The sequence below is a fragment of the Paraburkholderia sp. genome (assembly GCF_036488795.1).
In the GTDB taxonomy this organism is placed as follows: domain Bacteria; phylum Pseudomonadota; class Gammaproteobacteria; order Burkholderiales; family Burkholderiaceae; genus Paraburkholderia.
In genome coordinates this window covers 1-113,667 of sequence record NZ_DASXHA010000163.1, presented here as the reverse complement: position 1 = coordinate 113,667, position 113,667 = coordinate 1, and the positions used below count along the sequence as shown (strand labels likewise).

Genomic DNA, 113,667 nt, shown 5'->3' with positions numbered 1-113,667 from the left:
CGGACACTTCCTCGTCGGCGGTAACTTCGCAGTCGGGATCGTGGTGTTCATCATCCTGATGGTGATCAACTTCATGGTGATCACGAAGGGTGCGGGCCGGATTGCCGAAGTGTCGGCGCGCTTTACGCTCGACGCGATGCCCGGCAAGCAGATGGCGATCGACGCCGACCTGAACGCCGGCATCATCAACGAAGATCAGGCCCGCAAGCGCCGCCTGGAAGTCGGCCAGGAAGCCGAGTTCTACGGGTCGATGGACGGCGCGAGCAAGTTCGTGCGCGGCGATGCGATTGCCGGTTTGCTGATCATGGTGATCAACATCATCGGCGGGCTGATCGTCGGGGTGGTCCAGCACAACATGGATTTCGCCGCGGCCGCCAAGAACTACACGCTGCTGACCATCGGTGACGGCCTCGTCGCGCAGATCCCGTCGCTGGTGATCTCGACGGCCGCCGGTGTGATCGTCTCGCGGGTGGCGACCAACGAAGACATCGGCACGCAGCTGACCGGGCAGCTCTTCACCAACCCGCGCGTGCTGATCATCACGGGCTGCATCCTGATCCTGATGGGTCTGATTCCGGGCATGCCGCACTTCGCGTTCATCCTGCTGGGCGGCGCTCTGGTCCAGCTGGGCCGCGTCATGAAGAAGCGCGCGCAGGACAGCAAGAGCTCCGCGACCCTCGTGGATGTGGCGCCGGCGACGCTCGCCCCGGCGGAAAACACCGAAGCCAGCTGGGACGACGTGACGATGATCGACACGCTCGGCCTCGAAGTCGGCTACCGGCTGATTCCGCTCGTCGACAAGAATTCGGACGGCGAACTGCTCAAGCGCATCAAGAGCATCCGCAAGAAGTTTGCGCAGGAAATCGGCTTTCTGCCGCCGGTCATCCATATCCGCGACAACCTGGAACTCAGGCCGAACGGCTACCGGATCGCGCTGAAGGGCGTCGAGGTGGGCGTGGGCGAGGCCTATCCGGGACAGTGGCTCGCCATCAACCCGGGCCAGGTCAGCGCGGCATTGCCGGGCACGCCGACCCAGGATCCGGCCTTCGGTCTGCCGGCCATCTGGATCGATACGAATTTGCGCGAACAGGCGCAGGTGTACGGCTATACGGTGGTCGATTCGAGCACCGTGGTCGCGACGCACCTGAACCATCTGGTCGTCACGCATGCGTCCGAACTGCTCGGCCGCCGCGAAATCCAGGCGTTGATCGAACGGATGCAGAAGGACACGCCGTCGCTCGTCGACGATCTGGTGCCGAAGTCGCTGTCGCTCACGACGCTGCAAAAGGTGCTGCAGAACCTGCTGGAAGAAGGCGTGCCGATCCGCGACATGCGCACCATTCTCGAAGCGCTCGCCGAGCACACGCCGAAGGTCACGGACGCGCACGAACTCACGGCGGTGGTGCGGCTCGCGCTGGGCCGCGCGATTACCCAGCAGTGGTTCCCGGGCACCGGCGACATGCAGGTGATGGGCCTCGATTCGAACCTCGAGCGCGTGCTGTCGCAGGCGCTGTCGACGGGCGCCAACCCCGGCCTCGAACCAGGCCTCGCGCATACCCTCATGACCGAGACGCAAAAGGCCATGACGCGGCAGCAGAACCTGGGGCTCGCGCCGGTCCTGCTGGTGCAGCATTCGCTGCGCCCCATGCTCGCGCGCTTCCTGCGCCGCAGCCTGCCGCAGCTCAAGGTGCTGTCGTACGCGGAAGTGCCGGATACCCGCAACATCAAGGTGGTGAACCTGATTGGCGGCCAGGGCTAAGCCTTTCACCGCGTCCGGTTCCCCTTAGCTCGCCTGCTCACCGGCGCGTGCACTGCCAGTGTCCGCGCCGGTCTGGTTTTTCCGCTGTGCCTGAGGGCCTCCGCCGCGCCTCCCGGGACGGCGTCCATCACGCGAATTGCCTACCTTTCCCGGCCTTTATCAAGCGATCGTCCCTCGACATCTTTCGCAATAATCGATCTCAATGGGAAGCGGTATGTTGCCGGTCCGTTAACCTCATCGGGGGTCCAGCTTGAACATTCGTAAATTTGTCGGTGCTACCAGTCGCGACGCGCTACGCCTCGTCCGCGAAGCACTGGGCCCCGATGCGGTCGTGCTGTCGAACCGCACGATAGAAGACGGCACCGTCGAAATCGTCGCGCTGGCCGACAGCGAACTCGCGGCGATCACGCCGAAGGCCCGCAACAAGGCAGGCACGGCGCTGCCCGCGCTGACGCACGGCACGCAGAGTTCGCCAGGCATGACGCCGGTTGCTCAACGCAATGCGCCGATGATGCAAGCGAACCCGTATGCGAGCGGCATGCCCGACGTGTTCTCCTCGGTGTTCGGCGCCAGCCCGGAAGCGGGCACGGAAAGCATGTCGGCCAGTAACGCACCGGCTCAGGCTGCCGAAACCGCAGCGGAACCGGCGAGTGGCGCCACCGCGCAGGCCGCCGCCGCACAGTCGCTGCCGCAAGCAGTCCCGACCGCCCAGCCCGCTCCGCAGATTCAAGCCACGCCACAAGCCCCGCAAGCCGCACAAGCCCAGCAAGTGCTGCAGGCGCCGCGCGGCAACGACGACATCCGTGCCGACCTGTTCAAGGCCGCCGCGTTCACACCGGCGCCGGCCGCACCGCGCACGATGGCCGAGTCGAACCCGTGGCTGATCGACCATGCGCGCGCTATCGCCAGCAAGCAACAAGGTGCGTATAGCGAGCGCGCGTCGTCGATGACGCCGGCCGCGGCGATGGCCAAGGGCCTCGGCGCACCGGTCGAGATCAACGTCGGCTCGCGCTACACGCCGGACGACGCCGACGCGCCCGACTGGGCGCGCGAGGCCGCGCAACTCGCGGCACGCCGCGCCGCGCAGAAGGCTGCGCCGAACCTGCAGAGCGCGGAGGAAGCCCGCGCCACCGCGGCGAGCGTCACCGAAGCCATCAAGGCGCGCATGGAGCAGGTCGTCAACGAAACCGTGATGAGCGAGCTTTCGTCGATGCGCGGCATGATGGAAGAACACTTTGCCGGCTTGCTGTGGGCCGATCGCCAGCGCCGCAGCCCGGTGCGCGCCTCGCTCACCAAGCATCTGTTCGCCGCCGGTTTCTCCGCGCAGCTGGTGCAGATGATGGTCGACAACCTGCCGCCCGGGATCGAGAACATGGACGGCGGGATGGACTGGGTGCGTAACGTGCTCGAATCCAACCTGCCGGTGATGGAAAACGAAGACGCGCTGATGGAGCGCGGCGGCGTGTTCGCGCTGATGGGCCCGACGGGCGTGGGCAAGACCACCACCACGGCCAAGCTCGCGGCACGTTGCGTGATGCGTTTCGGCGCCAGCAAGGTCGCGCTGCTCACCACCGACAGCTACCGGATCGGCGGTCACGAACAACTGCGTATTTTCGGCAAGATCCTCGGCGTCTCGGTGCACGCGGTCAAGGACGGCGGCGATCTGCAACTGGCGCTCGCCGAACTGCGCAACAAGCACATCGTGCTGATCGACACGATCGGCATGAGCCAGCGCGACCGCCTCGTGTCCGACCAGATCGCGATGCTGTGCCGCGCCGGCCAGCCGGTGCAGCGCCTCCTGCTGCTGAACGCCACCAGCCACGGCGACACGCTCAACGAGGTGGTGCAGGCCTACCAGCGCGCGCCGGATCAACAGCCGCTCGCCGGCTGCATCCTGACCAAGCTGGATGAAGCGACCAACCTGGGCGGCGTGCTCGACACGGTGATCCGCTACAAGCTGCCGGTGCATTACGTGTCGACCGGCCAGAAGGTGCCGGAGAACCTGTACGTGGCGACCCGGAAATTCCTCATCAAAAGCGCTTTCTGCATTCCGCGCGACAGTTCGCCGTTCGTGCCGCACGACGAAGAGATTCCGGCCTTGCTTTCGGCGCTTTCGGCGCGCTCGACAGCCGAACTGCACGAGGTCCGCTTTGGATAAAGTCGTTTCCGATCAAGCCGAAGGATTACGGCGTTTGCTGGCTCGCAACGGCTCGCGTGTGCTGGCCGTGACAGGAGGATCGACCAGCGTCGGTTGCACCACGACGGTCATCAATCTGGCTGCCGCGCTCGCCGAGCAGGGCAAGGATGTGCTCGTCATCGACGAGTGTCTGAACGAATACTCCGTGAGCGCGATGCTCGGCGGCATGCGCGGTGCGGGCAGCTTTTCGTCCGTCGTACGCGGCGAGATGTCGCTTGAAGCCGCCGCGGCACGCCATGCGTTGGGCTTTTCGGTGCTGGCCGCCGCGCGCGGCAACCGCGACGCCCATACGCCCGCGCAACTGGGCAGCGTGCTGGACGGGCCGGCCGATGTCGTGCTGATCGATGCGCAGCTTGACCGGCTCGGGCAACTGTCCGCGCTGGCGATGCAGGCGCACGACCTGATGATCGTCACACGGGTGGCGGCTCAGGCGATTACCGACGCTTACGCCTGCATGAAGCGTCTGCATTACGCACACGGCATTGCGCAGTTCCGTGTGCTGGTCAATCACGTGCATAGCGTCACCGACGCGCGCACGGCATTTGAAAACCTCGCGGGTGTAGCAGGGCGTTATCTCGCCGTGTCGCTGGAAGACGCCGGTTGTATTGCGGCCGATCCACGCATGACGCGTGCGCTCGAACTGTCGCGCTGTGTGGTCGACGCTTTTCCGTCGACGCCCGCCGCGCGTGATTACCGGCATCTTGCCGCCGAACTGCAGTACTGGCCGATGCGGTCAGCGATGTCGTCACGTCACCACTGGGTGGCGCCGGCGACAGTAACAGCGGCGCAACACGCCGACCAACCGTCTGCGCAACTCGCCTGAGGGCGAGACGTGGACAAGGGGAGCACGATGTATAACGCTCAGGGAAAGATTTCCCAAGCCGAGGTTCTGACGAAGTACGCGCCGCTCGTGCGGCGGCTCGGCTTGCAGCTCGTGGCGAAAATGCCGGCGAGCGTCGATCTCGACGATCTGATTCAGGCCGGCATGATCGGTCTGCTGGATGCCGCAAGCCGGTACAAGGAAGACCAGGGCGCGCAGTTCGAGACCTACGCCAGCCAGCGGATTCGCGGCGCGATGCTCGACGAACTGCGCAGCAACGACTGGCTGCCGCGCAGCCTGCGCCGCACGTCCCGCGAAGTCGAGACGGCGGTGCACCAGGTCGAGCAGACGCTGGGCCGCTCGGCGAGCGAAACCGAGATTGCCGGTCACCTGAAGATGCCGCTCGACGAATATCAGTCGATGCTGCAGGACCTGCACGGCAGTCAGTTGATCTATTACGAAGACTTCGATCGCTCCGCGGACGACGAACCGTTCCTCGACCGCTATTGCGTCGATCATTCGGATCCGCTGTCGGCGCTGCTCGACGAAAGCCTGCGCTCGGCGCTGGTCGAAGCCATCGAACGGCTGCCGGAGCGTGAAAAACTCCTGATGTCGCTGTACTACGAGCGCGGCATGAACCTGCGCGAAATCGGCGCCGTGATGGAAGTCAGCGAATCGCGGGTATGTCAGTTGCATAGTCAGGCGGTCGCGCGGTTGCGCACACGTCTGCGTGAGATGGCCTGGGCCAAGGCCGAAGCGGAATAACCGAAGGCGGGGGACGGCGTGCCGTCGAAGCCAGATAATCTCCACGCGATCTACGCCGTCCTTGTGACGGCGCTTTTTTTTGTGCGCGGGACCCACGGCGACGGCACGCCAGCGACAGCGACGCGCAGGTCGCGCGTCGAGCTGGATCAATCAGGGGAGACGGAATGAAACCGGCGGCGCGAACGCTCCGCCGGACAAGCCTGGTGCGAACTGGATAGCCGTTGAGCGCGGCTCAGAGCGAGCCGAATTTCGGCATCCGGCCGTCCGGGCCATACAGCGAGGGTTTGGCTGGACGCACCTGCAGGACGTCGAGGGCGCGCTGGTTGTATTCCATGCGGGTGCGGATCAGCACGCCATTGGTCTTGTTCGAGCGGCGCGCGCGCTCCACCGACTGTTGCAGCAACGACCACTGCTCGGCCAGTTTGGGATCTTTCCGGGCCGCCAGTTCAATACCGCTGCGGCCGGCCGGCAAACCCATTTCGGCGAGCTGGACGTCGCGCATCTTTTCGAGCGAGGCCAGCTTGCCGACCAGCTCGGTTTTCTTCTCGACGATGGGCGTCAGCATTTCTGCCGGATCCACCTGGGTCAACGCCTTTTGTTCGACGGCCAGCACGGAAGCAAACGCTTCAATGGTCGCGTATTCGTCGGTAACGGTGGCCAGCAGCGCGTCTCTCATCACAACTCGCATACACAGCGGCCCGCGCGAGCTGCGCGGGTCAGGGTTTCAAGGTGTCGCCCAACGGCGACCAGCCTCAATTGCCGGTCGCCGGGGCTCTCGTTTGCAGCAGACTGCGGGTGGTTTCCAGCACGCCGTCTGCGATCTTGCCCGGGTCGATGGTCAGCGTGCCATTCTGGATGGCCGCCTTGATCGACGCGACATGGGCGGTGTCGATGTCGCCGGAACCCGACGCAGTCTGGCTGCGCAGATCGGACGACAAGCCGGACAGGCTCACGTTTGCATCACCGCCGGACGTGCCGGCGGTTTGCGCGGTGGTGCTTGCGCTCGGGGCGGAGGTAGCCGCCGGGGCCGAACCGTCCTGCTGCGTGCGCGTCGCGCCGCTGGTCAGGCTGTCCAGCTGGGTGTTGGTGGTGGAATCGATTTTCACGATTGGCTTCCTGAACGATTTGATTCTAATAACGGCACACTAGAATCCAAACTTTAGCTCAATCGTTGTATCCCTTTGTAACCACACCACCCTCGCGAGTTTCCCCTCAACCGCGGGTTCAGGGCCCGCCGTGCAACGGCTTCCGGGTCCGTGTCACATCTGAATCTGCACGGTTCCGCTGTCCTTCACGATCCCCATGATGATCTGGCCCGCCGCGGTTCGGACCCGGACCGGCTGACCCGGCGGCGCATTGCTCAGCGCGCTGCCTTCCGACGAAATCGAGAAGCCGTCGCCCTGTGCGACCACCCGCACCGTTGCCCCGGCCGTCACCGACGCGGCGCTCTTCAGCATGTCCTGACGCAGCGGCAGGCCGGCACCCACGCGCATCAGCGTGATCGAGCCGACTGCCTGCGAGGGCGCCGTGATGATCGACATCGGCAGCATCGTCAGGTCGCCGTCGCGGCCCACCAGATCCGCCTCGGCGACCACTTCGCCGGGCGCGATCGCGCGTGCGGCGACGTAGTAGGTGGCATGCACCGACACTTTCGCCTGCAGCCAGACCGTCCACGGATGGCCGCTCGTGCAGCGCACGCCGATGGTCGTGCGGCCCCACAGGCGCGCGTTGTTCGGCAGGAAGGGCTGCAGCGTGGCGCAGGCGGCAAGGCCGCGCGGGAAGGCGGGCGCGACCGTCAGCTCGACACGGCCGGGCAGGCCGTCCACCTGTTGCTTGAGAAATTCCAGCGCGGCGGTGTGAATCAGTTCGCCGTCTTCCTGGCCCGCGGGCACCGGCTCGGAGGCGGGTTGGACCGGCTGGGGCGCGGCCATGGCGCGATTGGGTTGGGCAATCTGGGCAAGCTGGCCCGTCTGGGCCATCTGGGCTGGGCGTGCGGCAAGCGCTGGCTGCTTCGCGGGAATCGTTTGAATGACAGGCGCGGCAGCGGTTTGCTGAGCCTGCGCGGCCAGCGCCGGCCGCATCTGCTGGATGGCCTGGGCGCGCTGCGCGGCTTCGGCTAGCGCGGCGGGCGACAGCGCGAGCGGCGCCGGCAGTGTTTGCGTGCGTCTGGGCGTGCCGGGCGTGCTGGATGCGCTGGTCGTGCCGGTGCCGAGTTCGGGCGGCTCGCCGCGCGAAGCGAGGCTGTCTATTTCGATGTCGCTGGCGGGCGCCGCATCGACCGGACGTGCGGCGGCGGTATTGGGCATGCGCGCCGGTGTCGCAGTCACGACGACCGGCATGACCTGGCTCGCCGCGAACGACGCGTTCAGGTTGACGCGTTGCAGACCGGCGCCGCTAGGGCGGCTTGCCGGCGCGGTTTGCACGGCCGGTGCGGCGGACACGACTGGCGGGCGCGCCGCGGCTTCGCCCGTGCCCGGAATCACAATCGCGCCGCTGGCGTTGGCCAGCGCATCAAAGCGGTCGCGGGTGCCCGCGCTAGCGGACGGCGCCGGCGCAAGGCCGGCCTGGGCGGCGGGGTTCGCGGCACGCGCGCGGCTGCCGGACGAGCCGGCGCCGGTGGCGAGCGCGGTCATCCTCGCGAGGTCAGGGGAATCCTTTTCGCCTGGACCGGGAATCACGATCGGGCCGCCGGCTTCCTGTGCATGTGCCGCCGGCATCGCGCACGCGGCCGCCACGGCGCACACCAGCCAGGCGGCAGTGTGACGCATGACGATGCGGCGCAGCGGCTGCGCGGCATCGAAAGTGGCTCGGGCCATCGCGATTCTCCAGCTTGATGAGGCAAATGCGTGCAGCAGATGCGTGAGGCGACTATCGCCATTCCGGCAAAGGTACGAGTTGCATTCTAGAGATGCGGCTTGCCGCGCAAACGACGAATAGAGGCAACCTTCCCCGGTTATTCCGACGATTGCCGCTTGCAGGTCCCGCCTAAGATGCGTCTCATGCAAAAAGGCCTTTTGGGGCGCCGCAGGTTGCGTGCATGTCGATCTGCAGATCGCACGCCAGACGCGGGAACGTTATCCGGAGATTTCAATGCTCGACAAACTCGATGCCGAATTCAGCTTTGGCCGTGAAGCGCTCGATGTCCGTTCGTATCGTCAGGAACTGTTGTCGTCGAACATCGCGAACGCCGACACGCCGGGTTACAAGGCGCGCGACGTCGATTTCGGCTCGGCTCTGGCCGGCGCGCTGAGAAAGACGCAAGGCACGCTTGGCAACGGCGCTTCGAACGCGTCGGCGCTCGCCATGACGCAGCCGGCCGGCGTCACGAGCGGCATGACGATGGTTTCGACGCAACCGGGCCACATGGCCGGCAAGGCGACGCTCATCCCGACCGGCGGACCGAGCGACGACTACGGCCAGTTGCAGTACCGCATTCCGACGCAGCCCGCGCTCGACGGCAACACGGTGGATCTGGACGCCGAGCGCGTGCAGTTCGCCGACAACTCGTTGCACTTCGAGTCGGCCATGACGGAAGTGTCGGGTCAGATCAAATCGATGCTGTCGGCGATCACGTCGGGCTCCTGATGGAGTCTCGCCGGGACGACCTTCACACGCTGGATGTATCCGCTAAAAACCACGCCTACGGGAATCAACAAGCCGGTAGCTACCGGCAGGAGAGGTCAGAGAAGCCATGCCATCCCTGATGAATATTTTCAACGTCGCCGGTTCGGCCATGTCGGCCGAATCGCAGCGGCTCAACGTGACGGCGTCGAACCTCGCCAACGCCGACAGTACGACCGGTCCCGATGGCCAGCCGTACAAGGCCAAGCAGGTCGTGTTCGCGGTCAATCCGATCGGCGGCGCGCGCTCCGGCTCCGGCCAGCAGGTCGGCGGTGTGCGGGTGACGGGTGTGGTGGACGATCCCACGCCCATGAAAACCGCCTACGACCCGGGCAACCCCGCGGCTGACGCGAACGGCTACGTGACGATGCCGAACGTCGACCCGGTGGAAGAAATGGTCAACATGATTTCGGCATCACGCGCGTATCAGGCGAACGTCGAAACGCTGAACACAGCAAAGACGTTGATGCTGAAAACTCTCACGATCGGAACCTGAGGAGCACTTCCTTGACTAGCACAATCGGCAACAACGGCACGACCGTGTCGCAAACGCTGCTCGACACCATGAACGGCTCGGGCTCGGCGAGCAGCGCGACGGGCAGCTCCGCGACGTCGAGCACGACGGGCGCCGGCCTGCAGAGCACGTTCCTGCAACTGCTGATCACGCAGATGCAGAACCAGGATCCGACCAATCCGATGGACAGCTCGCAGATGACTTCGCAGCTCGCGCAGATCAATACCGTGACGGGCATCAGCCAGCTGAACACCTCGCTCGCCTCGCTCTCGACCCAGCTCAACGCCGGACAGACCTCGCAGGCGGCGTTGCTGATCGGTTCGAGCGTGCTCGCCCCGGGCAACTCCGTGACCGTGGCAAGCGGCAAGGCGAGCACGTTCGGCGTGCAGCTGGCCTCCGCGGCGACCGACATGCAGATCAACGTGGTGAATTCGTCGGGCAAGATCGTCAACACGATCGATCTGGGCGCGCAGCCGGCCGGCACCGTGCCGGTGTCGTGGACGCCGGTGGATTCGAGCGGCAATCCGCTGCCCGACGGCACCTACACGATTACCGCGACCGGTACGGTCAACGGCAAGGCGGGCACCGCCACCACGCTCACCGCAGGCACCGTCCAGAGCATCGTGCAGGGCACGGGCGGCGCGCCGAGCGTCGTGCTTTCGAATGGCAACACGGAGCCGCTGACCTCGGTCGCGGCCATCCTCTAGGCAATCGGTTCAACCACTTTAGACAATCCCCGCAACGGAGACCGTCATGGGTTATCAGCAAGGTTTGAGCGGCCTGTCGGCTGCATCGAGCGATCTCGACGTGATTGGCAACAACATTGCCAACGCGGACACAATCGGCTTCAAGAGCGGCACCGCCGTGTTCGCCGACATGTATGCGAACTCGGTCGCCACGGCCGTCAACAACCAGATCGGTATCGGTACGCAGCTCGCCGAAGTGCAGCAGCAGTTCTCGCAAGGCACCATCAATACGACCGGCCAGGCACTGGACGTCGCCATCAACGGCAACGGCTTTTTCCAGATGTCGAACAACGGCGCGCTCACGTATTCGCGTAACGGCGTGTTCCAGTTGAACAGCAGCGGCCAGATCGTCAATGCGGAAGGCTTGCAGCTGATGGGCTATGGCGCCAATGCCTCCGGCGTCATCAACACGGCGCAAACCGTGCCGCTGACGGTGCCGACCGCCAACATCGCGCCGTCGGTGACCACCACCATCAACGCCCAGCTGAACCTGAATGCGCAGGACAACCTGATGCTCGGCACGCCGGCCGTGACGTTCGGCGGCACCAATACGGGCCTGACGGCGGCTACCGACGCGGCCGCCTCCATCACGACGGCTTCGGCGGGTTCGAACAACGACAACTACACGGTGGCGTTCGCGGTGACGGGCGGTGTCACGACCTACACCGTGACGGACTCAACCAACCCCACGAACGACAGCACGGGCACGTTCAAGGCAGGCACGGCGATCGCGCTGGGCAACGGGCAGTCGCTGACGGTGTCGGGCACGCCGGCGAACGGCGACACGGTGTCGGTCGCGCCGACCCCGCTCGCGTTCAACCAGAACAGCTCCTCGACGTACGACTATTCGACCAACTTCCAGGCGTTCGACTCGCTCGGCGGCTCGCAGACGGTCAACATGTACTTCGCGAAGACCGGGTCGGGCACGTGGAACGTCTACGCGGGCGTCGCAGGCGGCACCGCGAGCCTCGTCGGCACGGCCAACTTCAGCACCAGCGGCGCACTGACCGGCATCACCACCACGCCGCCGAGCACCACGCCAAACACGGTGTCGTTCTCGATTCCGAACACGGACGGTTCCGGCACGCCGCAGCCGCTGACGGTCGACTTCACGGGCACCACCCAGTTCGGTAGCGCCGACGGCGTCAACAACCTCGTGCAAGACGGCTTCGCGGCCGGCCAGCTGACGAGCTTCACGGTCGGCACCACCGGCATCCTGACCGGCAACTACTCGAACGGTCAGACGGCGGCGCTCGGTCAGGTCGTGCTCGCCAACTTCAATGATCCGAACGGTCTCGTCGACCTCGGCAACAACGAGTATGCGCAAACCGCGCAGTCGGGCGTCGCGCAGATCTCCACGCCGGGCAGCACGAACCACGGCACGCTGCAAGGCGGCGCGGTGGAAGACTCGAACGTGGATCTGACCAACGAGCTGGTCAACCTGATCACCGCGCAGCGCAACTATCAGGCGAATGCGCAGACGATCAAGACCCAGCAGACAGTCGATCAGACGCTGATCAACCTGTAAGCACAGCCGGAGCCGAACGCATGACCGACCGTCTGATTTATACCGCGATGTCGGGCGCCACCCAGGCGCTCGAGCAGCAGGCCATCGTCGCGAACAATCTCGCGAACACCTCGACCACCGGGTTTCGCGCCCAGCTCGAGACGTTTCGCGCGGTACCGATGTCGTTCGGCGACGGCAGCACCGTCAACGACGAGACGACCCGCACCTTCGTGCTGTCGTCGACCCCGGGCGCGGACGAAACGCCCGGCCCGATCCAGCAGACCGGCAATCCGCTCGACGTGGCGGTGCAGGGCGACGGCTGGCTCTCCGTGCAGACCGCCGACGGCAACGAGGCCTACACGCGTGCCGGCAACCTGCATATCGACCAGAACGGCCAGCTCGTGAACGCGACCAACCTGCCGGTGATCGGCGCGGGCGGTCCGATCTCGGTGCCGCCGGGCTCGAAGATCACCATCGCCAAGGACGGCACGGTGTCGGCGCTCGCGCCGGGAGATCCGGCTACGGCGATTGCCGTGGTCGATCAGTTGAAGCTGGTGAAGCCGCCGGCGGGCACGCTCACGCGCGGCGACGACGGCATGTTCCGCAGCGCCGACGGCAATCCGGTCGACGCCGATCCGACCGTGACGCTCGCGCCCGAATCGCTCGAAGGCAGCAATGTGAATCCGGTGAGCGCGATGGTCTCGATGATCACCAATGCGCGGCAGTTCCAGATGCAGACCAAGATGATCGAAAACGCCGATCAGAACGACCAGACCGCCAACCAGTTGCTCACTTTCAGCAGCTAACGGACGCCGCGCCTCGCGCGCACCCAGGAGAATCAACACTGTGAACCGCTCACTTTATATTGCTGCCACCGGCATGAATGCGCAGCAGGCGCAGATGGACGTCATCTCGAACAACCTCGCGAACGTCAGCACCAACGGCTTCAAGGGCTCGCGCGCCGTGTTCGAAGACCTGCTGTACCAGACGGTGCGGCAGCCGGGCGCGGACTCGACCCAGCAGACGCAGATTCCGTCGGGCATCCAGCTCGGCACGGGCGTGCAACAGGTCGCGACCGAACGCCTCTACACGCAGGGCAACCTGCAGCAGACCGGCAACTCGAAAGACGTGGCCATCAACGGCAACGGTTTCTTCCAGGTGCAGATGCCGGACGGCACGACCAGCTACACGCGCGACGGCTCGTTTCAGACCAACCAGCAGGGCCAGCTCGTGACCTCGAGCGGCTATCAGATCATTCCGGCCATCACGGTGCCGGTGAACGCGACGTCGCTCACGATCGGCAGCGACGGGGTGGTGACGATCACGCAGCCGGGCACGACCGCCGCGACGCAGATCGGCGCGATGCAGATCGCCACCTTCATCAACCCGGCCGGCCTCGACGCCAAGGGTGAAAACCTGTTCGCGGAAACCACCTCGTCGGGCGCACCGAACGTCTCGGCGCCGGCGACCAACGGCGCGGGCGCGCTGCAGCAGGGTTACGTCGAAACCTCGAACGTGAATGTGGTGCAGGAACTGGTCAACATGATCCAGACGCAACGCGCGTATGAAATCAACAGTAAGGCCGTGACCACGTCCGACCAGATGCTGCAGACCCTGTCGCAGATGCAGGTCTAAGGGTTCGGAACTACAGGCGGTAGGGAATCAAGATGTCGCAATTCAACCTCAATCCGGTCAAGGGCGACGCGCTCGGCGCGAAGCTGCTCGCCACCGTCAGCGTGCTGGCTGTGGCGCTGTGCGGCTGCGCGTGGGTGCCGAAGCAGCCCATCGTGCAGCAGCCGATGACGGCCGTGCCGCCGGTGCCGCCGCATGCCCAGACGCCGGGTTCGATCTACAACCCGGGTTATGCGGGGCGGCCGCTTTTCGAAGACCAGCGGCCGCGCAATATCGGCGACATCCTGACTATCGTCATTCAGGAAAACATCAACGCAACCAAGTCGTCCGGCGCGAATACCAACCGGACTTCCGCTACCTCGTTCTCGACCACCAGCGCGGGCTTCCTCAACGGCCTGTTCGGCAAGGCCAATCTGAATTCGCAGGGCGCCAACACGTTCGCCGGCACGGGTGGCGCGAACGCGTCGAACACCTTCAATGGCGTGATCACCGTCACGGTGACGAACGTGCTGCCCAACGGCAATCTGCAGGTGAGCGGCGAAAAACAGATGCTCATCAACCAGGGTAACGAGTTCGTGCGCTTCTCCGGCGTGGTCAACCCGAACACCATTTCCGCGCTGAACGCCGTGTTTTCCACCCAGGTGGCCGACGCCAAAATCGAGTATTCGGCGAAGGGCTACATAGACGAGGCGGAGACCATGAGCTGGCTACAGCGCTTCTTCCTTAACGTGTCGCCGTGGTGATCATGAGTCTCGCTCCTATTCGCCACGCTGCCCAACCTGGCCGCCCCGCACGCTTCGGGGTGATCTGCCTCGCATTCGCGCTTGCTTGCGGCGCGCTGCCGCCGCTCACGCCGGTTGCGCATGCAGAGCGGCTGAAAGATCTCGTCGCCATCCAGGGCGTGCGCGATAACGCGCTGATCGGTTATGGCCTCGTCGTCGGTCTCGACGGTACGGGCGACCAGACCACGCAGACGCCGTTTACGACCCAGACCCTTGCGAACATGCTCGCGAACCTGGGTATCTCGATCAACAACCAGTCGGCCGGCTCGTCCAATAGCAGCACGTCGGCGCTGACCAGCATCCAGCTGAAGAATGTGGCCGCCGTGATGGTGACCGCGACGCTGCCGCCGTTCGCCCGTCCGGGCCAGGCGCTCGACGTCACCGTGTCGTCGCTCGGTAACGCCAAGAGCCTGCGCGGCGGTACGCTGCTGCTCACGCCGCTGAAGGGCGCGGACGGCGCCGTGTACGCACTCGCGCAGGGCAACATGGCCGTGGGCGGCGCGGGCGCGAGCGCGAATGGCAGCCGCGTGCAGGTCAACCAGCTTGCGGCGGGCCGCATTACCGGCGGCGCGACGGTCGAACGCGCGGTGCAGTCGAGCGTGACGCAGGACGGCACCATGCAGCTCGAGCTGAACGACATGGACTACGACACGACCCAGCGGATCGTCTCCGCGGTCAACAATGCATTCGGCTCGGGTACGGCCACGCCGCTCGACGGCCGCACCATCCAGTTGCGCGCGCCCTCCGAGCCGGCCCAGCAGGTGCAGTTCATGGCGCAGCTCGAAGACCTCGACGTGAAGCCCGCGCAGGGCGCCGCGAAGGTCGTGCTGAATGCGCGTACCGGCTCGATCGTGATGAACCAGATGGTCACGCTCGAAAATTGCGCAGTGGCGCACGGCAACCTGTCGGTGGTGGTCAACACGCAGCCGGTAGTGAGCCAGCCGGGCGCGCTCTCGAACGGCCGCACGGTGGTGGCGCAGCAATCCCAGATCCAGCTGAAGCAGGACGATGGCGCGCTGAAGTACGTGCGCGCCGGCGCAAACCTGGCCGACGTCGTGAAGGCGCTCAACGCGCTCGGCGCGACGCCCGCCGACCTGATGTCCATCCTGCAGGCGATGAAGGCAGCAGGGGCCTTGCGCGCTGAACTTGAAATCATTTAAGGAACCGCGATGACTACCGATCCCACTTCAGGCCCGGCCGATATCAGTCAGCGCTTTGCGCTCGACACCCAGGGCTTCGACAGTTTGCGGGCGAAGGTCGCTGCATCGCCGCAGCAGGGCGTCAGGATGGCCGCCAAGCAGTTCGATGCGACCTTCATCACGATGATGCTGAAGAGCATGCGCGATGCGACGCCGCAAGACGGCCCGCTCGATTCGCGCGACGGTGCGCAGTTCACCTCGATGATGGACGAGCAGATGGCGCAGCAGATGTCCTCGAAGGGCATTGGCGTCGCCGACGCGATGCTCAAACAGTTGATGAACAACGCCGGCATGCAAAGCGGCAGCGCCGGCAGCACCGCGGCCTTGAACGCACTGGCGAAGGCATACGGCAATCCGCAGGCGAACGGTTCGCTCGCGAGCGGCGTGGGCTACTCGCGCAACAGCGCGCTGACCCCGCCGCTGCACGGCGACGGCACGACCAACGTCGACGCCTTCGTCGACAAGCTGGCCGCCTCGGCGCAGGCTGCCAGCGAGACGACCGGCGTGCCGGCACGCTTCATCATCGGCCAGGCCGCGCTGGAATCCGGCTGGGGCAAGCGCGAGATCATGAAGGCGAACGGCGAGACGAGTCACAACGTGTTCGGCATCAAGGCGAGCGCGGACTGGAAGGGCAAGACCGTTTCGACGGTGACGACCGAGTACCGCAACGGCCAGCCGCACCGCGTGGTCGAAAAATTCCGCGCATACGACTCGTACGACGAAGCGATGGGCGACTACGCGCAGCTGCTGAAAAACAATCCGCGTTACGCGCAGGTGCTGAACGGCTCGCACGACGCGGCCAATTTTGCGATCGGCATGCAGCGCGCCGGATACGCGACGGATCCGCATTACGCGAAGAAACTGATGTCGATCATGGACCGGATGAGCTGAGCCGCGCCGCCGCAGCCGGCCGCGAGACGCGGCTTGTCTGCGGCGCCGGTTTCAAACGGTTCCACCCGGGACCGCGGTGTCGACCAGCACCAACCGCTTGATCCGCACTACCCGCACCACCCGCTTTGCGCCGGGCGCCGGCCACGCCGGACTTGCCGCACGCAGCGTTCCAGTTACAGCGACGGGGCCATGTCGCATAACAAGACGGTGGGGCCGGCGACGCACATGCGCCGCCGGCCGAGCCGCTCCAGATCCCCACGGTACATTCACGCAGCCGATCCGCATTGCACGGGTGGTTTAACGTTTGCGGGAAATTTTTCAGCGAATTACCCTAAACTTTGGGTTCAGACTGCCGCTATTCAGTCAGACCTCAATACCGGGTGCAGTCAGGCCCGGTCAGTTGCACGTGTCACGGGCCCCGGCACTGGACCTCGGGCACGGGCCCGTCAGTAACATGCATATCGGCAAGCCCATGGATACCACTGAGACGAACGGCCAGACGGACGGCTCTACTGAAACTGGCAACGATTTCGGTCGTCGCAACCCGCTTGAGATCGGTGTCCAGTTGCGCAATCTCGTCAACCGCGGTGATTTTTTGACCGCGCAGTACAAGGGAGGCCAACTCGTCACCCGGATTCTCGATGTCGACGTACGAGAGCGCACCTTTACTTTCGATTGGGGCGCGCTCGCTGAACAGAACCACGGCCTGATGGCCGCGCCGCGCTGCGCGTTCCACGCACAACCCGACGGCGTGCGCGTCGAATTCTCCACCAGCACACCGCGCGAGACACGCTACGAAGGCCGTCCGGCATTCGAAGCGGACTTTCCCGAAGTGCTGTACTACGTGCAGCGGCGCGAGTATTTCCGCGTCGACGCGCCGATTCTCGATCCGTATATCTGCACGGGCCTGTTGCCCGACGGTCAGCGCTTTCGCTTCGAAGTGCACGATCTTTCGCTGGGCGGCGTAGGCATGCGCACCAACGACACGCGCGTGGCCGAACTGCCGATGGGCTGTGTGCTGCAGGATTGCGAACTGAGTCTCGGCGCACCCGGCAAGTTGTCGCTCGATCTGCAACTGGTGTCGTTCCGCGCCGTGGACATGCCCAACGGCACCCAGCGCTTCCAGCTCGGTCTGCGTTTCGTGGAGCTGCCCGGCAATGCCGAGAACACGCTGCAGCGTCTCATCACGCAGCTCGAAATGAAGCGCCGTTCACTGGTGCGCACCTGAGGCGCAACGCCTGCAAAAGGACCTGCAAAAAGCCTGAATAAATACGGTTAGCGCCCTCAATATTGCTGTTAGCGCGCCGTTATACATAGAGTCTTGGCAACTCGGTGGGCGCGTTGCCAGCTCTACAGGATGACGCATGTCCAGCAACCTCATCAATATCGGCCTCAGTGGACTCACCGCAGCCCAGTGGGGGCTGACGGTGACCAGCGAGAACATCAGCAATACGAATACCGCTGGCTACGATGTCGAAAGCCCGGTCTTTTCGGAAAGCTCCGGCCAGTACACTGGCAGCGGCTACCTGCCGCAAGGCGTGTCCACCACGACGGTTCAGCGCGCCTATAGCCAGTATCTGAATGCCGAGTTGAACAATGCGCAGACGCAAAGCGGCGCGCTGACCTCGAACTTCGGAATGCTCTCGCAGCTGAATAACCTCGTCGGCAGCCCGACCTCCGGTATTTCAACCGCGATCACCACCTACTTCACCGGTTTGCAGACGGTCGCGGGCGGCGCGGCTAACGCCGCCACCCGGCAAACGGCGATCAGCGATGCGCAGTCGCTCGCGAACCAGCTGAACGCGGTCGGCACGCAATACGATCAGCTGCGCCAGAGCGTCAACACGCAGCTGTCGTCGACGGTGTCGTCGATCAACACCTTCACCTCGCAGATCGCGACGCTCAACCAGCAGATCGCCGCCGCGAGCGCGCAAGGCCAGCCGCCGAACCAGTTGCTCGACCAGCGCGACCAGGCGGTCTCGCAACTGTCGTCGCTCGTCGGCGTGCAGGTGGTGCAGAACTCGAACGGCACCAGCCTGTTCCTGCCGAGCGGCCAGGCGCTCGTGCTCGGTTCGACCAGCTACAACCTCGGCACCGCGACGTCGGCGTCGAATCCGAACGAAGATTCGATCACTTACCTGGGCGCCGCCGGCACCACGCCGAGCGCCGCGACGACGCAGACGCTGTCCGACCTGAGCGTGTCGGCCGAAGGTGGCGCGCTGGGTGGCCTGATGGACTTCCGCACCCAGTCGCTCGACCCCGCGCAGGCACAGTTGGGCGCGATCGCCACCAGCTTCGCCGCGCAGGTCAACAACCAGAACGAACTGGGTCTCGACCTGAACGGCAATCCGGGTGGGCCGCTGTTTTCGGTGGCGCCGCCGCAGGCGACCGCGAATGCGAACAACACGGGCAGCGGCGCGCTCAGCGTGTCGTTCGTCAATGCGACGCAGCCTACGACCAGCAACTACACGCTGTCGTATAACGGCAGCGCCTACACGCTGACGGACAACGCAACGGGTGCGACGGTGGGCACGGCGACCAGCCTGTCGCAGCCGATCGACGGCCTGAATTTCTCGCTCACCGGCACGATGAACCCGGGCGATTCGTTCGAGGTCTCGCCGACGAGCGGCGCGCTCGGCAGCTTCGGGCTCACCACCCAGAGCGGCTCGGCCATTGCCGCGGCTTCGCCGGTGCTCGCTACGCCCGGCTCGGGCAACACCGGCTCGGCGACGATTACGCAAGGCACGGTGACGGCGGGTTATTCGCTGCCCACCACGCCGACCACACTGACGTACAACTCAGCGGCCGGTGGCTTGACCGGTTTCCCGGTCGGCTCGGTGGTGACGATTGGCGGCGCCAGCACGACCATCACGGCGACGACGACCGTGGTGCCGTATTCGCCGGCAAGCGGCGCGACGATGACGATCAACACGACGCCGGTCACGGCCGGTTCGATGAACGGCATCACCGTCACGTTGAGCGGCACGCCGAGCAACGGCGACACGTTCACGATCGCAGCCAACGTCGGTGCGCAAAGCGACGGCAGCAACGCCACGCTGATGGCGAACATCGTCAGCGCCAAAACGCTGAACGGCGGCACCACGACCCTGACGACCGCGTACGCGAACTATGTGAACACGGTCGGTAACCAGACCAACGAGATCAACGCGTCGAATACGACGCAGACCGCGCTGGTGTCGCAGATCCAGTCGTCGCAGCAGTCGGTCTCGGGCGTCAACATCAATGAAGAAGCAGCGAACCTGTTGCAGTACCAGCAGCTGTACCAGGCCAACAGCAAGGTGATTCAGACCGCTGATACGCTGTTCCAAACCATTCTCGGCATCTTCCAGTGAGGCGTTGAATCATGCGCATCTCCACATCTGAATTTCTCGGCATGAATGTCCAGACAATGGACAATCAGCAAAGCCAACTGTCGCAGTTGTACGGCGAGATCTCGAGCGGCGTGAGCCTCTCCTCACCGTCCGACAATCCGCTGGGCGCGGCTCAGGCCGTGCAACTGAGCATGCAGGGCGCGACCCTCGCGCAGTATGCGAGCAACCAGAACTCCGCCCTCACCAGTCTGCAGTCGGAAGATCAGACGCTCTCCAGCGTGATTACCGCCCTGCAAAGCGTGAACACGCAGCTGCAGACCGCCGGCAACGGCACGCTGAACGACACCAACCGCAGCGCGATCGCCGCGACGCTCGAGCAGCTGAACAACACGCTGATGACGCTCGGGAACACCAAGTCGCCGAGCGGCAACTATCTGTTCGGCGGCTTCCAGACGTCGTCGCAGCCGTTCACGCAGAACTCGGCGGGCGCGGTCGTCTATAACGGCGACAACGGTGTTTCGAGCACGCAGATTTCCGACAGCACATCGGTCGCCACCGGCGACACGGGCGCCTCGGTGTTCCTGAGCGTGACGCCGCAGACGGCGGCGCCGGTCGCCTATGCATCGACGCTGAATACGGGTACGGCGGTAGCGGGCCAGGTCAACTCGACCAATGCGACTAGCGCGGCCAACGGCGACACCTACACCATCTCGTTCCAGGTCGCGGCTGGCGTGACGACCTACACCGTCGCGGATACCAACAGCGCGGGCACGACCACTACGACCGCGCCGCAACCGTACACGGCCGGCTCGGCGATCACGCTGGGCACGAGCGGCGAGAGTGTGACGATCAGCGGCACGCCGGCTAATACCGATTCGTTCACCGTGCAGTCGGCCACCCAGGTTCCGCCGGCGCAAGGCGGCACGAGCGTGTTCGCGACGATCCAGAACATGATCACCGCGTTGCAGACGCCCGCCGACACGCCGGCGGCCATGGCGGCGCTGAACAACGTCCTGAACACGGGCATGACGCAGGTGCAGAACTCGCTGTCCAACGTGACGACCGTGCAGGCGACGGTGGGCGGCCGCGAGCAGCAGATTCAGGCAATGGAAACGGTGAACCAGTCGCAGTCGCTGCAGGCAACCAGTTCGCTGGACGATCTGGTGAGCACGAATATGCCCGCGGCCATCAGCCAGTACACGCAGACGCAATTCTCGCTGCAGGCGTCTGAACAGGCGTTCGTGCAGGTTCAGCAGTTGTCGCTGTTCCAGTTCATCAACAACTAAATAACAACAAGCTTTGGCAGTATCGAAGGTGTGAGGCGGGAAGCGGCTTAGGTCGTTTCCCGTTTTTTTTGCCCGATTATCAGCGCAGCCCTGCGGCCACTCGCCCCATCTCCTCTATGCCGGTATCGAACAGCCGCGAGAAGAACGGAATCAGATTGGGCACCATCAGTTGCAGAATCAGCATGCCGACCAGCATGGTCAGCGGAAAGCCGATCTGGAACACGCCGATCTGCGGTGCCGCGCGGTTGAGAATGCCGAGCGCCAGGTTGGCGATCAGCAGCGCGGCAACGACCGGCAAGGACAGCAGCAGCCCCGCCGAAAAAATCGTGCTGCCCCAATTGGCCAATGAGCGAAAACCGCCCGCGCCGAGCAGATCGCTGGAAATCGGCACTGACTGAAACGTCGCGATGAGCGCGCTCACCATCTGCAGATGACCGTCCAGTACGAGAAAGACGAGCATCGCGAAGACGTTCATGAAGCTCGACAGCACGGCGCTCGAGCCGCTCGCCTGCTGATCGAAGAAGGTCGCGAAGCCCAGACCCATCCCCAGACCCACGAATTCGCCGGTTGCCTGAATGGCGGTGAAGACGATCTGCATGGTCAGGCCGAGCGCGGCGCCGATCAGGAACTGGTTCACCATGATCCACACGCCCGCTGCGGAAAACACCGTGGCTTGCGGCATGGCGCCGAGTGTCGGCGCGACGATGATGGTGATGAAGGCGCCGAGGCCGATCTTCACCCGCGTCGACACCGACATGTTGCCGAACACCGGCGCCGTGGCCACCAGCGCCAGGATCCGCACGAACGGCCAGAGAAACGCGGTGAGCCACGCGTTCAGTTGCGCATAGGTGACGGAGAACATGGCGGCTGCGTGCGGAGGACGGCCGCGCTCAGTTGGCGAGCGTCGGAATATTGGTGAGCATCTGACGCAGATAGTCGAGCATGGTCGACAGCATCCACGGTCCGGCGATCACCAGCGTGACGGCGATCGCGAGCAGCTTTGGAATGAACGACAGGGTGGCTTCGTTGATCTGCGTAGCGGCCTGGAACAGACTCACGATCAGGCCGACCACGAGCGCGACGAGCAGCAACGGTGCGGCCAGCAGCAGCGCGACGTACATCGCCTGGTGCGCAAGGGCCATGACTGATTCGGGTGTCATGATGAGTCGTGTCGGTTCAGCGGGTTATCGGGTAGGCCGGAAGCGGCGCAAGTCAGACGAAGCTCTGGGCGAGCGAGCCGAGCAGCAACTGCCAGCCGTCGACCAGCACGAACAGCATCAGCTTGAACGGCAGCGAGATGGTCGCAGGCGACACCATCATCATACCCATCGACATCAGCACGCTCGCCACCACCATGTCGATGATGAGAAACGGAATGAAGATGGTAAAGCCGATCTGGAAGCCGGTCTTCAGCTCGCTCGTGACGAAGGCGGGCACCAGCAACGGCAGCGGCACGTCTTCCGGACCTTGCATGGGCGCGGCGTGCGAGATGCGGGCGAACAGGGCGAGATCGGATTCGCGGGTCTGCCGCAGCATGAATGTCTTGAACGGCGCGAGGCCGCGGCTGACTGCCTGATCCATCGGCATCGAGCCTTCGGAGAACGGCTTGTAGCCGTCGTTATAGGCCTTGTCGAGCACCGGCGACATCACGAACAGCGTGAGAAACAGCGCGAGGCCGACCAGCACCTGGTTGGGCGGCGTCGTCGTGGTGCCGAGCGCCTGGCGCAGCAGCGACAACACGATGATGATGCGCGTGAAGCTCGTCATCATCAGGATCATGGCCGGCAGGAACGACAGCATCGTGAGCAGCAGCATGGTCTGCACGCTCAACGAATACGTCGTGCCGCCGTTCGGGCCCGGGCTGGTGTTGAACGCGGGCAGGCCCGCGGTCTGCGCGAACGAAAGCGACGGCAGCGCCATCAGCATGACGGGCAGCGCGGGCACAGCGAACGGTGCGGCCAGCGCCAGCACACGGCGCAGCATGGCGAGGACTTGCGGAAAAAACGCGCGCGGGCGGGCAGAGCGCCTGTCGAGGGCACAGCTTGAGGCCGCGTGCCCGTGGCGCGCCTGATGGTGACTGAACTGCATTTACTGATCCCCGCCGTGTGGCCGGTTGAAACGTTTGCCCACTTCCCCTTTCAGCGCTTCGCGAAAGCGTTGCCCGAAAGTGCCGGACAGGGCGGTGTCGGTGCCGCTCGGGCGCGTGCCCAGCGGGAGTGTCGCGCCGTCGGTCGAGCCGGCCGGCATGGTGTGCAGCAGACGCACATTGCCGGGAGCCGCGCCGAGCACGAGCCAGGTATCGCCGATCTCGACGACCGCCACGCGCTCCTTGCCGCCCAGCGACGCCCCGCCGATGGTCTTCACCAGACCGCCGCGGCTGCCGCCCGGTTGCAGGCCGAAGCGCCGCGCGAGCCATGCGCAGGCGAACACCAGGCCAATCACGACGAGCAGGCCGAAGATGGTTTGCAGCACGGCGCCGATGCCCAGCGACGGCACCGCGGCCCCCGCGCCGACACCGGAAGCGATCCGCGCCGCGTCATTGACGGCTTTCATATCGGCCGCGCGAGCGGCGAGCGGCGTCAGCATCAACGCGCTCACGCTGACGACGGCGAGCGCGGCGGCGAGGTTCGCGCGCACGGCATGGGAGCAATGCTGGCGTAATGCGGTACGCCGGCTGGGGCGCGCCATGCGCCCGGCAAAGCGGTTCATCGATTCAGTTTCCGGATCCGCTCGGACGGCGTGATGATGTCGGTCAGGCGAATGCCGAACTTGTCGTTGACGACCACGACTTCACCTTGAGCGATCAGACAGCCGTTGACCAGCACGTCCATCGGTTCGCCGGCGAGGCCGTCGAGCTCCACCACCGAACCTTGCGCGAGCTGCAGCAGGTTGCGGATGGCAATCTTGGTGCGGCCCAGCTCGACCGTCATCTGGACCGGAATGTCCAGAATCATGTCGATGTCGTTGCGCGTGGTGTTCGGCTCCACCTTCGAGAGCGGCTGGAACACGCCGGCCGTCGTCGCGCTGACCGCGCTGTTGTCGTTCTGCTCGGCCAGCGCGCTGGCCCAGTCGTCGAGCGACGCTTCGTCCGAGGCCCCATCCGCGCCTGCCAGTTGTGCTTCGTCTGCCGGCAGTTCCTTTTCAGGCGTTCCGTTCAGCTCAGTCATATCCACCTTCCTTCATCGTGTCCGTCGCGCTGATCATCTTCTGGACGCGCAACGCATATTGACCATTGAAAATACCGTAGCCGCATTCCATCACCGGCACCCCGTCGACTTTCGCGGTGATGTGTTCGGGGATGTTGATCGGCAGCACATCGCCTTTGCGCATGTTCGGGATCTGCTCGAAGGTGATCGGGATCTGTGCGAGATCGGCGGTCAGTTCGACTTCCGCGGCTTGCACCTGCTGCGACAGCACGCGCACCCAGCGGCGGTCGACGTCGACCGCTTCGCCTTGAATCGGCGAGGACAGGATGTCGCGAATCGGTTCGATCATCGAGTACGGCATGCAGATATGCAGCGTGCCGCCGGTGGTGCCGAATTCGATCGAGAATTGCGTGACGATGACAATTTCGTTCGGCGTCGCGACGTTGGCGAACTGCGTGTGCATTTCCGAGCGTACGAACTCGAACTGCAGGGGCCGCACGCTTTTCCACGACGTCGTGTAGTGCTCGAACACGAGGTTGAGCAGCTTGCTGATGATGCGTTGTTCGGTGGCCGTGAAGTCGCGGCCTTCGACGCGGGTATGGAAACGCCCGTCGCCGCCGAACAGGTTGTCGACCACGAAGAACACCAGGTTCGGATCGAACACGAACAGCGACGTGCCGCGCAGCGGCTTCACGTGGACCAGGTTCAGGTTGGTCGGGATCGGCAGGTTGCGGGTGAACTCGCTGTACTTCTGCACCTTCACGGGGCCGACGGAAATTTCCGCGGTGCGCCGCATGAAGTTGAAGATGCCGACGCGCAACAGACGCGCGAAGCGGTCGTTGATGATTTCGAGGCCGGGCATCCGGCCGCGGACGATGCGTTCCTGCGTGGCGATGTTGTACGGCCGGACACCGGAGCGGTCTGACTGCTCGGCTTCCGAATCGGACTCGCCGGTAACGCCCTTGAGGAGGGCATCGACCTCCTCCTGGGACATGAACTCTTCGTGGCCCATTCCTATTCCTCGTGCGTCCCTTGGCGGTTGATGGCGGCAGCGTGAAGCGGGGTCACTGCACGACGAATTCGGTGAACAGCACGTCTTCGACTTCTACGGGAGCGGCGCCTTTGTCGGTCGGCTGTTCGATCAGCGTCTTGAGTTCGGTGGCGAGCGTGCGTTTGCCGTCGAGCGGCGCGAGGTCGTCGGGGTGCTTGTTCGACAGTGCGAGCAGCACGCGGCTGCGCACTTCCGGCATGTGATCGGTGAGCTCCTGCTGGACCTTGAGGTCATTGAGCTTGAGCGTGAGACCGATGCGCAGATAGTGTTGCTGGCCGTCGTCCGACTGCAGGTTGACGGTCATGGGTTCGAGCGGGAAGAACACCGGCAGGGCGGGCGCGGCCGGCGTGGCGGCCTGAGCGGCGCCGGCTGCCGGGGCGTGCCGGGACATGAAGAACCACACGCCGGCGCCGGCTGCGCCTGCGGCGATCAGGGCGATCAACACGATGAGGATGATGCGTTTCATCGGGCCGGGGGAGGCCGGCTGAACAGTGCCTTGCTGGTTTGCGGTCGTCGATGCCATGGATTCTTGCTTGCCTCAGTGCTGGTAGGGTGAATTGTTGTTTAATTGCGCTTCGCGCGATGGGTCGAAAAGAAGGGGGTTTGGGGGGTATCTCTGGTGTTTGGGGTTTGCTTTTGCTTTTGTCTGGCAGACCGCTGTTGGGTTGTTTGCCTACGGCGTTGGGCTTTTCCTGCTTTGCTCTTGGTCTGTTGGCTTCGCTGCTTGACTGTTTGCCTGCGGCGTTGGCCTTTCCTTGCATTCTTATCGGTCTATTAGCTTCGCCCCTGTGCGGGGCGGCACTTACTTTCTTTGCCGCCGCAAAGAAAGTAAGCAAAGAAAGCGGGCTTCCAACCGCCAGCCAGTAGGCGCCCGCCTCGCCACCCACGCGGCATTGGTCCGAGACAAGATCGTCCCTCTTGCCACCACCACCCGTGACAAAGCCGTCATTCATCCAGCGTGCGCTACGCGCCGCCGTCGGGCATAACCCCTTCTGCTTACTCTCTCGTTTTTTGTCAGTATTGCTGCAACGGTGACGCGAACAAGGCAACACAATGAGGGTGCTTCAGCCCCGCGACTGCTTTCCCTGGCAAACCCGTCCGCGACGCACGGAGTGCGGAGTGGGGTGGATGAGTCCTGTGCCAAAAGCGTGTGTGATCCGAGGGCCGAACTTGTCTCGGACCAATGCCATGTGACCGGCGGGGGCGACACCTACTGGCTGGCGGTGTGAGCCCGCTTTCTTTGCTTACTTTCTTTGCGGCGGCAAAGAAAGTGAGTGCTGCCCCGCACAGGGGCGAAGCTAATAGACCACTAAGAAAGCAAGGACAGGCCAACGCCGTAGGCAAACAACCAGACAGCGAAGCTACCAGACCGAAAGCAAATCAAGGAAAGGCCAACGCCGTAGGCAAACAGTCAAGCAGCGAAGCTACCAGACCAAAAGCAAAGCCCAACGCCGTAGGCAAACAACCAGGCAGCGAAGCTATTAGACCGAAAGCAAAACAAGCCCAACGCCGTAAGGCAAACAACCAATCCGCCTGAAGGGCAAAAAAGAACCCAAAAAATCAGGCAAACGTATCCACCAACCCCACTGACCGCCTGGCAGCCACATTAGCCACGCTAGCCACATCCGCTTCGGACTCCCCCCCGGCGCCGCCGGCAAAGCTGTTACCAGACCGCCCGCTGCCAGAACCCGAAGACTGCTGCTGCCCAGCCTGCCCGGCAAATCCATCGCTCACCGAAGCACTCCCCAGCCCAATGCCGTTGTTCTCCATCGCCTCGCGCAGCTTCGGCAATGCCGCCTCGACCGCCTCCCGCACCTGCTGGTGCTGCGAAACAAACAACGCATGTGCATGGTTATCGGCAACCTGCAACACCACCTGTAGCGGCCCCAGGTCCTTCGGATTCAACGTCAGCTCAGCACTCTGCTGGTGAGCATTCGACAAAAACACCACCTTCTGTCCCAACGCCTCTTCCCAGTCCGAACTGCCCACCGTCGGCGCCAAGGCATTGGCCGCCGCGGCCTGAGCCGCCAGGTTCGTGCCCTGCAGGGTCGGCGTGCTCGCGCTCGCCGCGCTCGCGGCCGCCGCCGCCTGGCTCGCGGCCAGTGCCACCGTCGCCGCGTCAGCCGTGCTCTTCGCCGCAATCGCACTGTCCTGCGCATTGTTGGTGGTCGTCGCCGCCAGCGCGTCCGCGGCGTTCTTCGCGGCCAGGTCGCTATTGGTGGTCGTCGCCGCCGTGTCCAGCGTCTGCTTGTCGCCCAGCTTGCCCTTCGCGTCACCCAGCATCGAACCCGCCGCGGACGACTTGCCCTTACCCGTTTGCAGCGAAAGTCCCGAGTCCCGGTTGCCGTCCGTCTTCGCGTCGGCGCCCTTGCCAAGCCCCGCAGCCTGCGTCGGCACCGCGCCCTGTGCACCGGTAAGCGCCGTCAACGCCGCCTGCAGCGCGTCGCTCGCCGACTTCGGATCGATCGCCTTCTTGCCGTGCGCGCCATCTGTCGTACCCGCCATGCCCGTGGCCGGGTCCAGCGCCGCCAGGGCGTCGTTCGATGTCTGGTTCGTCGTGCCGTCGGCGTTCGCGTTCGCATTCGCGTTGGCCTGCGCCTGAAGCTGCGCCTGCGCCTGAAGTTGCGCAGCCACCGCCGCTGCGGCGGCCGAGGTGGCCGCGTCGGTCGAGTGCGAGCCCCTGCCGCCCTTCGCCCCCGTGCTGCCATGGCTGCCGTGCGTGCTGCCGGAGGACGCCGTGGTCGTCGTGCCGTCGCTGCTGGTGTTCGTCCCCGTGCTGCTGCTCTGGCTGGTGCTGGCGGTGCTCGTGCTGCCCGACTGCGCAGCATCCTGAGCGCTTGATGAAGACGGCGCGGAAGACGACGGCGCAGGCGAAGGCGTGGGTGCCGGCGCAGGCGGCGGCGCGCTGCTTACGGTTTGCGGCGCGCTCGTCTGCGCGCTGATGCTCTGCTGCAGCGTCTGCGAAAACGGCACGGTGTTCGAGGCGTCCGCTGCGGCGCCGGCCGACGAACTGCTCGAAACGGTATCGAAGAGTGCGCTGATAAGCGAAAGTGGCGACATGGTTGATCCTGTCTATCCGTTGAGTCTGGTCATTTCCGGCCACGGCCGGTGGTTCGTGCCAGCGGGCAAGCCGCTGGACCGCGGGCCAAGCGCGTCGCTCAGACGCCCTCGGCGCGCATCCTCAGAATGCGTGCGGCATGTTCGTCGGCGTCGCGCTGGTCGCGGCGCGACTGCTGCTGCGCTTCGGTGGCGTCGCCGCGGGCCTGCAGGACTTCATACGAGCCTAACTTCTGTTTGTGACGCTGCCATTCCGGCTTGGCCGTTTCGACGCGTCCATATGCGGCGACAACCAGCCTGCGCTGCTGTTCGATCGCCGCATCGAGCGTGTCGATAAACGCCTGAAAATTGCGCATGTTGCCAGCCGGCATGCCGGTCTGGGCACTCGTCGTGAAGCGCGCGTGATACTCGTCGCGGTAGCGCACCAGCGCGTCGAACTGCGCCTGCGCTTCGCTCGCCTCGCGCTGGGCGCGGCCAAGGCGTTGCGCGGCGGCGTCCACGTCGTCCTGCGCGAGGCCGATAAGCGTCTTGATCGGGAAGTGTTTCGCCATCGTCAGCCTCCTTGGGCAAACAGCGCGTCGAGCTTCTGGAGACTCGCCTCGAATCCCGCACACTCGCGAAAACCTTGCTGCAAAAACGCCTCGATGCGCGGATACAGCGCGATCGCACGGTCGAGCAGCGCATCGCGCCCGCTCGAGTAGGCGCCTACGTTGATCAGGTCGCGGTTACGCTGGTAACGCGACAGCATCTGCTTGAACAGACGCGTTTTGTCGAGGTGCTGGTCGTCGATCAGCGCCGTCATGGCGCGGCTGATCGACGCTTCGATGTCGATGGCCGGATAGTGGCCGGCTTCAGCCAGCGAGCGCGACAGCACGATATGGCCGTCCAGAATCGCGCGCGCCGAATCGGCAATCGGATCCTGCTGGTCGTCGCCTTCGGTCAGCACCGTATAGAACGCGGTGATCGAACCGCCGCCCGCCGGGCCGTTGCCGGTGCGTTCGACGAGCGCCGGCAGCTTGGCGAACACCGACGGCGGATAGCCCTTGGTGGCCGGCGGCTCGCCCACCGCGAGCGCGATCTCGCGCTGCGCCATGGCATAACGGGTGAGCGAATCCATCAGCAGCAGCACATGCTTGCCCTGATCGCGGAAGTATTCGGCGAGCGAAGTCGAGTAGGCGGCGGCCTGCATCCGCAAGAGCGGCGAGACGTCAGCCGGCGCGGCGATCACCACCGAGCGCGCGAGCCCTTCCTCGCCGAGGATCTGTTCGATGAATTCCTTCACTTCGCGGCCACGCTCGCCGATCAGGCCGATCACGATCACTTCGGCGCTGGTGTAGCGCGCCATGGTGCCGAGCAGGACGGATTTACCGACGCCGGAACCCGCGAACAGGCCCATGCGCTGGCCCCGGCCAACGGTGAGGAGCGCGTTGATGGCGCGCACGCCGACGTCGAGCACCTTGTGGATCGGCTCGCGATTCAGCGGATTGATGGTCGGCGCGGATAGCGGCGCATCCATCTTGGTGCCGAGCGGGCCGAGCCCGTCGAGCGGCCGGCCGGACGCGTCGAGCACGCGGCCGAGCAGTTCCCAGCCGACCGGCAGGCGCTTGGCACCCGCCATCGGATCGGCGATCGGCGCGGATTCCAGCGGATAGACCCGCGCGCCGGGCAACAGGCCAATCACTTCGGTGGTCGGCATCAGGAACAGCTTGTCGCCGGCGAAGCCGACGACCTCGGCTTCGGCCATCGGCAGCGAGCTGCCCTGCGGCAGTTCGATCATTACTTCGGCGCCCACCGACAGCCGCAGTCCCACGGCTTCGAGCACGAGCCCGGCGGCGCGTGTCAGGCGCCCGCAGGCGCGCATCGGCCTCGCGATGGCGTTGCGTTCGCGCAAACCATCCAGATGACCGCGCCAGGCTTGCACGTGCGGATTGCTGGCGAGCGCGGGGTTGGCCGCGGCGCCGGCGGCTGCGCCAGTTCCGCTGCTCGCCATGGAAGGCGCGGAATCACGGCTGGCCGCGGCGAACACGGAAGTCGAATGACCATGGCGAGGATCGCGCGCTGCCGCCTTTGCACGCGCCGCCTGGGGTGGGTGAGACGTCTGCGGCGCAGCCTGCGTTTCAGCCGCGGGCGCCGCGGCGCCGAAGGACGCCAGCGCGAGCTCCTGCTCGAGCGGCGTCAGATCGCTGGCGCGGATTTCCTCGATGGTCGGCTTCACCATGTGCTCGCCTTGCCGAGTGCCGCGGCGACCCGCTCCCAGCGCGTGTCGATGCCGGCATCCACTTCGCCGGTGCTGGCGTGGGCGCGGCAGCCGCCGCGCTCGACCGCCGGGTCGGTGCGTACGGACCAGCCGCGCGCCTGCAATTCTTCCATCAGATACGCCTCGACCACCGGCAGATCGGCCGGGCTCACGATCAGGTGCGGAGCGCCGCTCAGCGCCGGCTCGGCGGCCAGCACCTCGCGCGCGGCGGCGATCAGCGCGGCCGGATCGTGTTGCACGTGCTGACGCACCACCTGCTGCGCGATATCCAGCGCGAGGGCAACCAGCGTTTCGGAGATTTCGTGTTGCGCGCCGTCCAGCGCGGCCTTGAAGGTTTCGGCCAGCGCCGCGAGGCGCGCGGCTTCTTCGCGTGCTTCGGCCTGACCCTGGGCAAAACCTTGCGCGTGCCCCTGATCGTAGCCGGCCTGATAACCCAACGCCTGGCCGGCGACGTGGCCTGAGGCGACGCCCTGCGCGTGCGCGGCGTCGCGCAGGCGTTGCAGTTCGGCTTCAAAAGCGCCGTCGTCGACTTCGGGTTCGGGCGGTGCCGGCGGCACCGGGTCGAACGAGGCCATCTCCCAGCGCTGGTAGGCCGAGAGGCTAGCCTTGCGCGTGGGATCCTGATCAGACATATGCATCTTCCGCCTTGCCGCCTAGAACAATCTGGCCGCTTTCCGCCAGGTTGCGCACGATTTGCAGAATGCGGCGCTGTTGCGTTTCCACTTCGGAGACGCGCACCGGGCCGCGGGCATCCAGATCTTCGGCGAGCAGCTCGGCGGCCCGCTGCGACATGTTCGACAGGAACTTCTGACGCAGCGCAGGCGGCGCACCCTTGAGCGAAATGATCAGCGCCTCGGATTCGACTTCCTTCAGCAGCAACTGGATCGCGCGGTCTTCCAGGTCGAGCAGGTTCTCGAACACGAACATCTGATCGATGATCTTCTGCGCGAGTTCGGCGTCGTACTGGCGCACGTTCTCGATGACGCCTTCTTCATGATTGCTCGACATGAAGTTGAGAATTTCCGCCGCCGTGCGAATGCCGCCCATCGGGCTGCGTTTGAGGTTGTCGCTGCCGGACAGCAGGCCTGTCAGCACATCGTCGAGTTCGCGCAGCGCGGCCGGCTGGATGCCGTCGAGCGTCGCGATGCGCAGCAGCACGTCGTTGCGCAGACGGTCGGTGAAGCAGGAGACGATCTCGGAGGCCTGATCGCGGTCCAGGTGGACCAGGATCGTCGCGATGATCTGCGGGTGCTCGTTCTTGATCAGCTCGGCCACGGCAGCGGAATCCATCCACTTGAGGCCTTCGATGCCGCTCGTGTCGCTGCCTTGCAGGATCCGGTCGATGATCGCACCGGCCTTGTCGTCGCCGAGCGCCTTGGTCAGCACCGAGCGGATGTAGTCGCTCGAATCCAGCGATAGCGCGGTGTGCTGCTCGGCCTCGCGAACGAACTCGTGCAGGACTTCGTCGACCTGTTCGCGGGTGACATTCTTCAGTGCCGCCATCGCGACACCGATCTTCTGGACCTCGCGCGGCCCCAGGAACTTAAACACCTGCGCGGCTTCTTCCTCGCCGATGGACATCAGCAGGAGCGCGCTTTTCACCACGCCTTCAGCGCTCATCGGACACCCAGTTCTTGACCACGGTTGCAACGATCTTCGGATCCTGGCGCGCGATGTTGCGCGCGTATTCCAGGTTCCGCTCGAATTTGTGTTTGTCGCTCTCGAGCGCCATCAGTTCGGAGTCGCCGCCTTCTTCGCCGGCCGCCGCTCCGGCACGTTCGGCGGCGGGGATGCCGTCGAGCAGCACCGGCTCGTCCGGCGACATCAGCGCGGCCGCAACCGGTTCCGGCGGCGGCGGGAAGGCGCGGCGCAGCGCCGGCTTCACCATCACGAAGTAGAGGAACAGGGCGACGGCGCCAATGCCCAGGTAAGTCGCGACCTGCTTGGCGAGCGCGATCATCTCCGGCGTGCGCCACCACGGCAGGTTGGCGTTCGGATCGACTTCGGTAGTGAACGCGCTGTTCACCACGTTGACCGAGTCGCCGCGCTGCGCGTCGAAGCCCATCGCGTCCTTCACCAGCTGGTTGACCTGCGCGAGCTTGTCGGCCGTGAGCGGCTGCATCGTCGTGTGACCCTTGGCGTCGGTCACCGGCAGGTAGTTCACCACCACGGCCACCGAGAGGCGCTTGACGCCGCCCATCGACTGCTGGAAGTGACGCACCGTCTTGTCCAGCTCGTAGTTCGTCGTGGCGTCCTTGCGGTCGCTGACCGGCGTGCTCGAGCTGCCGCTTGCGCCGTTCGGGGCGTTGACCGGCGCGGAGGCGGGCTGCGGCGGCTGGTTCGACAGCGCGCCCGGTACGCCCGAGGCGCCGCCTTGCGACAGTTCGGTATCGCTGCTGGTCTGCTGGCTGCGGATCGCCGCCTGCTGCGGATTGCCGTTCGGGCCGTAGTTTTCCGAAGTCTGTTCGACCTGCGAGAAGTCGACGTCGGCGCTCACCTGCGAGTGCGCATTGCCGGCGCCGAACAGCGGCGCGAGGATCGCGTCGATGCGCTGCTGCGTGTTGTGCTCGACCTGCTGCACGTACTTGAGCTGGGTGGCGTCGAGTCCGGCGCTGGACGGCGGCTGCGTGAGCAGGTTGCCGTCCTGATCGATGATGGTGACGCCGCGCGCCGGCATCTCCGGCACGGCGGAGGCGACCATATGGGTGATCGCCACGACCTGGCCTTCATCGAGCATGCGGCCCGGATACAGGTTCACCAGCACCGACGCCGACGGCGCCTGATGGTCGCGCACGAATACCGACGGCTTCGGAATGGCCAGATGCACGCGCGCCGACTTCACCGACGACACGGATTCGATGGTGCGCTCCAGCTCGCCTTCCAGCGCGCGCTGATAGTTGACCTGCTCGGCGAACTGGCTGATGCCGAACTTTTCGTTGTCCATCAGTTCGAAGCCGACCGAGCCGCTTTTCGGCAGGCCTTGCGAGGCGAGGCGCAGACGCATCTCATGCACCTGATCGGCCGGCACGAGGATGGCGCCGCCGCCGTCGGAGAACTTATAGGGAATGTTGGCCGCCTGCAGCGCCGTGATGATCGAGCCGCCATCCTGGTCGGACAGGTTGCTGTAGAGCACCTTGTAGTCCGGTGCGCGTGACCACAGCCACAGGCCAACGACCACGGCCACCAGAACCGCGACGGCGAAAATCAGCGGCGCGCGCGGGTTGCCGCGCATCTGCGTCAAGCCGGACAGACGCTGCGTAAAGTTGCCGCCGAGACCCCCACCGCTCAGGTCCGCGGCGCCGCCTGCCTGGCCGGCGCCGGGCGCAACGGCGCCTGGCTGCGCGCCAGCGAGGCCCATGCGGGCGTCGGGGTTGATCAACGAGTTGGCTGACGAATCCATGCGTCGGGTTTCTCCGGGGATGCCTTGGGTCTGTCAGCTGCCGCCACACCTGGGTCGGCGGACGCACGGACAGACACTTTCACCATTGGAATTATCGCCACGGCCGGGCAACCCGATTGCTCGAATAGAGCAGGGTTTCCCCCCTACTTTCGCGGCTTTCGAAAATAGCCCGCTGATATTCTCTCGGTCAGATCGGCAGGTGTAGCCACGCCGGTCCCCTTCTTCCGGAGAGAACATGACAATGCCAGTGAACGCGATCTCGTCGGCACTGCAGCAAATGCAGGCCATGGCGGCGCAGGCGGCCGGCGGCGCCGAGACGGTCGCGGACCAGTCGGGTGCCGCGACCTCGGGCGGTTTTGCGTCGGCGCTCAAGGCGTCGCTCGACAAGATCAGCGGCGATCAGCAAAAGGCCGACGGCGAAACGAAGGCCTTCGAACTCGGCTCGCCCAATGTCTCGCTGAACGACGTGATGATCGACGGTCAAAAGGCTAACCTTGGCTTCCAGTTCGGCCTGCAGGTCCGCAACAAGCTGGTGTCCGCCTACAACGACATCATGCAGATGTCGGTTTAAGCGTCCGTCGCCCGCAGGCGCCATGCCGGCCGGTGCAGGATGCTCCGCGGCCGGCGCACGCCGCCGCGGGGTGCCGGCGCAGGCGCATGTGGCGCGGCGGCGTGCCCACCCTGGACTTCGGCTTTATCCCTGAGCGCAAGCCGTTTCGCCTTAAACCTCCTTACAGCGCCCTAAAGCTTTCCGGTTACGAATCCGATAACACGGGTACAGACCACACTCTGGACGCGGCGACGTGCTCCGGAAAGCCGTCTCACACTTTTCGAATCCGCACGACAGGAGAAGCGCCGATGTTTTCCCCAGGACACGCTGGAGCCAACGCATACGCACGTGTCGGCGTCGAGACAGGGGTGTTGGGCGCGAGTCCGCATCGTCTGATCGTGATGCTGTATCAAGGGGCTCGGCAAGCGATTGCCCAGGCGCGTATGCATCTGCAACAAGGCAACGTGGCAGAGCGCGGCAAGGCAATCTCCAAGGCGATCCGGATTGTCGAAAGCGGGCTGCAGCAGTCGCTCAACGTCGAGGCGGGTGGCGAAGTCGGGCAACGGTTGTACGCGCTGTATGCCTATATGACACGGCGGCTCTTCGAAGCCAACGTGAAGCAGAGCGAGGCGATGCTCGTCGAAGTCGACGGCTTGCTGGCCACGCTCGAAGAGGCGTGGGTCGGAATTGGGCCGGAGATCGCGCGGATGGCGGGTCAGCCAGCCGCGGAAAGTATCAGATGACTTCGAACGACGAATATTTTGCCCGCTACGAGGCAATCGCAGCGATTTCCGCACGCATGTTGATGGCCGCGCGCCGCGCGCTGTGGAACGATCTGGTGCCGCTGCAGGAAGAATACCGGCACCTGGTCGACGCGTTGAAGGAAGCGGAAACCGGAGTCAAGCTCGACGAGCTGGAACGCCTGCGCAAGTACGACCTGATCCGCCGGATACTTGCGGACGATGCCGCGATCCGTGACCTCGCGAACCCGCGCATGGCGAACCTGTCGGCGCTGTTCGCCGGGCGGCCGGCCCGGGTGCTGAAGGAACTGTACGGAGCACGCTGAGCTCGTCTGACCGTGGTGGCGTTCGATCGCACGAGCTGGCGGCATGAACGGGCGGCATGAGTCAGCGGCATGAGTCAGCGGCATGAGTCAGCGGCGCGAGTTGGCTGCGCGAAGTTGCCTGGGTGAGCCACGCGGGCCCCGAGGTAACACTAAGGAATCGGCATGAACGGAATCGACTCGGCCATCGCTTCGCTCCTCTCGAGCCCGATCGACAGTTTGCTCAATATTGCGCCGGGTACCGCGACCACGTCGCAGGCCGGGGCGTCGGCGCTGAGCGTCGAAACGCCCGTCACGCCAGGCACGCCCGCCGCGCCTGCCGCTCCGCCGGCTTCCGCGCAGACCGCCTTGTCGGCGGTTGCCCTGACCCTCAACGCGATTGCACTTTCCGGCGGCGAAGCCACGCCCGCCATTGTCGGCCAGTTGCCGATCTGGCCGGCCGCGCCCGCGCTCGATGTCGCCCTCGCCGAGCTCCCTCTGTTCGAGTCCTTGATTGGCGAGATGCCCGACGCAGGCGCGGCGCCTTCCGGGTTGCCCGCGGGCACGGCTGCGGGCGGCGCTGCCGGCAGCGCCGGTGCTGCCGCCGGCACCGCAACGGCTGCCGCGGCGGCGAGCGTCGCCGCGGCTCCGATGCCGGTTGCGGCGCTGGCCGCCGCGCTCAAAGATACCGTCGCGGGCAGCGGCCTCTTCTACGAATCGCATCTGGCGCAATGGCTCGCGGGACAGCTCGCGCCTGCCGATCTGGCCGCCGAACCGCAAAACCAGCTGCTCGACAGCGAGACCCAATTGCCGCTCAACTGGGCCGCGGACGCGGAGGCGGCGTCGTCATCTTCCGCGACGGGCGCGCAGCAGCAGGGCCGTGCCGGCGCCGCGCAGACTTCGGGCGGTGCGCCCGATGCCGGCGCAGCCGCGCGTGCACTACCCTCGATCCAGTCGCCGCAAGCCGCGCGGTTTGTCGCCGGGGAAATGCTGGCGAATTCGCTTGCCGATCTGGCTACCCAATCCGGGCACGCCGCGCTGCACGCGGCCGCCCAGTTGACCGACGCGGCGCCGCAGACCCAGCAGGCCGCCGCGGCCGCGGTCAACGCCGTCACCATTCCGCTGGTGCGCCAGCAACTCGACATGCTCGCGACCGGCCAGTTCCGCTGGACCGGCGAAGCGTGGCCGGGCGCAAAGCTCGACTGGACCATTCAGCAGGACGGCGACGAATGGCAGCGCGGCGGCGGCGGCGCGGAGGCAGAAGAGGATTACCCATGGCGCACCCGTCTCACGCTGTCGTTGCCGCGCCTCGGCACCGTCGATGCCGAACTGGTGCTGACCGGCACCCGGCTGATGGCGCGGGTGCTGGCGAGTCCGCTCGGCGCGGCGCGCCTCACGCAGCAAAGCGAAGGCTTCAAACAGCGGCTGGCCGCCGCCGGGATCGAACTGAACGGACTGTCGATTCGCGAAATCGGCGGCGGCGCGCCAGCGGGCGCCTCGAACGCGGCCGCTGCCGCCGCCGCGCAGGCCGCCGCTTCGGCCTATGCGCGTTCGGCGACGGCTGGCGAGCCGTCGCCTGCAGCGCGCCGGCCGGTCAGGGGGGAGCGCCCGGCGGCCAAGTCCGACACCGATTTCGATTGGGACATGTGATGAGCCGCACGCATCGCAAAAGCGCGGCCGCGCTCATCTATGACGCCCAGGGCAGCGACGCCGCGCCGCGCGTCGTCGCGAAGGGCTATGGCCTCGTTGCGGACATGATCATCCAGCGCGCCAAGGACGCCGGCCTGTATGTGCACGACGCGCCGGAAATGGTGTCGCTGCTGATGCAGGTGGATCTGGATTCGCGCATTCCGCCGCAGCTCTATCAGGCGGTGGCGGAATTGCTGGCGTGGCTGCACCGGCTGGAAAGCGGCGCCGCGGATGAGCCACCGGGGACGTCGCTCGAACCCGCGCGCGCCGGCCGGGAGACGTCGGCGGACGCAACCGCTGGCGGCGACGGTGGCGGCCGCGACGACGGTTTGGCGGACCTGCCCGGCTAGAAGCGCATCATCAGCTTGAGCAATGCATTCACGCGCTTGCCGTACGGCGGCGCGATCAACCCGCGCGCGTTCCAGCGCGCCTGAGTCAGTACCGGCTTCATCTTCGAGAAGGTCACGAAGCCTTCGTAACCGTGATACGCACCCATCCCGCTCGCGCCGACGCCGCCGAACGGCAGGCTTTCGCACGCCAGATGCATCAGCGTTTCGTTGACCGCCATGCCGCCCGCGATGGTTTCGCGCTCGACGCGCCGGATGGTCGCGGCGTCGTCGTCGAACAGATAGAGCGCGAGCGGCCGCGGCCGGGCGTTGATCCACGCAATGGCGTCGTCGAGCGTGTCGTACGGGATGAGCGGCAGCAGCGGCCCGAAAATCTCTTCCTGCATCAGCGCGACGTCATCCGGCGCATTTGTCACGGCAATCAGCGGGAAGCGGCGGGTGGCCGGATCCGCTGCGCCGTCGGCGAGCGGGTGCAGTTGCGCGCCGGCGGCCTGCGCTTCGTCGGCGAGGCGCTGCAGCCGCGCGAAATGCCGCCCGGAAATGATGGACGTGTAGTCGCAATTGCGTGCGAAGTCCGGATACATGGTCGCCATGCGTGAGCGCGCCCGCGCGATGAACGCCTGCTCCTTGCCGCGCGGCACCAGCACGTAATCCGGCGCGACGCAGGTTTGTCCTGCGTTCAGCGTTTTGCCGGCCAGCAGGTTGTCCACCGCGTTGTCAAACCGTGCGTGCGGCCCGACGATTGCCGGCGACTTGCCGCCCAGCTCCAGCGTGACGGGCGTGAGATGCTCGGCCGCCGCGCGCATCACCTCGTGCCCCACCCTGGTGGAACCGGTGAAGAGCAGATGATCGAACGGTTGGGCGCTAAAGGCGGCGGCGAGCGCGGCGTCGCCGTTGACGACGGCGACATGATCGCGCGCGAAGGTTTGCCCAATCAGTTGTTCGAACAGCGCCGAGGTGCGTGGCGTGAGTTCCGACATCTTGATGATCGCCCGGTTGCCGGCCGTGAGCGCGCTGATAAGCGGGCCGGCCGCAAGCAGCACCGGATAATTCCACGGCACGATGATACCGATCACGCCGAGCGGCTGCGGCACCACCCTGGCGCGTGCCGGCAGCAGCCATTTGTTGGTGCTGCGGCGCTGCGGTCTCATCCAGCGCTTGCCGTGCTTCAGCGCGGCGTCGATCTCTTCCTTCACCAGCAGGAATTCCGCGAGCAGGATCTCTTCCTTCGCGCGATTGCCGAAGTCCGCGTGCATGGCGTCGCACAGGGCATCGCGATGATCGAGCAGCATCGCCCGCAGCGACTTCAGATGAGCCGCACGCGCCTCCCATGATGGATACGGCGCGCGCAACCATGCCTGTCGCTGTTCGCGCAGCAGCGCTTCGAGCGCGGCAACCTCAGGCAGATCGTTTTTCATGTCCACTCCCTTGATGGATGTCGGTGCGCGGCAGGCCGCGCTTATGGGTGAGGCAGATCCATCCAATGAGACTGCCCGCTAGGGTTGAAACGCCCGCGCGACGATCGCCGCGTGATCGAACGTGGCGGGTAGCGTGCCGTACACGCGGCCGCTTTCGCCGCAGCCGTCGGCGAGACGCGTCGCGATGAACGCGTCGGCCACTTCCGCGGGCGCGTGCTTCACGAGCAGCGTGGCCTGCGCGGTCAGCACGATCTGCTGGGCGATGCGGCGCGCGGACGCTTCGCGGGTTTCCTGCGGCCCGCTTAGCGTCGCGGCGAGCTGGTCCAGCGCCGCGACCAGCGCCGGATGCCCGTGCGCATCGGCCCGCCATGTGGAGAACAGGGCGTGCGCGGCATCCACTTCGCGTTCCAGCGCGCGCAGCACGTCGAGGCACATCACGTTGCCGGAGCCTTCCCAGATCGAATTGACGGGTGCTTCACGGTAGAAGCGCGCCATCGGGCCTTCTTCGACATACCCGTTGCCGCCCCAGACTTCCATGGCTTCGCCGGTGAATTCGAGCGTGCGCTTGCAGACCCAGTATTTCGCCGCCGGCGTGACGATGCGGCGCCAGGCGCGCTCTTCCGGCGCACTGGCCGCGTCTTCGAAGGCGCGGGCAAGCCGCATGAACAGCACAGTCGCTGCTTCGGATTCGAGTGCGAGGTCGGCCAGCACATTGCGCATCAACGGTTGATCGGCGAGATGCCGCCCGAACGCGCTGCGATGCCGCGCATGATGGATGGCCTGCGTCAGCGCCGCACGCATCAGCGCCGCGCTGCCGATCACGCAATCGAGCCGCGTGTAGTTCGCCATTTCGATGATGGTCGGCACGCCGCGCCCTTCCTCACCAATCAGGATACCGAACGCATCGAGGAATTCGACTTCGCTGCTGGCGTTCGACCGATTGCCGAGCTTGTTCTTCAGACGTTGGATCTGCACCGCGTTCCTGCTGCCGTCGGGCGCGAAGCGCGGCACGTAGAAGCAGGAGAGGCCTTCGTGATCGTCGGTACGCGCGAGCACCAGATGCGCGTCGCACTGCGGCGCCGAGAAAAACCACTTGTGACCGAGCAGCCGGTAGTGCGCGCCACGCCCACTTCCGTGTGTGGCAAAGGCACGGGTCTGATTGCTGCGCACGTCCGAGCCGCCCTGTTTCTCGGTCATGCCCATGCCGATCATCGCCGAGGTTTTGTGCGTGAGCGGCACGTCGCGCGCATCGTGTTCGCGCGCATAGAGCTTGTCGCGCAAGGTCTCGAAGAGTGCCGGTTCGCGCTGCAGCACCGGAATGCTGGCGAAGGTCATCGTCAGTGGACACAGCGAGCCGGATTCGAGCTGCGCGTGCAGAAAATAGCCGGCACAACGCGCGGCCATCGCGCCGCGCTGCGGATCGGAGAACGGCAGGGCGTGCAGCCCCTCGCGCCGCAGCAAGGACAGCAAGGTGTGCCACGCCGGATGAAATTCCAGTGCGTCGATGCGCTCGCCACGCGGGCTGTAGGTGAAGAGTTCCGGCGCGTGGCGGTTCGCCAGATCGGCGAGCGCGAGCGTCTCGGGCGTGCTGAGCGCCGCGCCGTCGCGCAGCAGGGCGGCGCGGTGCCAGGGCGCGCCTTCGCGATCGACGGCGGCGACCAGAGCGGCGTCACTGGCAAAAAGGTTGTAATCCGCGAGCGGCGGAACCTGATTCGTGACGTCGTGCGTCTTGCCGGGGCCGTGCCGTTCCATCTGCTGTCTCCGTTCTCCGGGCGAGCGCCGGGGTGCGTTTAGAGTGTGCGCTGTTTTATCGGTGCATGCCGTGCCTTTCACCAGCAGCACGGCACGCGTCGCACCTCGTTTGAATGCCGCGTGCCGTGGCGCGGCATGGGGCACTGCGGGACCGCTTGCGCAGCCGGCAGCACCTTTTATCTTAGGGGTACGCCGCGGGTTTCGTTTAGAGGGATCGCTCTGCCGTGAACGCGCCGCAGCACGGCGACGCTCCCTACAATGCGCGGGAAACACACGTAGACAAGTGTGCACGGGACAGGTTTCGCGAACAACGCGAGCCGCATCAGGAGGAGCGCATGCAATACGACTACATCATCGTCGGTGCGGGCTCGGGTGGCTGTTCGCTGGCCGGCCGTCTCGCGGATGCCTGTCCTGACGCGACGATCGCGCTGATCGAAGCCGGCGGCCATACCGACCGCAATCTGCTCGTCAACATGCCCGTGGGTGTGGCGGCGGTGGTGCCCAACAAGCTCAAGACCAACTACGGCTACGAGACGACGCCGCAGCCGGCGCTCGCGGGGCGCCGCGGGTTTCAGCCGCGCGGACGCGGTTACGGCGGCTCCAGCGCGATCAACGCAATGATCTACACGCGCGGCCATCCGCTCGATTACGACGAATGGGCGCAGATGGGCTGTGCCGGCTGGGCGTGGTCCGACGTGTTGCCGTATTTTCGCCGGGCGGAAGACAATCAGCGCGGCGCGGACGCATGGCATGGCGCCGACGGTCCGCTCAGCGTCAGCAATCTGCGCTATCGCAATCCGTTTTCGCAACGCTTCGTGCAGGCCGCGCTCGAAGCCGGTCACCGTCCCAATGACGATTTCAACGGTCCGGACCAGGAAGGCATCGGTTTCTATCAGGTGACCCAGCGTGACGGCCGGCGCTGCAGCGTCGCGCGGGCCTATATCTACGATCGCACGCGGCCGAATCTGCACACGCTCGCCGATGCCACCGTGCTGCGCGTGAGGTTCGACGGCAAGCGCGCGAGCGGCGTCGAGATCGTGCGCGGCGGCCGCACCGGGACGCTCGAAGCGCGCGCGGAAGTGATCGTCGCGGCGGGCGCGTTCAATTCTCCGCAACTGCTGATGTGCTCGGGGATCGGGCCCGCGGCGCAACTGCAAGCGCTTGGCGTGCCGGTGATTCACGATGCGCCGCAGGTTGGGCAGAACCTGATCGACCACATCGACTTCACGATCAACAAGCGCGTTGCGTCGATCGAGCCGCCCGGCTTTTCGGTGCGCGGCATTGCGCGGATGCTGCCGCAGTTCGTCACCTTCATGCGGCACGGCCAGGGCATGCTGTCGAGCAACGTCGCCGAGGCCGGCGGCTTTCTGAAGAGCCGGCCCACGCTGGATCGTCCGGATCTGCAATTGCATTTTTGCGCCGCGCTGATCGACGACCACAACCGTCGCATGCATTGGGGCCACGGCTATTCGCTGCACGTGTGCGTGCTGCGTCCGAAGAGCCGTGGCACGGTGACGCTTGCGAGCCGCGACGCGCGCGAGGCGCCGGTGATCGATCCACGCTTTCTGAGCGATTCGCGCGATCTCGATCTGCTGGTGGAGGGCGCCTATATCGCGCGGCGCATTCTCGATGCGCCGTCGCTTGCGATGCACGGCGGCGCGGAGTTGCACACGCGAGCGGGTCAGAGCGACGCCGAATTGCGCGCAACCATCGCGGCGCGCGCCGATACGATTTATCACCCGGTGGGCACCTGCCGGATGGGCAGTGATGCGGCGTCGGTGGTGGACCCGCAGTTGCGGGTGCGCGGCGTGTCGGGACTGCGGGTCGTGGATGCGTCGGTGATGCCGACTGTGATCGGCGGCAATACCAACGCGCCCACGGTCATGATCGGTGAGCGGGCGGCGGACCTGATCGTCGCGGCACGGCGCGCGGGGGCGGAGGCATCGGCAACAGGAGTGGGCGCCGGCACGCTTGCCTGAGCACCGAAAATCTGCCCGCGATAGTCGCGATATCACGGTCGTCTTCAATAAATGCGTAAGCTGCATCGGCAATGCGGCTTGCGCGCGGGCTTATTGTTTTGCCTCAAGTCTTACAGCAGATAATCAGTTTTATTTTGATCCGGTTGGTTTCTGGGAATTGCCAGAATAAACCCACAACCTTTAGCGGTAGCCTTGCCACCCGCCGCATCGAGTTTGTCGATGCGCAGCAGGCGCAATAAGTTGCGATAACGCGCGGCTTCGCCGCCATGCTTGCAATGCCGCCCGGCGCGCGCCGGCCGGCGTGCTCCATTGCGCAACCGCAGGTCTCAGGCGGCCGGCGGTTCGGTCGGCGGCTGCACGGCTGTCTCGGCCGGGCTTGGGTTCGGGGCGGTCCCGGTAATGCCGATGTCGGGCCACTGCATCTGGTCATCGCCGGGCTGGGCGGGCAGTATTTCGCGTGCGACCTGAAGCCACGCCCGCGCGGCGTGCGACAGATAGCCGTTGCGCCGCCAGCCAATCGCCATGTCCCACGGAATCTCCGGCGCCACGACCGGCCGGCAGGTGAATTGCGTGGCGTCGAGCCGTCGGCAATACGGCGCCGGCAACAGCGCAATGCCCACGCCTGCCAGCACGAGCGCCGCCATGAAATCCCAGTGCCCGCTGCGCCCAACGATGGTCGGCGCAAAACCCGCTTCACGGCAGGCGTTCAGCACGACGTCGTTGAGTGCGAGGCTCTCGCCGTAGAACACGAAAGGCTCGGCGGCGAGACTCGCGAGCGGAACCGTCTGCAGTTCGTCCCACCGCGAACTGCAGCGGGCGACCAGCCACAGCACTTGGTGGGTCATGGGCAGCACGTCGATATATTCCGGGTCGGCCGGTTGCAGCACGCCCCCGAGTTCGAGCTCGCCGCTGATCAGTGCCGCTTCGATGGCCCGCGAGCCCTGTTCGAACAGCTTGAGTTCGATCTTCGGATAACGCTGGCGGAACGCGGCGATGGCCGGCGTGAAGAGCGAGCCGCCCATCGGCGGGATGCCGATGGTCAGTTCGCCGCGCCCGAGCGTGTCGAGATCGTCGAGTTCCGCCTGCAATTGCGCGTGCGCCGCGAGCACGTCCTGGCCGCGCTGATACACGATGCGCCCGGCGTCGGTCAGCACCATCTGACGGCCGTCGCGCAGCAAGAGCGGTGAGCCGATCTCGTCTTCGAGCGACTTCACCATCTTGCTGATGGTGGGCTGCGTGACGAACATCTGCTCGGCGGCCACGGTGAAACTTTGCTGGCGCACGACTTCGACGAAGTACCGGAGGGCACGTAGTTCCACGATCTCTGACTCCACAATTCCAATATGGAATAGATCCGACGATTGTAAGTCACTCTATTTATGTCGCGGCGCGGACTGCATGGATGTGATGTCGCACCCGCCTTGCGTCCCTGTTTTCAGGATGGACTTCGGCGCAAGCCGACTATGATCGAACGCTTGCTTGTGCCGCCTCGATGCCAATGGCATCCGCACACCTTTATCGCGCCTTTCGTGCGCCACTCGCCCGCTTTCATGCTGCCTGTCTCGATCATCATTCCCTGCTACAACGCCGCCGCGACGCTCGCGCGCACGCTCGAGAGCTGCGTCATTCAGCCGGAAGCGGCGCAAATCATCGTGGTGGACGACGCGTCGAGCGACGCTTCGGTCGAAATCGTCAGCCGCTACGGGGCGCGCGATCCGCGTATCGGGCTCTTGCAGATGCCGGTCAACGGAGGCGCGGCGCGCGCCCGCAACTGGGCGGCGCTGCATGCCACGCAGGCGTTGCTCGCATTCATCGACGCAGACGATGAATATCTGCCCGGCGCACTCGCCGCGGCCAGCGGGTTTCTCGAGCAGCATCCCGCCGAGGCGTCGGTGCGGCTCGACGTGGAGTACACGGGTTTTCCGGCGGAGATCGTCGGCCATCCGGACTTCGCCGCGCATGCCGCGACGCTCAGCAATACCGTGCCGAGCAGCCTGATCATTCGCCGGCCGCTGTTCGCGGCAATCGGCGGCTTTCCAATGGATGATTTTTTCCGCCGCAACGGCGGAGAGGACGGCGCCTTGTCATGGGCATTGCGGGACATTTTCGGCAACCCCCGGCTGGCCGATGCGAGGCGCGTGCGCATGCACTATCACCCGCGCATTCACGCTGAACGCTACTTCCGCATTTGCATGGGCATGCAGACGGCGGTGGCAGAGGACGTCGCGGATTCGTTCCGTCTGTCAGGGCAGTTTGTACACGCTGCACGGACCGCCATCGCGCAACTGCGCACGCTGGACACGCTGGCCGGCGCGAGCTCGTAAGCAGCCAGTCACGGCCCGCGTGTGCCCACGCGGTCCCAAGTGCACATTCGCCGACGACCCATCACGCCGGCAGCGTTCGCCAGCGCACCACCCCGAACCCATCTTGATTTGCTACAATCGCGCTTCGTCTCCGAGGAGCGTTGCGACGGGTACCGCGAATCTGCATTCGCTGGCCGCCCGCCAGGCTCGGAGGCTTTCAATCGGACGGCTTGAACGCGCCATGCGCTTTAATCCACCGCATCGAACGGCGCTCACGTCAAATTTCTAGTCATTTTTAGAAAGGAGGGCGTGATGAACGCCGCAGTCTACGATTCCAAAGATTACGTTGTTGCCGATATGTCGCTTGCCGACTGGGGCCGCAAGGAACTGAACATCGCCGAGACCGAAATGCCCGGTCTCATGCAAACGCGCGAAGAATACAAGGCGCAGCAGCCGCTCAAGGGCGCGCGCGTTGCAGGTTCGCTGCACATGACGATCCAGACCGGCGTGCTGATCGAGACGCTGACCGCGCTCGGCGCCGACGTGCGTTGGGCATCGTGCAACATCTTCTCGACGCAAGACCACGCCGCCGCGGCAATCGCCAAGGCCGGCACGCCGGTGTTCGCGTTCAAGGGCGAGTCGCTCGACGAATACTGGGAATTCTCGCATCGCATTTTCGAATGGCCGAATGGCGAATTCGCCAACATGATCCTCGACGACGGCGGCGACGCGACGTTGCTGCTGATCCTCGGTTCGAAGGCTGAGAAGGACCGCTCGGTCATCGCCAAGCCGACCAACGAGGAAGAAGTCGCGCTGTACAAGTCGATCGAACGTCATCTCGACGCAGATCCGACGTGGTACTCGACGCGTCTCGCGCACATCAAGGGCGTCACTGAAGAAACGACGACCGGCGTGCATCGTCTGTATCAGATGGAAAAGGAAGGGCGTCTGCCGTTCCCGGCCATCAACGTCAACGACTCGGTCACCAAGTCGAAGTTCGACAACCTGTATGGCTGCCGTGAGTCGCTGGTCGACGGTATCAAGCGTGCCACCGACGTGATGATCGCCGGCAAGATCGCCGTGGTCGCAGGCTACGGCGACGTGGGCAAGGGCTGCGCGCAATCGTTGCGCGGTCTGGGCGCGACCGTGTGGGTCACGGAAATCGATCCGATCTGCGCCTTGCAGGCCGCCATGGAAGGCTACCGTGTCGTGACGATGGAATACGCGGCCGACAAGGCCGACATCTTCGTGACGGCAACCGGCAACTACCACGTGATCGGCCACGATCACATGAAGGCGATGCGCCACAACGCGATCGTCTGCAACATCGGTCACTTCGACTCGGAAATCGACGTTGCGTCGACCCGTCAGTACCAGTGGGACAACATCAAGCCGCAAGTCGACCACATCATTTTCCCGGACGGCAAGCGCGTCATTCTGCTGGCTGAAGGCCGCCTCGTGAACCTGGGTTGCGCCACCGGCCATCCGTCGTTCGTGATGTCGAATTCGTTCACCAACCAGACGCTCGCGCAGATCGAACTGTTCACGCAAGGCGCGAAGTACGAGAACAAGGTGTACGTGCTGCCGAAGCATCTGGACGAGAAGGTCGCACGTCTGCACCTGGCACGTATCGGCGCGAATCTGACGGTGCTGTCGGATGCGCAAGCGGGTTACATCGGCGTCGACAAGAACGGTCCGTTCAAGCCGAACCACTACCGCTACTAAGCAGGCAAAGCGCCGCACCGCGCGCCATCACGGGCGCGGTGTGCGCAGGTAGCAAAGGCGGCCCCGTACCGGCAAGCCGCCTTTGTTGCATCATCGGCCTGTTCCGCTCAACTCCGGACATCCAGCCTATAAGGAGCTCTACATGACCGTGCTGCTGACCTGGGTGATCAACGCGCTCGCGCTCCTGATCATCACGTACCTCGTGCCCTCGATCCACATCCGCAGCTTCGGCACCGCGCTGATCGTTGCCGTGGTGCTCGGGTTGATCAACGCAGTGCTGCGTCCGGTGCTGATCCTGCTCACGCTGCCCGTGACGATCCTCACGCTCGGACTCTTCATTCTGGTCGTCAACGCCTTGTGCTTCTGGCTGTGCGCGTCGCTGCTGAAGGGCTTCGAAGTGTCGGGCTTCTGGTCGGCGTTTTTCGGCTCGATCCTGTACAGCATCGTGTCATGGCTGCTGTCCGCGCTTATCTTCGGCAATCGCAGTTTCGGCTGACGTGAGCCTCACTTTTTAGAACGGCGACTGAGTCATGAATCCGATCGAACTTTCATTCGAATTCTTCCCGCCGAAGACGCAGGAAGGCGTCGACAAGCTGCGCGCCACGCGCGCACAGCTCATGCCGCTCAAGCCGAAATTCGTCTCGGTCACCTTCGGTGCGGGCGGCTCGACGCAACAGGGCACGCTCGATACTGTCGTCGAAATGGCGAAGGAAGGACTCGCGGCGGCGCCGCATCTGTCGTGCATCGGCTCGTCGAAAGAGAGCCTGCGTGCGACCCTCGGCGAGTACCGCGCGCATGGCATCCGCCATATCGTCGCGCTGCGCGGCGACCTGCCGTCCGGCATGGGCGCAGTGGGCGAGCTGCGTTATGCGTCGGAACTGGTGAGCTTCATTCGCGCCGAGTTCGGCGACTGGTTCTGGATCGAAGTGGCGGGTTATCCGGAGTACCACCCGCAGTCGCGCTCGCCGCGTCAGGATCTGGAAAACTTCGCCCGCAAGGTGAAGGCGGGCGCGAATTCGGCGATCACGCAGTACTTCTTCAACGCGGATGCGTATTTCCGCTTCGTCGACGATGCGCGCAAGCTCGGTGTGGATGTGCCGATCGTGCCCGGCATCATGCCGATCACGAACTTCTCGCAGCTGATGCGCTTCTCCGAGATGTGCGGTGCCGAAGTGCCGCGCTGGGTGGCGCGGCGTCTGGAAAGTTTCGGCGACGACCGCGAAGCGATTCGCGAGTTCGGCCTCGATGTGGTCACGGACCTGTGCCGGCGCCTCGTCGACGCACGCGTGCCGGGACTGCACTTTTACACGCTCAACAGCGCAGCGGCGACCAAGGTCATCTGCGAACGGCTAGGCGCATAAACACGTTCGAATGCGGCTTGCTGCGCTGCAGCAAGCCGCCCCTCGCGGTAGGGTAAAAGGCGCGCAAGGGGTACATGCGTGTATTGAAGCTGAATATTGTGCTGTCTATGATCCAGTGGCAGCCGATCCGGTTGCCGTCCGGAGAACGTCATGACAGCGTCATCCATGCTGTTCGCAGTTCGCCCGTCTTGCCTGTGCGCAGTGTCGACCCTGACCGTCGCGGCGGCATGTTTAACGCCTCTGCTCGCGCCTGCCGCCAGCTTGCCCGACAAAACCCTCGTGTTCTGCTCCGAGGGCAGTCCAGCCGGCTTCGATAGCGCGCAGTACACCACCAGCGTCGAATTCACTGCGGGCTCCTACACGGTCTACAACCGGCTCGTGGAGTTCGCCCACGGCAGCACCGACATTGAAGCAGGGCTCGCCGAAACATGGGACGTCTCGCCGGACGGCCTGCAATACACGTTTCACGTGCGCCACGGTGTGAAGTTTCAGACCACTTCGTTCTTCAAGCCGACCCGTGAATTCAACGCGGACGACGTCGTCTTCACCTACCAGCGGATGCTCGATCCGGACCAGCCGTTTCACAAGGCATACCCGGTGCCGTTCCCGTACTTCAGCGACCTGGGCCTCGCGAAGAACATCTCGAAGGTCGAGGCGCTCGATCCCTACACCGTGCGTTTCACGCTCAAAACGGTCGACGCGCCGTTCCTGCAGCAGATTGCGATGCCGTTCGCGTCGATTCTTTCCGCCGAATACGCCGATCAGTTGCTGAAGGCTGGCAAGGCGTCGGACATCAATCTGTTTCCGGTGGGCACCGGCCCGTTCATTTTCCGCAGCTACACGAAAGACGACACGATCCGCTTCGACGGCAATCCTGACTATTGGAAGCCGGGCATCGTCAAGGTCAGCAAACTGATCTTCGCGATCACCGTAGACCCGGCCGTGCGTCTGCAGAAGCTCAAGCGCGGCGAATGCCAGATCATGAGCTATCCGCGCCCGGCGGATATCCCCGCGGTCAAGGCCGACAGCTCGCTCGCGATGCCCAGCGAAGTGGGCTTCAATCTCGGCATGATCGGCTACAACACGACCAAAAAGCCGCTCGATAACGTGCTGGTGCGCCGGGCACTGGACATGTCGATCAACAAGAAAGCGATCATCGAGTCGGTGTACCAGGGCGCCGGGCAGATCGCGACCAATCCCATGCCGCCGACCCAGTGGGGTTACAACAAGAGTCTGAAAGACGCCCCCTATGACCTGGACACGGCCAGGGCGCTGCTCAAGCAGGCGGGCTATCCGGATGGTTTCGAGCTGACGCTGTGGGCGATGCCCGTGCAGCGCCCGTACAACCCGAACGCGCGCCTGATGGCTGAAATGCTGCAGGCCGACTGGGCGAAGATCGGCGTGAAGGTCACGATCGCCACTTTCGAATGGGGCGAGTACATCCGCCGCGCGCATGCCGGTGAGCATCAGGCCATGCTGATCGGCTGGACCGGCGATTACGGCGATCCGGACAACTGGCTCGGCGTGCTGCTCGGTTGCGACGCGGTCAGCGGCAGTAACTTTTCGAAGTGGTGCTACAAACCGTTCGATGACCTGATCACCCAGGCCCGCAGCACCACCGACCTCAGTGCACGCACTAAGGACTACATGGAAGCGCAGGTCATCTTCAAGGATCAGGTGCCGTTCACGCCCATTGCGCACTCGACCGTCTATCAACCGATCTCAAAAGACGTCACGGGCTTCAGGATCGATCCGTTCGGACCCACGCAATTTCTGGGCGTCGGACTGAAATAGCGGCTGCTGGTATCGGTTGTCCTTACCGCTTGCCGCTGCGCGCGGCGGCAGGCGCCTCATCACAAGCGTTGACGCGCCGCAACCGTTTGCCTAACAAGTGTTTCCGATCGGGAACAGAGGGAATTTCCTCCGCTTGTTGCCGCGCGCCATGCTCAAGTAATATCGCGCTACGCTGGTGCAAGCCCAGCCCCGAACCTGGAGGAAACATGAAGCAAAACAATCTGTTGCGCGCCGCGCGTCTGAGCACGCTCGTCGCAGCTACAGCGGCGTCGCTGGCGGGCGCGAGCATTGCGCGTGCCGAGATCCCGAACAAGACCCTGGTCTACTGCTCGGAAGGCAGTCCTGCGGGTTTCGATCCGGCCCAGTACACCACGGGCACGGATTTCACAGCTAACACCTTCACCGTCTACAACCGCCTCGTCGAGTTCGAACGCGGCGGCACCAAGGTCGAAGCGGGCCTTGCCGAGAAGTGGGACGTCTCGCCGGACGGCAAGACCTACACGTTCCATCTGCGTCATGGCGTCAAGTTCCAGACCACGGCGTACTTCAAGCCGACCCGCGAATTCAACGCGGATGACGTCGTGTTCACCTTCCAGCGCATGCTGGATCCGTCCATCCCTTTCAACAAGGCGTACCCGGCACAGTTCCCGTACTTTACGGACATGGGTCTGGACAAGCTGATCGGCAAGGTCGAAAAGGTCGATCCGTACACCGTGCGCTTTACGCTGAAGGAAGTGAACGCCCCATTCATCCAGAACATGGCAATGGAGTTCGCGTCCATCCAGTCGGCCGAGTACGCCGATCAGCTGTTGAAGGCCGGCAACGCCGCCGACCTCAACCAGAAGCCGGTGGGCACGGGTCCGTTCATTTTCCGCAGCTATACGAAGGACGCGACGATCCGCTTCGACGGCAATCCTGACTACTGGAAGCCGAACGACGTCAAGATTTCGAAGCTCATTTTCGCGATCACGCCGGATGCCGGCGTGCGCGTGCAGAAGTTGAAGCGCGACGAATGCCAGGTGATGAGCTATCCGCGTCCGGCCGACATTGCGCCGCTGAAGTCGGAAGCGAGCCTCGCGATGCCGTCGCAGCCGGGCTTCAATCTGGGCTATCTGTCATACAACGTGCAGCACAAGCCGCTCGACAAGGTTGAAGTGCGCGAAGCGCTCGACATGGCAATCAACAAGAAGGCGATCATCGAGTCGGTGTATCAGGGTGCAGGGCAGTCCGCCACCAACCCGATGCCGCCGACCCAGTGGTCATATGATCCGAATCTGAAGGCCAACGCCTATGATCCGGAGAAGGCCAAGGCGCTACTGGCGAAGGCCGGTCTTGCGAGCGGCATCGACATCACGCTGTGGGCCATGCCCGTGCAGCGCGCCTACAATCCGAATGCGCGTCTGATGGCGGAAATGATCCAGGCAGACTGGGCCAAGGTCGGCGTGCGCGCGAAGATCGTCACGTACGAGTGGGGTGAGTACATCAAGCGCGCTCACGCCGGCGAAGACGACACGATGCTGATTGGCTGGACCGGCGACAACGGCGATCCGGACAACTGGCTCGGCACGCTGCTCGGCTGCGAAGCGATGAATGGCAACAACTTCGGCAAGTGGTGCTACAAGCCGTTCGACGATCTGATCCAGAAGGGCCGTACGACAGCGGATCAAGGCGAGCGCACGAAGATCTACACGCAGGCGCAGCAGATCTTCGCGCAGCAACTGCCGTTCTCGCCGATCGCGCACTCGACGGTGTATCAGCCGGTCAGCAAGAAGGTCACCGACATGCGCATCGAGCCGCTCGGCTACGCGCGCTTCGATGGTGTCAGCGTGCAGTAAAGCCAATCTGTAAAGCTTACGCAGTCCGCTTTTCGCACGGTTAGAAAACTGGTCGAAATGGTCCGGCGACCGGGGTCACAAGCCCTCGTCGCCGGTTGCGTTTTTCCGTTCATCAAGACCATAGGGACGAACCATGTTCCGCTTCGTTTTGCGCCGCATCGGCATGGTGATACCGACCTTCATCGGCATCACGATCCTTGCGTTTGCACTCATTCACCTGATACCCGGCGATCCCATCGAAGTGATGATGGGCGAACGCGGTGTCGATCCGGCCATGCACGCCGCGGCGATGCACCGGCTCGGGCTCGACGAGCCGCTGCCGCTGCAATATCTGCACTATGTCGGGCGCGCGCTGCACGGCGACCTGGGCATGTCCATCATCACGAACACCAGCGTGATGGACGAATTCCTCGCGCGCTTTCCGGCCACCGTCGAACTGTCGATCTGCGCAATGCTGTTTGCGTTGATCGTAGGTCTTCCAGCCGGCGTGTTCGCTGCCTTGAGGCGCGGCACCGTGGTCGATCACGGCGTGATGGGCACGGCCTTGACCGGCTATTCGATGCCGATTTTCTGGTGGGGCTTGATCCTCATCATGCTGTTTTCGGTGAAGCTGGGCTGGACGCCGGTATCAGGCCGCATCGCGGTTGAATACGACATTCCGCACGTCACCGGCTTCATGCTGATCGACTCGCTGATGTCGACCGACGAAGGCGCGTTCAAGTCCGCCTTGAGCCATCTGATTCTGCCCGCCATCGTGCTCGGTACGATTCCGCTGGCGGTGGTGGCGCGTATGACGCGCTCGTCGATGCTCGAAGTGCTGCGCGAAGACTACATCCGCACCGCACGCGCCAAGGGGTTGCCGCCGGGGCGCGTAATCGTCGTGCATGCGCTGCGCAACGCGCTGATTCCGGTTGTGACCGTGATCGGCCTGCAGGTCGGAACCTTGCTGGCCGGCGCGGTGCTCACCGAGACGCTGTTCTCCTGGCCCGGGATCGGCAAATGGCTGATCGACGCCATCGGCCGGCGCGATTATCCGGTGGTGCAGGGCGGCATTCTGATGATTGCCACACTCGTGATCGTCGTGAATCTGATCGTCGATCTGTTGTACGGCGTGTTGAATCCGCGCATTCGCCATACGAGGTGAGCTGGAAAATGGCAGACATACAAAACACCGTCCCCAGCGCCGTTACGCCTGCGGGCGGACGGGCGCTCGCAGCCCGCGAATTCTGGGCAAACTTCTCCCGCAACCGCGGCGCCGTGACGGCTGGCGTCATCGTGCTGCTGCTGATCTTCGTCGCCATCTTCGCGCCGTTGATCGCGCCGCACAGTCCCATCGAGCAGTACCGCGACTTCGTGAAGATTCCGCCTGCGTGGCTGGACGGCGGCAACTGGAAGTTCATTCTCGGTACCGACGAAGCGGGCCGCGACATCCTCTCGCGTCTGATGTACGGCGCGCGGCTGTCGTTCTGGATCGGCTTCGTGTCGGTCGTGCTGGCGCTGATTCCGGGCGTCGTGCTCGGGCTCGTCGCTGCCTTCTTCGAGAAATGGGCCGATACGCCCATCATGCGCATCATGGACGTGCTGCTCGCGCTGCCGTCGTTGCTGCTCGCGGTGGCGGTGGTCGCGATCATCGGTCCGGGGCTGGTCAACACCATGCTGGCAATCGCGATCGTCGCGCTGCCGGGCTATGTGCGTCTGACGCGCGCATCGGCGCTTGGCGAACTGCAGAAGGAGTACGTGACCGCCTCGCGCGTGGCGGGCGCCGGCACGCTGCGCCTGATGTTCTCGCAGGTGCTGCCCAACTGCACCGCGCCGCTGATCGTGCAGGCCACGCTCGGTTTTTCGTCGGCCATTCTCGATGCCGCCGCGCTCGGCTTCCTCGGCCTTGGCGTGCAGCCGCCGTCGGCGGAGTGGGGCGCCATGCTGGCTTCGGCGCGCGACTACATCGACAGCGCGTGGTGGATCGTCACGATGCCGGGTCTGTCCATCCTGATCTCGGTGCTGGCGATCAACCTGCTCGGCGACGGGCTGCGCGACGCGCTCGACCCCAAACTGAAACGGATGGCCTAAATGGATAACCTGCTAACCATCCGCAATCTGTCGGTGGACTTCAACGGGCTGCCCGCTGTCGATCGCATCAACCTGGACGTCGCCGCGGGCGAAGTGGTCGGCGTAGTCGGCGAATCCGGTTCCGGCAAGAGCGTCACGATGATGGCGCTGATGGGCCTGATCGACGCGCCTGGCAAGGTGAGCGCCGACCAGATCAGCTTCGACGGCAAGGACCTGCTGAAAGCGTCGCCGAAGGAACGGCGCAAGATCATCGGCAAAGACATCGCAATGGTGTTCCAGGACGCGCTGACGAGCCTGAACCCGAGCTACACCGTCGGCTATCAGATCAAGGAAGTGCTGAAGCTGCACGAAGGACTGCGCGGCGCGGCGCTGCATAAGCGGGCACTCGAGTTACTCGACCAGGTCGGCATTCCCGACGCGAAGAACCGCATTGCATCGTTTCCGCATCAGATGTCCGGCGGCATGAATCAGCGTGTGATGATCGCAATGGCGGTCGCCTGCAATCCCAAGCTGCTGATTGCCGACGAACCGACCACCGCGCTCGACGTGACGATCCAGGCGCAGATCATGGAACTACTGGTCAAGCTGCAGAAAGAACGCGGCATGGCGCTCGTACTGATTTCACACGATCTTGCTGTAGTCTCTGAGGTCGCGCAGCGCGTGGCGGTGATGTATGCGGGTGAAGTAATCGAGACCAACAAGGTGCCCGATATTTTTGCTGCGCCGCACCATCCGTACACGGAAGCGCTGCTGGCGGCGATTCCCGAGCACAACGTCGGCGCGGTGCGGCTGGCCGCGTTGCCGGGGATGGTGCCCGGACGAGACGACCGCCCGACCGGCTGCCTGTTCGCGCCACGCTGCAAGTACCTCGTAGACGACTGCCTCAAGGCGCGGCCGGCACTTGCAGCGTTGCCGGGCCATGGCGGGGCAGTCGGCGGGGTGGTCGGCGAGGTGACCGCGGTACGCTGTATCAAACCGCTGAACCTGAGCGGCGATGCTAACGTCCACACTCACGGAGGCGCACGATGAATGCAGTACCCGAAACGCGGCGCCAGACGAGTCCCGCGGGCGACCACGTGCTGGTCGCCGATCAGCTCGCGCGGCACTACTCGGTGCGGCGCGGCATGTTCGGTCACGGGACGGTGAAGGCGTTGAACGGCGTGTCGTTCACGCTGGATCGCGGCAAGACGCTGGCGGTCGTCGGTGAATCCGGTTGTGGCAAATCGACACTGGCGCGTCAGCTGACGATGATCGAGGGGCCGACGGCCGGTCGTCTGCTGATCGACGGTGAAGACGTGGCCGGTGCCGATCACGCGAAAATCAAGGCGTTGCGCCGGCGTGTGCAGATGGTGTTCCAGAATCCGTTTGCGTCGCTCAATCCGCGCAAGACCGTCGAGCAGACGCTCGGCGAGCCGCTCGCCATCAACGCGCAGATGAGCGTTGCCGAGCGCGCCGAGCGGATTGCGCAGATGATGCGCACGGTGGGCTTGCGGCCCGAACACGCGAAGCGCTATCCGCACATGTTCTCCGGCGGCCAGCGGCAGCGCGTGGCGATTGCGCGCGCGATGATCCTCGATCCGCAGATCGTGGTGGCCGACGAACCCGTGTCGGCGCTCGACGTGTCGATCCAGGCGCAGATTCTCAACCTGTTCATGGATCTCCAGGAAGAGTTCAAGACCAGCTACGTGTTCATTTCGCACAATCTGTCGGTGGTCGAGCACATTGCCGACGACGTGATGGTGATGTACTTCGGCGGCGTGGCGGAGCTTGGCGACAAGCAGCGCATTTTCTCGAAGCCGCGTCATCCGTATACGCGGGCGCTGATGTCGGCCACGCCTTCCATTTTCGAAGCGGACCGCAAGATCAAGATCAAGCTGCAAGGTGAAATGCCGTCGCCGCTCAATCCGCCGTCGGGCTGCACATTCCATCAGCGCTGCCCGTATGCCATTGAGCGGTGCCGCAGCGAAGAGCCGAAGCTGCGCGAGGTGGATGGGCGTCAGGTCTCGTGTCACCGCGCTGAGGAGGTGGGGGACGTGGATGCCTGAAGCGTTGGCGGCGCGTCGTCCTGCGCGCCGCCTGCGTGACGGCGGCTGTCGCGCCGTTTTCACGCGGCGTTGGAGAGAGCGGTTGCTGGTTTGTGCCGCGCTCGTCTGCGTCTCTTCCGTGTCTGTTTCGCCTGTCGCCACGGCGTATGCCGCGGGCGCGGCGGCCAATACGCCGGCGCAAGGCAACGCCAGGCCGGCGTTGCCGGTTCCTGCCGCACCCAGCGTGCCGTCCCAGCCGCGCGCGGCCGTGCCGGGTTTCAATGCGCCGCCCGCGCAGCCGGGTACGACGGCGAGCGGCCCGGTGCGCATGCAGCCCGCGCGCATGCCCTTCTATGTCGCGACACGCGGCACTACCACGATCTATGTGCTTGGGACGCTGCATGTGGGCGACCCGAACGACTATCCCGCCAATCAGCCGTTCCGGCCGCCGATTCTCGCCGCGCTCGCCGCTTCGCCGACCTTGGCGCTGGAGTTGTCGCCCGATGATTTGCTGGTGTCGCAGGACGATGTGTCGAAGTACGGCGTGTGTCGGCGCGACTGTTTGCCGCGTCTGTTGCCCGAGCCGCTGTGGCGCAAGCTCGCGCTGCGTTTGCGGGACAATCCCGCCGCACTCGACGAAATCAAGAAAATGCGGCCGTGGCTCGCTTCATTGCTGGTGGAAACCTACGATTCGCTGAGCGCCGGTTTGCAGACCGAATATGGCACCGAGGCCCAGTTGCAGAACGTGTATCTGCGCACGCGCGGCAAGATAGTCGGACTTGAGACGCTGTCGGAACAGATGCGGGCGTTTACAGGGCTCTCGCTCGCCCAGCAGCGCGAGATGCTGGCCCAGGATCTGGTGCAGACACCGGCCGAAAACGTCGCGGATGTGCAAACGCTGCATCGCCTCTGGCAGGTGGGCGACGCGGACGCGATTGCCGCATGGCAGGCGGCGAAGTCGGAGAAGCTGGCGCGCGACCAGCGCGTATCCGCTTCGATTGACAACAAGATCGTCTACGAGCGAAACCGGCGTTTCGTTGCGCGGATGTTGTTGATCGCCGCGCCGAACAAACCGGTATTCGTAGCGATTGGCGCGTTACATCTGGGCGGGGCGAAGGGCGTGCTGCAGTTGTTGCGGCAGCACGGGTTTGTGGTCCAGGGAGCGTAGTCGAAGGAGAGGCTCACGCACGCTCGCCCCGCAACGCCTCCACCACACTTGCCATCACCGGGGCCCAATCCCCTAACCTGGCCTGCCTGAACAACCGCGCGCTCGGATACCACGGCGAATCGCTGCGGTGTTCCAGCCAGCGCCAGTCGGAGTTCGCCGGCAGCAATACCCACACCGGCTTGCCCAGTGCGCCCGTCAGATGCGCGACACCCGTGTCGACGGCGATCACCAGATCCAGATTCTTCACGAGTGCAGCCGTGTCCGTGAAGTCCAGCAGGTCACGGGTGAAATCGCGCGGCGGAAAGTCTTCCTGCGTGTTCGGAAGTTGAAATTCAGGCGCCCCCTTCTGCAACGAGAACCACGCGATATCGGCCAACCCGGCGAGCGGCGCGAGGTCTGCAAACTTCATTGAACGATAACGGTCATTGCCGAAGGTCGGACTGCCCGCCCACACGAGACCCACCTTGCGGCGCGAACCCGCCGCCTGGTTGACCCGCTCGCCCCAGGCTTTCACCTTGAGGGTGTCAGGGAACAGGTACGGCACTTCACACGGAACAGTCGCCAACTCCATGTTCACGCACGACGGCACGCTCATCAACGGCGCCCAGTAGTCGTAGCGGCCGTCAGCCTGGCCGCTCCATGCGCGATTGACCCCCGGCACGCTCTGCGCCAGCGGCACCAGCGGCTCGCGCACCAGAACATCGACGCGCGCGCCGCGCTGTGCCAGCACACTCGCGAAGCGCAGGAACTGCAATTGGTCGCCGAAACCCTGATCGCCGACCAGCAGCACGTTGTGTCCTTCGAGCGGCTCACCGTGCCATTCCGGCACGCCTTCCACCTTGATGGCCGCGTAGTCTTGGGGGCGCCAGCGCTTCGCATACTCCGCCCAGCCTTGCCGGTAGTCGCCACGCTTGAGCAGCAGCCACGCCAGGTTCTGATGTGCATCGACGTAGTGCGGATCGAGTTTGAGCGCGCGCCGGTAGAAGGCCTCTTCTTCGTCAAGACGGCCTTGCGCACCCAGCGACCCGCCGAGGCAAACCAGATTCGTCGGGTTCGGCTTCAGTGCGACAGCGTAACGATAGTGCTGTTCGGCTTCCTGATAGTTGCCGAGCTTGCCGACGGCGCTGCCCAGATTGACGTGGGCGTTGGCATAGCCAGGCTGCAATTCGATGGCGCGCCGAAAGCGCGCGATTGCCGCCGCACTGTCGCCTTTGGCGCTCAGCGCGTTGCCGGCATTGAAGTGCGCTTCGGCCGAGTGCGGATCGAACGACAAGGCGGTCTCGTAGCAGGCCAGCGCCTCGTCGTGACGGTCCAGCTTGTTGAGCGCGGTGCCGAGATTCAGATGCGCGTCGGGCACTGATGGATGGAGCGCAAGCGCCTGGCGATAGTGATCAGCCGCGCCTTCATAGTCGCCCTGCTCAAACAAGGTCACCCCGAGGTTGTTGTGCGCGTCGGCGAAATCCGGCTGCAGTTGCAATGCTTCGTGATAGCACCTGAGCGCCTCGCCACGCTGCCCGAGCGCCGCCGCGACGAGGCCGCGATTGCTCCAGCACACGGCGTCCATGGGCGCGAGACGCAACGCCTGATCCAGCAGCCGCGCCGCGGCCGCGTGATCGCCGCGTTGATGCTGCAGCACGCCGTAGTAGTGAAGCGCGTCGCTTTGGATGGGGTCGATCGAGAGCACTTCGCGATAGAGCGGCGCGGCCTGATCAAGCTGACCAGCGCGATGCGCGGCGAACCCGGCAGCAAGGAGGACGGAGAGCCGGGCGCTTGACGCTGCTTCGAGATGAGCGTGACCCGTGTGAGCATGCTGTTCCATGGAGAACCCGCTGGAGAGAGCCGGCGCGCCCGCACTGCGTGCGCCGGCTAGTCGATGAATGAACCTCCCAGCTTATTTCCCAGGCTCCCCCGATTCGATCAGACATAGCCTAAATCTGGTACGGCGGCGTGCCACGACGGCCGTCTTTGCGCTGTCGCGTTATCGCGAAAGGGCCTTCAGGCGCGCGCCGCGCTGGCCGAATGCACTTCGATGCCGGCGCTTTCCAACGCAGCGCGAATGCGTCGGGCGAACGCCAGCGCGTGCGGACCGTCGCCATGCAGACAGATGGTCTGCGCGTTCAGCGGCACCCAGTGGCCGTCCACGGCCTGCACGCGTTGCTCGCGCACCATCGCGAGAGTGCGTTGCAGCACTTCGTCTTCATCCTCCAGCAGTGCGCCGGGTTCCTTGCGCGGCACCAGCGAGCCGTCGGCGCGATAGCCGCGGTCGGCGAACACCTCTTCGATGGCGGTGAGGCCGGCTTCGCGCGCGGCCGTCACGAGCCCGCTGTTGGCCAGCGCGAACACCGCCACGGACGGATCGAAGTCGTGCACGGCGGAGACGATGGCATCGGCGATCTTCGGATCGCGCGCGGCCTGGTTGTACAGCGCGCCATGCGGTTTGACGTGCGCAATACGCCCGCCTTCGGCTTGCGCAATCGCCGACAGTGCACCGAGCTGATAAAGCACGCCCGCGTAGATTTCTTTGGCCGGCAGGTCCATTTCCTTGCGGCCGAAGTTCTCCGGATCGTTGAAGCTCGGATGCGCGCCGATCGAGACGCCTTTCTCGACGGCCCAGCGGACGCAGTCGTGCATCGCGGTGGCGCCGCCCGCGTGCCAGCCGCACGCAATGTTGGCCGAGCTGACGAGGTCGAGCAGCGCTTCGTCGGATCCGCAGCCCTCGCCGAGATCGGCGTTCAAATCGATTTCCATGATTTCCTCAACTTAATCTGTCAACGTCGCCAGCGCCGGTTGGCCTGCGCAGCGCTCTTCATGCATCGTGATGGCGGCATCGATCTGCCGCAGATAGGTCCGTTCTTCGAGCAAAGCGTGACGCGCTTCGTGGAGCGTCGTCGGGATAAAACGCACCGCGCCGTTGAGTCGCACCTGCGCAAGCTTCCATAGATCAGCCTGAATCACCGCGCCGATTTTCGGATAACCACCGGTGGTCTGCGCGTCGCTCATCAGTACGATGGGCTGGCCGTTCGGCGGAACCTGGATCGTGCCCGGCAAAACCGCATGCGAGAGCAGATCGGTCTTGCTGGTGCGGTGCAGTTCGGTGCCGCCGAGCCGGTAACCCATGCGGTTGCTGTTCGGTGTGACGAGCCATTCGTCTGACCAGAAAGCTTTCTGCGCGTCGGCGGTGAAGCTGCCGTACTCGGGGCCTTCCAGCACGCGGATCGGCACAGCCCACGCCACGCCCGACGGATGACGGCCACGCCGCAGCGGCTCATGGACCAGTACGAACTTACACCAGGCGGGTGCCTTGACGCCGAATTCCGGCGCTTGCGGGCGAAAGCCCACGCCGCCACGCGGCGCCGGTGCGCCGACCGGCAGGCGGTCGCCGTCGCGCAACGCGCGGCCCGCGAGGCCGCCGAACTGGCCGGCGAGATCGGTGCTGCGCGAGCCGAGCATCGGCAACACGTCGATGCCGCCCGCAATGCAGACATAGCCGCGCATGCCGCGTTTGGCCGCCTGCAACGTCAGCTCCTGGCCGGCTTGCACCGGCAGACTCCACCAGGAATAGACCGGCTTGCCGTCGAGCGTTGCGCCGAACTCGGTGCCGGTGATGGCGATCCGTGTGGCGCGTGGAAAGCGTAGCACGGTCGGCCCGAAGGTGATTTCGAGGCCCGCGGCATCCGGCCGGTTGCCGACGAGACGATTGCCCACCTCGAGTGCCAGCCGGTCGAGCGCGCCGCCCAGCGCCACGCCGAGATGACGATAGCCGTGGCGGCCCAGATCCTGAACCGTGGTCAACAGACCGGCGCGAATGACATCGATCATGCGTGGATCCCCGCGACGGTGAAGCGCACCCGGTCGCCCGGCTGCAGCAAGGTGGGCGGGTTTTGCGCCGGATCGAACAGCACCACGTCCGTGCGCCCGATCAGTTGCCAGCCGCCTGGCGAAGCCGCCGGATAGATGCCGGTCTGCGCGCCGCCGATACCGACCGATCCCGCCGCAACTTCGAGCCGCGGCGAGGGCCGGCGCGGCGTATGCAAGGCCGCTTCGAGGCCGCCCAGATAGGCGAAGCCCGGCTGGAAGCCGAGGAAGAACACCACGTACTCGCCCGCCGCGTGACGTTGCACGACTTCTTCAGCCGACAGCCCGGCGTGATCTGCAACCGCTGCCAGATCGGGACCGAATGCGCCGCCGTACTGGACCGGAATGTGCACCTCGCGACCGGCGGCCGGCGCTTCGCCGGCGGCATCCCAGGCGGCCTGCAATTGCTGCGCGAGCGCGGCGCGATCGGCTTCGAGCGGGTCGAACATGATCGTCAGGTTGTTCATGCCGGGCACGACCTCGAGCACCTGCGGCCAGCCGCTTGCCGCTGCAGCCGCGGCCCAGACGCGCCGCTGGCACTCGAGCGTCGCAGGCGCGGGCGCTTCGCAGACGAGCGCGGCATCGCCGAGCGGGAAGATTCGTGGTTGGTTCATCACTGGTTCATTCGGCCGGGTCGAGAGGCTGGAAGACGTTATGAAACGGATGAGTCGAAAACGTTCGAAACGTTCGCAAACGTCGCAAGCAGATCGCTCATGAACGGGTTATCGGCACGAAGAGCGTCGGCCATGACGTTACCGTATCTTCTCAATAGAAGAAGCGGGTCGCTAGAGAGAGGGTATGTAAAAAGCGAAAAGACCGGCAAGGACGTGCTGTTCTTCGCCATGCAGGCGGCGAGGCAACGCGGGCGGTTGCGAACGATTGCGAACTGACGCGCTTCGCTTCGTCTCGCCGGATGCCAGGCTCAAGCCGCTGGCTGCGGATAGCAAGCCGCGTCAGTGATGATCAGGTCCAGCGGGATGTCATGCGCTTCACGCTGCAGCGTGTCCGTGCGGCATGCTTCGTAGGCGACGCCGACGGTGACCGGCCGCGTCGCGGCGGGCCACGCCGCGAGCGTGCGATCGTAGTAGCCGCCGCCGTATCCCAGGCGGTAGCCTTGTGCGTCGAAGCCCACACACGGGATGACCAGCAGGTCGGGCGTCACCACTTGCCCGGAGGCCGGTTCGGGAATCCGGTGATGACCGGTTTTCATTGGCGTGTCCGGCGCCCACGCGTGGAATTCCAGCGCTTCGTGACGCGTCCTGATGACCGGCAAACTTGCCTGACGCCGGCCGCCGGTTGCGAGCCAGATGGCGATGGCACCGCGCGCGTCGAACTCACCCTGCAGCGGCCAATAAAATCCCACGCACGCCGGCTCATGACGCTTCAACGCGTCGAGCAAACGGCGGCTCAGCGCCGCCTCGCCGCCAGGCTGAAGAGCCGCATGCAGGCGTGCTTCCAGCAGTGTTTTACGGAGCGCGTTTTTCGATTCCGGGATGGGGTTGCGTGCTATGCTTGGGTTCAATTCGCGCTCCAGAAATAACGATGTCAAAACGCCTCTATCGAGTATATCGCGCGGCCGGTCTTGCGCTTGCCGCTGCGGCACTCGTCGCGTGCAGCACGGCTTCGGCCGTCAAGCCTGTTCCGCTTTCCCAGATCTCCAACGACGACCAGATTTTCGTGCAGCTGCGCGAAGCGGCACGCAACAATGATCCGGCGCGTGCCGCGCAGCTGGCGAGCATGATTCCGGACTATCCGGCGCCCGCCTATCTGGAGTACTTCCAGCTCAAGCCGCAGTTGTTCGATTCGAGCGGTCATCCGCGCGTCGACGCGCCGGATGAGCCGGTGCTGTCGTTTCTGCAAAAGTATGACGGCCAGGCCATCGCCGACCGCATGCGCAACGACTATCTGGTGGTGCTCGGCGCGCGTCACGACTGGAATAACTTCGACCAGCAATATGCGCGCTTCGTCCTCAACGACGACACGCAGGTCAAGTGCTACGCGCTCGAATCGCGCGCGGCGCATGGCGAGAACGTGGCGGACGCCGCGCGCGCGCTGCTGGTGGATCCGAAGTGGTACGGCGACGGCTGCGTCGACCTGATCACCGCCTTGGGCATCAACCAGCAGTTCAGTACCGCGGATGTCTGGCAGCAGATCCGTCTCGCTTACGAGCAGAACAACACCAACACCGGCGCGAAGCTCGTCGACGCGCTCGGCAATCAACGTCCCGATCCGACGCTGTTCGATCAGGCGGCGAGCACGCCGCCGTTGTTGCTGGCGCGCGGTGTGGGTGCCGATCCGCAGTCGCATCAGCTGGCGTTGCTGGCCATCACGCGCATGGCGCGCAACGACCCGGCCATGGCGGCCGCCACGTTCGCTTCGGTCGCGCCCTCGCTGAGTTCGCCCGAGCGTGCCATCGGCTGGGGCACCATCGCGTATCAGGCCGCCGCGCGGCAGATGCCGAGCGCGGTGGACTGGTATCGGCTGTCAGCCAATGCGCCGCTGTTGTCGAATCCGGCTTACGAATGGCGCACACGTAGCGCGCTGCTCGCCGGCGACTGGACGATGGTGCGCTGGTCAATCGAACAGATGCCGGCTGCGCTGCGTAATCAGCCATCGTGGGTCTACTGGCACGCACGCGCGCTCAAGCAGGCGGGCGACACGGCGCAGGCGAACCAGGAGTTCGAGCAGATTTCGCCGGGCTACAACTTTTACGGGCAACTCGCGTCGGAAGAACTGGGCCGGAAGATTACCGTGCCGCCTAAAACTACGGTGTCCGATGCCGAGGTCCAGCAAGCCGCCAACACGCCTGGCTTCGCACTCGCGCAACGCTTCTATCAGCTGAATCTGCGGCTCGAAGGCAATCGCGAATGGAACTGGCCGCTGCGCACCATGAGCGACCGGCAACTGCTCGCGGTGGCCGAGTACGCGCGCCGCATCGAGCTGTATGACCGCGCGGTCAACACGGCGGATCGTACGAAGACCGAGCACGACTTCTCGTTGCGTTACCTGTCGCCGTTCCGCGATATCGTCGAACGCGACGCGCAGACCAATGGGCTGGACGTCGAATGGGCGTATGGACTGATCCGTCAGGAATCGCGCTTCATCATGAATGCGCGCTCCGAAGTGGGCGCGAGCGGCCTGATGCAATTGATGCCGGGCACCGCGCAACTGGTGGCGAAGAAGATCGGCTTGGGGCCCATTTCCCGTGAGCAGATGAACGACATCAATACGAACATCCTGCTCGGCACGAACTATTTGTCGATGATCTACAATCAGTTCGACGGCTCCGCCGTGCTCGCCACCGCCGGCTACAATGCCGGTCCGGGGCGCCCCAAGGCGTGGCGCGAAGGGCTGCAACACCCGGTCGAGGGAGCGATCTTCGCGGAGACGATCCCGTTCAACGAAACCCGCGACTATGTGAAGAATGTGTTGTCCAACACGGTCTATTACGCGGCATTGTTCGAAGGCCGTCCGCAATCGCTGAAGGCGCGTTTGGGTTACATCGCGCCGTAAGCGTCGTGCCGCCGCGTCTCACGCGGCGGCGCCTCACTCCAGCCCTTGCCGCGGCTTCCATCAGGGAGTCGAAAATGCGACATCAAGCCATTGCGGTCATCGGCGGCTCCGGGTTCATCGGCAGCCATCTCGTCAACGCGCTCGTCGAACTCGGCAAAGACGTGCGCATCTCCACCCGGCGGCGCTATAACGCGCGGCATCTCACGCTGCTTCCCATTGACGTGCTCGAGACCGATGTGTTCGATCCGGTACAGCTCGCGCGCTTCGTCGAAGGTGCGGATGCGGTGATCAACCTGGTCGGCACGTTGCATGGCGGACGCGGCACGCCGTACGGAGCCGGCTTCGCGAAATCGCACGTTGAATTGCCGAAGAAGATCGTCTCGGCGTGTGAGGGGAAGGGCGTGCATCGGCTGATCCATATCAGTGCGATCGGTGCGGACTCGAATGGACCGAGCATGTATCTGCGCTCGAAGGGCGACGGCGAAAAGGCCGTCCATGCATCGAGGCTTGCCACGACGATTTTCCGGCCCTCAGTGGTGTTCGGGCCTGAGGACAAGTTTCTCAATCAGTTTGCATTCCTGCAGCGCATCTTCCCGGTGATTCCGCTCGCCATGCCGGATGCGCAGTTTCAGCCGGTGTTCGTCGGCGACGTGGCGCAGGCCATCGTCAACGTGCTCGATCTGGATGCCGCAAGCGGCCGCACCTATGAGCTGGGCGGCCCGACCGTCTATACGCTGGAGCAACTCGTGAAGTATTGCGGCGACCCGATCGGCCGTCAGGCGCGCATCATCCGGCTGCCCGAGGCGCTGGCACGCCTGCAGGCGCTGACGTTCGAAATGGCGCCGGGCGAGCCGGTCATCTCGCGTGACAATCTGGATTCCATGAAAGTGCCGAGTATCATGAGTGCGCCGCTCGCACCGGAACTCGGGCTCGAGCCGGCCAGCATCGAGACGATTGCGCCCGTGTATCTGACGGGGGCGTCGATGCGTTCGCGGTTCAACACATTCCGCGCCAGTGCGGGACGTTGAACTTCCTGTTTCCCTCTCTTTCACGCACAGCATGAAACTGGTCATAGGTGACAAAAACTATTCGTCATGGTCGATGCGGCCGTGGGTTCTCATGAAGCATTTCGGCATTCCGTTCGAGGAAGCGTGCATCCCTCTGTTCGAGCCTGGCTCGACGGAGGCGATTCTGGCTGTCTCGCCGTCGGGCAAGGTGCCGTGTCTCGTCGCGGAAGATGGCTTGTCGGTGTGGGATTCGCTGGCCATTGCCGAGACGCTCGCCGAGCGTTTCCCGCAGCATGCGCTGTGGCCGCGCGACCCGGTTCGGCGCGGCCATGCACGCAGTATCAGCGCCGAGATGCATTCGGGCTTTGGCGAGCTGCGCTCGAACATGTGGATGAATATCCGCGCATCATTTGCGGGCAAAGGGGCGACGCCGGGCGCGCTCGCCGACATAGCGCGCGTCGACACGATCTGGCGCGACTGTCTCGAGGCGTATGGCGGTCCGTTTCTGTTCGGCGAGTTCGGCATTGCGGATGCCATGTTTGCCCCGGTCGTGATGCGCTTTCAGACGTGGCAACCGGCTATCAGCGCCGAGGCTGCGGCGTACGGGGAGCGCGTGAAGCAGGTGCCGGCCGTGCAGGCCTGGATTCAGGACGCGCTGCGCGAGACGCACACCATCTCGAAGTACGACATCTGCGCATGAATATTTACGCGGTCGGCGGAGCCATCCGCGATGAACTTCTGGGCGTGCCGGTGCAGGACCGCGATTACGTGGTGGTGGGCGCGACCCCCGAGCAGATGGTGGCGCAGGGATACCGGCCGGTGGGCAAGGACTTCCCGGTGTTCCTGCATCCGGACACCCATGAGGAGTACGCGCTTGCCCGCACCGAGCGCAAGACGGCGGCGGGATATCACGGCTTCCAGTTTTTCTATGCACCGGACGTGACGCTGGAAGAGGATCTGGCGCGCCGCGATCTGACGATCAATGCAATGGCGCGCGAAGTGCGGCCGGACGGCACGCTGACGGGACCGGTGATCGATCCGTTCAATGGGCAGGCCGATTTGCAGGCGCGCGTGTTTCGTCACGTCAGCGATGCGTTCCTGGAAGATCCGGTGCGCATTTTGCGGCTGGCGCGTTTTGCCGCACGCTTTGCGGATTTCACGGTGGCGCCGCAGACGCTGCAGCTGATGCGCGCAATGGTGAGCGCGGGCGAGGTGGATGCGCTGGTGCCGGAGCGTGTGTGGCAGGAGGTGTCGCGCGGCTTGATGGAGGCACGGCCGTCGCGGATGTTTTCGGTGCTGCGCGAGTGCGGGGCATTAGCGCGTGTATTGCCGGAGATCGACGCGTTGTTCGGTGTGCCGCAACGGGCTGATTACCATCCCGAAGTGGATACGGGGGTGCACGTGATGATGGTGGTGGATCATGCGGCGGCGCGGGGGTATGCATTGACGGTGCGGTTTGCGGCGCTCACGCACGATCTGGGCAAGGCGACGACGCCGGAGGATGCATTGCCGCGGCACATTGGTCATGAGGGCCGCAGTGTGGATTTGCTGAAGCCTTTGTGCGAGCGGTTGCGGGTGCCGAATGACTGTCGGGATCTGGCCGTGCTCGTTGCGCGGGAGCACGGGAATATTCATCGTGTGATGGAGATGGGCGCGGCGGCGTTGGTGCGGTTGTTTGAGCGCAGTGATGCACTTAGGAAACCTGCGCGGTTTGCTGAGGCTTTGCAGGCTTGCGAGGCGGACGCGCGGGGCCGCTTAGGGTTTGAGGCGCGGGAGTATCCTCAGGCTGAGCGGCTTCGGATTTCGCTTGTCGCTGCGCGGGCTGTTGATGCTGGGGCTGTGGCGCATGCTTATGCTGATAAGCCTTCAGGGATTAAAGATGCTGTGCATCAGGAGAGGGTTAGGGCGGTGGCCCGGGCTCTTGGGGAGAAGGTTTAAGGTTTTTGCCTTGCAGGCGGCTTTTTTTGTTTTGTTTTTGGCTTTGTCTTTGATTTGCTTTTGGTCTGATGGCGTTGTGTTTTGGTTGTTTGCCTACGGCGTTGGCCTTTCCCTGCATTCTTAGTGGTTTGTTAGCTTCGCTGTTTGGTTGTTTGCCTGCGGCGTTGGCCTCTCCTTGTATTCTTAGTGGTCTATTAGCTTCGCCCCTGTGCGGGGCAGCACCTACTTTCTTTGCCGCCGCAAAGAAAGTAGGCAAAGAAAGCGGGCTTCCAACCGCCAGCCCATAAGTGTCCATCTCTGTCATGTACGGGTAACGGTCCAACACGAGATCTGCCCCCGCGCAGCAGCCCTCGTGACACAGCATTCATCCGCTCCAGCGTCCGCTACGCGCCCGCCGTCCGGCATAACCCCCTTTGCCAAGCTTTGGGGCGGGCGCCACCGGGTGAACCCGGCGGCCACGCACGGAGTGCGTAGGCGGGATGGATGAGCCCTTTGTCACGGGCAGAGGGTTTGCGAGGGACGGTCTTGTCTCGGACCCGTGCCGCGTAAGGCGCGAGGGTGACACCTACTGGCTGGCGGTTGGAGCCCGCTTTCTTTTGCCTACTTTTCTTTGCGGCGGCAAAGAAAAGTAGGTGCTGCCCCGCACAGGGGCGAAGCCAATAGACCACTAAGAATGCAAGGAGAGGCCAACGCCTTAGGCAAACAGACACAGGGGCGAAGCTAATAGACCACTAAGAATACAAGGCGAGCCCAACGCCGTAGGCAAACAACCAAAACACAACCCAAAGCGCCGCAGGCAAAGAACCCCTACAAAACCCGTGCGATCAAAGACAAAACCATCGACAACACAAGCGTAGACATAAACGGAAACGGATACTCCTTCCCAAACATCCTGAGAGTAACGTCACCGGGCATGCGTCCAATGCCCACCTTCCTGAGCCATGGCCAGCAACTCGACAAAATGGCCACAGCGATAAACGTAGTCAAGAACCACCGAATCATCGCCAACCCCTCACGCAAGTGACCAACACCAACACCACGCACGTGGTCATAACGTATGCGTCCGATCCCCGCTCGCAAATGCGTCGAGCGTCTCCTCAATTCCGCGTGAAAACGCGATCACCTTGAACAACTCACCCATCTCCGCCTCGGACAACAACTTCTGCACCGCATTCGCCGCTGGCAAAAACCGCGCACTATCCGCCGGGTCAATGTCCCCCAGCACTTCAGTGATGCCCGCATTCAACAGAAACCGCCCCTGCGACGTATAGCCCAGCAAGTCCGCGCCCGTCTCCACGCCCGCCTCGGCAATGCCCGTAAACTCAACGTGCGCGGTAATGTCCTGCAAGCCCGGATAAACAAACGGATCACCATGCGCCCGATGCCGGTAATGACACATCAACGTGCCCTGCTCGCGCTGCGCGTGGTAATACTCATGACGCGGAAAACCATAGTCGATCAGAAACGCCGCGCCACGCGTCAACATCGTGCAAATCGTGCGCGTAAAAGCCCGCGCGGCATCGTGCGTCTCGGCAAGGTAAGCGCCTTCAATCTCGAGACTCGCCAGAAACGCCGCATCCTCGGGTGAACTCACCGGGCGCTCATCAAAAGCAAATTCGCCGTCGTCATGCACAGCCACGCCGCGCTCGCGCCAGGCGTCGGCGGCATGCACGAAGAGCCGCACCGGCATCGCATCCAGCACTTCATTGCCCATCAACACGCCTTCGAATTGCTCCGGCAACGCATCCAGCCAACGGACCCGCGACGCCAGTGCAGGCGCTTCGGCTTCGATCGTCGCCCGCTGGCGCTCGCGCAATTCGCCCGACAGATCGACGATCGAATACGTGTCGAACGGGACGTTCAATGCTTCCAGCGCATTCAGCAGGCCGGCGGCGAGCTTGCCCGTGCCGGCGCCGAATTCCATCAGGTGATGCGTGCCGCTTGCTTCCAGCGCCTGCGCGACCGGCCGCGCCAGCGTCGCGGCAAACAGCGGCGACAATTCCGGCGCGGTGATGAAGTCGCTGCCGTCCTCAGGACGGCGGCCGAATTTCACCGATCCGCCCCCGTAGTAGCCCAGCCCCGGCGCGTACAGCGCGCGTTCCATATAGCGGTCGAACGGCAGCCAGCCGCCAGCCTGAGCGATTTCGGCGCGGATCTGCGCAGCCAGCGTTTCCGACTGTGCAAGCGCGCTCGGGCCGGGAGCAGGTAAACTATCGGGTTGGTGAGCTTTCGGATTCATCCCCGCATTGTAAATGACCCTCCCTGCCGATACCTCCGCTGCCCACGCCCGCCCGGCTGTCGCCCCGCGTGTCGCGCTGATCACGGGCGCCGCCCGGCGCATCGGCCGCGCGCTCGCGCTCGGCTTTGCCACGCAAGGCTGGGACGTCGCGGTGCATTACGGCACCTCGCGCACGGAAGCGGACGAAGTGGTCGCCGAAATTGTGGCGCTCGGCCGTCGCGCCGTCGCATTGCAGGCTGATCTGGCCCTGGAGGCGGAGGTCGCCCGGCTCGTGCCGGACTGCACGGCGGCGCTCGGACGGCCGGTGTGCATTGTCAACAATGCGTCGCTGTTTGAAGAAGACACGGCAAAAGATGTCGGTTACGAGCTTCTGCTGAAGACCACGGCGATCAATCTGGGCGCGCCGCTCGTGCTGGCGCGTATGCTGTTCGAGGCGACGCCCGAGGCCGCGCACAGCGACGAAACGCAGCGCTCGGTGGTCGTGAATGTGCTGGATCAGAAGCTCTACAACATGAATCCGGATTTCCTGTCGTATACGCTGTCGAAGGCGGCGTTGCAGGCAGCCACGGTGGCACTCGCCCAGGCGCTCGCGCCGAAAGTGCGGATAGTCGGGCTCGCGCCCGGCCTGACGTTGCAATCGGCCGGCCAGACGCCGGAAGGCTTTGTCGCGGCTCATCGCGTCGCGCCGCTCGGCCGCGCGTCGTTGCCGGAAGATATCGTCCGCGCGGCACTGTATCTCGCGGATGCTTCGGGCGTCACCGGTACGACGCTGGTGGTCGACGGCGGCCAGCACCTGGTGCCGTCGCCGCGCGACGTGATGTTTTTGCTGGGCGCCTGAGCGCGCGCGGTCGTTGCCGACCGTCGCGCGCCGAAGCGCCCCTTTGCGTGCTCCGCACGCTTTTTTCGACTGGAACGAACATGGTTGCCGCTCTTTCGCACCCCCGGCTTGCTGATTGCCGCCGGCTCTTTCTGCGCAATTACGAAGTGCACATCAACATCGGGGTGCATGACTTCGAAAAGCGCGGCGAACAGCGCGTCGTGATCAACGTCGAATTGTTCGTGCCGCTCGCGCTGTCCACGCCCGTCGCGGACAAACTGAGCGAAGTCGTCGACTACGACTTTATGCGCGCCACCATTGCGCGCCGCGTCGAGCAGGGACATATCCATCTGCAGGAAACGCTGTGCGACGACATCGTGAAGACGCTGCTCGCTCACCCGCAGGTGCGCGCGGCCTGCGTGTCGACCGAAAAGCCCGACGTTTATCCGGATTGCGACGCCGTGGGCGTCGAAGTCTTCCGCATCAAAGAGGATTGAGCCATGAACGCTCCTGAAATCCTGAACGCCGCGACGGCGCAGCCCGGCGCCGGCAGCGCAGCAGAAAAAGCGGCCAAGCCCGCGCTCACGCGCCGCGAGCAGAAAGAAGCGTATGAGAACAACAAGCTGTTCAAGCGTCTCGCGCGGCTGGTCGGCCAGGCCATTGGCGACTTCAACATGATCGAAGACGGCGACAAGGTGATGGTGTGCCTGTCGGGCGGCAAAGACAGCTACGCGATGCTCGACGTGCTGATGCGCCTGCGCGAGCGTGCGCCGATCAGCTTCGACATCGTCGCGGTGAACCTCGACCAGAAGCAGCCGGGCTTCCCGGAGCACGTGCTGCCGGAATACCTGAAGCAGTTGGACATCCCGTTTCATATCGAGAATCAGGACACGTACAGCATCGTCAAGCGGCTGGTGCCGGAAGGCAAAACCACCTGCTCGCTGTGCTCGCGGTTGCGGCGCGGCATCCTGTATCGCGTTGCCGGCGAACTCGGCGCGACCAAGATCGCGCTCGGCCATCATCGCGACGACATCCTGCAGACATTGCTGCTGAACCTGTTCTACGGCGGCAAGCTCAAGGGCATGCCGCCCAAGCTGCAATCGGATGACGGCAAGAACATCGTGATCCGGCCGCTCGCCTACGTGAAGGAAACCGATCTGGAGAAATACGCGGAACTGCGCGAATTTCCGATCATTCCGTGCAACCTGTGCGGCAGCCAGCCGAACTTGAAGCGCGCCGAAATGAAGGCGCTGATCCGCGATTGGGACAAGCGCTTCCCGGGCCGCGTGGAGAACATGTTCAACGCGCTGTCGAACATCGTGCCGTCGCATCTGATGGACCACAAGCTGTTCCCGTTCGCCGGCCTGCGCGCGAGCGGCGAGGCGGATCCGCAAGGCGATATCGCGTTCGACGAAGAGCCGTGCTCGACCGATTCCGCCGAAGGCACCCCCTTCAACGGCGCGAAGCCGATTTCGATCGTCCAGTTCGACGATCTCTGAACTCGCGCCAATCAGACTGAAAGCCCCGCAAAGCACGCGTTTGCGGGGCTTTCACAGCGTCGCCGCGGCGTGGGCGCGGCGGTCCGCATGCTAGAATTACCGGCTCCAAACTCGTCTTATCGCCGACGCCATGAACATTGTTATTTTGGCGGCAGGCACCGGCAAGCGCATGCGTTCCGCGCTGCCCAAGGTGCTCCATCCCCTGGCCGGCCGGCCGCTCCTGTCCCACGTCATTGATACCGCCCGCACGCTCAAGCCCACCCGACTTGTCGTCGTGATCGGCCATGGCGGCGACGCGGTGCGCGCGGCCGTGGCGGCGCCTGATGTGCAGTTCGCCGTGCAGGAGCAGCAGCTCGGCACGGGCCACGCGGTGCAGCAGGCGTTGCCGCTGCTCGATCCCAAGGTGCCGACGCTGGTGCTGTACGGCGACGTGCCGCTCACCCGGGCCAGCACACTCAAGCGGCTGGTCGACAGCGCGGCGGAGGGCGCGTATGGCGTGCTCACCGTGACGCTCGACGATCCGACCGGGTACGGCCGCATCGTGCGCGATCAGGCGGGCTGCGTCGTGCGCATCGTCGAACAGAAAGATGCCACGCCAGAGCAATTGCGGATTGCCGAGATCAACACCGGCATCGTCGTCACGCCGACCGCGCAACTTGCCATGTGGCTCGGCTCGCTGAAGAACGACAACGCGCAGAGCGAGTTCTATCTGACCGATGTGGTCGAGCGTGCCATCGAAGCAGGTTTCGAAGTCGTCACGGCGCAGCCGGACGAAGAGTGGGAAACACTCGGTGTCAACAGCAAGCAGCAACTGGCCGAACTCGAGCGGGTCTATCAACACAACGCGGCGCAAGCCCTGCTGATAGCCGGCGTGACGCTCGCAGACCCGGCGCGCATCGACATACGCGGCACGCTGGAATGCGGGCGCGACGTCTCGATCGACGTGAACTGCGTGTTCGAAGGCAGCGTCAAGCTGGCGGACAACGTGACGATCGGCCCGAATTGTGTGATTCGCGACGCGACCATTGGCGCCGGCTCGCGGGTCGATGCGTTTACGCATATCGAAGGCGCGCAAATCGGCGCGCAGGTCGGGCTCGGACCGTATGCCCGTCTACGGCCGGGCGCGTCGCTGGGCGACGAATCGCATGTCGGCAATTTCGTCGAAGTGAAGAACGCGGTGCTCGGTCATGGCTCGAAGGCGGGTCATCTGAGCTACCTGGGCGATGCCGATATCGGCGCGCGCGTGAACATCGGCGCGGGCACCATCACGTGTAATTACGACGGCGCGAACAAGCACCGCACCGTCATCGAAGACGACGTGTTCGTTGGCTCGGACACGCAACTGGTGGCGCCGGTGCGCGTCGGCCGCGGTGTCACGATTGCCGCAGGTACGACCATCTGGAAGGACGTCGCGGAAAACACGCTGGTCTTGAACGACAAGACCCAGACCAGCAAGACGGGTTTCGTGCGGCCCATCAAGAAGAAAAGCTGAAGGGAATCCCGCGTGCCGTGTGCCGTTTGACGCATGCACGCGTTGAAACAGAACCCCTGCAAAGGATCAAGAATCTATGTGCGGCATTGTTGGCGCGGTTGCGCAACGTAATATCGTTCCCGTCCTGATTGAAGGACTGCGTCGCCTCGAATATCGCGGCTACGATTCGTGCGGCGTAGCGGTGCTCGCCAACGGCGAGCCGCACCGTGCGCGCAGTGTCGCGCGAGTGGCGGACCTGGACGACCAGGTGCGCGAGAGCCGTCTCGAAGGCATCACGGGTATTGCGCACACCCGCTGGGCGACGCACGGCGCGCCGGTGACGGACAATGCGCACCCGATCTTCTCGCGCAATGCGCTCGCGCTGGTCCACAACGGCATCATCGAAAACTACGAGTCGTTGCGCGAAATGCTGCGCGGCAAGGGCTACGAATTCGTCTCGCAGACCGATACCGAAGTGATCGCGCATCTGGTGCATAGCCTGTATCAGGGCGATCTGTTTGCCGCAGTCCGCGCGGCCGTGCAGCAGTTGCACGGGGCGTATGCGATTGCGGTGCTGCATAAGGATCAGCCGCACACGGTGGTGGGCGCGCGCCAGGGTTCGCCGCTGGTGGTGGGCCTCGGCAACGGTGAGAACTTCCTCGCTTCGGATGCGCTGGCGCTTGCCGGCAGCACCGAGCATTTCATCTTCCTCGAAGAAGGCGACGTCTGCGAACTGACGCTCGACGGCGTGCGCATTGCCGATCGCGACGGCAACGAGGTCCAGCGCGAAACCCGTCAGGTGGCGGCGTATGGCGGCGCGGTGGAACTGGGTCCGTATCGTCACTTCATGCAGAAGGAAATCTTCGAGCAGCCGCGCGCGATCACCGACACCATTCCACAAGGTGATTCGTTCGATGCGACGCTGTTCGGCGAAGGCGCGGAGAAGGTGTTCGCGGGCATCGACAGCCTGCTGATTCTCGCTTGCGGCACGAGCTACTACTCGGGGCTGACGGCGAAGTACTGGCTCGAATCGGTCGCGAAGATTCCGACCCAGGTGGAGATTGCCAGTGAGTATCGCTATCGGGAGTCGGTGCCGAATCCGAAGGCACTCGTGGTGGTGATCTCGCAGTCGGGTGAGACAGCGGACACGCTCGCGGCGCTTAAGCATGCGCAATCGCTCGGCCATCAGCACACGCTGGCGGTGTGCAACGTCGCGACGAGCGCGATGGTCCGGCAAACCGGGTTCTCCTTCCTGACGCATGCGGGACGCGAGATCGGCGTGGCGTCGACCAAGGCCTTCACGACGCAACTGGTTGCCCTATTCGTGCTGGCGGCGACGCTCGGCAAGTTGCGCGGCCATGTAGATACCGCGCTGGAAGCGGATTATCTCAAGCAACTGCGCCATTTGCCGGCCGCGCTGAACAGCGTGCTGGCGCTGGAGCCGCAAATCATTGCATGGTCGGAAGAGTTTGCGCGCAAGGAACATGCATTGTTCCTCGGACGCGGCCTGCATTATCCGATCGCGCTTGAAGGGGCGCTGAAGCTGAAAGAGATTTCGTATATCCACGCGGAAGCCTATCCGGCGGGTGAGCTGAAACACGGGCCGCTTGCGCTGGTGACCGAAGCCATGCCGGTCGTGACGGTGGCGCCGAACGACGCGCTGCTCGAAAAGCTGAAGTCCAATATTCAGGAGGTGCGCGCGCGTGGCGGTCAGCTTTACGTATTCGCGGACGCCGATACCCGCATCGTCAATGACGAAGGTTTGCACGTGATCCGCATGCCGGAACACTACGGCTTGCTCTCGCCCATTCTGCACGTCGTGCCGCTGCAGTTGCTGGCCTATCACACAGCGTGCGCGCGCGGCACGGATGTGGACAAGCCGCGCAATCTGGCCAAATCCGTCACGGTTGAATGAGCAGGTGCTGAGAGGCTAGCCTGATGTCAAAGGGCGCTGAAGCGAGCTTCAGCGCCCTTTGTTTTGTCGCCTAGCCCACGTGCACCTTGAGAACATCAATCAGATACGAGCTCAAATAAAGCAGCAGTCCGACGAAGCCGCCCACGATCGTCCCGTTGATGCGGATGTACTGCAGATCCTTGCCGATATTCAGTTCGATCTGACGCGACATCTCGCGTGAGTCCCAGTTTTTCACCGTGTCGCTGATGTGTCGCGTGAGGAAGGCGGAAAATTCCGGCGCCATCGCTTCGGCGGCCTCCACCATGTGCGCGTTCAACGACGCGCGCAACCCGGCATTGCTGGCCAGCTCGGCGCCGACCCATTTGCCCATTTGTGCAACCTTGCGATGCAGGACGGAGTCCTCGCTCGCCACGTCCTGTTTGAACCACGCCCGCAAGTCGCTCCACAAATCCTTGATATAGGTGTTGAGCAGCGCGCCATCGCGCAAATGACGCTTCAACTCCTCACCTTTGGCAATGAACGCCGGGTCAGATCTGAGATTGACGATCAGCTTCTCGACCGCTTCGTCGAAGCTCTTGCGCAGTGTGTGGTCCGGGTCCTCGCTGATCTGCGTCAAGATTGCGTTGATGCCGTTTGCCACGATCTGAGCGCCGTTCTCGCCAATCCAGTTGGTCGGCAAGACCAGTTCCTTCTTCGGATGGTGGGTCTTCAGCCAGTTGACGATATGCGTAGCGATGAAGCTGCGCGTGTCGGGCTTGTTCAATAGTTCGACGAGCTGCGCAATGCCCTCGTCGAGCAACTGCTGATGGCGGCCGTCCTTCGTCAGCGTTTCAAGAACCGCGCCGAGCGACATCGACAGATCCACCTTGTCGAACACGGTCACCAGCGCGTTCCTCATGAACGCCTGAATGCGCGCGTCGTCGGTCAGGTCCAGCACGCCGCTCACCAGCTTGACGACATAGCCGCCCAGCTGCTGCGTGTTCTCCTCGGCGGTCAACCAGCGGGTGACGCTTTGTGCGGGATCGTGCTTCTGGATGAGCCGAACGATGGACGACGCATCGAGGAATTTTTCCTGAACGAAGACGGCGAGGTTTTCGGCAATCCGCTCCTTGTTCTTCGGAATGATTTCCGTATGAGCCGACACGATCGGAATAGGCACGCGCCTGAACAATGCGACCACCGCGAACCAGTCCGCGAGCGCGCCGACCATCGCGGCTTCGGACACGGCCTTGATGGCGTCCACCACGGTCCCGCGTGGCAGCAGCGCGGTAGCGACGAACACGGCCGCCGCGAACAGCAGCAGCGCCAACGCGATGCGTTTTTTCTTCTTGAGCTCGGTTTCCTTGTCCATGTCTCTGATTGCTCGAGGTGATCGTTGCTCTACAACCCGCGCTTATTCTGACATTCCGTGCTGCGGACACTTTGCCGCACCCGATTCCGCGAGATACGCGCCGCATGCACGGCTGCCGGTAATCAGGCGTTACCGATCTCATCATGTCGTTGCACCTGGTTTTTATCGGGCTCTTATACTGTCGCCACTTTTCTCTTAATAACAACGCACTGAACACGGCCCTTACCTTACGTATGAAAGCTAATCGAACCCAAGTTGTACTGCTGGGCGTCGCGTTGACGCTGGCAACCATTGGCTCCGCGAATGCCGCGGGATGTCTCAAAGGCGCGGTGGTGGGCGGCGTGGCCGGACACTATGCAGGACACCACGCGGTGGTGGGTGCGGTCGGCGGTTGCATCGTCGGGCGGCATATCGCCAAGCAGCATGCCCAACAGGCCGCCCAGCAACACGCGGAGATGCATGCGTCGGAGCAGCCGCACTAAGCCGTGCCGGGCATGATGAAATGGTTGCGCGAACATCCATGTAAAGTTCGCGCTGCCTCTTCCTGCCGGGCGAAGGTGCGAAAAAACCTGACTGGATGATGCCGCCGCGCAAGCCAAACGTTTCGGCGGCGAGCTTGATCGGAGAGAGAATTTTCGTATCTTATGATGAATAGGTGCCTGTTTTTCGAGCATCGGTATAATACGGGCCTTCTCCTCCCCTAACGTCAACCGCTCATGAGCCGACTCCTCTGTCTGATCGTGCTTTCGCTGGGCCTGGTGCAAGGCGCAACGGCCGAGGAGACCGATCACGACCACATCACTGACTATCTCACCCAGAAATTCGGCCTCGCGCGCGCGAAAGCCGAGCAGATCTCGGGTGCCGTTCAGTCCGCAGCAGCCAAGTATTCGCTGCCGCCTGCGCTCCTGCTGGCAATCATTTCGATCGAATCCCGCTTCAAGGAGAAGGCCAAGGGTCCGCGTGGTGCGACCGGGCTGATGCAGGTCGTGCCGGCGGCCCACAAGGGGCTGCTGCGCAACATCAAGGACCTCACGGAGCCCACCGCGAACATCGAGGCTGGGTCGGCCATTCTGCACGGCTATGTGCAGTCGGCGGGCGGTGATCTGAATCTCGCTCTGAAGAGCTACGGCGGCTCGATGGCGTACGCGCAAAAGGTCAGCCTGCGGATCCAGACCTTTGCGCCGGTGGTGGCCGAGGAGGAGGGCGCGCAGACGGCAGGTACCCAAGGCGGGATGTGTCAGGTACCGTCCTCCGACAATTGCCCCGTGCCCGGCGGTAGCGCCAGCGCCTTCTTCGTTCCGGGCAGCGGCGCCGCCGTCAATCCGGGCGCCCTCGGCCTGTCGGCCGCCGCGCCGGCTTCCGCGCCCTGAGCCCGTCCGAAGCCGCGCATTCGGCTGACGAAAGGCCTGCAAAGCTTTTTGTTTCAACGTGTTACCCCTTCCGCGGGTTGTATTCGCCCGGTCGGCCATCCGCTCTACAATGCATGCCATTCGACGTTAAGTAGTCCGACTCCCGGAATCATGCGCACCCCATTTTCCAAAGCCACCGCAGCGTCGCTGCTCGGATTGGCCGCGCTCGCGGCGTGCTCGAGCACGCCGCAGCCGAAGTTTCAGCAGGAATTGTTCGATACGGGCGCGAGTCCATTTGCCCGCAATTTCAACGCAAGCACCACCGACAGCTGCGAAGCCGCGCGCCGCGCGCTGCTGAGCCAGGGTTACATGACGACTCTGACCCATCCGGATACCGTCGACGGTACGAAGAATTTCCAGCCAACCGGCGACACGCACGTCGTGGTGGAGTTTCACGTCGTCTGCACGGCGGGCGAAGAAGCCAGCGATACCAGCATCGTCTACGTGAACGCCGTGCAGAACGGCTATGCGCTGAAGAAAAGCGACACGTCGGCAAGCGTGGGTTTGAGCGTGCTCGGTTCGCTGTCGCTGCCGATCCGCTCGAACAACGACGAGATGGTCAAGGTATCCAGCGAGACCATTCCGTCCGGCAAGTTCTACGATCGTTTCTTTGGCCTGGTGGGTCACTATCTGCAAACGGTGGTGCGGACCACGCCGGTGATTTCCAGCAACGTCGTGACTACGCCGCTTCCGGTGCCGGTTGCCGCGCCTATCCCGGTCGTGCCGGCTGCAGCCGTAGCTGCGAGCGCAGTGGCTGCCGAGAAAAGCGCTGCGTTGACAGGCGCGCCCGCTTCGCTGATTGCTGCTCCGGGTGCCATGGCTCACGCGGATGCCGCGCAGCCGGCTAGCGCGAACAGCGTCAATCAGTAAGCCAACGGGGCTGCGAGGTCATACATGAATACAAGCGGTTGATCATGCTTTGATCAGCCGCCGTTTTGACGGGGCCCACTTTTCCCCAGTCTTTTATTTCATATGTATATATAAGTAGTAATAGTTAACAAGGCACGCCCCTTCCTGTGGACAAACGGGAAATTCCTCTTCGCTTCAACGCTGTAATAAAACCATAACAATGCGGAGCGCGCGTGCACAGACCGGCCGGGCCGAGGATAACTCGGGCGCCGTTTTGACGCGGGTGCGGGTTATCAAGAATTCGCGCACAGGCTGTTAGCGAAGCCATACCGAAGTTATCCAGAGCTGTCCGTGGATAACTCCCACGGTGAGCGCTTTCAAAATCTCTTTTTAGCAACTCGTGGAGTGGTGAGAGCGTGCGTCGGGCGCAAAAATTGCGACGCCAACAAAAAGAGCGTTGCGCTCGCCAGCGAACATACTGCAGTGCGCCAATGCGCGCACATTAGGGCCGGGTGATGGCAGCCGGCGAGGCGCATTACTTCAACAGCGAGTGTTGCTATTTTGTCAAAAACCACACAGTAACGAGCTATCCAGGCATAAAGTTAAAGTGCTTTCTCAGGTTACTGGTGCAGTGCGGGGGTGTGCGATGAAACGCAGAACGGCACGACAGCTTGTCCATCTACTTTCAGACATCCGGCATTCTGCGCAATGCAGGACGTTGAGAGCCGCAGCAACCAACCGGGCAATGGAACTGGCGATGACCGACGAAGACGACGCCTCCGCCGGCGAGAATGCCGAAGATGCGCGCGACACGGCGCGTGACGGATTCGTGGGGAGGCGCTCATGAGAGCAGCGAGCGAGCGATCCCTGCGGTTCCTGGTCGAGAAGTGGTTGGCGCCAGGCCCATCCGGCTCTGTGCACGTCACCGAATTCAGCCGCACCCGCGCCGGCCGCCGCCGCTATGTGCGAGTGGAAACGGCCTTAGCGGCCGGTGCGCGCGGCTTGTTTTTCTTCCGTCACGACGACGGTTGCTGGTGCGTGTTTCCGCCTACCGCTGACAGCCGCAAGGTAGCGAATGACGATATCGCGATGCGCCTCGGTCTGGTCAATTCGCAATGAAGCAGGAGCGGTGCGCAAGGCTTGCACCGCCTGCAAGTCACTAGCCGAACGACGCCTGGCGCCGCTTCACCCATGCCGGCATCACCTGACACACAATCAACCCGGTCAGCATCAAGCCGCAGCCGAGCAAAGCGCGCGGCGCCAGGGTCTCGCCCAGCACGAGCCAGCCCGCGAGCGCGGCAAACACCCCTTCCATACTGAAGATCACGGCTGCGTGCGCGGGCGCGGCATCTTTTTGCGCGACGACCTGAATCGTATAGGCGATCCCGACGGATAACGCGCCGCCGTACAGAATGGTGGGTGCAGCGCGTACGAGGTCGGCAAGGTGAACCGGCTCGCAGACCAAGCCAGTCAGCAGACACACCAACCCACAGGTCACGAATTGCACCAGCGCCAGCACGAGCGGGTCATGACGGCGTGCAAAGTGTCCCACCAGCATCACCTGGCCTGAAATCAGCACTGCGCCGGCGAGCTGATACCAGTCGCCATACTGGATCGAAAAGTGCTCGTTGACGCTCAGAAAATACATGCCCACGGCTGCCAGCAACGCGCCGAGCCACGTTCCGATACCCGTCTGGTGGCGCAATACCACGCCGATCAAAGGCACGATCACCACGTACAACGAACTGATGAAGCCGGCGTTGGCGACCAGCGTGTAGCGCAGCCCGATCTGCTGCAATGAGATCGAGACCGCCAGCACCAGGCCGAGCAGCACGCCTGGCGCGAGCCATGCGCGCGGCTTGCGGGCGACAGGTTCTTGCAGAGTCTGCGACGCCGGAAGGACCGCTGCTGCAGCTGGCCGTAGAAACGCCATCAACACCAGCACGACGCCCGCTCCTAGAAGGAAGCGCAAGCCCGTGAACAGAAACGGCCCGATGACGTCGAGGCTGAGGCGTTGCGCAACGAAGGCCGAGCCCCAGATCATGGCGGCGAACAGCATCAGGAGGTTGGCGCGCAGGTGTTTGCGGGTGTCGAGGTTCAAACGAAGCGTTCTTCTGGTTGGTGAGACGGGCCGCGTTCGTTGCAGAACGGCGGGGCATACATGATAACCGGGCTCGTTCGGGGCACGACCTGCAGATAAGCCTTTGTGCCGCATCCTGCGCGATAATCGCGCAAGGGTGCCGCTTCCGCCAGGAGGAACGCCGCGCCCGGATACTCAGGCGGACAGGATGGATGACAAGGACCGGATCGCCGGTGCGGCGAAGGCACTCTCGATCATCGAGGCATTCGACGAGGAACACGCGCGGATGACTCCGACCATGGTGGCCTCGCGGGCGGCACTGTCGCGCACGGCGGCGCGCCGCTATCTGCTGACGCTGCACGAACTCGGCTACGTGGATACCGACGGCAAGCTGTTCTGGCTCGCGCCTCGCGTGTTGCGCCTCGGGCAATCGTATCTGGATTCAGCGCGCTTGCCGCGCACTGTGCAGCCGTTCTTGCAGCGAATCACGGCAGCGGTGCAGGAAACCGCGCTGGTGGCGATTCTCGATGAACACGATGTGGTCTACGTCGCGCGTAACGGCGTGAATCGGGCGATGGCGGTGGGCTTCGTGCTCGGCTCGCGTGCACCGGCGCCTTTGTCGTCGGCGGGCTTGATCCTGCTCGCGTTCCAGGCGCCCGACGATATCGAGCAATGGCTCGCTTCATACGAGATCAAGGTCTTCACGCCACAAACCTATTCGACCATCGAGCAGTTGCGCGAGGTGCTGGCCGAGACTCGCCGCAACGGTTATGTCGTCACGGATCAGCAACTGGAGCTGGGCATGCGCGGTGTCGCCGTGCCGCTGCGCGACCGGCATGGTTCCGTGGTCGCCGCGATCAGTGTGAGCATGCCGATTGGCCAGGAATCGGCTAACGCGGCGCTGCATCGGGTGCTGCCTACGTTGCAGGAAACAGCAAGCTTGCTGCGCAACCTCGTCTAAGTTGCGCATCACGCTCGCATTTCATGACGCGCAGCGTGAATACGCTTGTCGACCATGTCGCTTTGCTGGGGAAGAACAGCCGCCACGGCGCGCCCGTGGTCCCGGCCATGCCGGCTACGAGCAACTGATGTCGCTCAGTTTCGAAAGTGCCGGCCAGTTGGGGACGAAGATCTGCTTTACGCCCCTTCAAGGCCCCGCTTGATCACTTCGGTGAGCAACCCCGTCATGCCATCCGGGTGTTGCGCAGCCTTCTCCTTCAATACCTCAACAATCTCGACGTTCAACTTGCAGGCAAACGGCACGAGCCCTTGCGCCTGATCCAGTTTCCGCTGTTCGCGCCGGTCCAGCGCCGGCGCTTCAGCGGCGCCCTTGCCGAATCGTTCGCCGCCTGCCAGTTTCATCGAATTGGTCAGCTTGAGCGCCTTGTTCTTCTCAAGGTCGAATTTTTTCATCGCCATACGAAATGCCTCTGCATGATAGGTAATCCCGCATTGTACGCACCGCGCCGCCTCGTCAGCCATCCGCAGCGTCCCGGCGGGTGCGCAATGGCGCTTCGTTTGGTCAGGCTCAGGCGCGCGCGCTCGCCACGCTGTCCATCAACGCACGCATGTGTCGCCAGTGCGTGCCCTCCCAGAACACGCGCCGGCATATGTCGCACGTGACGAACTGCGTGTGCCGCTCAAGCACTCCTTCGGGCGCGCGCCCGGCCACTTCGTCTTTTGCAATGCGCCGCAGCGGTGCGTTGCACATCAGGCACAGGCGAAACGGTTGCGCGCTGCCGGCCAGATCGAGCCGGTCGAAGATCTCCCGCAATTGCGCTTGCGGCTTCAGCGTGCGCACGTAGCAGCCGTGCGTAATCGTGCGGCGCTTGAGTAACTCCCGGTCGCGCGTCAGTACGATGCGGTGTTCCGCCGCAGCCAGTTCTTCAATATCGGCGTCGGGATAGTGGTTGTCGTAGAGCGTGTCGAAGCCGGCCAGCCTCAGCAGTTGCGCGAGGCCGCCCAGGTGAGCATCGGCGATGAAGCGCATCACCCGCAGCGGACGTTCGCGCACGCGTAGCAACGGCCGGATGTCGATCGATTCGAATTTCGGATACACCGCGACGCGGTCGCCCTCTTCGAGTTGCCGGTCGAATCCCACCGAGTCGCCGTTCACCAGAATCAGTTCCACTTCCGTATGCGGCACGCCCAGCGCCTCGATCATATGCTTGGTACTTGCGCCTTTCGCACATGCACAACTGAACGCACGCCGGCGCAGCGGCCGGGCGAGAAAGTCGTTCAATTCCTCGTAGAAACGGAAGGTGGCGTGGACCATCACATGAGTATGGCACCGTGTTTCCGGGCGTGCTTCCTGCACGTGTCGCAAGGCTGTGCTCTACTTTCGTTTCTTTTGAAGACTGGAGTGACAGATGGACATCGGATTTATCGGGCTTGGCGAGATGGGCTCCGCCATGGTTGAAAACATACTGAAAGCCGGACACCAGGTACGGGTCTGGAATCGGTCACCGGAGCGCGCGGAGCCGCTAGCCGCGTTGGGCGCGAAGGTGGTGGCTTCGCCCGCTGATGCGTTTGCCGGCGACGCCGTGTTTTCGATGCTCGCCGACGACGCCGCGCTGCGCGCCGTGATCGACGCTGCGCTGCTGGAGCATGCGCCGCGCGGGCTGATTCACGTGAATATGGCGACCATCTCGGTCGAGCTTGCCGAGCAGCTCGCCCATGCTCATGCATCGCGCGGACTGAACTACGTTGCCGCGCCCGTGCTGGGGCGCCCCGACGCCGCTGCCGCGGCGAAGCTGACGATCGTGGCGGGCGGCCCGGCGGAAGCGATCGACCGCGTGCAGCCGCTGTTCGACGCGATTGGCCAGAAGACGTGGCGGATCGGCTCGCTGCCGCAGCAGGCGAACGTGATCAAGCTCGCCGCGAATTTCATGCTCGCAGCAGCCGTCGAGACGCTCGGCGAGGCGGCCACGCTAGTCACCGGACACGGCATTGCCATGCAGGACTTTCTCGACGTGATCACGGGTGGTCCGTTCCCCGGCCCGGTCTATCAGGGCTACGGCAAGATGATTGCCGAGCAGCGCTACGAGCCGGCCTTGTTCAAGGCGCGTCTTGGACTCAAGGATGTGCGTCTGGCGCTGGCTGCAGCCGACGCGGTGTCGACGCCGCTGCCGGTTTTGAGCGTGGTGCGCGACAGCCTCGTCGATGCGATTGCACACGGCGACGGCGAAAAGGACTTTGCTGTACTGGGCCGTGTGTCCGCTCGGCGGGCGGGACGTTAAGGCATGTCGCGCTGCCACGGCCGCCCGAAGGCAGCGCAAATAGACCGCGCGGGAAGCAGGTAAAGGTAAGCGTCGTCGGCAATAGCCCAAATGGCGTCACCGGAAGACCAACCTTCAGTTAGAACGCACCCAGCAAGCAGTCAAGATATGTTGCAAAAAACCAACACAAAGGGTCAACCCTAATTCTATTGTTGCGTCGCACCAAACCATTTGCTATAGTCCGTCTTGTCTCCTCCATGTCTCCTCTGATATGGATTCAGCCCGCCCACATAGGCGGGCTTTTTTTTTGCCCAAAAATATCGGGAGCCAGACATGCCCGCGCCAGGGGCAAGAACTGCAGGCTTTAAAACCGGTAGGAGACCGCTAAAAACGAAATAATCGGGTCAGCGCTCAACTGTGCCTTGCTGACGGCAAGCTCGCTGCCGTCGGCGGCCTTGATGATCACAGACGACGTGGTTTTCAGCGGGATATAAGTCACTGAAGCCACGATCCCCCAGTGGTCCGTCACGTTGTACTCAGCCCCGGCGTTAAACACCGGCTGCCACGACGACGAAGCCTTCGCCGAGACCTGCGTCTGTCCCGGCTTGCCTGCGCCCGCTGCCAGCACGGCGCCGAGGTTATTCTGCGTCGCAGTCACGAAATTCGGATTGAGCTGGATGTCCGAGAACCAGTTGTACGACACGCCCACGCCAAGGAAGGGCCGGAATTTGGCCGTCGGCTGCCCGAAGTAATACTGCAGGAGCGCCGCCGGACTCCATTGGCGGACCTTTTTCACGATGGGATTGCTCGACGGGTCCCCCAGGTTCTGACTGCCGAGCGCGCCGGCCGGTCCGGGCGGCTTGATCGTGCCGTGTCCGTAGATCTCGAAGACGGGCGGCACGCCCGCCACCGACGTCACTGCAATGTGATCGGTGATGAAGTGGCTGAACACGAGACCCATCGTGTCCGCGCTGTTCGTCGACAGGCTGGTGCCCGACGAGGTGAACGAATTCGGCAAACGCAAGGGCGTGTTGATCGGCGCCGGCGCGACGGTGGTCGTGAGCGGCGTGCTGGAATCCTGCGGCATCACGTGAAACCAGCCGAGCACGGCAACGTTGTCGCCGGCATGCTGGGCATAGGCGCCGGCTGACAGGCACATGGCCAGCGCCGCGATGAGCATTCTTTTCATTACGTTCCTCCTGAGCGGGCGTCCCTGCTGCGCGCGGCGGCGGGTTTAGCTTCCCGCTTCGCCAGCGCGTTCCTTGCAGACCCGGCTAGCTGCCTGAGCCAATACGGCTTCTCAGGCAGCAACCCGGGAGCGGTCGCCTCGTTACGTAGTGGCAGAGTGTGTTGCTTCGATTACTGGACGAACGCGCCGATCGTGAAGTACGGCGACGAGGCCGTCGTCAGATCGAGATAGCCGAACACGCCGCCGGTGAAGATCATCTTTCCGGTCGGGGTGGTGCCCGTCGAGGCGCCCACCTGGGTCGTCGTCACGACGCCCGGCACGCTCTCGGTGAAGTCCAGATCCAGCGCGGTCGCGAGTGATGCCTGCGACGCGTTGAACGGATCGAGCAGCGTGGCCTGCGTGCCTTCCAGGGCCGTGGTGCGATAGTCGAACTGACTGTCGACGCCGATGTACTCGCCGTTCTGCGAGTTCACCGCAACCGCGCTTTGCGGCGCGAGAATGGAAATGCCCGATTCGTCGTCGGCCTGCAGGGCCGCCGGATTGGCCGCGCCGGTGCGCACCAGGATCGGCACGAGCTGGTTGCGCAGCTTGCCGACGATCATGAAGCCCTTGGCGATCGGCGTCGTCGCGAGGGTTGCTTTGGCCTGGCCCTGGAAGTTATCCGTTTCGAACGCGCCGCTGCCGTCGGAGGACTGCACGAGGTTGCTGCCAGGCTGCTGACACTTGCCGGCGTTGATGCCGCTGTTATCGCACTCGCTCCAGGTTCCGTCCGCATTGATGGTGATCTTCGAGTCCACTGTGACCGGCAAGAAGTTCTGCGACGGGATCTGGTGATAGCCGAGCTGGTTGTAGGTGCCGGCCACGTTCGCGATGTTGGTCTCGATCGAAGAGAAGCCGATGAACGGGTAATACGGGAACGTCGTATCGGGCACGGCGCCCACGCCGAGCACGCCGCCGAACTGGATCCGCGCGCCCGGAATGGTGCCGCCCGCGACCCCTTCCCCTACGAAGACGCGCGCCGGACGGTTCGGGTCGAGGCTCGCGCCATTCAGCTGGAACGCGCATTGATTGAGCTTGGCGGTCGGCAGGCCGGTTTCCTGAGTCAGCGTGCCGCTGGCGGTGGTGCCTGCTCGCGTTGGAGTGACGGTCCCGGTCGCGGCCGGAATGGGCGACTCGATGTAGCTGATCTGCCAGGTCATTCTGGTCGTGTCGAGTTGCAGCTTGACGAGTTCGCCGTCGCCGCCGCCGCCGGTGTAGACCGTGTTGTAGTCAAGCGAGGTCGGACACAGCGCCTGCACCACCGGCGCCGGTGAACTGCTGCCGCCGCCGCCGCATGCCGCAAGCAGCGGCGCTGCCAGAGCCAGTGCAGTGAGGAATTTCCATTTCATATCGCCCCCTTCTGGATGTTCTCGTTGTGAATGGCCGGCTCCCTGTCCAGCCATCTCTTGATCGGGTTCTCTACTCGTTGCGCGGGCAACTACTTGCTGATCTGCGCGCCTATCCCGAAGTACGGCTGGTTCAGCGTGTCGCTATTGGCCGACGAGGCCGTCACGCCGCCGTTTTCCTCACCGTTGATGAAGATCGCGTACAGTCCGCCCGACGCAATCAGGCTGCCCGTGTTGCCTTGCGTGTCCGTCACGCCGAGCAGGCCGGTGTGCTGCTGGCTGTAATCGAGAGCGAACGCGCTTTCAGCGCTTGAGGTGGTGGGGTTGACGAAGGTCCCGCCCGCGCTTTGCAACAGCGTCGCGGTGTAGTCGAAGTTCGAATCGGCGCCCACGTAGCCGCCGTTGATCGCACCCGACTGGATTTGCGTCGCGCCGGCAAGCATTGCGATGCCGGACTCGTCGTCGACCACCAGATTGGTCGGATCCACCTGGCCGGTTCTCACCACGAGCGGGATCACCTGTCCGTTGACCTTGCCGAGAATCATGTTGGCGCTGGCTGCGATCGGGAAGGTCACCACGCCGCCGAGCAGCGACGGCGCGGGCATCAGGCGGGGCGCGTCCTGGCTGGTGAAGTACGACTGACCCGACACGGCGGTCCACGTCTGCCCCGTCGATTCGCATGCCGTATTGCTCGCACCCGATGGCACCGAGCAGTTGCCCGCGCCATCGAACGATTCCTGAGCCGTCGTCGCCGTGGTGGCGTATTTGTTGGACGGCTGCAAATGGTAGAAGAGCGCGTTGTAATTGCCCTTCAGGTCCGCGAGGTTCGTGTCGACGCTCGTGAAGCCGAGGAACGGATAGAAGTCGAAGTTGCGCGCCGCAACCGGAAACAGGTTGATGCCGAGCAGCGACGACAGTTGCGGTCCGAGCACAGCAGCGGTCGGCTGGAAGCCGTTGTACTGGATCGCCGCCCCGGGAATGCCACCACCGGCGACGCCGAGACCGATCAGAACCATCGGCGGATTCGCCTGGTTGAAGGTCGCCGCGGTCGAGTAGGTGGAACCGTCGACAGCCGCGGTGCCGCTGCCCGGCGTGAGGATGAAGGCACAGCGCGTCTGTTCGGCCGTGGGCAGTGTGCCGGCAGGCGGATGGACGACGGCGCCCGTGACCGTCACGCCCGCGCGGGTCGGCGTGACTTCGCCGGTATGCAGCGGAATCGGCGATTGCAGCCACGTCAGGCTGTACGTCATCGCCGTGGCGTTGATGTTCAGGCTCACCACCTCGCCGCTGCCGGCGCCACCCAGATACGAGCCATTGCCGATGTCCGCAGTCGCTGGGCACAGCGCAGCAACCGTGCCCTGGGGCGGCGGACCCTGCACCGGGCAGCTCGCTCCGGAACATTGCGGGGTGTTGATCGGCGCCGGATCGCTCGCGTTGCCTCCACCGCATGCGATCAGCAAAGGGGCTGTGGCAATGGCCAATACCAGCCCTCGGGTTATCACGTCCGACATGCTGCTGTCTCCCTTCGTGTAATTGTGCGAAGTAATTTCGCTGCGCACTTATTGGCTGTCAATTGAAAGAACCGTCTAAAAAGAACGATTCAAACAGCCGCTGAAACGCGAGACTCAGGCCACCGTGAGGTTGGCGAGCCTTTTAAACAAAAAACGATTTTTGAGTACGGAGGCAGTGCTCGTTGCTTTGCCGCACATCCTTGCTAGTCAGGCGTCACGGCAAAATGGCTCTATCATCTGCGAACGACCGTTCGCGGAAAAATCCGGTGTTTCCCCAGGCGGCAATCTATGCATGCGGGGCGGCGGCAGAGAACGAATTACCGATTTTTCGTTTTAACTTTTAATTTGCTTTTTTGAAGTAACCCGGATTAATACGGAGCAGGGCGCGGTGAGTGGAGCTTTAAACGGGTATTTGAAACGAAAAAAGCCGGTTTGAGAAAACCGACTTTTTGGTGAGCGACGGCGAGGCGCCGTCGGGACGGGAAGCGCTTAGCGTTTCAAGCCGCTTTCTTCGGGTGCGCCGATCGCGAGGTTCATGCATTGGATCGCCGCGCCCGAGGCGCCCTTGCCCAGGTTGTCCAGGCGCGCAACCGTCACGAAACGCTCTTCATTGCCGAATACGAACAGGTCGACGCGATTCGTGTCGTTGTTGGCCTGAACGTCGAAGAAGCCGCTGTCGAGATTTTCGTCCGCATTGAACGGTGCGACGCGTACGAAGGCTTCACCGGCGTAGTACTCGGAGAACAGCGCGAGCACGTCTTGGGGCGACGCCTTCTTCGCAAGCTGGCTGGGAGAAAAGTAGGTGGTGACGGCGAGACCCTTGTAGAAGTCGCCGACGATCGGCGTAAACACCGGCGCAGACTTCAAACCCGTGTGCGCCGCCATTTCTGGCAGATGCTTGTGCGTGAGGCCAAGCGCATAAGGACGCGGGCTCTTGAGCCTGTCGTTGCCGCCTGCTTCGTAGTCTGCAATCATCTTCTTGCCGCCACCGCTGTAGCCGGTGATCGAATAACTGTGCGCAGCAAAGTCCGCGGTGACCACGCCGGCTTCGACGAGCGGGCGCATGGCCAGCACGAATGCCGACGCGTGGCAGCCCGGCACGGCAATGCGCTTCGCCGAGCGCAGCCGCTCACGTTGCGAGCGGGCGAGTTCCGGCAAGCCGTAAGCCCAGTCGGCGCTGGTGCGAAACGCGGTGCTGGCGTCGATCAGCACGGTGTGATCGTTGGCGACGAGCGAAGCCGATTCGCGCGAGGCGACATCCGGCAGGCACAGGAAGGTGACGTCCGACGCATTGATGAGACGACGGCGCTCTTCGAGGTCCTTGCGCTTCGCTTCTTCAATACGCAGGATCTCGACGTCGGCGCGTTGCGACAGGTATTCAAAAATCTTCAGGCCGGTCGTGCCTTCCTGTCCGTCGACAAAAACTTTCGTGCTCATCTCAATCTCACTGGCTGGCGGGAATACAAAATGACGGCGCTGGAACGCGCCGGAACGTCATTTTAAGACCGTATGGCGGCGCGTGCGCAAACGGCGCTTAAAAATGACGTTGCGCCGTGCAAATGACAGGCTGATGAAGCTTTTATGCCGCAGATGCAAGCCAATGAGGGCGGGTTAGCGCGCGGCAGTCCAGCGCGCCGTGACTTCGGCGACGCGCGCGCCGAACACTCGCGCGGTTTCCAGATCGCCCGGCGGCGGTGCTTCTTCCGCGGAGGCATCGGCCGGCGACTGCGCCAGCAAGCCGGTGAAGCCGCCGAGGTAGTTCAGGTCGTCGCGGGTCGCGGCCTTCGTATTCGCAGGCATCATGCCGGTGCCCACCCAGATCATGCTGTGCTGCATGGCAAGCGTGACGAGGTACTGGATGGTCGAAAACTTGTCGCCGTTCATGCTTCCGGAATTGGTAAAGCCAGCCGCGATCTTGTCCTTCCATTTCTGGGCGAGCCAGGGCTTCGAGCTGGCGTCGGCGAACCGCTTGAAGTCGGCGGAGGCGCCGCCCATGTAGGTCGGGGCGCCGAAGATGATGGCGTCGGCGGCATCGAGCTCGGCCCAGCCGGCATCGTCCAGTTCGCCGACCGCGATCAGTTTCGCGTCGGCACCGGCGTCGAGCGTGCCCGCCAGCACCGCCTCGGCGACTTTCTTCGTGTGGCCATAACCGCTGTGATACACGATGACGATCTTCGACATGCCATTCTCCAGGAGTTTGAGCGCGCGTCAGTCAGACGGCGCAGCTATGCTGCTGGCACACGAATGAAGCGGTGAAAGCGGCCTAGCGGCTGTAGTTCACCACGATTCGCGCGCTACCCAGCGTCGCCGTGTTGATCTCGTGGTCGAACATCAGCGCGGGCCGGCCCTGAGCGAGCCGCAAATCCGTCGTATTGAGCGCAAACACCGTGACGACATAACGATGCGGCTTGCCAGGCGGCGGACACGGGCCGCCGTAGCCTTCGACATCGAAGTCGTTGCGCGCCTCGACCGCGCCCAGCTTTTTCAGAAACCCCGATGCACTGGCGTTTTCCGGCAAGTGGTTGACGCTGGCGGGGATCTGCGCGACGGCCCAGTGCCACCAGCCGGGGCCGGGTGCGTCGGGGTCGAAGATGGTGATCGCAAAGCTGCGCGTGCCGGCGGGCGCATCGTGCCAGGCGAGCTGTGGCGAGCGGTTCGCGCCTTTGCAGTCGTCCTGATCGAAAACCTGGGCGGCGTCGACCGTGCCGCCGTCGTGGAAACTCGTGCTCGTCAGCCCAAACGGGCCCTCGGCGAGCGCACGCGGGCCGTGCGCGACGGCCAGCGCGACGCAGAGCAGCGCGAAGGCGAAGGACGATGTTCGGGAGCGGGGCGAAGCAAGCGAAACGACCAGGCAACGCGAGCGCATGTGCCGATTCTCCAGTGTCCCATGCAACGTGGTTGTATCAGGCTTGTGAAGCACACATCTTCACAATCATTATTGTCCCTATTTTGCGTCCCGAGCGCGAATCAAGTCTAACATTAGCTCCAGTGAGACTTCATGGCGTTCGCAGACGGGCCGGGGCGCCATGAAATCGGCTATAGTCAGATGGATTGCGTGCGTTGGCTGGGTCGCAGGCAAGTCATCACAATTCAGAACCTAGAAATTAAGAATGATGCATGGCTGAAGTTTTGGAGAGCGTGTTATCAGGCGAAGGGAGCTCAATGCAAGATCCAGTTAAGGTCGTCGTGGCCGATGACCATCCGGTGATTTTGTTTGGTGCAGAGCATGCATTGCTCAAATTCCCCGGGATTCAGGTCGTTGCGCGCGCACGCCAGTCCACAGAACTTATCAAGATACTGCAAACGGTCCCATGCGACGTGCTGGTGACCGATCTTGCAATGCCCGGCGGTCAATATGGCGACGGCTTGCCGCTGATCGGCTATTTACGTCGCAATTTTCCTAACCTTCCTATCGTCGTCCTGACCATGCTCGAGAACGCCGCGCTGCTCAAACGGCTAAGCGAACTCGGCGTGACTTCGGTCGTCAACAAGGCGGACGACCTGAGCCATATCGGACTCGCGGTTCAGCACGTGAGCCGTCATCTCGAATATATGAGCCCGTCGGTGAAGGCTTCGCTCGACACGCTGCGCATGAACGCGGGCGGCAAGAGCGACGAAGTGATCCTGTCCAGGCGCGAACTGGAAGTCGTACGCCTGTTCGTGTCGGGCATGACGATCAAGGAGATCTCGGAGCAACTGAATCGCAGCATCAAGACCATCAGCACGCAGAAGAACACGGCGATGCGCAAACTCGGCCTTGATCGTGATTCCGAACTGTTTCAGTACGCACAAAGCAACGGTCTGTCGAATCTGGCGTCGTACTCCGCGGAAGAACCCGGCAAGCCGTCTACCTGATCGCGCATTTGCGGTCGTTCGAGGCGCATAAAAAAGGGCCGCCTGTCGTCTGACAGGTGGCCCTTTTCAACTCTTCCCGGCTGCAAGCCGGTCAGATTCAGCTTACTGCGGCGCTGCCGTTGCGCCGCCGTGCGCTGCCGACCATTCAGCCGGTGCGTGCAGGAATTTCTCTACTTCGTCGAGCGTCTTCGTGTCGAAGTAGCCGTTTTCCTTCGCGACGCGCAGCACGTCCCACCAGGTGGCGAGTGCGTGCAGTTCGACGTCGATGTCTTTCAGCACCGAAACGCTTTCCTTGAAGATGTTGTAGTGGAACAGCACGAAGCAGTGATTCACTGTGGCGCCGGCAGTGCGCAGCGCGTTGATGAAGTTGATCTTGCTGCGGCTGTCCGTGGTCAGGTCTTCCACCAGCAGAACGCGCTGTCCTTCGGTCAGCAGGCCTTCGATCTGCGCATTGCGGCCGAAACCCTTCGGCTTCTTGCGCACGTATTGCATGGGCACCATCAGGCGGTCGGAGAGCCATGCCGCGAACGGGATACCGGCGGTTTCGCCGCCGGCGACCGCGTCGATCTGCTCATAGCCGACGTCGCGCAGGATGGTGGCTTCGGCCATTTCCATCAGGCCACGGCGCACCCGCGGATACGAGATCAGCTTGCGGCAGTCGATATACACCGGGCTCGCCCAGCCGGACGTGAAGATGTACGGTTTTTCCGCGTTGAAGTGAACTGCTTGTACTTCCAGCAGCATCTTGGCGGTCGTGTCGGAGATCGTCTGGCGATCGAAGCCTGTCATGGGCGGATCCTTGGATGTGAGCGGGAGGGCGCGGGCGCGAGAGCCCGGTGGCGCAGCAAGCGAAGCGTTCCGCGCCTGATGGGCGGAACACGCGGCCAGCCAGTTGGGAGCAGGCCGGTTTTGCTGCGCGCGTAGCCCGATATTTTACCCGATTCGGACAATTCCGAGGAGGCCGTCGTGCGTGAAAACCCGTAATCGCGGGTCTCGCGGACGACATGAGGTCGGCGGCAACGGCCTTTTTGGCTTGCTTGTGGCCTGCGCGGACGCCGATTACACTCACGCGATTTTCAGGGCCTGGCGGCCCAGCCCCGGCCCCCGCGCCGATGTCCCAGCCGCCCCCTACGGGATGCTTTCGATGACTGTCGCTTCTTCTTCCACCTCCTCCGGCGCATCCGCGCAACGCGGTTATGCGGGCCGTGCGCTGCTCGCGGCGGTGCTCGGCTATGCAATGGACGGTTTCGATCTGCTGATTCTCGGCTTCATGCTGCCGGTGATCGCCGCCGACCTGCATCTCTCATCCACCCAGGCGGGCTCGCTCGTCACGTGGACGCTGATCGGCGCGGTGGCAGGCGGGATCGTGTTCGGCGTGTTGAGCGACTACTTCGGCCGGGTCCGGATGCTGACATGGACCATCCTGATCTTCGCGGTGTTCACCGGCCTGTGTGCGCTGGCACAGGGCTACGCGGATCTGCTCGCTTATCGGACGATCGCCGGGCTCGGCCTTGGCGGCGAGTTCGGCATCGGCATGACGCTCGTGGCCGAGGCATGGCCGGCGTCGCAGCGAGCGCGGGTGTCGTCGTATGTGGGGCTGGGCTGGCAGCTCGGCGTGCTTGCCGCGGCGTTGCTGACGCCGCTGCTGTTGCCGCTGATCGGCTGGCGCGGCATGTTCGCGCTGGGACTGGCACCCGCCGTCGTTTCCTTTGTGGTGCGGCGGCGTGTCGAAGAGCCAGCGCTATTCGTGGAGCGGGCCGCGCATGCAAAGCGCGCTGCGGCGCGCAAGCTGCCATTGCGGCGCCTGATTGCCGACGCTCGCACCACGCGCTCCAGCGTCGGGGTCGCAATCCTGTGCTCGGTGCAGAACTTCGGCTACTACGGTCTGATGATCTGGCTGCCCAGCTACCTGTCGAAGACCTTCGGCTATTCGCTGACCCGATCCGGCTTGTGGACGGCGGTGACCGTTCTCGGTATGGGTCTCGGCATCTGGCTGTTCGGCATCGCGGCCGACCGCTTTGGTCGCAAGCCCACTTTCCTCGCGTATCAGGCGGGCGCCGTGGTGATGGTGTTCGTCTACGCGCACCTGACGACGCCCTTCGCGCTGCTGATCGGCGGCGCGGTCATGGGCGTGTTCGTCAACGGCATGATTGGCGGCTACGGCGCGCTGATCTCCGAGCTCTATCCCACCGAAGCGCGGGCCACTGCGCAGAACGTGCTGTTCAACATCGGGCGCGCGGTGGGCGGTTTCGGGCCCGTGGCAGTCGGCGCGCTGGCCGCGCGCTATTCGTTTGGCGCAGCACTCGCGTTGCTCGCTTCCATCTATCTGCTCGACATCTTTGCGACGCTCTTTCTGATCCCCGAACGACGCGGCGCAACACTGGATTAACTGCCCGTCACGCGGCTGCGAGGCCCTGCAAAGCGGCGGCGGAAATGCCGCGTCGCAGCATTGCGCGCCGTGTTGAGCGGCACGATGTCGCACCTGACCAAGTCCTTGTTTCGCCTGTGGTTAGCGGCTCCAAAGGCTAGCCGAAATGGCTCCCGCGCGGTGTACACTGAGTCCCCCGCGAAAGCTCTGCACCGTCTTGGCGACCGCTCAGGTTCGACGCCGCGCCCAACCGGCACAGGCGAAAACCGCCGCATTCGATGACCCATTCGATCCATGCAAGCGACGCAGACGGCGCACTGAGCGCGGCCCGATTACTTACGTCTCGCAGGCCAGAAAATGGACGAACAACTGAAACAAAGCGCTCTCGCGTATCACCAGAATCCGAAACCCGGCAAGATTTCGGTCACGCCAACCAAGCCCCTTTCGAATCAGCTCGATCTGTCGCTGGCGTACTCGCCGGGCGTCGCCGCGGCCTGTATGGCGATCTTCGACGAACCGCTCGACGCGCAGAAATACACTTCGCGCGGCAACCTGGTCGGCGTGGTGACCAACGGCACGGCTGTGCTCGGTCTTGGCAACATTGGCCCGCTGGCCGCCAAGCCGGTGATGGAAGGCAAGGGCTGTCTGTTCAAGAAGTTTGCCGGCATCGACGTATTCGACATCGAACTCGCCGAGACCGATCCGGACAAGCTCGTCGAAGCCATCGCGATGCTCGAGCCGACGCTGGGCGGCATCAACCTTGAGGACATCAAGGCGCCGGAATGCTTCTACATCGAAAAGAAGCTGCGCGAGCGCATGAAGATCCCGGTCTTCCACGACGACCAGCACGGCACCGCGATCATCGCGTCCGCGGCAATCCTGAACGGCCTGAAAGTGGTCGGCAAGAAACTCGAAGAAGTGAAGCTGGTTTGCTCGGGCGCGGGCGCAGCGGCCATTGCCTGTCTGGACCTGCTGGTGAATCTGGGTCTGTCGAAGCAGAACGTGCTCGTCACCGATTCGAAAGGCGTGATCTACGAAGGGCGCGGCAACCTGGATCCGTCGAAGGAACGTTACGCGGCCAACACCGAGGCGCGCACGCTGGGCGACGCGATTCGCGGCGCGGACGTGTTCCTCGGCTGCTCGAGCGCCGGCGTGCTCAAGCCGGAAATGGTCGTGGCCATGGGCACCCAGCCGCTGATCCTCGCGCTGGCCAACCCGGATCCGGAAATCCGCCCGGAAGAGGCGAAGAAGGTGCGCCCGGACGCCATCATCGCCACTGGCCGTTCGGACTATCCGAACCAGGTCAACAACGTGCTGTGCTTCCCGTTCATCTTCCGCGGCGCGCTCGACGTGGGCGCGACGACCATCACGGAAGAGATGAAGCTGGCGTGCGTGCGCGCCATTGCCGAACTGGCCGAAGAAACCGACCAGGGCGATGAAGTGGCGAAAGCCTACGAAGGCCATACGCTCGAATTCGGCCCCGAATATCTGATTCCGAAGCCGTTCGATCCGCGCCTGATCATCAAGATCGCGCCGGCCGTCGCGCAGGCGGCGATGGATTCGGGCGTCGCGACCCGTCCCATCAAGGACATGGACGCGTATCGCGAAGAACTGGGCACCACCGTCTACCGTACCGGCATGGTGATGCGTCCGGTGTTCGCGGCGGCGAAGTCGGCTCCGGCGCGCATCGTGTTTGCCGAAGGTGAAGACGAGCGCGTGCTGCGGGCCGCGCAGTTCGTGCTGCTGGAGAAGATCGCCAGGCCGATTCTGGTCGGCCGTCCGGCGGTGATCGACATGCGTCTGAGGAAGATGGGTTCGAAGCTCAAGTGCGGCGAAGACTTCGAGATCGTCAATCCGGAAGACGATCCGCGCTATCAGAAGTGCTGGCAGGAGTATCACGAGATCGGCGCGCGCGAAGGCGTGACGCCCGAGGTCGCGAAGGCGGCCATGCGCAAGTTCAACACGCTGATCGGTGCGATCCTGGTCCGCCTCGGCGACGCGGACGGCATGATCTGCGGGATGATCGACACGTACCACAGCCATCTGAAGTTCGTGGAGCAGGTGCTGGGTAAGGCCGAACACGTGCAGACGCTGGCGGCGATGAATCTGCTGATGCTGCCGGGCCGCAACCTGTTCATCTGCGATACCTACGTGAACGAAGTGCCGAGCGCCGAACAACTCGCCGACATGACGGTGCTGGCCGCGAGCGAGATCGAGAAATTCGGCATTACGCCGAAGGTCGCGCTGCTGTCGAACTCGAACTTCGGCAGCGTGCCGTCGGCGTCGGCGCAACGAATGGCTGCAGCGCGCAAGCTGATCGCGCAACGGGCGCCGAATCTCGAGATCGACGGCGAAATGCACGGCGACGCGGCGTTGTCCGAAGTGGTCCGCAAGGCCGCTTTGCCGGGTACGACGCTCACGGGTGAAGCCAACCTGCTGATCATGCCGAACGTGGAAGCGGCGAACATCACGTACAACCTGCTGAAGATGATTGGCGGCGAAGGCGTGACGGTGGGGCCGTTCCTGCTGGGCTCGGAGAAGCCGGTGCACATCCTGACGCCGGCCGCGACCGTGCGCCGGATCATCAACATGACGGCCGTGGCCTCGGCCAACGCGCAGTTGCGTGTCAACGCGCAATAACTCACCCGCGTGATGCAGCGCCGCGTTGCGGCGCTTGCAGAGGGCAAACAAAAACGCCACGGAAGAACAACTCCGTGGCGTTTCTGCTTATGGGGTGGCGCGCCGTAGACCCGTTACGGCACGCCACCCCGGTGGACCCGCTCAGGCGGCGTGCTGTGCCTGACCGCCTTGTGGCGAGCGCCAGCGCTTCAGCAGCTCTTGCCACTTGACCCGCACGCCCTTCAGGTTGTTCTCCTTCACGTGACCGTAACCGCGAATGCCGTCCGGCAGATTGGCCAGTTCAACCGCCAGCGCATGCTTCTGCGCGTTCAAGCCGCTGATCAGCTCAGCCACCAGTGCCTCGTACTCACCAATCAGCGCGCGCTCGGTGCGACGTTCTTCCGTCTTGCCGAACACATCGAAGGCCGTGCCGCGCAGGAACTTCAACTTCGCGAGCACGCGCATCGCGCTGAGGATCCACGGGCCGTATTTCTTCTTGATCAGATGACCGTGCGCGTCCTTCTTCGAGAATGCCGGCGGCGCGAGGTGGATATTGACCTTCCAGTCGCCTTCGAAACTGGTCTTCAGTTTTTCGATGAACGCCGGATCGGCATACAGGCGCGCCACTTCGTACTCGTCTTTGTAAGCCATCAGCTTATGAAGATTCTTCGCCACGGCTTCGGTCAACGGCAATTGGCCCTCGCCTGAATCCAGCGCCGATTCGGCCGCCCGCACCTGCGCCACGAGTTTGCGGTAGCGTGCCGCGTAGGCGTCGTTTTGCCACGCCGTCAGATAGTCGGCACGCTTGTCGATCAGCGTGTCGAGCGCCTTCGGCGTGTGCAGCGAGATGATCTTGCTGGTGGCGGTTTCGGCGGCCGCGCTGCGTCCTTGCGCTTGCGTGATCTTGCGCACGGCTGCCAGGTCGTGCGCCGCGCGGCGGCCCCATTCGAAGGCCGCACGGTTTTTCTCGACCTGCACCGCGTTCAGCTCGATCGCTCGCATCAGCGATTCGTACATCAGCGGCACCCAGCCCTTTTGCCACGCGTAACCCAACACGAACGGGTTGGTGTAGATGGCGTCGCCCAGTAGCGCGACGGCGAAATGATTGGCATCGATCGCATCCACGCCCGCGTCGCCCGCGCCCGCGCGCACGTCAGCCTCGGCGTCCGCACCGGGGAACTGCCAGTTCGGGTTCTTGATGAAAGCGGCAGTCGGCGTATGCGCGCTGTTCAGAACGACGCGTGTGCGGCCCACCTGCATGCGCGAAACGCATTCGTCGCTGGCCGTGACGATCGCATCGCAGCCGATCACGAGACTCGCCTCACCCATGGCAATGCGCGTCGCGTGGATGTCGGCCGGTTGATTCGAGATCTGCACGTGGCTCATCACGGCGCCGCCTTTCTGCGCGAGGCCGGTCACGTCCAGTACCGTCACACCCTTGTTTTCGAGGTGCGCGGCCATCCCGAGCAGCGCGCCGATGGTCACGACGCCGGTGCCGCCCACGCCCGTCACGAGCACGCCGTAAGGACGTCCGATCACAGGCAGGTCAGGCGACGGCACGACCGGCATCGCCTCGCCCGCCACGCCCGAGGACGCTTTGGGCTTGCGCAGCTGACCGCCTTCGACCGAGACGAAGCTCGGGCAAAAGCCGTTGACGCACGAAAAGTCCTTGTTGCAGGTCGACTGGTTGATCTGACGCTTGGTGCCGTACTCAGTGTCCAGCGGTTCGACCGACAGACAGTTCGATTTCACCGAGCAATCGCCGCACCCTTCGCACACCGCTTCGTTGATCACCACACGCCGCGCCGGATCCGGATAGGTGCCGCGTTTGCGACGGCGGCGCTTTTCGGTCGCGCAGGTCTGGTCGTAGATCAGGATGGTCGTGCCCGCAATCTCGCGCAGCGTGCGTTGCACGTCGTCGAGCTGGTCACGATGATGGATGTCGATCCCCGGTGCGAGGCCGACGCTCGCCGTGTACTTGTCCGGCTCGTCGGTGACGATCACGATCTTCGTGGCGCCTTCGGCCGCCAGCTGGTGCGTGATCTGCGGCACCGTCAGCACGCCGTCGACCGGCTGGCCGCCGGTCATGGCGACCGCGTCGTTATAGAGGATCTTGTAGGTGATGTTGGCTTTCGAGGCGATCGCCGCACGGATTGCCAGCAAGCCCGAGTGGAAGTAGGTGCCGTCACCAAGATTGGCGAACACGTGCTTGTCGTTCGTGAACGGCGCCTGACCGATCCACGCCACGCCTTCGCCGCCCATCTGACTGAAGGTGCTGGTGCTGCGGTCCATCCACACGGTCATGTAGTGGCAGCCAATGCCGGCCATCGCACGCGAGCCTTCCGGCACATTGGTCGAGGTGTTGTGCGGGCAACCTGAACAGAACCACGGCTTGCGTTCGACTTCGACGCGCGGCCGGGCCAGCGCTTTTTCCTTCGCCTCGATCACGGCGATGCGCGTCGCGATGCGTGCGCGCACGTCGGACGGCAAGTCGAACTTGTCGAGACGCGTGGCAATCGCCTTGGCGATGATCGCCGGCGACAGTTCGTAGTGTGCCGGCAGCAGCCAGTTGCCCATCGGCACCGACCATTCGCCGCCCGCGCCGTCCTTCTCGTCGAACTTGCCGAACACGCGCGGACGCTGCGTGTCGGGCCAGTTGTACAGCTCTTCCTTGATCGCGTATTCGAGAATCTGGCGCTTTTCTTCGACCACCAGAATTTCGTCGAGGCCGCGCGCGAAGGATTGCGCGCCTTGCGCTTCGAGCGGCCACACGCAGCCCACTTTGTAGAGGCGAATGCCGATACGCGAGCAGGTTTCGTCATCAAGGCCCAGGTCGGTCAGCGCCTGGCGCACGTCAAGATACGCCTTGCCGCCCGTCATGATGCCGAAGCGCGCATGCGGCGAATCGATTTCCACGCGGTCGAGTTTATTTGCGCGCACATAGGCGAGCGCGGCGTACCACTTGTAGTCGAGCAGACGCGCTTCCTGAACCAGCGGCGGATCCGGCCAGCGGATATTCAGACCGCCGCCCGGCATCGCGAAGTCTTCAGGCAGGATGATTTTCGTGCGATGCGGGTCGATGTCCACCGAAGCCGACGATTCGACCACGTCGGTCACGCACTTCATCGCCACCCACAGGCCCGAATAGCGGCTCATCGCCCAGCCGTGCAGGCCGAAGTCGAGATATTCCTGCACGTTCGACGGAAACAGCACCGGCAGGCCACAGGCCTTGAACATGTGTTCGGACTGGTGCGCGAGCGTCGAGGATTTTGCGGCATGGTCGTCGCCGGCCAGCACGAGGACGCCGCCATGCTGCGACGAACCCGCCGAGTTGCCGTGCTTGAAGACATCGCCGGAGCGGTCGACGCCCGGACCCTTGCCGTACCACATCGAAAACACGCCGTCGAATCTGGCGTTCGGATACAGGTTGACCTGCTGCGAGCCCCATACGGCGGTGGCGGCAAGGTCTTCGTTGACGCCGGGCTGGAACACGACCTGATGCGCGGCGAGATGCTGCTTCGCCTTCCACAAGGACTGGTCGAGTCCGCCAAGCGGAGAACCGCGATAGCCGGAGATGAATCCGGCGGTGTTGAGCCCGGCAGCCTTGTCGCGTTCCTGCTGCAGCATCGGCAGACGCACCAGCGCCTGGATGCCGCTCATGTACGCGCGGCCGCGTTCGAGCGTGTATTTGTCGTCGAGCGTGACGGAAGATAGCGCGGCTTCGAGCGAAGCTCGCTGACCTGCGTCTAGCGGGGCATTCATTATGTGTACTCCTCCACCCAGTTTGGGATCGCCAAATCTCGTTGGCCTCGGCATCTTGTGAATGCGTCGGCCGGGGTCGCAATATTGATGGTTTTTAAACGATGGTAGCACTAGGAGAAACCCGCCGCAGGGCATTAAAAATGCAATCATGCGGCGCGCGGCGCCTGGTTCGGACGCCCCCTCTCCAGCGCGAGAAGGCCGGTTGGGCGGTTGTTACAGGCTCGCTGTAACAACCTGTAAATACTGCAAAACTGCGGAACCGACCTTGAGAACCCGGTCTAACCACGCACCTGTGCAAACCTGCGCAACGCTCTGCGACTGGTAGAGCTTCACCACACAGGTGTCAGAAAAGGAGTACGCATGAACACCAGAAACATCCAGACCTTCCTGATGGTCTCAGCCGCATTTTTCGCAATGAGCGCGCCTGTGCGCTCGGGTAGCGCGGGGACACTCGCGAACGCGGTCGCTCAGACGGCGCAAACTGCGCAGGCGCGAATCGCCTCGGCACGCGTCACACCCTCGAAAGCCGAAGAGGACGAACGGCGCTCGTAATGGCTCGCTGAGGCGGTCCATTCTCATTCATTGACTCATTCCCGGCCGTTGGCTGAATCAACACACTGACGGCGGCCAGACATCGAAGGGCGAGGATTTTGCGATCCTCGCCCTTTTCTGTTGATGGGCTGCAGCGCTACGTCAGGCCTTGTCCTGCACCACGCCGCGGCGAATCTGATCCAGTTCGATCGATTCGAACAGTGCCTTGAAGTTACCTTCGCCAAAGCCCTGATTGCCCTTGCGCTGAATGATCTCGAAGAAGATCGGGCCAATCTGGTTTTCCGTGAAAATCTGCAGCAGCAGATCGTCGGGCGCGCCGTCGATCAGAATCTTGCGCTTGCGCAGTTCTTCGAGCGGCTCGCCGTGATCCGGCACGCGACGATTCACCAGTTCGTAGTAAGTGTCGATCGTATCGAGCAGCGAAATCTTCGCCTCGCGCAGACCGTCGACCGTGCGATAGATATCGTCGCTGCCCAGCGCAATGTGCTGGATGCCTTCGCCGTGATACGCGTCGAGGTATTCCTGAATCTGGCCGGCAGTCTCCGAACCCTCTTCGTTGATTGGAATGCGGATCTTGCCGCACGGCGAAGTCATCGCCTTCGACTTCACGCCCGTCACCTTGCCTTCGATGTCGAAGTAACGCACTTCGCGGAAGTTGAAGAGGCGCTCGTAGAACTCCGCCCATTCCTGCATGCGGCCGCGATGCACGTTGTGCGTCAGGTGATCGATATAGGTGAGGCCGTGGCCGACCGGATTCGGGTTGGCACCGGGAATCGGCACGAAGTCGACATCGTAGATGCCGATATCGCCAATGCTGTTCGGCTCGGCTCCGTTTTTGCCGCGCCACCGGTCGACGAAATAGATCAGCGAATCACCGACGCCCTTGATGGCCGGAATGTTCAGTTCCATCGGGCCGGTCTTGTTGTCGAAGCCCCATGCGCCTTTTTCCAGCGCCTGCGCGTAAGCCTTGGCGGCGTCCTGCACGCGAAAGGCGATCGCGCAGATCGACGGGCCGTGCAGGCGCGCAAACCGTTGGGCGAACGAATCCGGTTCCGCGTTGACAATGAAGTTGATCCCGCCCTGACGATACAGCGTCACGTCCTTATGGCGATGCCGCGCAACGGCGGTAAAACCCATCTGTTCGAACAGCTTGCCGAGCGCCTTGGGATCCGGCGCGGTGTATTCGATGAACTCGAAGCCGTCGGTGCCGACGGGGTTCTCCCAGGTCTGAACCTGCATGTCTGTCTCCTGATACCTGATGAGGGTGCGCACCGGTCCACGCAGGGCGTACAGGCACGACCGAATGAAGCAAGTGTAAAGCGCGTACCGCGGCGAAAACTTGCGAACTTATTCGCGCTTGAGTAGGCTTACGCTATTTTCTAGCTCAAAAACTCATTCAGGCGACAGGAAATGGCCAATATCGAGATAGATGCGATCGACCGGCGAATTCTCGCCATCCTGCAAGAGAACGGCAGGCTGTCGAATCAGGAGATTGCGGAACGCGTGAACCTGTCGCCGAGCCCGTGCTTGCGGCGGATCCGGAGACTGGAAGAGAGCGGCGTGATCCGCGGCTATGTCGCGCTGCTCGACGCTCAGATGCTCGGGCTCGATTTGCTCGCCTATGTGAACGTACGGCTGGAAAAGCGCGGCGGCCCCACGGCCGGTGCGCCCAGTGGATCTGCCCGTGTGGGGGCGACGCACGCCGAGCTGTTTCGTGCAGCCGTGCAGACGTGGCCGGAGGTGGTGGCGTGCCATGCCATGACCGGCGACACGGATTACCTGCTGCGCGTGCAGGTCGAGGACATGGCGCACTTTTCGCGCTTCGTGCAAGACCGCTTGCTGCACCATCCGTCGGTGATCGACGTGAAGTCGAGCTTTTCCCTCGAAACCTTCAAGGAAACCACGGCACTGCCGATTCTGTGAGCGCGCGGCAGCCTGGGGCGAGCGCGACGGCAGCGGATCGCTTTGACTGCGCAAAAACAAAGGGCGGCTAAGCCACCCTTTGTTTTGCTGGTCAGGTGTGCCGCTTACGCCGCGGCAGCCGTCGGCAGGAACGATTCGAAAATCTTCGATGCCTGGCGCGCCTGGCGCTTCAACGCGTAATCGAACACGGCGGCTTGCTCCTGCAGCATTTCCGCGATGATGCTCGACTGGTCAGCCGGCTGCAGGGTCAGATAGGCGTCGGCTTCGCCGTACGCGTACTCGATCTTCATGCCGGCCTTCTTGGCAATGTGCATCATCGTCGTGTTGCGCGACAGGCAATGCATATAGAGCATGGTGACGTGGGTATTGCGGCTGCGGATGGCAGCGCGTTCGAACAGCTTGCTGCCAATCCCCTGGCCACGGACGCTTTCCAGCACCGAGACGCCGAACTCGGCGGTGCGCTTGTCGCCTTCGGCGGCGAGATAGGCCAGATGACCGACGCCGACCAGTTGCAACTGGTTGTCGAAGACGCCGAACACGGTGTCACGCGAAAAGTCGATGGAACGCACGTAATTTTCGATGACGTGATCCGGCACGATCTGGCCGAAGCGCAACAGGCGGTCGTCCGCGTCGAGCGCAAGAAAGTGCGTCAGCAGGCGTTCGGGATCGACAGCGGTTAACTCCCGAACCAGAGCATGCGCGCGACCGGCTGCCTTCAACAGGCGATCGGATGCGACGATCGGCTCGGCGGCGCGAGTAGTGGGCGTGTTCATGATTGGGTTCTCCTATTAATCGGGCGGAATTGATGCACCGCAAAACCGATTCTAGCGGAAATGTCATCCCCTAACTAGGGAAAACCCGGATATGGATTCGATGAAGTTGTCTATTTTGTTGTGAGCCTATTTTTATCCTTATGATTTATAAAGATAATTAAGCGTTCGCATAAGCCGTCGACGGACGCGGCTCCACGGCTGCATCCGCAGATGAGGCATGTTGCGACGCAATGCTATGCGGCGGAACTCAGTCCGTGGTCGACCATCTGGACCACCTGCTCGGCGAACTCCCGGTAGCCCATCTTGCCGTCAGGCTTGAGCCACGTGAAGGTCCAGTTGATCATGCCGAACACCATCATCGTCAGGGCGGTCTGGTTTTCGTGGGTTGCGCGCTCCGGGTAGGCGCGCGTCAACTGGCGAGCAAACGCCGCGACGACGTCGCGCTGGCGATTGAGGATGATTTCGCGCTGCGCGTCGACCAGATATTTGACGTCGTTCAACAGCGCGACGTGCCGGCTGTGCGAGGTCTCGTACTCGGACAGAAACGCGCGAATCAGCTCGGCGAAGGTTTCGCGCTCGCTTAGACGGCGGCGCTGGCTGGCCCCTTCAACTTCCGCGATGATCAGCATCAGCCGCTTCGTGTAGCGGTCGAGCAGGTCGAACAGAATCGCTTCCTTGCTTGCGTAGTAGTGATAGAGGCGCGCCTTGGAGGTACCGCTGGCAGCCGCGAGGTCCGACATCGACGTGCTCGGATAGCTTGTTTGTGCGAACTTGGCCGCGGCCAGTTCGAGAATCTGGTCGCGCTGCGTTTCGTGGTCGGGGGCTCTTGTGCGGGCCATGGTTCGTCGATGGGTTAGCTGCTGCAGGTGGAAAGGGCGCTGCGCAGTTCAAGCGAACGCCACCCGGAGACATCGCCGCGCAGGTCGACGCGACCATTCGCGGCCAGTTCGCGAAAGCGCCAGAGCACGACGGTGTCGCTGACGAGGTAGCCCAGCTCGGCGGCCATCAGTTGCGCGCCGATCTGCGCGGCCGGCTGCCAGTGACCGCTGGCGCGCTCGAGGATCAGCGTGTCGAGATCGGCAAACGAACCGCTCGTGAAAGTATTGTCGCGCCAGCGGCGGGTTTCGCCATTCGCCTGTTTGACCTCTTGCCATTCGAGAGCGAGCCGGCTGATGCGCAGCACGGAAATGGGCGCCACGTCGGGGAGCCGCTTGACCAGGGCTTCAGGCGCGAACATGCCGACCGAGGTGGCCTGATCCGGGCGGCTATGCGGCGAAGCGCCGCAATCCGTGAGATCGCGAATCGACAGGCGTACCTCGTTGAGCCGCTGCGGGCTGTTGCGCAGGTGGTAGCAGACCCGGCGCAAGGTCAGCTGGTCGGACGCGCTCTCGGCGTGCCATACCGCAACCTGCGATTGCTCGGCCGCGATCTGCTCGAGTGCCGCCGCCTGGTCGCGGAATTCGCGGAGGTAGTCGCGCGGCGCGTCCGCGTGTGGCGCGCCGTCACCGATGACGCGTTGCCAGAAATCCGCGCGAACGTTGGGCGTGTCGTCGACGCCGCGCAGGGGGCCGACCGCAAGATCGTCGCGCAACGCCAGCACACGTTCGTTGCGCCCAGCCTGGTGCAACGCGGTTCGCAGGGAGTCGGCGGCGACATCGCCGTTAGTCAGGTGGATCGTGCTCATCAACGGGTCGTAGGCAATCGGGAACAAAAAAGGCCGCGCGGCGAGCGGAACGAGGTCCCGATCCCGAGCGGCCCCTAGTGTAAGCGGATCGCGGTTGAGCTGAAAGCGCTCAGGCGTTCGCCGGAGAAGACCGACGCGTTTTATGCCCAGGCTAGCGTTCGTCGTAGCTGACCACGACGCGCTCGCTTACTGGATGGCACTGGCAGGTCAGCACGAAGCCCTCGCGGATTTCGTGTTCTTCCAGCGTGTAGTTTTTTTCCATGGTCACTTCGCCTTCCAGCACCTTCGCGCGGCAGGTGCAGCACACGCCGCCCTTGCACGCATAGGGCAGCGCAAGGCCGGCTTTGAGGCCGACATCCAGCACGCTCACACCCTGATACGGCAGGCGCAGTTTGCGCTTCTTGCCGTCCAGAACGATTTCCAGATCGGCTGCGGGCGTATTCTCCGTGATCTCGACAGGCGGCACACCCGCCTGCGGCAGCGGAGAGCCGAAGCGTTCGACATGCACCTTCGCCGCCGGCACGCCCGCCGCTTTGAGCGCGGCTTCGGCGGCATCCATCATTGGCGCAGGGCCGCAAATGAAGGCTTCGTCGATCGCGTCGGCGGGCAGCAGATTTTCGATGAAGGCCGCGCACTTTTGCTGATCCAGAACGCCGTTGAATAACTCGACATCCTGCAGATCGTCCGACAGCACGTGATACAGCACGAAGCGGTTCATGAAGCGGTTCTTCAGGTCCTCGAGTTCCTCGGCGAACATGATCTGATCGACGCTGCGGTTGCCGTAGACGAGCGTAAACGTGCTGCGCGGCTCGACTTCGAGCGTCGTCTTGATGATGGCCAGCACCGGCGTGATGCCCGAGCCGCCGGAAAACGCGAGGTATTGCTGGCCTTGTTCCGCGTTCAGGTGGGTGAAGAAACGGCCGTCAGGCGTCATGACGTCAATCGTATGCCCGGGCTGCAGCGTGTCGAACGCGAAGTTCGAGAAACGGCCGCCCCGTACGCGCTTGATGCCGATGCGCAGCTCGCCGTCGCGGTCATAGTCGGTGACGCCGACGCAGATCGAATAGGAGCGACGCGTCTCCTCGCCGTCGATGTGCGTCTTCAACGTGACGAACTGACCTTGCGTGAAGCGATAGTGTTCACGCAGTTCGACGGGAACGTCGAACGCGACCGAGACCGCGTCGGCGGTTTCAGGCCGCACTTCGCGAATGCGCAGCGGGTGAAATTGCGGAGTGGCCATATCAGTAGGGTTTGAAATAGTCGAAGGGTTCGCGGCAATCGAGGCATCGGTACAGCGCCTTGCATGCCGTCGAGCCGAACTGCGCGAGGCGTTCGGTGTGCGCGGAGCCACAGCGCGGGCAGACTGGTGCGGGCAGTGCGCGAGGCACGAAGCGGATCACTTTCCCGGCTGGCGCTTCGCTGCCGCAGTCGCCGGTGGGCGGCGCGATGCCATAGGCGCGCAGCTTGTCGCGCGCTTCGGCGGTCATCCAGTCGGTGGTCCAGGCCGGCGCGAGCACGGTTTCAATGCGGTATGGCACGAGATTCGCCGCGTCGAGCGCGTGCGCGACGTCTTCCGCAATCTGCGACATCGCCGGGCAGCCGGAGTAGGTCGGCGTGATGATGACTTCGAGCGTGCCGTCGGCCGCACGCCGGACGTCGCGCAGAATGCCCAGCTCGCGAATCGAGACGACCGGGATCTCCGGGTCGGGCACCGCTTCGAGCACGGCCCACGCGCGTTCGAGCGCCGGGTCTTTGACGGAGGCGGCGAAAGCCGCAGGCGAAGGAGAAGTCATGGTCGTCGGGGCTCTGAGGCTTACCAATTGGCGCCGGGATGTTGCCGCGCAAGGCTCTGCATTTCGGCGAGCACATAGCCCATGTGCTCCGAATGCTCGCCATGCTTGCCCGAGGAGATGTGCTTGACCGGCTCCGGCAAGCTGAGCGTGGCTTCGTTGACTGTGGCGCGCACGTCTTCCAGCCAGGCAGCTTCCAGCGCCGCAGTCTGCGGACCGATGCCGGCGGCGGCAATGGCTTCTTCCACCGCGTCGACGCTGAAGAATTCGCGTGTGTACGGCAGCAGATAATCGAGCGCGGCTTGCGCGCGACGATGCGATGCGTCCGTGCCGTCGCCCAGCCGGATCAGCCATTCGCCAGCGTGATGCACGTGGTAGCGCGTCTCCTTGATCGACTTGGCGGCAATCGCGGCAAGCTGCTCGTCCGCCGAAGCGGCAAGCGCGGTCCACAGATGCGCCATCAGCGTCGCATAAAGGAAGTTGCGCACGATCGTGACCGCGTAGTCTTTGTCCGCGTGCGCCGTGCCGGACAGGGGGCCGTAGTGCGGCAGTTCGGCCAGCGTGTAATTGGCGAACTCGCGTTCAGCGCGGAAGTACGCGTAGTCGTCCTCGGTCCGGTTCGTGCCGGTAAGCGCGAAGTCGAGTGTGGCCGCGTGCGTATAGAGCAACCGCGCCTGGCCGATCAGATCGAGGCTCATATTGGCCAGTGCGATGTCCTCTTCGAGAATCGGGCCGTGGCCGCACCACTCGGCATTGCGTTGACCGAGGATGAGCGCCGTGTCCGCAAGACGCAGCACGTAGGAAAGATGTTGGGGCGTGATGTCCATGTCGCGCTTACATGTGATTGACTTCGTCGGGCAGCGTGTAGAACGTCGGATGGCGGTAAATCTTGTCGCCGGCCGGTTCGAACAGCTCCGCCTTGTCTTGCGGATCGGACGCGGTGATCGCGGAGGACGGCACCACCCAGATGCTCACGCCTTCCTGGCGGCGGGTGTAGACGTCGCGCGCCATGCGCAGTGCCATTGGCGCGTCGGCGGCGTGCAGACTGCCGCAGTGTTTGTGGTCGAGCCCCTGCTTGCTGCGCACGAACACTTCCCAGATCGGCCATTCCTTGTTCATTTCTGATCTCCTGATGCGTTGCCTGATGTGCCGCCGGACTATGCGGCTTGCTGCCCGGCACGCCGGCGCTGCTTTTCCGCATGCGCAAGGGCGGCTTCGCGCACCCAGGCACCGTCGTTGTGGGCTTTGACTCGGGTGGCGAGGCGTTCGCGATTGCAAGGACCGTCGCCATTCACGACGCGCCAGAACTCTTCCCAGTCGATCTCGCCATAGTCGTAATGGCCGCGGGCTTCGTTCCACTTCAGATGCGGGTCGGGCAGCGTGACGCCCAGCACCTTGGCCTGGTCGACGGTGGCGTCGACGAACTTCTGCCGCAGATCGTCATTGGAAATGCGCTTGATGCCCCATTGCGACGATTGATTGCTGTGAATCGAATCCTTGTCACCTGGACCGAACATCATGAGAACCGGCCACCACCAGCGATTTACGGCCTGCTGGACCATTTCGCGCTGGGCTTCGGTGCCTTTCATCATGGACAGCAGCGCGTCGAACCCCTGGCGCTGGTGAAACGACTCTTCCTTGCAGATGCGGATCATGGCGCGGGCGTACGGCCCGTAGGTACAACGGCACAGAGGAATCTGGTTCATGATGGCCGCGCCGTCGACCAGCCAGCCGATCACGCCAACGTCTGCCCAGGTAGGCGTCGGATAGTTGAAAATGCTTGAATACTTGGCCTTGCCGGCGTGAAGCGCGTCGATCAGCTGGTCGCGCGACACCGCAAGTGTTTCAGCCGCGCTATATAGATAGAGGCCGTGGCCGGCTTCGTCCTGCACCTTGGCGAGCAGAATGGCTTTGCGCTTCAGGCTGGGGGCGCGTGTGATCCAGTTGCCTTCGGGCAGCATGCCCACGATTTCCGAGTGAGCATGCTGCGAAATCTGCCGCACCAGGGTTTTGCGGTAAGCGTCGGGCATCCAGTCCTGCGGCTCGATCTTGCCGTCCGCAGCCATGACGGCGTCAAAGCGCGCCTGTTCGGGCGAACTGCCGGCAGGGTCGAGCGGAGCGACGTTGCCCGGAATGTCGAGGGATTGCGTGTACATAGCGAACGCTCTCGTCCGAAGTGATCTGTGTTGCGCAGTATAAACCAACCGACCGGTCGGTTAATGATCTTTTTGAGTGGAAATTTGGGGCAGGTTCGGACGTTGCGGTTGACTAAAGCAAGGATGAGGACAGAAGAGATGACGGAACAGATCTATTTGCAGCACCCGGCCAGCAACGAGAGGGTCGCCGTGAGCACGGGCTTCAGCTGGTCGGCGTGCCTGCTCGGCTTCATCTGGGCCTTAATGAAGAGACTATGGCTGCTGGCAGTGCTGCTGCTGGCGGTCGATCTGATCATTACGCTGATTGGGTTCGTCGGAGCGGCGGCAGACGTCATTAGTCTGATTCTCAGTATCGCGTTCGCGATTTATTGCGGCATGAACGCCAACCAGTGGCACCGCCGAGCCTTGGAGCGTAAGGGTTACGTCGTCTCGTCCGAGCTCTGAAACGGCGTGCGCGGATCGCGGCGGTCAGGCGCGCCATGCGTGCCACTGGCTTTGGGATCTCCGCAGTTGCTGCCCTTTGCCGTGGCAGAACCTATAAAATCGCGAATTGGCCGCGATTCCGCGCCCCCTGCATCTCCGGTACCCATGTTACGTTTAAGCGAAATCAAACTCCCGCTCGATCACCCCGAAAGCGCTCTCAAAGCCGCGGTTCTCGCGCGCCTCGCTGAGCTCGGCGTGCCCGCAGACGGGCTCATCCAGTTCACCGTATTCCGCCGTGCGCATGATGCGCGCAAGCGCGCCGACATCAAGCTGACGTATATCGTCGACGTGGAAGTCAAGGACGAAGCCGCCGCGCTCAAGCGCCTTGCGGGCGTGGCGCATTGCGCCGTGACGCCGGATATGGAATATCGTTTCGTGACCACGGCACCCGAGCATATGGCGTCGCCGCGGCCGGTGGTCATCGGCATGGGGCCGTGCGGGCTGTTTGCAGGACTGATTCTCGCGCAGATGGGCTTCCGTCCCATCATTCTGGAGCGTGGCAAGGCCGTGCGTGAGCGCACCAAGGACACCTTCGGCCTGTGGCGCAAATCGGTGCTCAATCCGGAATCTAATGTGCAGTTCGGTGAAGGCGGGGCCGGCACGTTTTCGGACGGCAAACTGTATAGCCAGATCAAGGATCCGCATCACTATGGACGCAAGGTCCTCGACGAGTTCGTCAAGGCTGGCGCGCCGGAAGACATTCTTTATCTGAGCCGGCCGCATATTGGCACGTTCCGGCTGGTCAGCATGGTGGAGAAGATGCGCGCCACGATCCACCAGCTGGGCGGCGAGGTGCGCTTCGAGACGCGCGTCGACGATATCGAGATCGAGCGGGGCAAGGTGCGTGCCCTGCAGTTATCCAACGGCGAGACGCTGCCCTGCGAGCACGTTGTTCTCGCGGTTGGCCACAGCGCGCGCGACACGTTCGAAATGCTGCACAAGCGCGGCGTCTATATCGAGGCAAAGCCGTTCTCACTCGGCTTTCGCATCGAGCATCCGCAGGGTGTGATCGACCGCAGCCGCTTCGGCAAGTTTGCCGGCCACAAGGAACTGGGCGCCGCGGACTACAAGGTGGTGCATCACTGCAGCAATGGGCGCGCGGTCTACAGTTTCTGCATGTGCCCAGGCGGCACCGTGGTGGCGGCGACTTCGGAGCCGGGGCGCGTAGTCACCAACGGGATGAGCCAGTACTCCCGTGCGGAGCGCAACGCCAACGCGGGGATCGTGGTGGGCATCACGCCGGAAGACTATCCGGGCGGACCACTGGCGGGCATTGCGTTTCAGCGGAAATGGGAGGAGCGCGCCTTCGAGCTTGGCGGCGGAAATTATTGTGCGCCGGGGCAACTGGTGGGGGACTTCATTGCCGGACGGGCTTCCACCTCGCTCGGCTCGGTCGTGCCGTCGTATAAGCCGGGCGTGCATCCGACCGATCTCAGCACGGCGTTGCCGGATTACGTGATCGAAGCGATCCGTGAAGCGCTGCCGCAGCTTGACCGGAAGATTTCCGGTTTCGCGATGAACGACGCAGTGCTGACAGGCGTGGAGACGCGCACTTCGTCGCCGATCCGGATCCGCCGCAAGGAAAACTACCAGAGCATGAATGTGGAGGGGCTCTATCCGGCGGGTGAAGGTGCGGGCTATGCCGGCGGGATCTATTCAGCGGCGATCGACGGCATTGAAGTGGCGCAGGCGCTGGCGCTGGACATGACGTCGGCACTGCGCGCCTGAGGGTGTTGAGCGAGTGGCTGCATGCCACTTCGACTAGCGGACACAGGGTGCTGAGCTCCCGGCAATCTCACCGTCCCCCGCCGCTACCGTTCGGGCACAATGGCCGTCTTTCGTCCATCTCGTTATACGAATCCGAATGACCCTCCGTGCTCTTGCCGCTGCCTGCGGCGCCGCCTTGTTGTCCCAACTTGCCGCTTCGCCTGCGGCGTTTGCCGCCGATGCTCCCGTGCACTGGGTGACGAGCTGGGCGACGGCACTTCAGCCTATCCCACAGCAGGCCAATTTGCCGGCGCTCTACCGCGCGCCCGACGTAGCCGGGCGAACCGTCCGTCAGATTGTCTACCCGACCTTGTCCGGCGATGTGATCCGTGTCCACGTCAGTAACGCGTATGGAAAGGCGCCGCTGGTGATTCAGGAGCTGCGCCTCGCGCGTTCGGCTGGCGGGGCGGCGGCGCAGGGCAAAGGCGGGGTCGCGGTGACGTTCAACGGTAAGGCGTCGGTAGTGATCCCGCCCGGAGGCGAGCTGGATAGCGATGCGGCGAAGCTTGAGATCGTCGCCGGTACGCCGTACGCCGTAAGTTCGTACATGGGGCCCGAGCAACGGCTCGTGGCGTGGCACCGGGTGTCGAGTCAGGTCAACTATGTGTCGTTGCCCGGTAATCATGCTGGCGATGCAATGGGCGGCGCGTTTTCTCAGCGCTTTACGCAGTACGCATGGGTGACGGGGCTTTCCGTGGATGTCCCTGCGGGAGCCACGGTTGCGGCCATCGGCGATTCGATCACCGACGGAATGCGCTCGAGCCTGAACGAAAACCGCCGCTGGCCGGACGCCCTGGCGCGTCGGCTGGCACGCGAGGGAAGCGGCTCGACCGCAATTGTCAATCTGGGCATTAGCGGGAACCGGCTGCTCAACGATTCTCCGTGTTACGGCGACGCGCTTGCAAGGCGGTTCGGGCGCGACGTGCTCGAGCATCCGGGCGTGAAGACGGCCATTGTGCTGATCGGCATCAACGACATCAATTTTTCTTCAATGCCGCCGCGCGCCGGCCTTGATTGCGATTCGCCACACACGTCGGTGACAGCGGCTGATCTGATTGCGGGCTATGAGCGCGTGATTGGCGAAGCACACCGGCGCGGCGTCCGCATTTTCGGCGCGACGCTGACCCCGGCCTCGCTGCCGCCGCAGCGGGAGAGTATCCGTTTGGCGGTTAATCAGTGGATCAGAACAAGCCACTCGTACGACGGCGTGGTCGATTTCGACGCGGCTTTGCGCGATCCGGCGCAGCCTGTACGGCTACGGCGCGAATACGATAGCGGCGATCATATCCATCCCAGTGACGCAGGATATGCCGCAATGGCCGATGCCATTCCGATTGACGCTGTAGCAAATGCGCCCCGCAAGTGACTCGCCAAAAAAACATTTTCGTCAAACCCTTGTCATCTGGCTGATGTTCGCCTACTATTCGCCTCCTCGTTTGCGAACGAGTGCCGCTGCCGAAACCAGCGGCCGTAACGTCAGCTAGGTTTTAAGCGAAAGCAAAAAAATGTAGTTGACGAAGCGAAAAAGATTCTTCATAATCTCGTTTCTCTGCTGCTGATGCAGCGACGCAGAACGAAGCGGTGCCGGGTGGTTGTGAAGGTGATGCAACGCGGTGCGGTTTCGGTGGTGAATGCGTAATCGATCTTTAAAAATTAACAGCCGATAAGTG

106 protein-coding genes and 1 riboswitch (1 of these 107 only partly in view) are annotated in these 113,667 nt (G+C 63.8%); of the genes, 56 read left to right on the top strand and 50 right to left on the bottom strand.

Annotated features, from left to right (window positions below; genetic code table 11):
• The 4 genes from flhA to VGH41_RS23690 form a co-directional block, all read left to right on the top strand.
• Window positions 1-1,759, top strand: the 3' portion of a protein-coding gene (gene flhA / locus VGH41_RS23705) for a flagellar biosynthesis protein FlhA (protein WP_331600083.1). Its footprint begins 344 nt before the window's first position; only the last 1,759 of its 2,103 coding nucleotides appear in the window; its start codon lies off the left edge, out of view; its stop codon occupies window positions 1,757-1,759.
• Between the two features lie 250 nt (window positions 1,760-2,009).
• Window positions 2,010-3,917: a flagellar biosynthesis protein FlhF gene (flhF, locus tag VGH41_RS23700; protein WP_331600082.1), complete on the top strand. Its 1,908-nt coding sequence runs from the start codon at window positions 2,010-2,012 to the stop codon at window positions 3,915-3,917.
• The gene (locus VGH41_RS23695; RefSeq protein ID WP_331600081.1) at window positions 3,910-4,779 is read left to right on the top strand and encodes a MinD/ParA family protein; all 870 of its coding nucleotides are present in this window, start codon (window positions 3,910-3,912) and stop codon (window positions 4,777-4,779) included. The genes flhF and VGH41_RS23695 overlap by 8 nt, the downstream gene beginning before the upstream one ends.
• Window positions 4,780-4,806: 27 nt before the next feature.
• Window positions 4,807-5,541, top strand: a complete 735-nt coding sequence (locus tag VGH41_RS23690) for an RNA polymerase sigma factor FliA (RefSeq protein ID WP_122152863.1) — start codon at window positions 4,807-4,809, stop codon at window positions 5,539-5,541.
• Between the two features lie 232 nt (window positions 5,542-5,773).
• Here the strand turns inward: VGH41_RS23690 and VGH41_RS23685 are convergent, their stop codons facing one another.
• From VGH41_RS23685 to flgA, 3 genes are all read right to left on the bottom strand, one after another.
• Window positions 5,774-6,217 carry a flagellar protein FlgN gene (locus VGH41_RS23685; protein ID WP_331600080.1) on the bottom strand — a complete coding sequence of 148 codons (444 nt, stop codon included), beginning with the start codon at window positions 6,215-6,217 and terminating at the stop codon, window positions 5,774-5,776.
• Between the two features lie 76 nt (window positions 6,218-6,293).
• The gene (flgM, locus tag VGH41_RS23680; protein WP_331600078.1) at window positions 6,294-6,647 is read right to left on the bottom strand and encodes a flagellar biosynthesis anti-sigma factor FlgM; all 354 of its coding nucleotides are present in this window, start codon (window positions 6,645-6,647) and stop codon (window positions 6,294-6,296) included.
• 153 nt (window positions 6,648-6,800) lie between these two features.
• Window positions 6,801-8,357: a flagellar basal body P-ring formation chaperone FlgA gene (flgA, locus tag VGH41_RS23675; RefSeq protein ID WP_331600077.1), complete on the bottom strand. Its 1,557-nt coding sequence runs from the start codon at window positions 8,355-8,357 to the stop codon at window positions 6,801-6,803.
• A gap of 274 nt (window positions 8,358-8,631) precedes the next feature.
• Between flgA and flgB the strand changes: the two genes are divergently transcribed.
• The 12 genes from flgB (at window position 8,632) to flgL (ending at window position 21,051) form a co-directional block, all read left to right on the top strand.
• On the top strand, window positions 8,632-9,126 hold the full coding sequence (flgB, locus tag VGH41_RS23670) for a flagellar basal body rod protein FlgB (RefSeq protein ID WP_331600076.1): 495 nt from the start codon (window positions 8,632-8,634) through the stop codon (window positions 9,124-9,126).
• A gap of 106 nt (window positions 9,127-9,232) precedes the next feature.
• Window positions 9,233-9,658 (top strand): flagellar basal body rod protein FlgC, encoded by a 426-nt coding sequence (flgC, locus tag VGH41_RS23665; protein ID WP_331600075.1) that lies wholly within the window; start codon window positions 9,233-9,235, stop codon window positions 9,656-9,658.
• A gap of 68 nt (window positions 9,659-9,726) precedes the next feature.
• Complete coding sequence (locus tag VGH41_RS23660; RefSeq protein ID WP_331600094.1) at window positions 9,727-10,383, top strand: flagellar hook assembly protein FlgD; 657 nt, start codon at window positions 9,727-9,729, stop codon at window positions 10,381-10,383.
• Window positions 10,384-10,429: 46 nt separating this feature from the next.
• On the top strand, window positions 10,430-11,950 hold the full coding sequence (locus VGH41_RS23655; protein WP_331600073.1) for a flagellar hook-basal body complex protein: 1,521 nt from the start codon (window positions 10,430-10,432) through the stop codon (window positions 11,948-11,950).
• A gap of 20 nt (window positions 11,951-11,970) precedes the next feature.
• On the top strand, window positions 11,971-12,735 hold the full coding sequence (gene flgF, locus VGH41_RS23650) for a flagellar basal-body rod protein FlgF (RefSeq protein WP_331600072.1): 765 nt from the start codon (window positions 11,971-11,973) through the stop codon (window positions 12,733-12,735).
• 40 nt (window positions 12,736-12,775) lie between these two features.
• Entirely contained in the window at window positions 12,776-13,564 is a 789-nt protein-coding gene (gene flgG, locus VGH41_RS23645) for a flagellar basal-body rod protein FlgG (protein ID WP_331600071.1), read from the top strand.
• Window positions 13,565-13,596: 32 nt separating this feature from the next.
• Complete coding sequence (gene flgH, locus VGH41_RS23640; protein WP_331600070.1) at window positions 13,597-14,304, top strand: flagellar basal body L-ring protein FlgH; 708 nt, start codon at window positions 13,597-13,599, stop codon at window positions 14,302-14,304.
• Window positions 14,305-14,306: 2 nt separating this feature from the next.
• Window positions 14,307-15,503, top strand: a complete 1,197-nt coding sequence (locus VGH41_RS23635; protein ID WP_331600069.1) for a flagellar basal body P-ring protein FlgI — start codon at window positions 14,307-14,309, stop codon at window positions 15,501-15,503.
• 9 nt (window positions 15,504-15,512) lie between these two features.
• Complete coding sequence (gene flgJ, locus VGH41_RS23630) at window positions 15,513-16,433, top strand: flagellar assembly peptidoglycan hydrolase FlgJ (protein WP_331600068.1); 921 nt, start codon at window positions 15,513-15,515, stop codon at window positions 16,431-16,433.
• A gap of 472 nt (window positions 16,434-16,905) precedes the next feature.
• Window positions 16,906-17,661 carry a flagellar brake protein gene (locus tag VGH41_RS23625; RefSeq protein WP_331600066.1) on the top strand — a complete coding sequence of 252 codons (756 nt, stop codon included), beginning with the start codon at window positions 16,906-16,908 and terminating at the stop codon, window positions 17,659-17,661.
• A 136-nt stretch (window positions 17,662-17,797) separates the two neighbouring features.
• Complete coding sequence (gene flgK, locus VGH41_RS23620; protein ID WP_331600065.1) at window positions 17,798-19,786, top strand: flagellar hook-associated protein FlgK; 1,989 nt, start codon at window positions 17,798-17,800, stop codon at window positions 19,784-19,786.
• Between the two features lie 11 nt (window positions 19,787-19,797).
• Window positions 19,798-21,051, top strand: coding sequence for a flagellar hook-associated protein FlgL (flgL, locus tag VGH41_RS23615; RefSeq protein WP_331600064.1), 1,254 nt, complete (start codon window positions 19,798-19,800; stop codon window positions 21,049-21,051).
• Window positions 21,052-21,130: 79 nt separating this feature from the next.
• On the opposite strand, the gene fliR is transcribed toward flgL, so the two are convergent.
• The 13 genes from fliR to fliF all read right to left on the bottom strand — a co-directional run bounded on the left by fliR (window position 21,131) and on the right by fliF (window position 33,962).
• Window positions 21,131-21,913 carry a flagellar biosynthetic protein FliR gene (fliR, locus tag VGH41_RS23610; protein ID WP_331600063.1) on the bottom strand — a complete coding sequence of 261 codons (783 nt, stop codon included), beginning with the start codon at window positions 21,911-21,913 and terminating at the stop codon, window positions 21,131-21,133.
• A 28-nt stretch (window positions 21,914-21,941) separates the two neighbouring features.
• Entirely contained in the window at window positions 21,942-22,211 is a 270-nt protein-coding gene (gene fliQ, locus VGH41_RS23605) for a flagellar biosynthesis protein FliQ (protein WP_331600062.1), read from the bottom strand.
• Between the two features lie 52 nt (window positions 22,212-22,263).
• Window positions 22,264-23,139 carry a flagellar type III secretion system pore protein FliP gene (fliP, locus tag VGH41_RS23600; RefSeq protein WP_331600061.1) on the bottom strand — a complete coding sequence of 292 codons (876 nt, stop codon included), beginning with the start codon at window positions 23,137-23,139 and terminating at the stop codon, window positions 22,264-22,266.
• Window positions 23,140-23,760, bottom strand: coding sequence for a flagellar biosynthetic protein FliO (fliO, locus tag VGH41_RS23595; protein WP_414696703.1), 621 nt, complete (start codon window positions 23,758-23,760; stop codon window positions 23,140-23,142).
• Window positions 23,757-24,218, bottom strand: coding sequence for a flagellar motor switch protein FliN (gene fliN, locus VGH41_RS23590; protein ID WP_331600060.1), 462 nt, complete (start codon window positions 24,216-24,218; stop codon window positions 23,757-23,759). The genes fliO and fliN overlap by 4 nt, the downstream gene beginning before the upstream one ends.
• Window positions 24,211-25,209, bottom strand: a complete 999-nt coding sequence (gene fliM / locus VGH41_RS23585) for a flagellar motor switch protein FliM (protein ID WP_331600059.1) — start codon at window positions 25,207-25,209, stop codon at window positions 24,211-24,213. Before fliM ends, fliN begins: the two co-directional genes overlap by 8 nt.
• 52 nt (window positions 25,210-25,261) lie before the next feature.
• Window positions 25,262-25,771 (bottom strand): flagellar basal body-associated protein FliL, encoded by a 510-nt coding sequence (fliL, locus tag VGH41_RS23580; RefSeq protein ID WP_331600058.1) that lies wholly within the window; start codon window positions 25,769-25,771, stop codon window positions 25,262-25,264.
• Between the two features lie 1,037 nt (window positions 25,772-26,808).
• A complete protein-coding gene (locus VGH41_RS23575; RefSeq protein ID WP_331600057.1) occupies window positions 26,809-28,308 on the bottom strand; it encodes a flagellar hook-length control protein FliK in 1,500 nt (499 codons plus the stop codon).
• 98 nt (window positions 28,309-28,406) lie between these two features.
• A complete protein-coding gene (fliJ, locus tag VGH41_RS23570; protein WP_331600056.1) occupies window positions 28,407-28,856 on the bottom strand; it encodes a flagellar export protein FliJ in 450 nt (149 codons plus the stop codon).
• A gap of 2 nt (window positions 28,857-28,858) precedes the next feature.
• On the bottom strand, window positions 28,859-30,523 hold the full coding sequence (gene fliI, locus VGH41_RS23565) for a flagellar protein export ATPase FliI (protein ID WP_331600055.1): 1,665 nt from the start codon (window positions 30,521-30,523) through the stop codon (window positions 28,859-28,861).
• Window positions 30,517-31,200 carry a flagellar assembly protein FliH gene (gene fliH / locus VGH41_RS23560; RefSeq protein ID WP_331600054.1) on the bottom strand — a complete coding sequence of 228 codons (684 nt, stop codon included), beginning with the start codon at window positions 31,198-31,200 and terminating at the stop codon, window positions 30,517-30,519. The genes fliI and fliH overlap by 7 nt, the downstream gene beginning before the upstream one ends.
• Window positions 31,187-32,182, bottom strand: coding sequence for a flagellar motor switch protein FliG (gene fliG / locus VGH41_RS23555; RefSeq protein ID WP_331600053.1), 996 nt, complete (start codon window positions 32,180-32,182; stop codon window positions 31,187-31,189). Before fliG ends, fliH begins: the two co-directional genes overlap by 14 nt.
• Window positions 32,172-33,962: a flagellar basal-body MS-ring/collar protein FliF gene (gene fliF / locus VGH41_RS23550; protein WP_331600052.1), complete on the bottom strand. Its 1,791-nt coding sequence runs from the start codon at window positions 33,960-33,962 to the stop codon at window positions 32,172-32,174. The genes fliG and fliF overlap by 11 nt, the downstream gene beginning before the upstream one ends.
• 235 nt (window positions 33,963-34,197) lie before the next feature.
• Here fliF and fliE point away from each other — a divergent pair, with 235 nt between their 5' ends.
• The 5 genes from fliE to VGH41_RS23525 all read left to right on the top strand — a co-directional run bounded on the left by fliE (window position 34,198) and on the right by VGH41_RS23525 (window position 37,593).
• On the top strand, window positions 34,198-34,533 hold the full coding sequence (gene fliE / locus VGH41_RS23545; protein ID WP_331600051.1) for a flagellar hook-basal body complex protein FliE: 336 nt from the start codon (window positions 34,198-34,200) through the stop codon (window positions 34,531-34,533).
• Between the two features lie 287 nt (window positions 34,534-34,820).
• Window positions 34,821-35,255 (top strand): flagellar export chaperone FliS, encoded by a 435-nt coding sequence (gene fliS, locus VGH41_RS23540; protein ID WP_331600050.1) that lies wholly within the window; start codon window positions 34,821-34,823, stop codon window positions 35,253-35,255.
• The gene (locus tag VGH41_RS23535; RefSeq protein WP_331600049.1) at window positions 35,252-35,578 is read left to right on the top strand and encodes a flagellar protein FliT; all 327 of its coding nucleotides are present in this window, start codon (window positions 35,252-35,254) and stop codon (window positions 35,576-35,578) included. Before fliS ends, VGH41_RS23535 begins: the two co-directional genes overlap by 4 nt.
• Before the next feature lie 162 nt (window positions 35,579-35,740).
• Window positions 35,741-37,204: a flagellar hook-length control protein FliK gene (locus tag VGH41_RS23530; protein ID WP_331600048.1), complete on the top strand. Its 1,464-nt coding sequence runs from the start codon at window positions 35,741-35,743 to the stop codon at window positions 37,202-37,204.
• Window positions 37,204-37,593, top strand: coding sequence for an EscU/YscU/HrcU family type III secretion system export apparatus switch protein (locus VGH41_RS23525; protein WP_331600047.1), 390 nt, complete (start codon window positions 37,204-37,206; stop codon window positions 37,591-37,593). The genes VGH41_RS23530 and VGH41_RS23525 overlap by 1 nt, the downstream gene beginning before the upstream one ends.
• On the opposite strand, the gene VGH41_RS23520 is transcribed toward VGH41_RS23525, so the two are convergent.
• Entirely contained in the window at window positions 37,590-39,008 is a 1,419-nt protein-coding gene (locus VGH41_RS23520; RefSeq protein WP_331600046.1) for a coniferyl aldehyde dehydrogenase, read from the bottom strand. The two genes, VGH41_RS23525 and VGH41_RS23520, sit on opposite strands and share 4 nt — an antisense overlap.
• Window positions 39,009-39,086: 78 nt before the next feature.
• On the bottom strand, window positions 39,087-40,760 hold the full coding sequence (locus VGH41_RS23515; protein WP_331600045.1) for an isovaleryl-CoA dehydrogenase: 1,674 nt from the start codon (window positions 40,758-40,760) through the stop codon (window positions 39,087-39,089).
• A gap of 335 nt (window positions 40,761-41,095) precedes the next feature.
• On the opposite strand from VGH41_RS23515, the gene VGH41_RS23510 reads away from it, so the two are divergent.
• Entirely contained in the window at window positions 41,096-42,739 is a 1,644-nt protein-coding gene (locus VGH41_RS23510; RefSeq protein WP_331600044.1) for a GMC family oxidoreductase, read from the top strand.
• A gap of 110 nt (window positions 42,740-42,849) precedes the next feature.
• Here the strand turns inward: VGH41_RS23510 and VGH41_RS23505 are convergent, their stop codons facing one another.
• Together VGH41_RS23505 and VGH41_RS23500 are read right to left on the bottom strand one after the other, a co-directional pair.
• A complete protein-coding gene (locus VGH41_RS23505) occupies window positions 42,850-43,056 on the bottom strand; it encodes a hypothetical protein (protein ID WP_331600043.1) in 207 nt (68 codons plus the stop codon).
• Window positions 43,057-43,065: 9 nt separating this feature from the next.
• Window positions 43,066-44,058 (bottom strand): LysR family transcriptional regulator, encoded by a 993-nt coding sequence (locus VGH41_RS23500; protein ID WP_331600042.1) that lies wholly within the window; start codon window positions 44,056-44,058, stop codon window positions 43,066-43,068.
• 231 nt (window positions 44,059-44,289) lie between these two features.
• Between VGH41_RS23500 and VGH41_RS23495 the strand changes: the two genes are divergently transcribed.
• The 11 genes from VGH41_RS23495 to VGH41_RS23445 all read left to right on the top strand — a co-directional run bounded on the left by VGH41_RS23495 (window position 44,290) and on the right by VGH41_RS23445 (window position 57,019).
• Complete coding sequence (locus tag VGH41_RS23495; protein WP_331600092.1) at window positions 44,290-45,063, top strand: glycosyltransferase family 2 protein; 774 nt, start codon at window positions 44,290-44,292, stop codon at window positions 45,061-45,063.
• Between the two features lie 126 nt (window positions 45,064-45,189).
• A riboswitch (S-adenosyl-L-homocysteine riboswitch) is annotated at window positions 45,190-45,323 on the top strand.
• Between the two features lie 31 nt (window positions 45,324-45,354).
• Window positions 45,355-46,767: an adenosylhomocysteinase gene (gene ahcY / locus VGH41_RS23490; RefSeq protein ID WP_331600041.1), complete on the top strand. Its 1,413-nt coding sequence runs from the start codon at window positions 45,355-45,357 to the stop codon at window positions 46,765-46,767.
• 142 nt (window positions 46,768-46,909) lie between these two features.
• Window positions 46,910-47,263, top strand: a complete 354-nt coding sequence (locus VGH41_RS23485) for a phage holin family protein (RefSeq protein ID WP_144157600.1) — start codon at window positions 46,910-46,912, stop codon at window positions 47,261-47,263.
• Between the two features lie 34 nt (window positions 47,264-47,297).
• Complete coding sequence (gene metF, locus VGH41_RS23480; protein ID WP_331600038.1) at window positions 47,298-48,128, top strand: methylenetetrahydrofolate reductase [NAD(P)H]; 831 nt, start codon at window positions 47,298-47,300, stop codon at window positions 48,126-48,128.
• 150 nt (window positions 48,129-48,278) lie between these two features.
• Window positions 48,279-49,922, top strand: a complete 1,644-nt coding sequence (locus VGH41_RS23475) for an ABC transporter substrate-binding protein (protein WP_331600037.1) — start codon at window positions 48,279-48,281, stop codon at window positions 49,920-49,922.
• Between the two features lie 206 nt (window positions 49,923-50,128).
• Window positions 50,129-51,757 (top strand): ABC transporter substrate-binding protein, encoded by a 1,629-nt coding sequence (locus VGH41_RS23470; RefSeq protein WP_331600036.1) that lies wholly within the window; start codon window positions 50,129-50,131, stop codon window positions 51,755-51,757.
• A gap of 133 nt (window positions 51,758-51,890) precedes the next feature.
• A complete protein-coding gene (locus tag VGH41_RS23465; protein WP_331600035.1) occupies window positions 51,891-52,901 on the top strand; it encodes an ABC transporter permease subunit in 1,011 nt (336 codons plus the stop codon).
• 8 nt (window positions 52,902-52,909) lie between these two features.
• Window positions 52,910-53,827: an ABC transporter permease subunit gene (locus VGH41_RS23460; RefSeq protein ID WP_331600034.1), complete on the top strand. Its 918-nt coding sequence runs from the start codon at window positions 52,910-52,912 to the stop codon at window positions 53,825-53,827.
• Window positions 53,828-54,856, top strand: coding sequence for an oligopeptide/dipeptide ABC transporter ATP-binding protein (locus VGH41_RS23455; protein WP_331600032.1), 1,029 nt, complete (start codon window positions 53,828-53,830; stop codon window positions 54,854-54,856).
• Complete coding sequence (locus VGH41_RS23450) at window positions 54,853-55,872, top strand: peptide ABC transporter ATP-binding protein (protein ID WP_331600031.1); 1,020 nt, start codon at window positions 54,853-54,855, stop codon at window positions 55,870-55,872. The genes VGH41_RS23455 and VGH41_RS23450 overlap by 4 nt, the downstream gene beginning before the upstream one ends.
• The gene (locus tag VGH41_RS23445; RefSeq protein WP_331600030.1) at window positions 55,865-57,019 is read left to right on the top strand and encodes a TraB/GumN family protein; all 1,155 of its coding nucleotides are present in this window, start codon (window positions 55,865-55,867) and stop codon (window positions 57,017-57,019) included. The genes VGH41_RS23450 and VGH41_RS23445 overlap by 8 nt, the downstream gene beginning before the upstream one ends.
• 13 nt (window positions 57,020-57,032) lie before the next feature.
• Here the strand turns inward: VGH41_RS23445 and VGH41_RS23440 are convergent, their stop codons facing one another.
• The 5 genes from VGH41_RS23440 to VGH41_RS23420 form a co-directional block, all read right to left on the bottom strand.
• Window positions 57,033-58,838, bottom strand: coding sequence for a tetratricopeptide repeat protein (locus VGH41_RS23440; protein WP_331600029.1), 1,806 nt, complete (start codon window positions 58,836-58,838; stop codon window positions 57,033-57,035).
• 176 nt (window positions 58,839-59,014) lie between these two features.
• A complete protein-coding gene (pxpA, locus tag VGH41_RS23435; RefSeq protein ID WP_331600028.1) occupies window positions 59,015-59,767 on the bottom strand; it encodes a 5-oxoprolinase subunit PxpA in 753 nt (250 codons plus the stop codon).
• A 12-nt stretch (window positions 59,768-59,779) separates the two neighbouring features.
• Window positions 59,780-60,838 carry a biotin-dependent carboxyltransferase family protein gene (locus tag VGH41_RS23430; protein WP_331600027.1) on the bottom strand — a complete coding sequence of 353 codons (1,059 nt, stop codon included), beginning with the start codon at window positions 60,836-60,838 and terminating at the stop codon, window positions 59,780-59,782.
• On the bottom strand, window positions 60,835-61,488 hold the full coding sequence (gene pxpB, locus VGH41_RS23425) for a 5-oxoprolinase subunit PxpB (protein ID WP_331600026.1): 654 nt from the start codon (window positions 61,486-61,488) through the stop codon (window positions 60,835-60,837). Before pxpB ends, VGH41_RS23430 begins: the two co-directional genes overlap by 4 nt.
• 308 nt (window positions 61,489-61,796) lie before the next feature.
• Entirely contained in the window at window positions 61,797-62,396 is a 600-nt protein-coding gene (locus VGH41_RS23420; RefSeq protein WP_331600025.1) for a 5-formyltetrahydrofolate cyclo-ligase, read from the bottom strand.
• Between the two features lie 20 nt (window positions 62,397-62,416).
• On the opposite strand from VGH41_RS23420, the gene VGH41_RS23415 reads away from it, so the two are divergent.
• The 4 genes from VGH41_RS23415 (at window position 62,417) to VGH41_RS23400 (ending at window position 67,332) form a co-directional block, all read left to right on the top strand.
• Window positions 62,417-64,387: a lytic transglycosylase domain-containing protein gene (locus VGH41_RS23415; protein ID WP_331600024.1), complete on the top strand. Its 1,971-nt coding sequence runs from the start codon at window positions 62,417-62,419 to the stop codon at window positions 64,385-64,387.
• Window positions 64,388-64,461: 74 nt separating this feature from the next.
• Complete coding sequence (locus VGH41_RS23410) at window positions 64,462-65,415, top strand: complex I NDUFA9 subunit family protein (protein ID WP_331600022.1); 954 nt, start codon at window positions 64,462-64,464, stop codon at window positions 65,413-65,415.
• Window positions 65,416-65,446: 31 nt separating this feature from the next.
• Entirely contained in the window at window positions 65,447-66,094 is a 648-nt protein-coding gene (locus tag VGH41_RS23405) for a glutathione S-transferase family protein (RefSeq protein ID WP_331600020.1), read from the top strand.
• A complete protein-coding gene (locus tag VGH41_RS23400; RefSeq protein WP_331600019.1) occupies window positions 66,091-67,332 on the top strand; it encodes a multifunctional CCA addition/repair protein in 1,242 nt (413 codons plus the stop codon). Before VGH41_RS23405 ends, VGH41_RS23400 begins: the two co-directional genes overlap by 4 nt.
• Here the strand turns inward: VGH41_RS23400 and VGH41_RS23395 are convergent.
• From VGH41_RS23395 to VGH41_RS23385, 3 genes are all read right to left on the bottom strand, one after another.
• Window positions 67,295-67,636, bottom strand: coding sequence for a hypothetical protein (locus tag VGH41_RS23395; protein WP_331600018.1), 342 nt, complete (start codon window positions 67,634-67,636; stop codon window positions 67,295-67,297). The genes VGH41_RS23400 and VGH41_RS23395 overlap by 38 nt on opposite strands.
• Before the next feature lie 503 nt (window positions 67,637-68,139).
• Window positions 68,140-68,334 carry a DUF2905 domain-containing protein gene (locus tag VGH41_RS23390; protein WP_331600017.1) on the bottom strand — a complete coding sequence of 65 codons (195 nt, stop codon included), beginning with the start codon at window positions 68,332-68,334 and terminating at the stop codon, window positions 68,140-68,142.
• 46 nt (window positions 68,335-68,380) lie between these two features.
• On the bottom strand, window positions 68,381-69,571 hold the full coding sequence (locus VGH41_RS23385; protein ID WP_331600016.1) for a class I SAM-dependent methyltransferase: 1,191 nt from the start codon (window positions 69,569-69,571) through the stop codon (window positions 68,381-68,383).
• Between the two features lie 13 nt (window positions 69,572-69,584).
• Between VGH41_RS23385 and VGH41_RS23380 the strand changes: the two genes are divergently transcribed.
• The 5 genes from VGH41_RS23380 to glmS all read left to right on the top strand — a co-directional run bounded on the left by VGH41_RS23380 (window position 69,585) and on the right by glmS (window position 75,273).
• Window positions 69,585-70,409, top strand: coding sequence for an SDR family oxidoreductase (locus tag VGH41_RS23380; RefSeq protein WP_331600015.1), 825 nt, complete (start codon window positions 69,585-69,587; stop codon window positions 70,407-70,409).
• Between the two features lie 80 nt (window positions 70,410-70,489).
• The gene (locus tag VGH41_RS23375) at window positions 70,490-70,885 is read left to right on the top strand and encodes a dihydroneopterin aldolase (protein WP_331600014.1); all 396 of its coding nucleotides are present in this window, start codon (window positions 70,490-70,492) and stop codon (window positions 70,883-70,885) included.
• A 3-nt stretch (window positions 70,886-70,888) separates the two neighbouring features.
• Entirely contained in the window at window positions 70,889-71,887 is a 999-nt protein-coding gene (gene ttcA, locus VGH41_RS23370; RefSeq protein ID WP_331600013.1) for a tRNA 2-thiocytidine(32) synthetase TtcA, read from the top strand.
• A gap of 130 nt (window positions 71,888-72,017) precedes the next feature.
• The gene (gene glmU, locus VGH41_RS23365) at window positions 72,018-73,379 is read left to right on the top strand and encodes a bifunctional UDP-N-acetylglucosamine diphosphorylase/glucosamine-1-phosphate N-acetyltransferase GlmU (protein WP_331600012.1); all 1,362 of its coding nucleotides are present in this window, start codon (window positions 72,018-72,020) and stop codon (window positions 73,377-73,379) included.
• A gap of 76 nt (window positions 73,380-73,455) precedes the next feature.
• On the top strand, window positions 73,456-75,273 hold the full coding sequence (gene glmS, locus VGH41_RS23360; RefSeq protein WP_331600011.1) for a glutamine--fructose-6-phosphate transaminase (isomerizing): 1,818 nt from the start codon (window positions 73,456-73,458) through the stop codon (window positions 75,271-75,273).
• 70 nt (window positions 75,274-75,343) lie between these two features.
• Here the strand turns inward: glmS and VGH41_RS23355 are convergent, their stop codons facing one another.
• Window positions 75,344-76,624, bottom strand: a complete 1,281-nt coding sequence (locus VGH41_RS23355; protein ID WP_331600010.1) for a DUF445 domain-containing protein — start codon at window positions 76,622-76,624, stop codon at window positions 75,344-75,346.
• Window positions 76,625-76,857: 233 nt separating this feature from the next.
• Between VGH41_RS23355 and VGH41_RS23350 the strand changes: the two genes are divergently transcribed.
• The 4 genes from VGH41_RS23350 (at window position 76,858) to VGH41_RS23335 (ending at window position 80,001) form a co-directional block, all read left to right on the top strand.
• Window positions 76,858-77,106 carry a hypothetical protein gene (locus tag VGH41_RS23350; RefSeq protein ID WP_331600008.1) on the top strand — a complete coding sequence of 83 codons (249 nt, stop codon included), beginning with the start codon at window positions 76,858-76,860 and terminating at the stop codon, window positions 77,104-77,106.
• Between the two features lie 234 nt (window positions 77,107-77,340).
• Window positions 77,341-77,994, top strand: a complete 654-nt coding sequence (locus VGH41_RS23345) for a lytic transglycosylase domain-containing protein (RefSeq protein ID WP_331600007.1) — start codon at window positions 77,341-77,343, stop codon at window positions 77,992-77,994.
• Window positions 77,995-78,144: 150 nt separating this feature from the next.
• On the top strand, window positions 78,145-78,903 hold the full coding sequence (locus VGH41_RS23340) for a DUF2242 domain-containing protein (RefSeq protein ID WP_331600005.1): 759 nt from the start codon (window positions 78,145-78,147) through the stop codon (window positions 78,901-78,903).
• A gap of 822 nt (window positions 78,904-79,725) precedes the next feature.
• Window positions 79,726-80,001 carry a hypothetical protein gene (locus tag VGH41_RS23335; protein WP_331600004.1) on the top strand — a complete coding sequence of 92 codons (276 nt, stop codon included), beginning with the start codon at window positions 79,726-79,728 and terminating at the stop codon, window positions 79,999-80,001.
• Window positions 80,002-80,041: 40 nt separating this feature from the next.
• On the opposite strand, the gene VGH41_RS23330 is transcribed toward VGH41_RS23335, so the two are convergent.
• Window positions 80,042-80,983, bottom strand: a complete 942-nt coding sequence (locus VGH41_RS23330; protein WP_331600003.1) for a DMT family transporter — start codon at window positions 80,981-80,983, stop codon at window positions 80,042-80,044.
• Window positions 80,984-81,170: 187 nt separating this feature from the next.
• Between VGH41_RS23330 and VGH41_RS23325 the strand changes: the two genes are divergently transcribed.
• Window positions 81,171-81,923 (top strand): IclR family transcriptional regulator domain-containing protein, encoded by a 753-nt coding sequence (locus VGH41_RS23325; protein WP_331600002.1) that lies wholly within the window; start codon window positions 81,171-81,173, stop codon window positions 81,921-81,923.
• Window positions 81,924-82,099: 176 nt separating this feature from the next.
• On the opposite strand, the gene VGH41_RS23320 is transcribed toward VGH41_RS23325, so the two are convergent.
• Complete coding sequence (locus VGH41_RS23320; RefSeq protein ID WP_331600091.1) at window positions 82,100-82,381, bottom strand: hypothetical protein; 282 nt, start codon at window positions 82,379-82,381, stop codon at window positions 82,100-82,102.
• 109 nt (window positions 82,382-82,490) lie between these two features.
• A complete protein-coding gene (locus tag VGH41_RS23315; protein ID WP_331600001.1) occupies window positions 82,491-83,237 on the bottom strand; it encodes a Mut7-C RNAse domain-containing protein in 747 nt (248 codons plus the stop codon).
• Window positions 83,238-83,331: 94 nt separating this feature from the next.
• Here VGH41_RS23315 and VGH41_RS23310 point away from each other — a divergent pair, with 94 nt between their 5' ends.
• Window positions 83,332-84,201, top strand: a complete 870-nt coding sequence (locus VGH41_RS23310) for an NAD(P)-dependent oxidoreductase (protein ID WP_331599999.1) — start codon at window positions 83,332-83,334, stop codon at window positions 84,199-84,201.
• A 343-nt stretch (window positions 84,202-84,544) separates the two neighbouring features.
• On the opposite strand, the gene VGH41_RS23305 is transcribed toward VGH41_RS23310, so the two are convergent.
• From VGH41_RS23305 to VGH41_RS23280, 6 genes are all read right to left on the bottom strand, one after another.
• The gene (locus VGH41_RS23305) at window positions 84,545-85,369 is read right to left on the bottom strand and encodes an OmpW/AlkL family protein (protein WP_331599998.1); all 825 of its coding nucleotides are present in this window, start codon (window positions 85,367-85,369) and stop codon (window positions 84,545-84,547) included.
• Between the two features lie 170 nt (window positions 85,370-85,539).
• Window positions 85,540-86,757 carry a DUF2957 domain-containing protein gene (locus VGH41_RS23300; RefSeq protein ID WP_331599996.1) on the bottom strand — a complete coding sequence of 406 codons (1,218 nt, stop codon included), beginning with the start codon at window positions 86,755-86,757 and terminating at the stop codon, window positions 85,540-85,542.
• Between the two features lie 89 nt (window positions 86,758-86,846).
• Complete coding sequence (locus VGH41_RS23295; RefSeq protein ID WP_331599995.1) at window positions 86,847-88,265, bottom strand: DUF2957 domain-containing protein; 1,419 nt, start codon at window positions 88,263-88,265, stop codon at window positions 86,847-86,849.
• Window positions 88,266-88,754: 489 nt separating this feature from the next.
• Window positions 88,755-89,702, bottom strand: a complete 948-nt coding sequence (argC, locus tag VGH41_RS23290) for an N-acetyl-gamma-glutamyl-phosphate reductase (RefSeq protein ID WP_331599994.1) — start codon at window positions 89,700-89,702, stop codon at window positions 88,755-88,757.
• A 174-nt stretch (window positions 89,703-89,876) separates the two neighbouring features.
• Entirely contained in the window at window positions 89,877-90,446 is a 570-nt protein-coding gene (locus tag VGH41_RS23285; protein ID WP_331599993.1) for a flavodoxin family protein, read from the bottom strand.
• An 82-nt stretch (window positions 90,447-90,528) separates the two neighbouring features.
• Entirely contained in the window at window positions 90,529-91,131 is a 603-nt protein-coding gene (locus tag VGH41_RS23280; protein WP_331599992.1) for a YbhB/YbcL family Raf kinase inhibitor-like protein, read from the bottom strand.
• Between the two features lie 296 nt (window positions 91,132-91,427).
• Between VGH41_RS23280 and VGH41_RS23275 the strand changes: the two genes are divergently transcribed.
• On the top strand, window positions 91,428-92,120 hold the full coding sequence (locus tag VGH41_RS23275; RefSeq protein WP_331599991.1) for a response regulator: 693 nt from the start codon (window positions 91,428-91,430) through the stop codon (window positions 92,118-92,120).
• 102 nt (window positions 92,121-92,222) lie between these two features.
• Here VGH41_RS23275 and VGH41_RS23270 read toward each other — a convergent pair whose 3' ends face one another.
• On the bottom strand, window positions 92,223-92,909 hold the full coding sequence (locus VGH41_RS23270) for an orotate phosphoribosyltransferase (RefSeq protein ID WP_331599990.1): 687 nt from the start codon (window positions 92,907-92,909) through the stop codon (window positions 92,223-92,225).
• 355 nt (window positions 92,910-93,264) lie between these two features.
• On the opposite strand from VGH41_RS23270, the gene VGH41_RS23265 reads away from it, so the two are divergent.
• Together VGH41_RS23265 and VGH41_RS23260 are read left to right on the top strand one after the other, a co-directional pair.
• Window positions 93,265-94,509 carry an MFS transporter gene (locus VGH41_RS23265; protein ID WP_331599988.1) on the top strand — a complete coding sequence of 415 codons (1,245 nt, stop codon included), beginning with the start codon at window positions 93,265-93,267 and terminating at the stop codon, window positions 94,507-94,509.
• A gap of 336 nt (window positions 94,510-94,845) precedes the next feature.
• A complete protein-coding gene (locus VGH41_RS23260; protein WP_331599987.1) occupies window positions 94,846-97,128 on the top strand; it encodes an NADP-dependent malic enzyme in 2,283 nt (760 codons plus the stop codon).
• A 141-nt stretch (window positions 97,129-97,269) separates the two neighbouring features.
• Here the strand turns inward: VGH41_RS23260 and VGH41_RS23255 are convergent, their stop codons facing one another.
• Window positions 97,270-100,869, bottom strand: coding sequence for an indolepyruvate ferredoxin oxidoreductase family protein (locus tag VGH41_RS23255; protein ID WP_331599986.1), 3,600 nt, complete (start codon window positions 100,867-100,869; stop codon window positions 97,270-97,272).
• Between the two features lie 360 nt (window positions 100,870-101,229).
• Between VGH41_RS23255 and VGH41_RS23250 the strand changes: the two genes are divergently transcribed.
• Window positions 101,230-101,421: a hypothetical protein gene (locus tag VGH41_RS23250; protein WP_331599984.1), complete on the top strand. Its 192-nt coding sequence runs from the start codon at window positions 101,230-101,232 to the stop codon at window positions 101,419-101,421.
• A gap of 141 nt (window positions 101,422-101,562) precedes the next feature.
• On the opposite strand, the gene hppD is transcribed toward VGH41_RS23250, so the two are convergent.
• Entirely contained in the window at window positions 101,563-102,660 is a 1,098-nt protein-coding gene (gene hppD, locus VGH41_RS23245; protein ID WP_331599983.1) for a 4-hydroxyphenylpyruvate dioxygenase, read from the bottom strand.
• Window positions 102,661-102,831: 171 nt separating this feature from the next.
• Here hppD and VGH41_RS23240 point away from each other — a divergent pair, with 171 nt between their 5' ends.
• The gene (locus tag VGH41_RS23240; protein WP_331599982.1) at window positions 102,832-103,344 is read left to right on the top strand and encodes an Lrp/AsnC family transcriptional regulator; all 513 of its coding nucleotides are present in this window, start codon (window positions 102,832-102,834) and stop codon (window positions 103,342-103,344) included.
• A 104-nt stretch (window positions 103,345-103,448) separates the two neighbouring features.
• Here VGH41_RS23240 and VGH41_RS23235 read toward each other — a convergent pair whose 3' ends face one another.
• The 8 genes from VGH41_RS23235 to paaA form a co-directional block, all read right to left on the bottom strand.
• Window positions 103,449-104,117, bottom strand: coding sequence for a GNAT family N-acetyltransferase (locus tag VGH41_RS23235; protein ID WP_331599981.1), 669 nt, complete (start codon window positions 104,115-104,117; stop codon window positions 103,449-103,451).
• A gap of 233 nt (window positions 104,118-104,350) precedes the next feature.
• The gene (locus VGH41_RS23230) at window positions 104,351-104,956 is read right to left on the bottom strand and encodes a TetR/AcrR family transcriptional regulator (RefSeq protein ID WP_331599980.1); all 606 of its coding nucleotides are present in this window, start codon (window positions 104,954-104,956) and stop codon (window positions 104,351-104,353) included.
• A gap of 14 nt (window positions 104,957-104,970) precedes the next feature.
• Complete coding sequence (locus VGH41_RS23225; RefSeq protein WP_331599979.1) at window positions 104,971-105,801, bottom strand: DUF1835 domain-containing protein; 831 nt, start codon at window positions 105,799-105,801, stop codon at window positions 104,971-104,973.
• Between the two features lie 151 nt (window positions 105,802-105,952).
• The gene (gene paaE, locus VGH41_RS23220) at window positions 105,953-107,041 is read right to left on the bottom strand and encodes a 1,2-phenylacetyl-CoA epoxidase subunit PaaE (RefSeq protein WP_331599978.1); all 1,089 of its coding nucleotides are present in this window, start codon (window positions 107,039-107,041) and stop codon (window positions 105,953-105,955) included.
• 1 nt (window position 107,042) lies between these two features.
• On the bottom strand, window positions 107,043-107,594 hold the full coding sequence (gene paaD / locus VGH41_RS23215; protein ID WP_331599977.1) for a 1,2-phenylacetyl-CoA epoxidase subunit PaaD: 552 nt from the start codon (window positions 107,592-107,594) through the stop codon (window positions 107,043-107,045).
• Window positions 107,595-107,614: 20 nt separating this feature from the next.
• A complete protein-coding gene (gene paaC, locus VGH41_RS23210; protein ID WP_331599976.1) occupies window positions 107,615-108,418 on the bottom strand; it encodes a 1,2-phenylacetyl-CoA epoxidase subunit PaaC in 804 nt (267 codons plus the stop codon).
• Window positions 108,419-108,425: 7 nt separating this feature from the next.
• Window positions 108,426-108,710 (bottom strand): 1,2-phenylacetyl-CoA epoxidase subunit PaaB, encoded by a 285-nt coding sequence (paaB, locus tag VGH41_RS23205; RefSeq protein ID WP_074301825.1) that lies wholly within the window; start codon window positions 108,708-108,710, stop codon window positions 108,426-108,428.
• A 38-nt stretch (window positions 108,711-108,748) separates the two neighbouring features.
• Window positions 108,749-109,747, bottom strand: a complete 999-nt coding sequence (gene paaA, locus VGH41_RS23200; protein WP_331599975.1) for a 1,2-phenylacetyl-CoA epoxidase subunit PaaA — start codon at window positions 109,745-109,747, stop codon at window positions 108,749-108,751.
• 138 nt (window positions 109,748-109,885) lie between these two features.
• Between paaA and VGH41_RS23195 the strand changes: the two genes are divergently transcribed.
• The 3 genes from VGH41_RS23195 (at window position 109,886) to VGH41_RS23185 (ending at window position 113,363) form a co-directional block, all read left to right on the top strand.
• The gene (locus VGH41_RS23195; RefSeq protein WP_331599974.1) at window positions 109,886-110,191 is read left to right on the top strand and encodes a DUF2628 domain-containing protein; all 306 of its coding nucleotides are present in this window, start codon (window positions 109,886-109,888) and stop codon (window positions 110,189-110,191) included.
• Between the two features lie 144 nt (window positions 110,192-110,335).
• Entirely contained in the window at window positions 110,336-111,958 is a 1,623-nt protein-coding gene (locus tag VGH41_RS23190; protein ID WP_331599973.1) for an NAD(P)/FAD-dependent oxidoreductase, read from the top strand.
• A 136-nt stretch (window positions 111,959-112,094) separates the two neighbouring features.
• Window positions 112,095-113,363, top strand: a complete 1,269-nt coding sequence (locus VGH41_RS23185) for an SGNH/GDSL hydrolase family protein (RefSeq protein WP_331599972.1) — start codon at window positions 112,095-112,097, stop codon at window positions 113,361-113,363.
• A 114-nt stretch (window positions 113,364-113,477) separates the two neighbouring features.
• Here VGH41_RS23185 and VGH41_RS23180 read toward each other — a convergent pair.
• Window positions 113,478-113,667, bottom strand: a 190-nt coding sequence (locus VGH41_RS23180) for a hypothetical protein (RefSeq protein ID WP_331599970.1), incomplete at its 5' end; no start/stop codon positions are given.

Excerpts from the sequence above, each read along its gene's own strand:
- VGH41_RS23690 (WP_122152863.1), top strand. The coding sequence starts at position 4,807 with ATGTATAACGCTCAGGGAAAGATTTCCCAAGCCGAGGTTCTGACGAAG.
- VGH41_RS23685 (WP_331600080.1), bottom strand. The coding sequence starts at position 6,217 with ATGAGAGACGCGCTGCTGGCCACCGTTACCGACGAATACGCGACCATT.
- flgA (WP_331600077.1), bottom strand. The coding sequence starts at position 8,357 with ATGGCCCGAGCCACTTTCGATGCCGCGCAGCCGCTGCGCCGCATCGTC.
- flgB (WP_331600076.1), top strand. The coding sequence starts at position 8,632 with ATGCTCGACAAACTCGATGCCGAATTCAGCTTTGGCCGTGAAGCGCTC.
- flgC (WP_331600075.1), top strand. The coding sequence starts at position 9,233 with ATGCCATCCCTGATGAATATTTTCAACGTCGCCGGTTCGGCCATGTCG.
- VGH41_RS23660 (WP_331600094.1), top strand. The coding sequence starts at position 9,727 with ATGAACGGCTCGGGCTCGGCGAGCAGCGCGACGGGCAGCTCCGCGACG.
- VGH41_RS23655 (WP_331600073.1), top strand. The coding sequence starts at position 10,430 with ATGGGTTATCAGCAAGGTTTGAGCGGCCTGTCGGCTGCATCGAGCGAT.
- flgF (WP_331600072.1), top strand. The coding sequence starts at position 11,971 with ATGACCGACCGTCTGATTTATACCGCGATGTCGGGCGCCACCCAGGCG.
- flgH (WP_331600070.1), top strand. The coding sequence starts at position 13,597 with ATGTCGCAATTCAACCTCAATCCGGTCAAGGGCGACGCGCTCGGCGCG.
- VGH41_RS23635 (WP_331600069.1), top strand. The coding sequence starts at position 14,307 with ATGAGTCTCGCTCCTATTCGCCACGCTGCCCAACCTGGCCGCCCCGCA.
- flgJ (WP_331600068.1), top strand. The coding sequence starts at position 15,513 with ATGACTACCGATCCCACTTCAGGCCCGGCCGATATCAGTCAGCGCTTT.
- VGH41_RS23625 (WP_331600066.1), top strand. The coding sequence starts at position 16,906 with ATGGATACCACTGAGACGAACGGCCAGACGGACGGCTCTACTGAAACT.
- flgK (WP_331600065.1), top strand. The coding sequence starts at position 17,798 with ATGTCCAGCAACCTCATCAATATCGGCCTCAGTGGACTCACCGCAGCC.
- flgL (WP_331600064.1), top strand. The coding sequence starts at position 19,798 with ATGCGCATCTCCACATCTGAATTTCTCGGCATGAATGTCCAGACAATG.
- fliR (WP_331600063.1), bottom strand. The coding sequence starts at position 21,913 with ATGTTCTCCGTCACCTATGCGCAACTGAACGCGTGGCTCACCGCGTTT.
- fliQ (WP_331600062.1), bottom strand. The coding sequence starts at position 22,211 with ATGACACCCGAATCAGTCATGGCCCTTGCGCACCAGGCGATGTACGTC.
- fliP (WP_331600061.1), bottom strand. The coding sequence starts at position 23,139 with ATGCAGTTCAGTCACCATCAGGCGCGCCACGGGCACGCGGCCTCAAGC.
- fliO (WP_414696703.1), bottom strand. The coding sequence starts at position 23,760 with ATGAACCGCTTTGCCGGGCGCATGGCGCGCCCCAGCCGGCGTACCGCA.
- fliN (WP_331600060.1), bottom strand. The coding sequence starts at position 24,218 with ATGACTGAGCTGAACGGAACGCCTGAAAAGGAACTGCCGGCAGACGAA.
- fliM (WP_331600059.1), bottom strand. The coding sequence starts at position 25,209 with ATGGGCCACGAAGAGTTCATGTCCCAGGAGGAGGTCGATGCCCTCCTC.
- fliL (WP_331600058.1), bottom strand. The coding sequence starts at position 25,771 with ATGGCATCGACGACCGCAAACCAGCAAGGCACTGTTCAGCCGGCCTCC.
- VGH41_RS23575 (WP_331600057.1), bottom strand. The coding sequence starts at position 28,308 with ATGTCGCCACTTTCGCTTATCAGCGCACTCTTCGATACCGTTTCGAGC.
- fliJ (WP_331600056.1), bottom strand. The coding sequence starts at position 28,856 with ATGGCGAAACACTTCCCGATCAAGACGCTTATCGGCCTCGCGCAGGAC.
- fliI (WP_331600055.1), bottom strand. The coding sequence starts at position 30,523 with ATGGTGAAGCCGACCATCGAGGAAATCCGCGCCAGCGATCTGACGCCG.
- fliH (WP_331600054.1), bottom strand. The coding sequence starts at position 31,200 with ATGCATATGTCTGATCAGGATCCCACGCGCAAGGCTAGCCTCTCGGCC.
- fliG (WP_331600053.1), bottom strand. The coding sequence starts at position 32,182 with ATGAGCGCTGAAGGCGTGGTGAAAAGCGCGCTCCTGCTGATGTCCATC.
- fliF (WP_331600052.1), bottom strand. The coding sequence starts at position 33,962 with ATGGATTCGTCAGCCAACTCGTTGATCAACCCCGACGCCCGCATGGGC.
- fliE (WP_331600051.1), top strand. The coding sequence starts at position 34,198 with ATGACAATGCCAGTGAACGCGATCTCGTCGGCACTGCAGCAAATGCAG.
- fliS (WP_331600050.1), top strand. The coding sequence starts at position 34,821 with ATGTTTTCCCCAGGACACGCTGGAGCCAACGCATACGCACGTGTCGGC.
- VGH41_RS23535 (WP_331600049.1), top strand. The coding sequence starts at position 35,252 with ATGACTTCGAACGACGAATATTTTGCCCGCTACGAGGCAATCGCAGCG.
- VGH41_RS23530 (WP_331600048.1), top strand. The coding sequence starts at position 35,741 with ATGAACGGAATCGACTCGGCCATCGCTTCGCTCCTCTCGAGCCCGATC.
- VGH41_RS23525 (WP_331600047.1), top strand. The coding sequence starts at position 37,204 with ATGAGCCGCACGCATCGCAAAAGCGCGGCCGCGCTCATCTATGACGCC.
- VGH41_RS23520 (WP_331600046.1), bottom strand. The coding sequence starts at position 39,008 with ATGAAAAACGATCTGCCTGAGGTTGCCGCGCTCGAAGCGCTGCTGCGC.
- VGH41_RS23515 (WP_331600045.1), bottom strand. The coding sequence starts at position 40,760 with ATGGAACGGCACGGCCCCGGCAAGACGCACGACGTCACGAATCAGGTT.
- VGH41_RS23510 (WP_331600044.1), top strand. The coding sequence starts at position 41,096 with ATGCAATACGACTACATCATCGTCGGTGCGGGCTCGGGTGGCTGTTCG.
- VGH41_RS23495 (WP_331600092.1), top strand. The coding sequence starts at position 44,290 with ATGCTGCCTGTCTCGATCATCATTCCCTGCTACAACGCCGCCGCGACG.
- ahcY (WP_331600041.1), top strand. The coding sequence starts at position 45,355 with ATGAACGCCGCAGTCTACGATTCCAAAGATTACGTTGTTGCCGATATG.
- VGH41_RS23485 (WP_144157600.1), top strand. The coding sequence starts at position 46,910 with ATGACCGTGCTGCTGACCTGGGTGATCAACGCGCTCGCGCTCCTGATC.
- metF (WP_331600038.1), top strand. The coding sequence starts at position 47,298 with ATGAATCCGATCGAACTTTCATTCGAATTCTTCCCGCCGAAGACGCAG.
- VGH41_RS23475 (WP_331600037.1), top strand. The coding sequence starts at position 48,279 with ATGACAGCGTCATCCATGCTGTTCGCAGTTCGCCCGTCTTGCCTGTGC.
- VGH41_RS23470 (WP_331600036.1), top strand. The coding sequence starts at position 50,129 with ATGAAGCAAAACAATCTGTTGCGCGCCGCGCGTCTGAGCACGCTCGTC.
- VGH41_RS23465 (WP_331600035.1), top strand. The coding sequence starts at position 51,891 with ATGTTCCGCTTCGTTTTGCGCCGCATCGGCATGGTGATACCGACCTTC.
- VGH41_RS23460 (WP_331600034.1), top strand. The coding sequence starts at position 52,910 with ATGGCAGACATACAAAACACCGTCCCCAGCGCCGTTACGCCTGCGGGC.
- VGH41_RS23455 (WP_331600032.1), top strand. The coding sequence starts at position 53,828 with ATGGATAACCTGCTAACCATCCGCAATCTGTCGGTGGACTTCAACGGG.
- VGH41_RS23450 (WP_331600031.1), top strand. The coding sequence starts at position 54,853 with ATGAATGCAGTACCCGAAACGCGGCGCCAGACGAGTCCCGCGGGCGAC.
- VGH41_RS23445 (WP_331600030.1), top strand. The coding sequence starts at position 55,865 with ATGCCTGAAGCGTTGGCGGCGCGTCGTCCTGCGCGCCGCCTGCGTGAC.
- VGH41_RS23440 (WP_331600029.1), bottom strand. The coding sequence starts at position 58,838 with ATGGAACAGCATGCTCACACGGGTCACGCTCATCTCGAAGCAGCGTCA.
- pxpA (WP_331600028.1), bottom strand. The coding sequence starts at position 59,767 with ATGGAAATCGATTTGAACGCCGATCTCGGCGAGGGCTGCGGATCCGAC.
- VGH41_RS23430 (WP_331600027.1), bottom strand. The coding sequence starts at position 60,838 with ATGATCGATGTCATTCGCGCCGGTCTGTTGACCACGGTTCAGGATCTG.
- pxpB (WP_331600026.1), bottom strand. The coding sequence starts at position 61,488 with ATGAACCAACCACGAATCTTCCCGCTCGGCGATGCCGCGCTCGTCTGC.
- VGH41_RS23415 (WP_331600024.1), top strand. The coding sequence starts at position 62,417 with ATGTCAAAACGCCTCTATCGAGTATATCGCGCGGCCGGTCTTGCGCTT.
- VGH41_RS23410 (WP_331600022.1), top strand. The coding sequence starts at position 64,462 with ATGCGACATCAAGCCATTGCGGTCATCGGCGGCTCCGGGTTCATCGGC.
- VGH41_RS23405 (WP_331600020.1), top strand. The coding sequence starts at position 65,447 with ATGAAACTGGTCATAGGTGACAAAAACTATTCGTCATGGTCGATGCGG.
- VGH41_RS23400 (WP_331600019.1), top strand. The coding sequence starts at position 66,091 with ATGAATATTTACGCGGTCGGCGGAGCCATCCGCGATGAACTTCTGGGC.
- VGH41_RS23395 (WP_331600018.1), bottom strand. The coding sequence starts at position 67,636 with ATGACAGAGATGGACACTTATGGGCTGGCGGTTGGAAGCCCGCTTTCT.
- VGH41_RS23390 (WP_331600017.1), bottom strand. The coding sequence starts at position 68,334 with ATGATTCGGTGGTTCTTGACTACGTTTATCGCTGTGGCCATTTTGTCG.
- VGH41_RS23385 (WP_331600016.1), bottom strand. The coding sequence starts at position 69,571 with ATGAATCCGAAAGCTCACCAACCCGATAGTTTACCTGCTCCCGGCCCG.
- VGH41_RS23380 (WP_331600015.1), top strand. The coding sequence starts at position 69,585 with ATGACCCTCCCTGCCGATACCTCCGCTGCCCACGCCCGCCCGGCTGTC.
- VGH41_RS23375 (WP_331600014.1), top strand. The coding sequence starts at position 70,490 with ATGGTTGCCGCTCTTTCGCACCCCCGGCTTGCTGATTGCCGCCGGCTC.
- ttcA (WP_331600013.1), top strand. The coding sequence starts at position 70,889 with ATGAACGCTCCTGAAATCCTGAACGCCGCGACGGCGCAGCCCGGCGCC.
- glmU (WP_331600012.1), top strand. The coding sequence starts at position 72,018 with ATGAACATTGTTATTTTGGCGGCAGGCACCGGCAAGCGCATGCGTTCC.
- glmS (WP_331600011.1), top strand. The coding sequence starts at position 73,456 with ATGTGCGGCATTGTTGGCGCGGTTGCGCAACGTAATATCGTTCCCGTC.
- VGH41_RS23355 (WP_331600010.1), bottom strand. The coding sequence starts at position 76,624 with ATGGACAAGGAAACCGAGCTCAAGAAGAAAAAACGCATCGCGTTGGCG.
- VGH41_RS23350 (WP_331600008.1), top strand. The coding sequence starts at position 76,858 with ATGAAAGCTAATCGAACCCAAGTTGTACTGCTGGGCGTCGCGTTGACG.
- VGH41_RS23345 (WP_331600007.1), top strand. The coding sequence starts at position 77,341 with ATGAGCCGACTCCTCTGTCTGATCGTGCTTTCGCTGGGCCTGGTGCAA.
- VGH41_RS23340 (WP_331600005.1), top strand. The coding sequence starts at position 78,145 with ATGCGCACCCCATTTTCCAAAGCCACCGCAGCGTCGCTGCTCGGATTG.
- VGH41_RS23335 (WP_331600004.1), top strand. The coding sequence starts at position 79,726 with ATGAGAGCAGCGAGCGAGCGATCCCTGCGGTTCCTGGTCGAGAAGTGG.
- VGH41_RS23325 (WP_331600002.1), top strand. The coding sequence starts at position 81,171 with ATGGATGACAAGGACCGGATCGCCGGTGCGGCGAAGGCACTCTCGATC.
- VGH41_RS23320 (WP_331600091.1), bottom strand. The coding sequence starts at position 82,381 with ATGGCGATGAAAAAATTCGACCTTGAGAAGAACAAGGCGCTCAAGCTG.
- VGH41_RS23315 (WP_331600001.1), bottom strand. The coding sequence starts at position 83,237 with ATGGTCCACGCCACCTTCCGTTTCTACGAGGAATTGAACGACTTTCTC.
- VGH41_RS23310 (WP_331599999.1), top strand. The coding sequence starts at position 83,332 with ATGGACATCGGATTTATCGGGCTTGGCGAGATGGGCTCCGCCATGGTT.
- VGH41_RS23305 (WP_331599998.1), bottom strand. The coding sequence starts at position 85,369 with ATGAAAAGAATGCTCATCGCGGCGCTGGCCATGTGCCTGTCAGCCGGC.
- VGH41_RS23300 (WP_331599996.1), bottom strand. The coding sequence starts at position 86,757 with ATGAAATGGAAATTCCTCACTGCACTGGCTCTGGCAGCGCCGCTGCTT.
- VGH41_RS23295 (WP_331599995.1), bottom strand. The coding sequence starts at position 88,265 with ATGTCGGACGTGATAACCCGAGGGCTGGTATTGGCCATTGCCACAGCC.
- argC (WP_331599994.1), bottom strand. The coding sequence starts at position 89,702 with ATGAGCACGAAAGTTTTTGTCGACGGACAGGAAGGCACGACCGGCCTG.
- VGH41_RS23285 (WP_331599993.1), bottom strand. The coding sequence starts at position 90,446 with ATGTCGAAGATCGTCATCGTGTATCACAGCGGTTATGGCCACACGAAG.
- VGH41_RS23280 (WP_331599992.1), bottom strand. The coding sequence starts at position 91,131 with ATGCGCTCGCGTTGCCTGGTCGTTTCGCTTGCTTCGCCCCGCTCCCGA.
- VGH41_RS23275 (WP_331599991.1), top strand. The coding sequence starts at position 91,428 with ATGCAAGATCCAGTTAAGGTCGTCGTGGCCGATGACCATCCGGTGATT.
- VGH41_RS23270 (WP_331599990.1), bottom strand. The coding sequence starts at position 92,909 with ATGACAGGCTTCGATCGCCAGACGATCTCCGACACGACCGCCAAGATG.
- VGH41_RS23265 (WP_331599988.1), top strand. The coding sequence starts at position 93,265 with ATGACTGTCGCTTCTTCTTCCACCTCCTCCGGCGCATCCGCGCAACGC.
- VGH41_RS23260 (WP_331599987.1), top strand. The coding sequence starts at position 94,846 with ATGGACGAACAACTGAAACAAAGCGCTCTCGCGTATCACCAGAATCCG.
- VGH41_RS23255 (WP_331599986.1), bottom strand. The coding sequence starts at position 100,869 with ATGAATGCCCCGCTAGACGCAGGTCAGCGAGCTTCGCTCGAAGCCGCG.
- VGH41_RS23250 (WP_331599984.1), top strand. The coding sequence starts at position 101,230 with ATGAACACCAGAAACATCCAGACCTTCCTGATGGTCTCAGCCGCATTT.
- hppD (WP_331599983.1), bottom strand. The coding sequence starts at position 102,660 with ATGCAGGTTCAGACCTGGGAGAACCCCGTCGGCACCGACGGCTTCGAG.
- VGH41_RS23240 (WP_331599982.1), top strand. The coding sequence starts at position 102,832 with ATGGCCAATATCGAGATAGATGCGATCGACCGGCGAATTCTCGCCATC.
- VGH41_RS23235 (WP_331599981.1), bottom strand. The coding sequence starts at position 104,117 with ATGAACACGCCCACTACTCGCGCCGCCGAGCCGATCGTCGCATCCGAT.
- VGH41_RS23230 (WP_331599980.1), bottom strand. The coding sequence starts at position 104,956 with ATGGCCCGCACAAGAGCCCCCGACCACGAAACGCAGCGCGACCAGATT.
- VGH41_RS23225 (WP_331599979.1), bottom strand. The coding sequence starts at position 105,801 with ATGAGCACGATCCACCTGACTAACGGCGATGTCGCCGCCGACTCCCTG.
- paaE (WP_331599978.1), bottom strand. The coding sequence starts at position 107,041 with ATGGCCACTCCGCAATTTCACCCGCTGCGCATTCGCGAAGTGCGGCCT.
- paaD (WP_331599977.1), bottom strand. The coding sequence starts at position 107,594 with ATGACTTCTCCTTCGCCTGCGGCTTTCGCCGCCTCCGTCAAAGACCCG.
- paaC (WP_331599976.1), bottom strand. The coding sequence starts at position 108,418 with ATGGACATCACGCCCCAACATCTTTCCTACGTGCTGCGTCTTGCGGAC.
- paaB (WP_074301825.1), bottom strand. The coding sequence starts at position 108,710 with ATGAACAAGGAATGGCCGATCTGGGAAGTGTTCGTGCGCAGCAAGCAG.
- paaA (WP_331599975.1), bottom strand. The coding sequence starts at position 109,747 with ATGTACACGCAATCCCTCGACATTCCGGGCAACGTCGCTCCGCTCGAC.
- VGH41_RS23195 (WP_331599974.1), top strand. The coding sequence starts at position 109,886 with ATGACGGAACAGATCTATTTGCAGCACCCGGCCAGCAACGAGAGGGTC.
- VGH41_RS23190 (WP_331599973.1), top strand. The coding sequence starts at position 110,336 with ATGTTACGTTTAAGCGAAATCAAACTCCCGCTCGATCACCCCGAAAGC.
- VGH41_RS23185 (WP_331599972.1), top strand. The coding sequence starts at position 112,095 with ATGACCCTCCGTGCTCTTGCCGCTGCCTGCGGCGCCGCCTTGTTGTCC.